This is a genomic window from Rathayibacter sp. AY2B9 (assembly GCF_002931595.1).
In the GTDB taxonomy this organism is placed as follows: Bacteria; Actinomycetota; Actinomycetes; order Actinomycetales; family Microbacteriaceae; genus Rathayibacter.
The window spans coordinates 334900-450242 of the sequence record NZ_PSUB01000001.1 but is presented as its reverse complement, the minus strand read 5'-3'; the positions used below and the strand labels follow the sequence as shown (position 1 = coordinate 450242).

Here is a 115343-nt window from a genome sequence, read left to right as displayed (position 1 = left end):
GAGTGCTTCCAGCGCACGAAGTGGTCGGTGTTCGGCGTGACGACCAGCTCGTCGCGGCCGCTCCGGGACAGCTCGAGCACGGCCTCCGCCGCCTCGTCGAGCGTGGTGATGCTGGCCGGCATCCGCTCGATGCGGCCGGTGATGTAGGAGGTCATGCCGGTGCTCCTCGGGGGTCGGTGCGGGAGGGAGGGAACGGAGCTGGTGTGCGGAAGGGGCCGGTCGCGGCCGCCTGCACGGGGACGGTCACGTCGTCCACCGGGTGCTCCTCCGATCGGAGAGCCGGCGGCGGGTGTCGTGCACGGCGTAGAGGATCCGGCTGAGCGCCGTGAAGGCGGCGGGGACGTGCTTGAGCACCAGCCCCAGGACGAGCAGCCGCGGCGACCGCGCGGAGCGGAGCACGCGGACGTCGCGCAGCGCCTCGGACCCGAGCCGGACGCCGGTCTCGACGAGCGCCGCGTCGGAGTTCTGGCGGATCGGGGTGAGCGCGACGGGGACGGCGTAGAACCAGGTCGTGAACCAGTCCGACAGCGGGCGCGGCACCTCCTCGAACGTTCGGGCGAGCGCCGCGCGCATCTCCTCGGCGCAGACCAGGAGGTTCCGGAGGTCCGGGTCGCGCCGACGGGTGATCGAGGACGCCGTGTGGACGTAGGAGTAGAGGATCTCCGGCACGAAGAGCACCCGTTCCGACGCCTGGACCGCCCGCAGCACGCCGACGAAGTCGGACTGGGAGCTCAAGCGCGGGAAGAGCTCCTCCTGCAGGACGGCGCGGCGGAAGAGCTTGTTCCAGAGGAAGCCGTGCAGGCGCCCGGACGCCATCCGCTCGAGAGCGAGTTCGGACGAGACCAGTTCGCGCCGGTCGAGCCCGTCGATCACGCGTCCGGAGGTCGACTGCCGGGTGCGGTAGAGCGCCCGGCAGACGACGACGTCGGCCGCCGTCCGCTCGGCCTCGGCGGTGAGGGTCCGGAGGATCTCCGTGTCCCATTCGTCGTCGACGTCCACGAACCAGACGAACTCGGAGTCGATGCCGTCGAGGGCGCGGTTCCGGGCGGCAGCGACGCCGCCGTTCTGCTCGAGGAGCAGGACCCGGGCGTCCTCGCGTCCCTCGGCCCACTTCTCGAGCACCTCCGCCGTGCCGTCCGAGGACGCGTCGTCGACGAGGACGACCCGCATCCCCGGTCCGAGAGTGAGTGCGAGCCGCGCGAGGAAGCCGTCGAGCCGGGCGATCGCGTTGTAGCAGGGAGCCACGACGGTCACCGAGTGCACGCCCCCGCTCACCGTCGGCCCCCGAGCTCGCGGTAGGCGGCGACGACGGGTCCGAAGACGGCGTCGGGTGAGGCGGCCTCGTCCACCCACGCCTTCGCGCGGTCGGCCTGCATCAGGAGCCCCTCGGGTCGCTCCAGAGCGGCGGCGAGGAGCTCGGCGATCCGCTCCCCGTCGGCGTCGGCGGGGAGCAGGAGGCCCCGACCGTCGGCGAGCAGCTCGCCCACACCGCCGACGTCGGTCGCCACGACCGGGCGACGGCGGGCCATCGCCTCCAGCATCACGAGCGGAGTCCCCTCCCACCGCGAGGTCGACAGGAGGAGGTGCGCCGCGTCCAGCGCTCCGGTCACGTCCGCCGACGGACCGGCGAAGTCGACCACTCCGGCTCCCCGGGCGCGCTCGCGCAACACCGGCAGCATCGGACCGTCGCCGAGCCAGGTGCCGGTGACGGGCCGGACCCGGGCGAGGGCCTCGACGGCCGCGAGGAAGCGGACCGGGTCCTTCTGCTCCGCGAGCCGCCCGATGCCGAGGACGCGGACGACCGGCTCGGCGAGTTCCGGCGCGCTCGCGGGCTCCGCGGTGACGTTCGCCGGGGCGTTGCCGGTGACCACGACGCGATCCTGCGGGCGGCCGTAGCCCTCGACGACCATCCGCCCCACGGAGGCGGAGACGGCGAACACCCGCCGGGAGCGGAAGGAGAGCGCTCGCCTGTCGATCCCGGGCAGCTCGGTGTGCGCGTGCTCGACCACGGGGACACCGAGCGCGGCGCCGACGAGGAGGGCCAGCAGAGCCTCGCGGCGCTGGTGGGCGTGCAGGACGTGCGGGCGGAACCGGCGGACGGCGAGAGCGAGGCCGCGGAGATCGGCCGCGAAGCCCTGTCCGGGTCTCGGCACCACGAAGACGGGCGACTCCTGCGCGGCGCGGTCGCTGAGCGGCCCGGGACGCCCCCAATAGGCGGTCTCGCAGCCGTGCTCGCGGCTCCACGCACCCAGGGAGAGTGCCACACGCTGCGCTCCGCCGTCCTCGAAGGAGTCGAGGACGTGCAGGATCCGCAGGGATCGGGAACGGGCGGCCCTCATGAGAGCGCCCCGTCGGGAACCGCGCCCGGGAAGCGGACGTCGAGTTCGGCCAGGACGGCGTCGACGTCGCGGCCCATCGTCCCGCGGTCGACGTCGTAGTGATCGGCGAGGAGGTCGACGACCTCGTCCCGGGGCCGGCGCTGCCGGATCACGGCCTCGAAGACCGAGGCGGCGCTCAGCGAGAGCACGATCGGGGGAACCGACGGGCGGGACAGGTCGAGCACGTAGACCTGACGGTCCGTGCGCTCGACGGCGAAGCGCTGGGCCGGCGGCGCGCTGCCTCCCTGCGCCTCGGCGGAGGCCTCCACCGGATGCACGGCGCTCGCCGCGGGATCGGACGAGGCCGGGAGGTCGCTCACCGGCGCCGTGGTCGCCGCGATCGCTTCGAACGAGGACGCCGGGCCCTGCTCCTCGCTGCGGCCGCTCAGCGCCACCCTGGCGAAACCGGTGAGGGCGGAGGGGAGGCCTCGGAGCGCCCGCAGGGTCCGCTCCCCCCGGAGCCGGAGCCGACGTCGAACCGTCGTCGCCTCGGGATGGCTCGCCTCGAGATCCGCGCGGGTGGGGAAGGCGGCTCTCAGCAGCAGGCCTCCCTTCAGGCGCCATGGAGCGGACGCCACGGCGTGCAGCCAGTTGAAGGTGTGCCGGTCGGAGCTGCGGCGCACGTCCCAGAGAGCCTGGGCGTGCCGGTAGCGCTCCTCAGGCGCGGCGGGGACTCCCCAGGAGGTGAGGAGCTCCGTCATCGGCGTCTGCGCGCCGAGCTCGACGGCCGCGTCGCGGATCGCCTCGCGCTCCTCGCTCGGAAGGCCGGCGCCGTGCGCCTTCAGAACCGCCAGCGCCGTGGTCGCCGAGGCGGAGCGCGCGCTGCGCAGCTGGTGCAGGGCGTGCAGCACGAGGTGGTGCGCGCGCCCGGGGATCCGCAGGGTCTCGTCGCTCAGCGGCAGATCCTCGGCGGCCGCCCAGAGGCGGTCGAAGACGATCCGCTCCTCCTCGAAGGCACCCGGGAAGGAGCGGTGGACGTCGACGTCGCACGGCCACGAGGGGTGGACGAGCGTGATCGAGTGGTCGACGAAGAGGGTCCAGCTGAGAGCCTCGGCGCGGCGGCGCCAGCCCATCGAGGCGAGCAGCGCGAGAGCCTCGTCGAAGCGCTCGGGGTCGACCCAGATGTCGACGTCGGCCGACGTCATCGGGGCGCGGACCCCCTGGCGGTGCAGACCCTCGCCCTTCACCACGAGGCTGCGGACGCCGTGCGTCCGCAGGGTGTACTGCACCAGCACGGCGGCCAGGCGCAGGGCGACGGCGTTCGGCAGCATCGCGTCGGCGGAGGCGCCGACAGCCGGGACCGGTTCAAGGGACACGGACGCGTCCCTCCGCGAGGGCGAGGATCTCCTCGGCCGCGACGGACCACGGGCGCTCCCGCGCGAGCTCGGCGGCCCCCCGGGAGAGAGCCGTCCACTCGCGTCGGAGCCGGTGGAGGGCGTCCTCGTACTCCTCGCGCGTCGCGTCGTCTGAGAGGACCACGCCCGCCCCCGCCGCGCAGAGATCGGCCAGGACGCTCGACTCGATCGCGAGGACCGGCAGCCCGCTCGCCAGCGCGTCGAGTCCGGCGGCCGCGCCGGTCGTCGACGGCGTCAGATGGGCGTACGCGTGGGAGTGGCGGAGCACCTCGACGACGCCGTCGCGGTCCTGCTCGCCGACGGAGCGCAGCCCCGATGCGAGGTCGTCGGCGATCCCGCCGCCGTCGTCGATCACGGTGACGTACTCGGTGCCGTCCAGCCGGGCGAGGAGATCGAGCCGCTCGGTGCCCCGGTCGAGGCCGGAGGCTCCCACGGCGGCGAAGCGGAGGGGCCCGTCGGGGGCGGACGGCGTCGGGAACGACGCGTCCGGCAGGCCCAGGGGCACGACCGTTCCCGCGAGGGCTGACGCGAGCCGCTCCGTCGGGGTGACGACGACAGCACCGCGGCGCTCCTCCTCGAACCGGAGGCGCGGGAGTGCCGGGAGGTCGTCGGCCAGGAGGACGGTCGTCGGAGCGAGCCCGGCGAGCTCCACGGCCGTCCCCGGGAGAGCCACCACGAGGTCGGGCCGCTCCGGAGCGAGCAGTCGGCGGGCCCGGCGCGTGACGACGGCGAGCCCGACGGACCCGGCGCCCCTCCGGCGGGCGGGCTCGAGGAAGCGGGCGAGCACGCTGGGGCGGAGCTCCGCCCCGCTGAACCCCTCCGGGTCACCGGTCACCACGACCACGCGGTGCCCCTGGCGGCGCCAGGCGCGCTCGAGCGGAGCCGCGTGCCAGGCGTCGAGGGCGACGATCCCGATGGTCAGCACGGGCGGACTCCCCCCGTCAGGGGGGATCGGCGGCAGGGACCGGGAGACGGGAGGAGCGCGGAGTCCCGCTGGTCGATGACCTCGTGCACAGGGCGGTACCTCTCTCCGTCGCGGCAGGCGGAGCCGCGGACGTCGGAGAAGTTATCCCCGTGCCCGGCGGCCTCCGAGTGGGAGGCGCGATACGGAGGCGGGAGCGGCGTGCGCGCCGCTCACGGAGTCGGATCGCGTCGGCAGCGGTCGCTCGACCGTCAGTCCCCGCCACGGGTTCCGCGCCCGCCGCACCGGCATGCGGAGGCACCGCGGCGCCGCCGATAGAGTCGGCTCCGTGACCCTCTCCCCGCAGATCTTCACGCTCCCCTCGGCGGTGCAGCGGACCCCCGCCGCAGCTCCTCACCCGGGGCTGCTCCGATGAGGGGCATCGTCCTCGCGGGTGGTTCGGGGTCGCGGTTGTGGCCGATCACCAAGGGCATCTCGAAGCAGCTGATGCCGATCTACGACAAGCCGATGATCTACTACCCGCTGTCGACGCTGATGATGGCCGGGATCGACGAGGTCCTCGTGATCACGACCCCCGAGTACAACGACCAGTTCCGCGCCCTGCTGGGCGACGGGTCGAGCCTGGGCATGCGGATCGAGTACGCCGTGCAGCCCTCCCCCGACGGGCTCGCGCAGGCGTTCCTGATCGGCGAGGAGTTCATCGGCGACGAGTCGGTCGCCCTGGTCCTGGGCGACAACATCTTCCACGGCACCGCCCTGGGCACCGCCCTCGCGGCGAACACCACGATCGAGGGCGCCGTCATCTTCGCCTACCAGGTCGCCGACCCGCGCGCCTACGGGGTCGTCGAGTTCGACGAGCACTTCCGAGCCGTCTCCATCGAGGAGAAGCCCGAGCAGCCGCGCAGCAACTACGCCGTGCCCGGCCTCTACTTCTACGACAACGACGTCGTGGCGATCGCGAAGACGATCACGCCCTCGGCCCGCGGCGAGCTCGAGATCTCGACGATCAACGAGCGCTACCTCGAGGCGGGGCGGCTGAACGTCCAGGTGCTCGACCGGGGAACGGCCTGGCTCGACACCGGGACCTTCGATTCGATGATCGAGGCGACGGAGTTCGTGCGCGTGATCGAGCAGAGGCAGGGGTTCAAGATCGGCTGCATCGAGGAGATCGCCTGGCGCAACTCCTGGATCGACGACGCCCGCCTCGCCGAGCTCGCCGCACCGCTGGTCAAGAGCGGATACGGCGCCTACCTCCACCGCCTGCTCAGCCTCGAAGGCGTGAACGCGGGCCGCTGAGCCCGGCCTCCCCCGACCTTCCCGACCTCCAGGAGCACTCGTGCGGATCCTCGTCACCGGCGGTGCCGGCTTCATCGGCAGCAACTTCGTCCACCTCACCCTGCGCGAGCGTCCCGACGCGCGGATCACCGTGCTCGACAAGCTCACCTACGCGGGCAGCCGCGACTCCCTCGCCCCCGTCGCCGACCGAGTGCGGCTGGTCGAGGGCGACGTCGCCGACGCCGAGCTGGTGGACCGGCTGGTCGCCGACGCGGATCTGGTGGTCCATTTCGCCGCGGAGTCGCACAACGACAACTCCCTGCACGACCCGACGCCCTTCCTCGCGACGAACGTCATCGGCACCTTCGCGCTCCTGCAGGCGGTGCGCGCGCACGACGTGCGGTACCACCACATCTCGACGGACGAGGTGTACGGCGACCTCGAGCTCGAGGACCCCGCGCGCTTCACCGAGCACACCCCCTACAACCCCTCCAGCCCCTACTCCTCGACCAAAGCCGCCAGCGACCTCCTCGTGCGCGCCTGGGTGCGCTCCTTCGGCGTGCGCGCCACGATCTCCAACTGCTCCAACAACTACGGCCCCTACCAGCACGTCGAGAAGTTCATCCCCCGCCAGATCACCAACGCCATCGACGGTATCCGCCCCAAGCTCTACGGCACCGGCGCCAACGTCCGCGACTGGATCCACGTCGACGACCACAACACCGGCGTCTGGGCCATCATCGACCGCGGCGAGATCGGCGAGACCTACCTCATCGGCGCCGACGGCGAGAAGAGCAACCTCGACGTCGTCACCCGCATCCTCACCGCCTTCGGACAACCCGAGGACGCCTTCGACCACGTCACCGACCGCGCCGGACACGACCTCCGCTACGCCATCGACTCCACCCGCCTGCGCACCGAACTCGACTGGCGCCCCCGCTACACCGACTTCGACGCCGGACTCGCCGCCACCATCGACTGGTACCGCGCCAACGAGGACTGGTGGCGCCCCGCGAAGGCCGCCACCGAGGAGAAGTACTCCGCTCAGGCCTGAGGCGGCCCGCCGGCGGGGATCAGTGCGGACCGACTCCGGTCGACACCCGGCCGGAAGGCCGCGGAGAGTCGCACGGGCCGGGCGTCCGCTTCGCGCGGGACCGACCGGACAGGACGATGCGGAGCAGCTGCAGCGGCTCGAGGAGGTAGCGGGCTGCGAGGCGGCGCGGGTCGCGCGCCAGGCGGAACAGCCACTCCACGCCCAGGGCGCCCATCCACCGCGGGGCGAGCGCCTGCGTGCCGGCGATGTAGTCGAGGCAGCCCCCCACGTTCGCGAACGCCGCCCGCGGGGCGAGGTCCCGGTTCTCCAGGATCCAGCGCTCCTGGCGGGGCATGCCCATCCCGACCAGGACGAGATCGGCACGGGCGAGCGACTCGGCGAGCGGCCGCTCGTCGCCGATGCCGTGCCACTGCTGGTCGAATCCGTCGTACGCGAGCCAGGTCATCCGGGACGTGCGGGCGGCGACCGCCTCCGCCGCTTTGGCCGAGGACTCCGGCGTACCGCCCACGGCGACCACCACCAGAGGCTCGTCGTTCTCGATCAGCGGGAACAGCCAGTCGGTGCTGCCGATGCGGTGCTGCGGAGTCAGAGGCGAGTCGACCGCCGTTCCTCGGGCGAGCGCCAGGATCGGCCAGCCGTCGATCAGCACGGTGTCGGCCTTCTCGCAGAACCGGCGGAAGTGCTCGTCGGTCTGCGCCATGTAGAGCCCGTGCAGATTGAGGTTCCCGATGATGCGGCCGCGGTGCTCGCCGGCGAGGATCTCGGCGATCATCTCCGGAGCGGTCCGGGCGTCCACATGACCAAGGTCGAAGGGGAGCGCAGTGCGCGCAGCGGCTGTCATGCGGTCTCCTTCACGGAGGTGACGATCGTCTCGACGCGGCGGGCCCACGAGTGCTCGGCCCAGACGTCGCGCTGACGGTCGGCGGCGACCCGGGAGAGCTCCGGCAGCGAGCGGACGCTCTCGGTGAGGACACTGCGCAGGTCCTCCTCTCCTGCCGAGTCGTAGCAGACGACGGGATAGCCCTCGCGCTGGAGGCCCGCCGTCACGTCGTGCCGGCTCGCGACCACCGGCTTGCCCGCGGCGAGGTACTCCCAGAGCTTCAGCGGGGAGAAGTAGCTGCCGTTGGCGCTGGAGTGTCCGGCGAAGCAGAGGTCGACGCCGGCGAGGAAGGCGGGGACGTCGTCGGGGTGCACCCGTCCGCGGAAGGTGACGCGATCCGCGAGGCCGAGCTCGTGGACCTGCCTCTCCAGGTCGGCGCGGACCGGTCCGTCGCCGGCGATGTCGAGGTGGACCTCGCCCAGGTCCTCCGAGGCCAGCAGTTCGACCAGCGAGGAGACGTTCTGCCACGGGTAGAGCGTGCCGAGGAACCCGATCCTCGGGGTGCGGGTCCCGTCCACGATCTCTGCGGGGCGGTGCACGGTGTGGTCGACGCCGTTGGCGACGACGAGGATGCGCTCCCGGGGGATGCCGTACCGGGCGGTGAGCTGGTCGGCGAGGGCGTCCGTGACGGCGACGATCAGATCGGCGCGGCGGAGAGTGCGTCCCTCCATCCACTCGGCGAGCGCGCGGCTGGTGGTCGCCCGTCGCTCGCTGGTCGCCTCGACGGCGAGGAGGGCGTTGACCTCCAGGACCCAGACGGCCCCGGTGGCGCGACGGGCGAGGGAGCCGAGCTCCTGGAAGAGCGCGTACCGCTCGTAGGCGAAGTCGGCGGTCGACCCGGAGACCCGGCGCTTCAGCTGGAAGCGCGAGCGCACCCGGGAGACCAGCCGGAAGACGTCGGTCGCCACGATGGACAGGCGCGAGCCGGACATGCGGCTCTCCGACCCCTGCCCGTGCACCGCCTCCGGCATCGCGTCGCCGACGATGAAGCGCTCGACCCGGACGCCGCTCTGCTCCAAGCCGTTGATCACGCCGAGAATGTGCGAGCGCGGGCCCAGACTCTCGGTGGAGGGCTTGGTCGACAGGCGCGGAGCGCCGGATAGATACAGTGCTTTCACGGGGCGGGGGTCTCCAGACGGATCACTTGACGGTAACACCGGGGAATTCGGGACCGAGACCGGTACGGCTACCCGTTGGGGGGTCATGACGGCGAGAATCGTTCACCTCGCCCGCGAACCCGTTCGATTAGCCTTTACCTCGGTTCGTCGAGTATTACAGACAGTGCGGGACGAGGGCATGACACCCGTTCGTCCGACCGACAATCGTCGGATCCCCGAATGGGACTCCATATCCTGAACACTTCGAAAGGGAATGACGCGTGACCGATCCGGCTCCGAAGAGGAATACCGTCCGAGTCCTCCTCTCCGTCGCTCCGCCGGACGGAACCACACGATTCGTCGACCAGGTGACGCGCTTCGCTCCAGAGGATATCGACTTCTCCTTCTTCTCCTGGAGAAAGGCTTTGATCGGCAGATGGGACGTGTTCCACGTCCACTGGCCGGAATTCCTGATGAGAGGGAGATCGAAGCCGATAGCCGCGGCGCGGACGGCATTGTTCGCGCTCTTTATCGCTCGATCGTCGCTTTTTCGGGGAAAAGTGGTCCGCACTCTGCACAATCTCGAGCCGCACGCCCCCGGGGGTCGCATCGAGACGGTGCTCCTGTCCGCTCTCGAGCGCCGCACGGACCTCTTCGTGACCCTGACGGGGGTGACGCCGGTGCCGCGGAGTACACGCTCCGTCCTCATCCCGCACGGCCACTACCGGGACGTGCTCCCGCTCGAGCACAGCGCCCCGATGCAGCCGGGACGCCTGCTGTACTTCGGCCGCATCGAGCCCTATAAGAACGTCGAGCGCCTGGTCGAGGTCTTCCGGGAGCTGGATGATCCGGAGCTCGTCCTCGGCGTCGTCGGCAAGGCGCCCGCCGCCCTCGCCGAGCGGATCGCCCGGGCCGCTTCCCTCGACGCCCGGGTCACGACGCGCTTCGGCTTCGTGCCGGACGAGGAGATGGTCGCCGAGATGACCTCGTCGCAGCTGGTGATCCTCCCCTACACCGAGATGCACAACTCGGGCATCCTGCTGGTCGCGCTGTCGCTCGGCCGACCCGTCCTCGTGCCGCGCACCCCGGCGAACGTCCTGCTCGCCGACGAGGTCGGGCAGGAGTGGGTGCGCATGTTCGACGGCGGGATCGACCGCGACGACCTGCTCGCCGCCGTCCGTGCGACCACCGATCTCCCCGCGTCGGGACCCGTCCTCGCGGGACGCGACTGGAGCGCCGTCGGCGCGTCCTACGCCCGCGCCTACCATCTCGCGGTCGACGCCCCCGTCGCTCGTGCCCGCCGAACAAGAGGGACCTCATGAGCACCCGCATCTTCGTCAACCCGAGCGGCCAGAAGGAGAACCTGGGCGACTCGGTGCTCCGCCGGGCGTACCTCGACGCACTGCGCGATCAGGGACAGCTGCACGTCTACGCCGGCACCCACTCCGCGTACGTCTCGGGCCTGGGCCTGTCCACGGAGGACGTGGTCTACCACTCCCGCTCGAGCTGGCTCCGTGCCGCCCTCGCCGTCGGCCCGCGCGGCTCCCGCATGGGCTTCGCGCTGAACGCGGGCGAATGGGTCCTCGATCGCCGCTTCCTCGTCAACTCCACCTGGCAGACGGCGCTGCTGACCCGCTCGCGCCTCGGCGGCGGCCGCCCCGTCGCGCTCGGCATCGCGCTGCGGCGGGACCAGGGATCCCTCCCCCGCCGGTGGTTCCGACGCATGCTCTCCCTGACCGGGACGATCAGCTGGCGCGACCCCGACAGCCGTGCCGATCTGGGCGTCGGGACCGTCGCTCCGGACTGGGCCTTCGCGCTGGGCAGCGCGCCTGAGCGGTTCCGTCCCGCGGATCAGCGCCGCACGATCGCCGTCGCGCTGAGGGGAGACCGTCCGGCCCCGACCGCGGTCTGGCTCGGGACGGTGCGCGCACTCGCCCGCTCGCTCGACGCCCGCATCGTCGTCGTCGATCAGATGCAGGAGGACGAGCAGCGCTGCGCCGAGCTCGCCCGCGACCTGGACGGCACCGTCCTGGGCTGGGACGCCTCCGTCTCGCACGCCGACCACGAGGAGCGGGTGCGCGAGCTCTACCGCGACTGCGCCGCGGTCGTCAGCGACCGGATCCACGCCCTCATCCTCGGGATGACCGAGGGCGCCGTCCCGATCGGCTTCACCACGAGCGACCCGGAGAAGGTGCGCCGAACGTTCGCCGCAGTCACGACCCTGCCGGTGGCCTTCGCTGAGAAGGACGTCACCGGCGAGACCGACGCCGTCGAGCGGGCGCAGGCACTGCTCGGTCAGAGGGACCGGCTCCTGGCCGACCTCGCTGTCGGGCGGGAGCGCCTCGCCGGGCTCCGCAGGTCGCTGGCCCTCTGACCGCCGGGGCGCCCGGGCCGGGCGCCCTCCGCGACGTCGGCGACCTCAGCGTCGGCGGATCGCCAGGACGGTCCGCTGGAGGAGCCGCGCGTCCTCCCGGTAGGCCCGGAGGAGGAGGACAGCGAGCCCGGCGATCGCCAGGTCGATCGCGCCCACGATCAGCAGCTGGCCCAGGGCGCCGAGCCCGGCGGTCAGGGCAAGCGCGGGCAGCGAGACGAGGACGATCGCGACACCGAGCGCGAGCGGACGGCAGGCCTGCAGGAGGAGCGCCCTCACGTCGATGCCGGCGCGCGGCACGGCAAAGAACGAGAGCACCACCCAGTTCAGGACGAGGCCGGCGGTGCTGCCGATCGCGACCCCGATCGGCCCCCACACCACTCCGATCGCCATGAAGACGACCATGAGCGAGCGCGAGACGATGCTGAACCGCAGCTGGAGCCCGGTCAGCGCCTTCGCCAGGAACACCCAGTAGTAGACGAACCCGAGCGCCTGGAAGACGCCGCCGATCGCGAGGATCCGGAAGATCGTCTTCGACTCGTCCCAGCCGGGGCCGAGCGCGATCTCGATGATCGGGTCGGCGAGCGCGGCTGCCGCGAAGAAGACTCCGCCCATGACGTAGGCGAGCACGAGCTGGGCCCGCTGCACGTACCGCTCGAACTCCGGGCTGTCCTTCATCCGCGAGAGCACGGGGAAGGCGACCCTGGTCATGGGCGCGGCGATCTGCTGGAGCGGCATCCGGAAGATCTGGTAGGCGCGGTCGTAGACGCCCAACGCGCCGGCTCCCCAGACCCGACCGATCAGCACGCTGTCGGCGTTGCCGCTGATGTAGTTGACCAGCTGCACCCCGACCGTGTTCGCGCCGAAGCCGAGGAACGCGCGCATGCCCTGCGTGCGCGAGGGCAGGCCGGGCAGCCAGCCGGCACCGATCACCAGGACGACCAGGGTCGTGACCGCGACCAGCAGCTGCTGGGCGACGAGGGCCCAGTAGCCCGCTCCCGACAGCGCGAGCAGGACCGCGCCCGTGGAGGCGACGAGCTGCGCCAGCACATCGGAGGCGGCGAGCCAGCGGAACCGGAAGCGGCGGGAGACCTCGGCCTTGAACTGGGCCGTGACGGAGTTGACCACGAACACCGCGGACAGCGCCTGGCAGACCGGGACGAGCTCGTCGCGCCCGTAGAACGCAGCGATCGGCACTGCGAGCAGGAACACGATCCCGCCCAGCACCAGCCCGAGGAGGACGTTGATCCAGAGCAGGTTGTTGCGCTGGGCGTCGGTCACGTCGCTGGACTGGATCGACGCCATGGAGAGCCCGAAGTCGCCCAGGAGCGTCGCTACTCCGGCGATGGCCAGCACCATGGAGACCACTCCGTAGTCGTCCGGGCTCAGAAGCCGCGCGAGGACCGCGAGCGCGCCCAGCTGCAGGACGAAGCGGATCCACTGCCCGCCGAGCGTGGCAGCGGCGCCGCGGGCGGCGTCACCGGCTATCGTCACCGCGCAGCCTCGACGACGCTCCCCCAGAGATCGCGCGGGAAGGCCTCGAGCAGCGCGTCAGGACGCCAGTCCAGGGGCGGCTCGCCCCCCGCCTGGATCGCCTCGGCGACGGTCGCGGCCGGAGTGAAGCCCGCGCGTCCGGAGCCCTCGTAGTAGTCCCGGTACTTGAAGTCGGGCTCGCTCGCCGAGGCCACCAGCCGAGCCGGGATCCCCAGCGACTCCGCCACGACTATCGCGTGCAGGGACGAACCGACGACAAGGTCGCTCGCCGCGATCGCGCCCAGCACCTCGAAGACGGGGCGCGTCGGCTCGACGAGGCCGTCCTCCGCCCGCGGGGCGGTCCCGTCGGCGCGCATCCGACGGAGATCGTTCAAGTTGGGGAGGACGGTCACCCGGCGGTCGGGAGTGCCGCGGCGCAGCTCGTCACGACCCCAGAGGGTGCCGACGAGCAGGCCCGGGTCGCCGTAGACCTCGGGGACGGCGATGCCCCGGGCGCGGAGGAAGCCGCGGGTCAGAGGACCGCGGACGGCTCGGACGTCGAGGTCGGTGAAGTCGAATCGTGCGTCCAGCGACTTGCCGTTCGCCCCGATGCCCCACAGGGTGTCCCCGTCGCGGGCGAGCTTGAGGATCGACCCCACGGCGAGCAGTCGGCGGCGCTCGAGCGCGGAGCCGGGTGAGATCCCCTCGCGCTGCAGGATCCGCTCCACGATCATCGGGCCGAGCAGATCGCCGAAGTTGTCGACTCTCCTGCGGATCGGCACGAATCGGGCCCAGGGGGCGCGACTGATCGGCTGTGCGGGATTCCAGTGGACCACGTCGATCTTCGGCACAGAAGTATGCTCTCCTCGTCCTGCGGCATGCGAGAATCACGACGCCGACCTAGACTAACGGCACTCGGCACATCTGCCTCACCGCGTGATATCCCCGCTAGCGAGCGGCGCCCGCGCTCTCGACGGAAGACGATCCCATCTCGAACAATCGATCAGCGCTTGTCCCCCCCAACGGGCGGCAGAGAGTCGCGCGACGCGGAATGCCCTCGAGCGATCCTCGACGAGCGAGACGGCCGCTTGTGGTGGGCGTGCTCCTGGGCTCCGCGGCAGGACTCGTCGGAGTCCAGGTCAACGCTCTCGGCCCTTTCCAGGGAGTGAGCATGCTGCTCGTGGGGCTGTCCTTCCTCACGGCACTCCTCTGGAAGGACAGGGCTCCTCTCGCCCGAGTGAGACTGACTTCTCTCGACTACTCCTTCCTTCTTCTCCTCATCGCCTGGGGAATGCTCGAGCTCGTGAATTCGGGCGAGTTGAGGCATTCGCCTTTCATCGGCGTGCTCCTCACTGTCGGTGTCGCTTATGCGGCCACTTTCCCGGTCCGGATGGTCGTCCGCGCTCCGTCGGACCTGGCGCCGTTCCTCCGGGGGTTCAGCGCACCGGGCGTGCTCGTCGCGCTGATCGCGATCGCGCAGCTGCTGCGCGTGCCCGGCGTCAACGAGGTGCTGGTGCAGATCACGAGCTCCGGCGGTCTCGCCGAGCGGCTCTCGAGCGGCTGGGACATCCGGGGCACGTCGACGATCGGCCACTGGACCGCTCTCGGCGGGTACCTCGCCTGCGTGATCGCGGCGTCCTGCGTCGACCTGATCATCAGCTCCGCGGGCACGAAGCTCGCCCCCTGGCCGGTCGCGGCCCTCACCGTGCTCTTCGCGGGCGCCGTCACGACGCTGACCTTCGCGACGATCGGCGCCGCAGCGGTCATCCTGGCTCTCACGGCCCTGCGGCTGAAGGCCCGCCCCGTCCTGGTGCTCTCGGGGGCGGCCGTGCTGGCGGCCGGATGGCTCGTGCTCGGGCAGAGCATCGCCGCACGCCTGGAGCAGCAGTCCGGGCAGTCGCAGTACGCGATCGCCCAGTACTCCTGGCTGCCGCAGACCATCGGCTACCGGGTCAACATCTGGGTGACGGAGACCCTCCCCGCCATCGCGGAGCGTCCGCTCAGCGGCTGGGGCACCCAGGTCTACTCGGCCGTCGACAAGGGCTGGCCCGTGCGGCCGTCCTCGCTGGTGTGGGTGTCGCCCGAGTCCGAGTGGATGCGCACGCTGATCGCGAGCGGGGTCCTCGGTCTCCTCCCCGAGGTCCTGCTGCTGCTGGTCGCGTTCGCCGTCGTGCTCCGCTCCCGCCGGATGCTCGGAGCCGCGGCCGTGTTCCCGGTGACGATCCTGCTGGTCGTGCTCGTGGTGATCTCCACCATCCACAGCCACTTCTCGAACCCCGGCGTGCCCCTCGCGCTCTGGCCGCTGGTCTTCGCCGTGGCCGTCGCGGCCCGTCGCGCGAAGACGCCTCCGGTGCCGCCGTCGTCGAAGGCCGAATCGCCGAAGCGGCGCCGGCAGCACCTCCCCCGCTGACGCGGCTGCACCGTCCGGCGCCGGCCGTCCGCGCAGCCGGACGGCTAGACCGACTGGCGCCAGGCCCCGCCGTCCCAGAACAGCAGCAGCTGCCCGCCCGGATCGACGGCGACGTCCTGACCACCGGTGAGCGCGGTGCCGCCCGCCGCCCCGTGGCGCACGGTGACCGGACGGGCCCCGGCGTGCAGCAGGTGGAGCCGCTGACCGAAGACGGAGCCCGAAGGCAGGGCCGCCATCGTGAGCGTGTTCGTGGACACCAGTCGCACCATGATCACCGGGTCGGGTGAGAGCGGCAGGCGCTTCTGGGTCGTCGTGACCTCGTTGTTGCCCCAGACGAAGACGCCGGAGGTGGCGACCTCGGTCGCTCCGTCGGCGGGCACGTCGCACCGCCACTCGATGGACGACTGGGGCGACAGGTTCTCCCCCGGCATGTAGCGGAACGGGTAGCTGAACCGCACATTGCGGGCGCGCACCAGGTGGTCCGTTCCGCTGAAGACGCCCCAGGTGCGGGCGACCATGTCGGGCGTGCTGCGCACCTCCAGTCCGTCGATCTCCGTGCGCTGCTGACCCGGGACCGCGCCCGCTGTGCTGCCCGAGCCGATGGGCCGGGGCGTTCCGGAGGTGTTGGCCTCGAAGTCGAGGATGGTGTCGCGGATCCGCAGCAGGCTGTTCTCGGAGTAGATGCCGTGGTAATCGCCGGTGCCGGGATTGCTCGCGCCCGCGCGGAACACGCCTCCGGCCAGCACGACCGAGGCGTTGTAGCTGACCAGCAGCGCTCCGGTTCGCTCGGCGTAGATGTCCGAGGCCGTCACCGTCGGCGAGGGGTCGAAGACGCCGGCGCTCGGGTGCCCGGCGGGTCGACGGACGACGCGCACCGCGGCTCCCCGGGCGTCGAACGCGCGGAATCCGTTGATCTGGTGCGAGCGCGAGTCCCCGCCCTTGGCCTCGTCCTGCACGATCACGCCGTTCTCGACGAAGCGAGCCGTGCAGTCCACGACCCGGTGCCCGATCCCCCGCAGCTGGTACCCGGACTGCCCCTGGCTGCCCTGGCCGATGCCGGAGGTGGCCGTGCAGCCGATGAAGGTCACTCCCTCCGAGCAGTGGTGCGTGTCGAAGGCGCTCGAGGTGGTCATCAGAGCGTTCACTCCCGAGACGACCGTGCCGTAGGTGCGGCCGTAGCCGGAGAGATCGCTGTTGACCGCGACGCGGTTGGTGTCGTCGGAGTAGGAGTGGCGCACATGCGAGTACACGCCGCGGTCGACCTGGCCGAAGCTGCTCCCGACGTCCGAGACGCCGTATCCGAGGATCGACGAGCCCGCGTCGTCGGTCGCGAACCGCACGACCGCGTCCTCGACGAGGTATCCGTAGCAGGAGGTGAAGCGGAAGACCGGGCCCGAGGCGCGGGTGACCGTCACCGAGCGCAGCTGCGGATAGCGCAGGCGGGAGAAGTAGACGAGGGGCTCGTTCGACGCGGTCGCGCGCGCGGCCGCGACCATCAGGGTGCCTCCCTCGATCGAGAAGGTCTGGTCCGAGATCTGCGCGACGCGGATGTTGGTGCTGTAGGTCTCGCGGAGCACTCCGCCGAGCACCACCGTCGATCCGGACGAGGAGCGCACGACCGCGAACTCGCCCAGGCGGGACTCGACGACGCCGTCCCCCGGCCGGCGCTCCGGGATCGGGTCGTCCGACACGATCTTCACGATCGTGCCGGGAGCCCAGTCCGGTGTGCCGCCGACGCTCAGCTGCGACACGGCGGAGGCTCCGGCCGGAGCGGCGACCGTCACGGCGGTGACGGGGAGGACGGTGCCGTAGGCCCCGGAGACCGAGAAGATCGGCTTCGACGAGGTGGCGACGAGGGTCGCCCCGTGCGCGCTCACCCGCAGGGACTTGGCGAGCCGGGGGTAGAGCGAGGTCCCGACGAGGTAGGTGCCGGTCGGGATCACCAGCAGGCCGCCCTCGGGGACGGCGTTCATCGCCTTCTGCAGGCCGGCGCTCGAGTCCGTCGCGCCGGTCGCGTCGATGCCCGAGAAGCGGGCGGCGGAGGCGACCACGGCGATCCGGTCGAGCTCGCCCTGCGAGATCGTGACCGCGGCCTCGGCGGCGGGGGCTGCGGCGGCGCTCCAGGCGCCGACCGCCCCGATCGCACCAGCGGCGAGGACACCGCGACGCAGGAGGGAGGCGGGACGCCCCGGGTTCTCGTGAGTGGTTCGGTCGCCGATCAAGGGGGGCCTCCCGGACGTGCGGTCGTGGGCGCGGGGAGAGCCCCGCGCCCCCATTGTCGGAAGGGGTCGTCGGCGGGTGGCGCGAGTGAGGCTTATTCGAGGAGACCCCCTCCCACGAGGGGGACAACTGCGCTCAGCGCGTGAGGTGCGCCTCGATCACGGAGCTCTGGGAGCGCGCGTCGTCGATCTCGTGATCGTCGCCGCAGTAGGCCATCAGCCAGCCGCAGTCCGACTTCCTCGTGGAGCCGAAGTACGTGACGTCGAGGCCGTAGCTGTCTGCGGCCGTGTAGAAGGCTTCGCCGACGTCCGTCCAGGAGCCAGCGCCGCCCGCGGTGAGAGAGAGGCTCTGATCGCTGGGCCAGCCGACCTCCCCGACCGAGCAGTGCACCCCGTACCGCCGGCACCACTGCCCGAAGGTCGTCACCGCCGCCACGAAGACATGCTCGTCGGTGCCGCCCTGCTTGTCCGAGCGCAGGGTCGTGCCCGTGCCGCCGGGGTAGAAGTGCTGCGAGTACACGATCCGGTCCAGCGGGTCCTGGATCCACGGCCCGTCGGGTGCGATCGCAGCGACCGTGCCCGTCGTCGCCTCCCGCATCCCCTCGACCCAGATCGTGTGCCGATCGCCGGTCCCCCGGACGGCCGACACCACGGCCTCCGTGTAGGCCTTGTAGGTCTCGACGGGGACCAGCGACCGCTTCACCTCGTTGAAGAGGTCGTAGGCGGCGATGCGTCCGTCGTCCTGGAACTCCGCCGCGAGCAGGGTCCAGACCCGCTGCGCCTGGGATACCGAGAGCCCGAATCCGAACCAGACGGTCCCCGCGGGCAGATCGCCCTGGCTCGCCGGATAGGTGCCGTTGTTGTGCAGGTCGAGCACGGCCCGCATGCCGGCGGCGCCGATGGCGGCGATCTCGGTCCGGAGCAGCGCGACCGCCGCCGGATCGAGCCCCTTCGCCAGAGCGTCGTCGGTGCTCTCCCCGTCGGCCTGCGGCTGCAGGAGCGACCAGGGCACCGCGAGCCGGACCAGGGTGAGCCCGCGGTCCGCCAGGAACTCGTAGCTCTCGGCCGGATTCCCGGCGGTGCAGTCGACTCCGACGTCGACGCGCGACTGCAGATCGAACACGTTGACGCCGCGGAGGTAGGACCGGCCGCCCAGGTAGTCGTCGACCGAGCCGATGGCAGGCGCGGGCGACGCGGAAACGGACGACGGCGCGCAGGCCACGGGAGCAGTTCCGTCGCTCCGCTCGAGGAGCCGCACGGCGACTACGACGAGGGCCGCGACCACCACGACGGCCAGGAAGATCAGCAGCGGGCGGCGGAGCCCATGGCGCGGCCGATCGCGTGCAGCGGCGATGCGAGCCTCCCGAGCCTGCCTGCCCGGTGCGGCCACCGGATCGCCGCTGAGGCTAGCAGAGCTCCGCGACGCCTCAGCGCACCGCCACCGTCGCGCGGTCGCGGCCTGTGAGGTCGCGCTGCGTGGTCGCTCCGCGCCAGCCGTCGGCGGTGAGCAGGGCGCGGATCTCGGCGCCCTGCAGCTCGCCGTGCTCCATCACCAGCACTCCCCCGGAGCGGAGCAGGCGGAGGGCGGTCGCCGAGAGCGAGCGGACGACGTCCAGGCCGTCCTCGCCGCCGTAGAGAGCCGAGGGCGGGTCGAACAGGCGCACCTCCGGGTCGCGCGGGACGGCGGCGGCCGGGATGTAGGGGGGGTTGGAGACGACGACGGAGACGGTGCCGTCCAGCTCGGGAAGCGCCCGGGCGAGGTCGTCGAAGACGATGCGGGCGTTCTCGAGCCCGAGCCGCTCGCGGTTGCCACGGGCCCAGATGAACGCCTCGGGAGCGTTCTCCACGCCGATCACGCGCGCGTGCGGCACCTCGTGCGCGAGCGCGAGCGCCAGGGCTCCGCTGCCCGTGCCGAGGTCGACGGCGATCGGCTCCGGGTCGACGACCGCGCGGAGCGCGTCGATCGCGATCTGCGCGACGCCCTCGGTCTCCGGGCGCGGGACGAACACGCCGGGTCCGACCGCGAGCTCGAGCGAGCGGAACGGTGCGATCCCGGTGATGTGCTGCAGGGGCTCGCGAGCCGACCGGCGCTCGATCGCGCTCGCGAACGCCGCGGCGTGCTCCTCGTCGACGCTCAACCCCGTGATGAGGCGCGCCTGCAGCCGGCCGCGGCCGAGCCCGAGCAGGTGCCCGAGAAGCAGCTCCGCATCGACGTCCGGCGTGGGGACGCGGGCGGCGGCGAGGCGGGCGACCGCGTCCGCGAGGAGGGTGCGCGCGTCGACACCGGTGGTCACGAGGGTCACGCCTCCTCGGAGCCGATGTCGGCCAGGCGGGCCTCCTCGTCGGCCTGGATGGCGCTCTCCACCACCGGGTCGAGCGCGCCGTTCATCACTCCGTCGAGGTTGTACGCCTTGTAGCCGGTGCGGTGGTCGGCGATGCGGTTCTCGGGGAAGTTGTAGGTCCGGATGCGCTCGGAGCGGTCCATCGTGCGGATCTGCGTCTTGCGCGCGTCCGAGGCCGCCGCGGCGATCTCCTCCTGCTGGCGGGCCAGGATGCGGGCGCGCAGCACGCGCATGCCCGCTTCGCGGTTCTGCAGCTGGCTCTTCTCGTTCTGCATCGACACGACGATGCCGGTCGGGAGGTGGGTGATCCGCACGGCGGAGTCGGTCGTGTTGACGGACTGCCCGCCGGGACCGGAGGAGCGGTAGACGTCGATCTTCAGGTCGTTCTGGTTGATCGCGACCTCCTCGGGCGCGTCCACCTCGGGGAACACGAGCACGCCCGTGGTCGAGGTGTGGATCCGCCCCTGCGACTCGGTCACGGGGACGCGCTGCACCCGGTGCACGCCGCCCTCGTACTTGAGGTGCGCCCACACGCCCTGCGAGGGATCGGTGGCGTTGCTCTTGATCGCGACCTGCACGTTCTTGTAGCCGCCGAGGTCGGACTCGTCGCGGTCGAGGATCTCCGTCTTCCAGCCCTTCGCCTCGGCGTAGTGCAGGTACATCCGGAGGAGGTCGGCTGCGAACAGCGCGCTCTCGGCTCCGCCCTCGCCGCCCTTGATCTCCATGATGACGTCGCGGCCGTCGTCGGGGTCGCGCGGGATGAGCAGGCGCCGCAGCTTCTCCTGCGCCACCCGCAGCGACTCCTCCAGCTCGGGGACCTCCTCCGCGAAGGCCTCGTCCTCGCGGGCGAGCTCGCGCGCGGCCTCGAGGTCCTCGCCGGCCTGGATCCAGGCGGAGTGGGCCGCCTTGATCTGGCTCAGCTCCGCGTAGCGCCGGTTGACCTTCTTCGCGCGGGCTGCATCGGCGTGGAGGGCCGGGTCGGAGAGCTGCGTCTGCAGGTCCTCGTGCTCGGCGAGGAGGATGCTGACGGATTCGAACATGGGGTCCTGGCTTCCGGAGGTGGTCGGGGTCGGGCTCATCGCCCGGGGACGCGAAAACGTCCGCGGCCGCCCCCGGTGACAGGGGCGACCGCGGACGTCGGGGCGCTAGTGGTGGCCGTTGCCGTGGCCTGCGGTGGCCGGGCCGACGGCCGACTTCGAGACCTGCATGAGGAACTCGACGTTGGACGAGGTCTCCTTCAGGCGCGACAGGATGATCTCCAGCGCCTGCTGCTGGTCGAGCCCGGCGAGGGCGCGGCGCAGCTTCCAGGTGATCTTGACCTCGTCGGCGCTGAGCAGCATCTCCTCGCGGCGCGTGCCGGAGGCGTTCACGTCGACGGCGGGGAAGATCCGCTTATCGGCGAGGTGGCGGGAGAGGCGGAGCTCCATGTTGCCGGTGCCCTTGAACTCCTCGAAGATCACCTCGTCCATCTTCGAGCCGGTCTCGATGAGCGCCGTCGCGAGGATGGTGAGCGAGCCGCCATTCTCGATGTTGCGCGCCGCGCCGAAGAACTTCTTCGGCGGGTACAGCGCCGAGGCGTCCACGCCGCCCGAGAGCACGCGGCCCGAGGGAGGAGCGGTCACGTTGTAGGCGCGGCCGAGACGGGTGATGGAGTCGAGCAGCACGACCACGTCGTGGCCCAGCTCGACCAGGCGCTTCGCGCGCTCGATCGCGAGCTCGGCGACGGTCGTGTGGTCCTCGGCCGGGCGGTCGAAGGTGGAGGCGACGACCTCGCCGCGCACGGTGCGCTGCATGTCGGTGACCTCCTCCGGACGCTCGTCGACCAGGACGACCATCAGGTGGACCTCGGGGTTGTTCTGCACGATCGCGTTGGCGATCTGCTGCAGGACGATGGTCTTGCCGGCCTTGGGCGGCGCGACGATCAGGCCGCGCTGTCCCTTGCCGATCGGAGCGACCAGGTCGATGATCCGCTGGGTCAGCTTGCCGGGCTCGGTCTCGAGGCGCAGGCGCTCGGTCGGGTAGAGCGGCGTGAGCTTCTGGAACTCGACGCGCGCAGCGGCCTCCTCGACGGTCTGGCCGTTGATCGAGTCGACGCGGACGATCGCGTTGTACTTCTGGCGGCCGCCGCCCTCGCCCTCGCGGGGCTGGCGGATGGCGCCGACGACCGCGTCGCCCTTGCGCAGGTTGTACTTCTTGACCTGGCCGAGGGAGACGTAGACGTCGCTGACGCCGGGCAGGTACCCGGTGGTGCGCACGAAGGCGTAGTTGTCGAGGACGTCGAGGATGCCGGCGACCGGGATGAGGACGTCGTCCTCGCCGATCTCGGGCTCGAAGTCGTCGCCGATCGCTCCGCCGCGGCGCTTGCGGTCGCGGTAGCGGCTGCGGCGGCCGTCCTCGCCCTCGGCCTGCTGGCCGTTCTGGGGCTGTCCGGAGCCGTTCTGCTGAGGAGCCTGCTGGCCCTCGGACTGCGCGGCGCGCGCGCCCTGACCGTTCTGCGGCTGGGACTGCGCGGCGGGGCTCTGCTGAGCGTCGTTCTGGCGGTCGTCCCCGCGGTTGCGGTTCCGGTTGCGGCGGTTGCGACCGCGGCCGGTGCCCTGCTGGTCGCCGTTCTGCTGCTGGTCTCCGCCCTGCTGCTCCTGCTGGTCGCCGGAGTCGGAGGAGTCGGCGTCGTTCTCGGCGGGCGCCTGCTCGGCCTGCTCGCTCTGCTCGGAGGCGCCCCCGCGGCTGCGGCGGCGTCCGCGGCGCTCGCGCTGGCCGCCCTCGCGGGAGGAGTCGTCCGACTCCGGCCCGTTGGGCAGCTCGATGTCGATGACGGGCTTCGCGGCCTGGTCGGCGTCGCGGTCCTGCTCGATGACGGGGAGGTCGGGGATCAGCGACTCGACGCCGGTCCCGCCGGGGATGTTGAGGTGCTCGCCGGCGGCGACGGTGCCGCTGGAGGCGCGGCGCGAGCTGCGTCGGCGGGGCGCGCGCTCGGCGGGCTCGGCGACCGGCTCGGCCGCCGCGGGGAGCTCGAGCTCGACGGGGGCCGACTCGGCGGCCGTCGCGGAGGGCTCGTCGACGGTGGGCGCGGCCTGCTCGAGGACGTCGGCCGTGTCGGCCTCGGTGCTCTCGACGGGCGTCGGCAGCTCCGCCGGCGCCTCGGGCTGCGGAGCGGACTGCTCGGCCACATCGGCCGGCTCGGCCTCGACGCCGGTGGCGTCGACGTCCGGGGCGACCGCTGCGTCGTCCGGACCGACCGCGTCGGCGATCGCGGCGGGCGCGTCCTCGGCGGAGGCGGCGCGCAGGTCCGAGATGGCCTGGACCAGCTCGCCCTTGCGGAGCTTTGAGGCGCCGCCGAGGCCGAGCCTCGTCGCGAGAGCCTGGAGCTCGGCGACGCGCAGACCGGAGAGGTCGGCGGTGAGGTCCACGGCCGAGCCGTGGGTGTTGACGTCTGTCACTGGAGAGGGTTCCTTCCCCCCGGGAACGAGTGCTCACCGGGAGAGCTCATCGACCGTGCGGTGCCATCGCGTGTTCTGATCCACGCGATGCTCTCGGCCGCCGGGACCGACTGCCGCAGAGAGCGAGGAGAGGGCCCGGAGACCAGGCGCCGGTCTGCAAGAGGAGCAGGGGCGCCCTTCACACGATGTGATGGCCGTGGTTGTCGGGACGATCCGTCGGACAGATTCCGCTCGTTACGCGGTTCCTCGGGATGCGGTCCCCACTGTAGCACCCTTGAAGTCGACGGCCAGCATGTGCGCGCGCCACGGCGTGGGGGCCTCCCGCTCCACCAGATCCGCGGCGGCGAGGCGCTGTGCGGGGTCGCTGCAGAGCACCAGGACGCTCGGTCCGGCACCCGAGACGACGGCCGCGTAGCCGTGCGAGCGCAGCAGCGCGATCAGCGCTGAGGTCTCGGGCATGGCGGCCGCGCGGTAGTTCTGGTGCAGCTTGTCCTCGGTCGCCGCGAACAGCAGCTCCGGGCTCTGGATGAGAGCGGCGATCAGGAGCGAGGAGCGCGAGACGTTGAACACCGCGTCCTCGTGCGGCACGCTCTGCGGCTGCAGCGAGCGTGCCAGCCGCGTCGACATGGTGTGCTCGGGCACGAAGACGACCGGGGACACGCCGCGGTGGACCATGAGCTTCTTGGAGCGCGGTCGCAGCGGCGAGTCGTCGGCGCCGGAGGCGTGCGGCTCGACCCAGGCGATGGTGAGGCCGCCGAACAGTGCGGGCGCCACGTTGTCGGGGTGCCCCTCCATCTCGGTGGCGATGCGGAGGAGGTCGTCCGAGTCGAGCTCGACGACGCCCTCGAGCAGGCCCTTCGCGGCCATGATGCCGGAGACGATCGCGGCGCCGGACGAGCCCATCCCGCGGCCGTGCGGGATGATGTTGCGCGCGATCACCTCGATGCCGGGCATCTCCTGCCGCTGGTCGGCGAACGTGTACGCGATGGCCTGCACGACGAGGTTCGTCTCGTCGGTCGCCACCTCTCCCTCGCCGACCCCGTGCACGGTGACCCGCGCACCCGTGGCCGCGACGGCCGTCACGTCGAGCTCGTCGTAGAACGAGAGCGCCAGGCCGAGCGTGTCGAAGCCGGGGCCCAGGTTCGCCGAGGTGGCGGGGACCTTGACGTGGACGGTGCGGCCGACGGGAACCGCCGAGGTCATGCGCCGGCCAGCCCCAGCACATCCGCGATCGCGGCGGTGTCGACCGGGACGACGGTCGGCGTGATGTCCGCGCCGTCGGCCGTGCGGAGCGCCCACTGCGGGTCCTTGAGCCCGTGGCCGGTGACCGTCAGGACGACGGTCGCGTCCTTCGGGATCGCTCCGGCCTCGGCGCGCTCGAGGAGCCCCGCGACGCTGATCGCCGACGCCGGCTCGACGAAGACGCCGACCTCGCCCGCGAGGATGCGGTACGCCTCGAGGATCTTCTCGTCGCTGATCGCGCCGAAGTAGCCGTCGCTGACGGTGCGCGCGTTCAGGGCGAGCTCCCACGAGGCCGGGTTGCCGATCCGGATCGCGCTGGCGATCGTCTCGGGGTGGCGGACCGGGGCGCCGTGCACGATCGGAGCGGAGCCCTCGGCCTGGAAGCCGAACATGCGCGGGAGGCGGGTCGACTCGCCGCGCTCCAGCTCCTCCGAGTAGCCGCGGAAGTACGCGGTGTAGTTGCCCGCGTTGCCGACCGGGACGATGTGGAAGTCCGGCGCGTCGCCCAGCACCTCGACGACCTCGAAGGCCGCGGTCTTCTGGCCGGCGATGCGGTCCGGGTTCACCGAGTTGACCAGGTGGACCGGGTAGTTCTTCGCGAGGTCGCGGGCGATGTCGAGGCAGTCGTCGAAGTTGCCCTGCACCTGCAGCAGCTGCGCGTTGTGCGCGATCGCCTGGCTGAGCTTGCCCAGGGCGATCTTGCCCTCCGGCACCAGGACGGCCGCGGTGATGCCGGCGTGCGTCGCGTAGGCGGCGGCCGACGCGGAGGTGTTGCCGGTCGAAGCGCAGATGACGGCCTTCGCGCCGTGCTCGACGGCCTTCGAGATCGCCATGGTCATGCCGCGGTCCTTGAAGGAGCCGGTCGGGTTCATGCCCTCGTACTTGACCCACACCTTCGCGCCCGTGCGCGCCGAGAGGGCCGCCGCGGGGATGAGCGGCGTGCCGCCCTCGCCGAGAGTGATGACCGGGGTCGCCTCGGTGACATCGAGGCGGTCCGCGTACTCGTGCAGGACTCCGCGCCACTGCTTGGCCATCTCAGGCTCCTTCAACTCGTAGAACGGACGTCACGGCGCCGACGAAACCATGCGAATGGAGGGCGGTGACGGTGGCCGCCAGATCGGATTCCGCCGCGGCGTGCGTGCCGATGACCAGGGTAGCGGTCGGCTCGCGCCGCTCCGCACCGCCCTGCTCCTCCAGCGGGTCGGCGCCGGGCGGGGTCTGCACCAGGGTCTCGACCGAGACGCCGTGGTCGGCGAAGACGCCCGCGATCTGCGCGAGCACGCCGGGGCGATCGAGCACCTCGAGGGTGACCTGGTAGCGGGTGGTGACGTGGCCGATCGGGAGGACCGCGAGCCCGGAGCTCGCGCTGGTCACCAGACCGGGGCCGCCGACGACGTGGCGGCGGGCGGCCGAGACGACGTCGCCGAGGACGGCGGAGGCCGTCTCGATCCCGCCGGCGCCGGCGCCGTAGAACATCAGGTCGCCGGCCGCCTCCGCCTCGACGAAGACCGCGTTGTTGGCCCCGTGCACGGCCGCGAGCGGGTGGGAGCGGTGCACGAGCGCGGGGTAGACCCGCGCGGACACGCCCTCCACGCCGGTCTTGGCGTCGGTCAGCCGCTCGCAGATCGCGAGCAGCTTGATCACGTAGCCGGAGTCGCGGGCCTGGTCGACCTGCGCCATGGTGATGCCGGTGATGCCCTCGCGGTGCACCAGGGTGACCGGGACGTCGGTGTGGAACGCGAGGCGGGCGAGGATCGCCGCCTTCTGCGCCGCGTCGTAGCCCTCGATGTCGGCGGTCGGGTCGGACTCGGCGTAGCCGAGCTCGGTCGCGCGGGCGAGCGCGTCCTCGAGGCTCGCGTGCTCGGTGTCCATCCGGTCGAGGATGTAGTTGGTCGTGCCGTTGACGATGCCGAGGATGCGGTGGACCCGGTCGCCGGCGAGGCTGTCGCGCAGCGGCCGGATGATCGGGATCGCGCCGGCGACGGCCGCCTCGTAGTTGAGCTGGGCGCCCACCTGGTCGGCGGCCTCGAAGAGCTCGTTGCCGTGGGCGGCGAGCAGCGCCTTGTTGGCCGTGATCACGTCCGCGCCCGACGAGATCGCCGTGAGGATGTGGCTGCGGGCGGGCTCCAGCCCGCCGATCAGCTCGACCACGATGTCGGCGCCCAGGATCAGCGACTCGGCGTCGGTGGTCAGGAGGTGCTTCGGGATGTCGGCGGTGCGGGGCGCGTCCACGTCCCTGACGGCCACGCCTACGAGCTCCAGCGGCGCCCCCACGCGCTGGGCGAGCTCGTCGCCGTGGTCGAGCAGGAGGCGCGCCACCTGGGCACCGACGGACCCGGCACCCAGCAGGGCGACGCGGAGGCTGCGGTACTCGATCATCGGGAGGTGGCCTTTCGTTGGATGCCGGCGTCGCGGCGGAGGAGGTCCTCCTCGGTCTCGCCGCGCACGAGGACGCGCGAGCGCCCGTCGCGGACGGCGACCACCGGGGGGCGCCCGAGGTAGTTGTAGTTGCTGGCGAGCGACCAGCAGTAGGCGCCGGTCGCGGCGACGGCGAGCAGGTCGCCCGGCCGCACGTCCGCGGGCAGGAAGTCGTCATGGACGACGATGTCGCCCGACTCGCAGTGCTTCCCGGCCACCCGCACGAGGGCGGGCTCGGCCGAGGAGGAGCGGTCGGCGATCCGCGCCGTGTAGTCGGCGCCGTAGAGCGCCGGACGGGCGTTGTCGCTCATGCCGCCGTCGACGCTGACGTAGCGGCGGACCGCGGTCGAGCCCTCGGAGCCGACCGTCACGTCCTTCACGGTGCCCACCTCGTAGAGGGTGACGCCGGCGGGCCCGATCAGCGAGCGGCCGGGCTCGATCGCGATGTGCGGCACCGGGACGCCGCGGGCGGCGCACTGCTCGGCCACCGCGTCGGCGACGGCGGCCGCGATCTCGACGATCGGCGTCGGGTCGTCGGCGCTGGTGTAGGCGATGCCGAAGCCGCCGCCGAGGTTGAGCTCCGGCACGGGGCCGTCCGCGAGCAGAGCCGCGTGGACGTCGAGCAGGCGCGACGCCGACTCCGCGAACCCGGCGGAGCCGAAGATCTGGGATCCGATGTGGCAGTGCAGCCCGAGGAACCGCAGGGAGGAGAAGGAGCGGATGCGGGCGACCGCGGCCGGGCAGTCGGCGAGTGCGAGGCCGAACTTCTGGTCCTCGTGCGCCGTGGCGAGGAACTCGTGGGTGTGCGCGTGCACTCCGCTGTTGACCCGGAGGCGCACCGCCTGCACGCGGCCGTGCCGCTCGGCCGCGGCTGCGACGCGCTCGATCTCGACGAGGCTGTCGAGCACGATCGTGCCCGCGCCCACCTCGACGGCCCTGTCGATCTCGCGGAGCGACTTGTTGTTGCCGTGGAGGCCGAAGCGCTCGGGCTCGATCCCTGCGGCGAGGGCCACCGCCATCTCGCCGCCGCTGGAGAGGTCGAGGTTCAGGCCCTCGTCGCGCATCCAGCGGGCGACCTCGGTCGAGAGGAACGCCTTGCCCGCGTAGTAGACCGTGACGCCGGTGCCGATGCGGCCGAGCTCGCGGGCGAAGACCTCGCGCATCTCGACGGCCCGGCGACGGGCGTCGGCCTCGTCCACCACGTAGAGAGGAGTGCCGTGCTCGCGCACCAGCTCGGCGACGGGCACTCCGGCGATCCGGATCCCGCCGTCCTCGCCGCGCTCGGCGCTGTCCGGCCACACGCCGTCGGCCAGGGCGTTCGGGTCGGCGGGCGTGTGCAGCCACTCAGGCGCGAGCGGATGCCGGGGGGCGCGGGCGCGGGCGTCGACGGTGTCCACGGGTGAGACCTCACAGGAGAGAGTGGGAGCGTCACTGCGGGGCGAGCGGGTCCGGATTGACCCCTGAAGCCAGCGATGTCAGTGTTCGGCCCGCGGAAGACGCCGGCACAGGGCTCCGATCCTACCGGTCCGGGGCGGCGGCGCCGCGCGGGCTCAGGCGCAGGTGCCCGGTTCCTGCTCCGCGGGGTCGCTGAGGAACGTCGGAGAGAGCGCGAAGCTCGCGTTCAGCGACTCGTCGGCGACCTCGACCCCGGTCAGCGTCAGTCCGCGCGGCACCGAGTCCGCGATGCACACGGAGGACGGAGCGAGCAGGTCGCCGGAGACGGCGCCGAAGCGGTCGCGGAAGTCGGTCGCCGAGAAGGTCGCACCGGCGGCGGAGACCTCGGCCGGGGTGAGCCGGATGGCGCCGTCCACGGCGGCGAGCTCCATCCCCACGCCCGCGCCGAGCCGGAGGCCCAGCACCTCGACGGAGGCGGTCACGCGCACGAGCGGAGCGTCCAGGGTCACCTCGTCGACAGGAACGGTGCTGCGCTCGGTGACGAGCCGCGAGACCGAGGCCGCGTCGATCGCGACCGTCGTGCTGCCGGACTCGACCGCTCCGACGCCGCTCACCGGCACCCCGATCAGGGTCGCGGCGACGTCGCCGTCGAGCTCGCCGAACGTCACGTCCGAGCTGCGCAGGTCGAGCCGGTCCAGCCGCCCCGAGACGAGCTGCGGGAGCACGGCCCAGCCCGCGACGTCGACGTCCACCGCCCGGTCCGCGGGCAGTGCGAGCGCCTCGCGGAGGCTCGCGGCGGCGCGGTCCGCGACGGCGCGGCGGGCGAGCGAGTCACCCACCACCGCCGCGAGCACGAGCAGCACCAGCACCACGACGACCACCACGGCCGCGCGTCCCCCGCGCCGGCGCCGCGGCGCCGCCCCCGACGCGCTCACATCCGGTCCGGGGCCGTGACGCCCAGCAGGGAGAGCCCGTTGCGGAGCACCTGCCCGGTCGCCTCGTTCAGGCGCAGCCGGGTCGAGTGCACGGCCTCGACCGGGTCCTCGCCCTGCGGCACGACCCGGCAGTTGTCGTACCAGCGGTGGTAGAGGCCGGCGACCTCCTCGAGGTACCTCGCGACGCGGTGCGGCTCGCGCAGCTCCGCGGCGTGCGCCACGATGCGCGGGAACTCCTGCAGGCCGCCGAGCAGCGCCGACTCGGTCGGATGCACCAGCGTCTCGGGCGCGAACGGCTCGACGGGGACGCCCGACGCCGCGGCCTTGGCCGCGACCTGGCGGGTGCGCGCGTGGGCGTACTGCACGTAGTAGACGGGGTTGTCGTTGCTCCGCTTGGTCAGCAGGTCGAGGTCGATGTCGAGGGTCGAGTCGGCCGAGGAGCGCACCAGCGAGTAGCGCGCGGCGTCCACGCCGACGGCCTCCGTGAGGTCCTCCATCGTGACGACGGTCCCCGCCCGCTTGGACATCCGGACCGCCTCCCCGTCGCGGAGCAGGTTGACCAGCTGGCCGATCAGGATCTCGAGGTTCACGCCCGGGGTGTCGCCGAACGCCGCGCACATCGCCATCATCCGGCCGATGTAGCCGTGGTGGTCGGCGCCGAGCATGATGATCGCCCGATCGAAGCCGCGCTCGCGCTTGTCGAGGTAGTAGGCGAGGTCGCCCGCGATGTAGGCCGCCTCCCCGTCGCTCTTGATGATGACGCGGTCGCGGTCGTCGCCGAACGACGTGGTCCGCAGCCAGGTGGCGCCGTCCGCCTCGAAGATGTGCCCGAGCTCGCGGAGGCGCTCGATCGCGCGGTCGACGGCACGCGACTCGTGCAGGGAGTTCTCGTGGAAGTACACGTCGAAGTCGACGCCGAACTCGTGCAGGCTCTGCTTGATCTCGCCGAACATCAGCTCGACGCCGATCGAGCGGAAGGTCTCGGCGAGCTCCTCCTCGGGCAGGACGGCGAGGTCGCCCGGGTAGGCGGCCGCGACGCGCTCGGCGATGTCGCCGATGTAGGCGCCGCCGTAGCCGTCCTCCGGGGTCGGCTCGCCGCGGTGGGCGGCGAGGAGGCTCCGCGTGAAGCGGTCGATCTGCGCGCCGTGGTCGTTGAAGTAGTACTCGCGGGTCACCTCGGCGCCCTGCGAGAGGAGCATCCGGGCCAGGCTGTCGCCGACCGCCGCCCAGCGCGTCCCGCCGATGTGGATGGGGCCGGTGGGGTTGGCGGAGACGAACTCGAGGTTCATCCGGACGCCGGCGTAGGCGGACCCGGTGCCGTAGGCCTCGCCCGCCTCGACGATCGCGCCGGCCAGGGCACCCGCGGCCGCGGCCTCGAGCCGGACGTTGAGGAAGCCGGGACCGGCGACCTCGACCGTGGCGACGCCCTCGACCGCGCCCAGCCCCTCGGCCAGCTCGGCGGCGAGCTCGCGCGGGTTCGCGCCGACCCGCTTCGCGAGCTTCATCGCGATGTTCGAGGCCCAGTCGCCGTGGTCGCGGTTCTTCGGGCGCTCCAGCACGACGTCCGAGAGCTCGACGCCCGCATCGCCCCCCCGTCGCTGCACGGCGTCGAGGACGAGGGCGTGCAGGGAGGCGGCGAGCTGTTCGGGAGTCACGGGGAGCGATTCTACCGGCCGCCGCGCCCGCGCCCCCCGTCCCTCCTGCACCGTGGGGCCGCTCGGCAGGGCGGCGTTGCTAGGGTGCGACGCATGCGCCGTCCCGCCGCCCTCCTCCTCGTCGCCCTCGCCGCGGCGGCCCTCTCCGGCTGCTCCCCCGCGGCCGACCCGGAGCCGAGCGCGAGCGGCGCCGTCAGCGGCACGCCGATCCCCCTCGCCTGCGAGCAGCTGGTCCCGGCCTCGGCGCTCGCGGGCCTGTGGGGCGGATTCTCCCCGGACGACGGCATCGGGGCCACCGCCGTCTCCGAGGAGATCGCCCAGTACGACGGCCTGGTCTGCGGATGGTCCGACGATTCGGGCGCCGAGCTGCAGCTGGCCGTGGCCCACCTCGACCCCGCGGTGATCGAGGCGCTCAAGAACGAGTTCTTCACCACCAGCAAGGCCGTCCCCACTTACGGCAAGCCGCCGGAGATCGAGGGCTACTACCAGGTGGCCGAGGGGCGGGGCGTCGCGGACGCCTTCGTCGGCGAGTACTGGATCGAGGCGTCCAGCGCCTCCTTCGTCGAGCCGGGCGACCCCGAGCCGCTCGTGCGGTCGGCGATCGGCGTCCTCGCCGACTGAGCCCCGGCGTCAGCCCAGGCGCACCGGCGAGACGTGATCGTCGACGAGCGCCGCGTCGCAGTCGGCCTCCACGCTCATCCCGGTCAGGCGCAGGTCCGTCAGGTAGCTGCTGAGGAACGCGGTGTCGGCCGTGTCCCGGCCGGACGAGATGCGCAGCATCGACCCGCGCGGAGCCAGCCGGGTCGCGTCCACGACGTGCCAGGCGCCGCCGACCCAGGCCTCCGTGACCGCGTGGAAGTCCCGCGGCTCGAGGCCCGGCGCGTAGACCGCTGTCACCCGAGCGGGGATGTCGAGAGCACGGAGGAGCCCGGCGACCGTGTGCGCGAAGTCCCGGCACACGCCCTGGCCGCTCTCGATGACCTGCGCCGCTCCCCCGGTGCCGACCGTCGAGCCGTAGACGTACGACAGGTGGCCGTGCACCCATTCCTCGACGGCCGTCAGCGCCTCGAAGCCCCGGGCCCGCCCGAACTCGCGCCGGGCGATCCCTCCGAGCACGTCCGCCTCGGCGTACCGGCTCGGCCGCAGGTACTCGACGAGCTCGAGCTCGCTCGGCTCGTCCGGAGCGCCGTGGCCGGCGACCCGCGCCCGGTACTCGACCCGCAGGTCGCCCTCGTTCCCCGCGACGCGGTGCACGCGGGCGCCGTGCCGCGCCGGGAACTCCCGCACCGGCACGTCCTGCCCGTCGAGCCGGACGGTGAAGGAGTCCTCGAACGAGTCGCCCGTGGGCGTCGCCGCCACCAGGAAGATCAGGTCGGTCGGGCCGTTCAGACGCAGATCCAGCGAGGCGGAGACAGTGCGCAGCATGGCTCCATCGTGGCATGCGCGAGGACGGCTCCCGGCGTCGGGGCCCGCCCCGCCCGGGTGCTAATGTGGTCAGGCACTCCTGGCCCCCATAGCTCAGGGGATAGAGCACTGCCCTCCGGAGGCAGGGGCGTAGGTTCGAATCCTACTGGGGGCACATCCGCGGTCCTCCGCTCCCCCTCGCACACGGGCGCTCAGCTCCGGTGCTCGACGCCCCTCGAGGCGCACCCCTCCACCACGGACCGAGCGGCGTCACCCGGTGGGCGACCGAGTCCGACCGTCGCGCTCCTCACCCGGCGCTCCGACCCTCCCCGGACAGCACGAAGGCCCGCGATCGTCGATCACGGGCCTTCAGGACGTTCACCACCGGCACTCGGCCGGTCGGGCTCACTCGTAGAGGTGGAAGGTGCCGGCGCAGTCGGCCGAGCAGAAGCCGTCGCGGCGACGGGCCGAGGCCGCTCCGCATGCTTCGCAGCGGCGGCGTCCGAGCATCCGCGAGATCAGGCTCTGAGGCGCCGACGCGACCACCGAGACCGGGGTGTCGGGGCGCACGGGGGCTCCCGTGGTCGAATCGAGCTGGATCCCAGCGGTGTCGAGCGTGGCGCGGAGCATCCGTGTTCCTTCCGATCGGTGAACCATGTGCGAGCACTGTATTGCCAGTCCCTGAGATTCTGCGAAGGGCTTGACGCGGCTCGTGATCGAGAGTAGCCGAAATCGACACCTGTCGGTCAGTCCGGATCGACCCGGGGAACGACGAACAGCCGTGCCCCTTCCTGGCGGAGAGGGGCACGGCTGTTCGGGTGTCGGGGATCGCTGGGCGGACGACGCCGTAGCTCATGGGAGCGGGGCGTCGGGCCCGGAACGACCGGGAAGTGGGCCTAGTACGCGCCGCTGGTGCTCCGGGTGTCGATCGCCACCGTCGATGCGGGAACCGGGACCGGTCGCAGGGCGGGGAGCGAGGCGCTCCTGCCCGTGCGGAACGGCAGCAGGACGAGCATGACGGGGAGAAGGACGATCCACAGGAGGACCGACAGCGCGAGACGCGCCCAGATGGAAAGAATATTGAGCATGTTTGTGCCGCCTTCGGGTGACGGTAGAGGTGAACTTCGCGAACAGTATCATCGGGCCGACGGGGGGAGAAGAGTAGAATTGCGCCATTGATCGCGCGTCTCCCGCCACGCCCCCCAGCGGTCTGTCATTCCTCATTCGTCGCCCAGCGCCGATCGGATGGGTCGATCCCGCATCCGATCGACACACGGCCCGCGCAGTGCGTCCTCCTGGGAGCCGGGCCGTAGGGTGAGCGCGTGAAGATCCTTGTCGTCGAAGACGATCCAGCCATGGGTGAGGCCCTCGTCGGCGGCCTCGAAGACGCCGGCTACGAGGCCGTGCTCACCACGAACGGCATCGACGCGCTCGTCGCGTTCAGCAACGCCGAGTTCTCGGCCGCCATCGTGGACGTCATGCTCCCGGCGATGTCGGGCTTCGAGATCTGCCGCCGGATCCGCGAGCTCGGCCGGCCCACGCCGATCATGCTGCTGACCGCGCGGGACGCGATCGAGGACCGCGTCTTCGGGCTCGACGCCGGAGCGGACGACTACCTGACCAAGCCGTTCGCGTTCACCGAGCTCAACGCGCGCCTCCGGGCCCTCCTGCGCCGCAGCCCGTCGCTGATGTCCACCTCGATCGACGTCGGACGCATCACCGTGGACGGATCGAGCATCCGGCGCACCGCCGAAGGCTCGCGCATCCACGTCAGCCCGAAGGAGCTCGAGCTCCTCAAGCTCCTCATCACTCCCGTCGGCTCCGTCGTGACCCGCCAGCGGATCCTCTCCGAGATCTGGGGCGGCGGCGAGATCGTCGACAACAACATCGTCGACCAGTACGTCAGCTACCTGCGCAAGAAGCTCCCGACCGAGGACACGGGCGTCAGCATCGTGACCGTCCGCGGCAAGGGCTACTTCCTCCGCCCGGTCGAGTAGCCCGTGTCGCGGATGAGCACGGCACGCCGCAGGGTCGGCGCGCTCTCGATCCGCGCGAGGATCACCGTGGGAACGGTCGCTGTGGCGACCGCCCTCTTCGCGCTCGCGGCGCTGCTCTTCTACCAGGTGGTCACCGGCATCGTCGACCGCAGCGAGCGGACGATCCTGATGTCGATCGAGGACGAGGTGCGCCGCGACATCTCGGCGGGCAACGTCCCGCGCACGCAGGGCTCGTCGACGGGCCAGCTGTTCCTCGCCCTCGCTCCCGACGGGAGCGTCAGCACCTCGACCATGCCCTCGCGCCTGAGCGGCGAGGTGCTCAGCGCTCTGGCGGAGGAGCCCGCCGACACCTCGCCCCGGTACGCCGACGTGACGACGGCGAACGGCAGCTACCTGGTCCGCTTCACGGCCATCGAGAGCGATCGCGGCGTCTGGCAGGTCGCCTCCGCCCGCGATCAGGCCGCGTCGCAGCTCGTCCTCGACGACTTCGCCCACGTGCTCGTCTACGCCGCGATCTTCCTCGTCGTCACGTTCGGGCTCGCCTCGTGGATCCTGACGGGCGCGGCCCTCGCCCCGGTGCGCCGGATGCGGGCGCGCGCGGATCAGATCGCCGCCGAGCCCGGGCAGGGCGACCAGCTCCCGGTCGTCGGCACGCGCGACGAGATCGACGAGCTCGCGGTGACGCTGAACGCGTTCCTGACCAAGCAGACCGCGTCGCTGGCCCGGGAGAAGCAGATGGTGTCGGATGCGAGCCACGAGCTCCGCACTCCCCTCGCCGCGCTCTCCGCCCAGCTCGAGATCGCCCACCACCGCGTCGACGACCCGGTCGCGGTCGACCGGGTCATCCTCGACGCGCAGAAGAGCGTCGACCGGCTCGTGCGCCTCGCATCCGCCCTCCTCGACATCTCGCGCATCGAGAGCCGCACCGTCCGCCCGACCGCTCCCTTCGCCGAGCTCGTCGACGAGCTGGTGGGCGCCGTCGACCGCACCCGCCTGCTCGCCTCGGAGTCGGGGGTGGAGATCGACTACGAGATCGACGAGCGCGAGCCGGCGCGGCTCTACGCGGTCGCGTCCCAGGACTTCGGCCGGGTGATCGACAACCTCGTGAGGAACGCGATCCAGGCGATGAACGGCGGCGGCATGATCGTCGCCTCCCTCTCGCAGTCGGACGGGCGCCTGATGCTCAGCGTCTCGGACGACGGACCGGGGATGCCCGACGCCTTCATCCCGGTCGCCTTCGACCGCTTCTCCCGCCCGGACGACTCCCGCACCCTCGCCTCCGGCGGCAGCGGTCTGGGGCTGGCCCTGGTGCACACCACCGTGCTCTCGGCCGGCGGGACGGTCGCCCTGGTCAACCGCTCCCCCCGGGGTCTCGCGGTCGACATCGTCCTCCCGCCCGTCGGCTCCGCCTGAGCCGCCCCGCCCCCGGAACGACGAAGGCCCCCGGCGGACCGGGGGCCTTCGTGGAGGATCGTCAGCGCGGGTCGTCCTCGGGGCGGACAGGCTGCGGCTGCGGGTCGCCGACCGCGGCGGGCGGCGGAGCCCAGGCCGTCTGCGGCGCCTCCGCCGGGGAGGTGCCGCCGTCGAGCAGGTTGCGCGCGCGGTTGACCACCTCGGGGTCCACGAGCACGGAGTAGCTGGTCGCGATCACCTGCATGGTCGAGGTGAAGTCGCGACGGCGGCGGTTCACGGCGTAGGAGGCGAGCCCGAAGAGCATCCCGAAGCCGGCGCCGAGGAGGACCGCCGCGATGAGGAAGGAGAGCTCCGTCGTCGGCGAGAAGATGATGAGCAGGAGGCCCAGGAAGACGCCGAGCCAGGCGCCGGAGGCCGCTCCGGCGAGAGCGACGCGGCCCCAGGTGAGCTTGCCGGTCACCCGCTCGACGCTCTTGAGCTCGTTGCCGATGATGGCGAGCTGGCGCACCGGGAAGTCGGCGCGGGCGAGCACGTCGACGGCGGCCTGCGCCTCCTGGTACGTGTCGAACGTGGCGAGGATCTCCCCGCGCGGGATCGTGGGGAAGGCCGGCCCTCGGCCGCTGAACGGCGTCTGCAGAGTCACCCGGACAGAATCGCACAGGCCACTTGAAGGTCTCTGAACGGATTCGGAGAACCGGCCGAGGGCGAGCCGGGAACGCTCGGCGTCCGCCCGGCTGCACGGGACTAGGTTTGTAGCCGTGAGTTCCGCCAGAGTCTTCGTCGCGCGCTTGGCCGGATGCAGTGTCTTCGACCCGGCCGGCGATCGCGTCGGCAAGGTCCGCGACGTGCTCCTGGTCTACCGGCAGAACGACGCCCCGCGGGTGGTCGGCCTGGTGGTCGAGATCCCCGGGCGCCGTCGCGTCTTCGTGTCGATCGGCCGGGTCACCAGCATCGGCAGCGGCCAGATCATCACCACCGGGCTGATCAACGTGCGCCGCTTCGAGCAGCGGGGCGGCGAGGTCCGCGTCATCGCCGAGCTCCTCGGCCGCCGGGTGAGCTTCGTGGACGGCTCCGGTGACGCGGTCGTCGAGGACGTCGCGATCGAGGAGGCCGCTCCCGGCGAGTGGGAGCTCGCGCAGCTCTTCGTCCGCCGGCCCAAGACCAGCCCCTCCCCCTTCGCCAAGGGCGCGACCGCCTTCGCCGGCTGGCGCGAGGTCCGCGAGAGCGTCTCGACCGAGGCGCAGTCCGCCGAGCAGTACGTCGCCAGCCTCTCCGAGCTCAAGCCCGCCGACCTCGCCAGCACGCTCCTCGACCTGCCGCAACAGCGGATGCTCGAGGTCGCCGGCGAGCTCTCGGACGACCGCCTCGCGGACGTGCTCGAGGAGATGCCCGAGAGCGAGCAGGTCGAGATCCTCGGCCGGCTCGACGACGACCGCGCCGCCGACGTCCTCGACCAGATGCAGCCGGACGACGCGGCCGACCTGATCGCCCAGCTCTCGGAGGAGCGCGGCGAGGCGCTCCTGGAGCTGATGGAGCCCGAGGAGGCGGACGACGTCCGCATGCTCCTCACCTACGCTCCGGAGTCCGCCGGCGGTCTGATGACCACGGAGCCGATCATCGTCTCCTCCGAGGCGACCGTCGCCGAGGGTCTCGCCCTCATCCGCCGCCACGAGCTCGCCCCGGCCCTCGGCGCCGCCGTCTGCGTCACGCTGCCGCCCTACGAGCCGCCGACCGGCCGCTTCCTCGGCATGGTGCACTTCCAGCGAATGCTCCGCTACCCGCCGCACGAGCGCCTCGGCACCCTGCTCGACCAGAGCATGGACCCGATCACGCCCGAGACCTCGGCGGCCGAGGTCGCCCGGATCCTGGCCAGCTACAACCTCGTCTCGGTGCCCGTCGTCGACGCGTCCCACCGCCTCGTCGGCGTCGTGACCATCGACGACGTCCTCGACTACCTCCTCCCCGACGACTGGCGCAGCCACGGCGACGACGACGAACCGAGGAAGCCGGTGACGACGGCGACGCAGGGCGTCCCGCTCGTGCCGCTGGCACCCGCGGCGACAGGCAGGACACGACGGGGACGGAGGGGCGCGCGTGGCTAGGGACACCAAGCAGGACCGGCGCCTGGACGCTCCCAAGGGCTTGCGCACCCGCGTCCTCTCGCGGCGGAACCGCCCGAGCAGCGACCGCTTCGGCCGCCTGACCGAGTCGTTCGCCCGCGGCATGGGCACGCCGTGGTTCCTGGTCGGCATGACGATCTTCTGCGTCTTCTGGCTGATGTTCAACACCTACGGGCCCGCGGACGCGCGCTTCGACTCGCAGGCCCTCGGCTTCACGGTGCTGACGCTGATCCTCTCGCTGCAGGCCTCCTACGCCGCGCCGCTGCTGCTGCTCGCGCAGAACCGCCAGGACGACCGCGACCGCGTCCAGATCGAGCAGGACCGGCAGCGGGCCGAGCGCAACCTCGCGGACACCGAGTACCTCGCGCGCGAGGTCGTGGCCCTGCGCCTGGCGATCCGCGACATGGCGAGCAAGGACTTCATCCGCTCGGAGCTGCGCGGCCTGCTCGAGGAGCTCGAGAAGGATCGGGCGCAGGAGCCCGAGCGGCGCGATGCCTGACGTCGCCGCCATCGAGACCGCCGTCAGGACGGCGCTGGCCCGGGTCGTCGATCCGGAGATCCGGAAGCCCATCACCGAGCTCGACATGCTCGAGTCGGTCGAGGCGGCCGTCGACGGAGCGGTCCGCGTCGCGATCCGGCTGACCATCGTCGGCTGCCCGGCCGCCTCCGCGATCGAGCGCGACGTACGCGAGGCCGCGGCCTCGGCTCCCGGAGTCACGGCGGTCGACGTCGTGGTCGGAGTCATGACGCCGGCGCAGCGCACCGCCCTCACCGAACGCCTCCAGGGCGGCCGCCGGAGCATGCCCTTCGGCCCGGACTCGCTCACCCGCGTGTACGCGGTCACCAGCGGCAAGGGCGGCGTCGGCAAGTCGACCGTCACCGCCAACCTCGCGGTCGCCCTCGCTCAGCGGGGTCTCGCGGTCGGCCTCGTGGACGCCGACGTGCACGGCTTCTCCATCCCCGGCCTGCTCGGCCTGATGCACGACGGGCGCGTCGCGGGGCCCACCCGCGTCGGCGAGCTGATGCTGCCGCCGGTGGCGCACGGCGTGAAGGTCATCTCGATCGGGATGTTCCTCGAGGGCGACACCCGCGGGGCGGCCGTCTCCTGGCGCGGGCCCATGCTGCACCGCACGATCTCCCAGTTCCTCACCGACGTGTACTTCGGCGACCTGGACGTGCTCCTGCTCGACCTGCCTCCCGGCACCGGGGACGTGGCGATCTCGATCGGACAGCTGCTCCCCCATGCGGAGGTCCTCATCGTCACCACGCCGCAGCCGGCGGCCGCCGACGTGGCCGAGCGCAGCGGCGCGCTCGCCCGCCAGTCGGGTCAGCGCATCGTCGGAGTGGTCGAGAACATGTCCGGGCTTCCGCAGCCCGACGGCTCGGTGCTGGAGCTCTTCGGCAGCGGAGGCGGGGCCGAGGTCGCGCGTCGGCTCACCGCGGCGGGCGATGAGGTGCCGCTGCTCGCGTCGCTGCCGATCTCCGTCGCGCTGCGGGCGGGGGGCGACGAGGGCGTGCCCGTCGTCGTCGGCGATCCGAAGGATCCTGCTGCCCGGGCGATCGACGCCCTGGCGGCGTCGCTCGCCGCGCGGCCGCGGGGACTGACCGGCCGTCGGCTTCCGCTCGCCGTCGGCTGACGCCTCCGCGCGGCTTCGTGCGGGCGGTGCCGATCGAGACGCCCTCCCGGCGCTCCTCGCGGAGCAGGGCTCAGGTGGCCTCGGAGTCGATCGGCGGCGGCGCGACGCTCGAGAGCGTGCCGGACGAGACGGAGCGCTGCATCGTCGTGTAGTAGCTGTCCTGCGCGGAGCCGGTGCCGCCCGGCACGACCGGAGCGGCGACAGCGGTGGGCGGCTTCACGGTGGGGGCCGGATCGTCCTCGAGCAGGGCGTCGCGGATGATGCGGCGGGGATCATACTGGCGCGGGTCGAGCTTCTTCCAGTCGACGTCGTTGAACTCGTCGCCCATCTCGTCCTTGACGCGCTCCCGGGCCTGCGTGGCGAATCCGCGCACCTTGCGCACGAGCTGCCCGAGCTGGGCGGCGTAGTGCGGGAGGCGGTCGGGACCCAGCACGAAGACGGCGATGACCCCGATGATGAGGAGCTTGTCGAACGTCAGACCGAACACGAGGACAACACTAACCCGCCGCGCCTCCCTCGCGGAGCCCGCGCGCCACCGTACCCTGACGATGCCCGGGCGCGATCCGCCCGGTGCACCGATCAGAGGAGCGCCCCCGTGTCCGACAAGGATGCCAACTGGAAGTACGCCGAGGACGCGGTCGTCGAGTCGGAGGCCATCGCCTCGGCCCGCCGGCTCTCGGTCGAGCTGGGCATCGACGCCGTCTCCCCCTCGATCGGCGCGCAGGCCGCGCTGGTCGCCGCCGCGGCGCGCGCGACCTCCATCATCGAGATCGGCACCGGCACCGGAGTGAGCGGCCTGTGGCTGCTCGACGGCGCCCCCGAGGCGATGCTCACCTCGATCGACTCCGAGGCGGTGCACCAGCAGCACGCGCGCGCCCAGTTCCACGAGGCGGGCATCTCGCCCAACCGGCTCCGGCTCATCCCGGGCCGCGCCCTCGAGGTGCTGCCCCGGATGAACGAGAACTCCTACGACATCGTCTTCGTCGACGGCGATCCGCTGCAGGTCATCGAGAACGTCGAGCACGCGCTGCGGCTCGTCCGTCCGGGCGGGACGGTCCTCGTCCCCCACGCGCTCTGGCGCGGACGCGTGGCCAACCCCGCGCAGCGCGACGAGATCGCGACGGCGTTCCGCACGCTGGTGGCCGAGGTCTGCGCCTCCCCCGCCGTGGTCAGCGTGCTCTCGCCGATCGGCGACGGCCTGCTGCAGGCCAACAAGCGCCGCGCCTGACGAGCGCGGCCGACCGAGGACAGACGGAACGCCCGCCGCACGGTGTGCGGCGGGCGTTCACGACGGTGCGGATCAGGCGGGAGACACCACCGACGCGAGCGCGTCGTGCAGCTCTTTCGCCTCTGCATCGTTGACCGAGACGACGAGGCGTCCGCCTCCTTCGAGCGGAACGCGCACGACGATGAGTCGGCCCTCCTTAACAGCCTCCATCGGTCCGTCTCCGGTCCTCGGCTTCATGGCCGCCATAGAGTTCCCCTTTCGTGACGTATCCCCCTATTATCGTGCATCCGCGGGGGTGTTCCGAACCGCGCCCGGAAGTCGGGCGTCAGCCGATCACGGCGGGGACCAGTCGCCGGGGGTGAACACCCAGCACAGCAGCACCCAGACGATCTGCCCGACGATCGATGCGGCCACCACGAACACCCTCAGGAGGGTCGACCGCGGCACCGCGAGCGCCCCGGCCAGCGGGAACATCGGCATCAGGATGCGGAACGTGCTCGACTGCGGGTAGAAGAACGCGAAGAGGTAGATCGCGTAGCCGCCGACCCAGAGCCGCGAGAAGACGTCGAGGCTGCGCGTGGCCCGCGAGAACAGGATCGCCAGGAATCCGAGCACCACCACGACGGTGATGCCCATGCCCGTGATCGGCGAGCCGAACCAGAGGCCTCCCCACCAGCCCCCGCCGGCGAACCAGGAGGTGAAGGGGATGAGCTCGCCCTCGCCGATGAAGACGCTGCGCCAGGCGAGCTCGGTGTCGGTGTACGCGGTGAAGGAGCCGGTGACCGCCCAGGCGATGAGCAGCCAGGCGAACCCCACCGCGAGGGACCAGACCGTGAGGGAGACCGTGAAGGCGAACTCCCGGCGGGCGAACGGCTCAGTGCCGCGCACGTGCCGCCAGACGCGGTAGAGGAAGTAGAGGCCCGTCATCGCCGCGATCGCGAGACCGCTCGGGCGCAGGAGCCCCACGACCAGCACGACGGGGAACGTCCAGATCCACTTGCGGCGCACCAGCAGGAGGAGCAGCACGGCCGTCAGGAGGATGCCGCCGGACTCCGCGTAGCCGATCTGCAGGATCGGGGACGTCGGAGCGACGCAGAAGAAGACGATCCCCATCAGCGCCTGGCCCTCGCTGAGCGAGACGCGGAACAGCCGGTAGATCACCAGGCACGCCGCTGCACTGCAGACCAGGGCGACGAGCACCGCCGCGTTCGCCCAGTCGAGCCCGGTGATGTTCATCAGGCCGCGGACGGTGAACGGGTAGACGGGCATGAACGCCCAGGGGTTCTGCTCCACGGCTCCGGACGGCGAGAGCGGCAGGACCGACGGGTACCCCGTCATCCCGATCCGCTCGTACCAGCCGCCGTCCCACGTCGTCGCGAACCGGACGTAGGTGTCGCGGAGTCCCGTCCACTCGACGCCCTGACGCACGGCGCCGACCCGGAGCATGATCACGGTCGTGACGACCCGCGACACGGCGAAGACCAGGAGCACCTGGATCCACCACGGGATCCTCCGGAGCAGACCCCAGCGGGAGCGGGACGGAGAGGCGTCCTCCGTCTCCGGCGCGGTCGCGGTGGCGCTCACGCGAGCGGCCCGCGGTCCGTCGAGGAGGCGGTCGTCAGCGGGGAGCGGGCGGGTGTCGCCGCGGCTCGCCGGCGGGTCGGCCGGAGGAGGGGCGACGCGTGTCGCGGCTCACCGGCTGGCGTGAGGGGAGACATTCCGACGAGCATACCCGTGCGGGAGTCGGGAGTCCCCGGAGGAGCACCGCGCCGGGCGGGCGCGCACCACGATCACGGCGGGGTCCAGTCCGATCCGGCGACGGCCCAGCAGATCGAGATCCAGACGATCTGGCCGCCGATCCCGAGCAGGACCAGCGCGACGCGGAAGACCGGCGAGCGCGGCACCGCCAGCGCTCCGACGAGCGGGAACATCGGGCCCAGCAGCCGGAAGGTGCTCGACTGCGGGAAGAAGAACGCCAGCAGGTAGACGCCGTACCCGGCGACCCAGGCCCGGCTGAAGAGATCGAGCCGCCGTGTCCACGGTGCGGCGAGGATCCCGACGAACGCCGCCAGCAGGAGCACCACCAGCACGACGCCGACGGCCGGAGCACCGAACCACCACGAGCCCCACCAGGCGCCGCCCTGGAACCACGGGGTCAGCGGGAGCAGCTCCTGGTAGCCGATGTAGACCGCACGCCACGCCAGCTCGGTGTCGGTGTACGCGGTCATCGACCCGGTGACGGCCCACGCCACGGCGGGCCAGAGGAAGCCGACCACGAGCCCCCACGCCGTCAGGCCCACAGCCGGCAGCCACTCCGACCGAGGGAACGGCTCCGTGCGGCGCCGGACGAACCGGTAGACGACGTACAGGCCGAGCGCGGCGGCGAAGGCGAGCCCGCTCGGCCGGGTCAGGCCCAGCAGCAGCACGACGGGCACGACCGCGAGCCAGCGCCGCCGCACCAGGAGGAGGAGCGTGACCGCGGTCAGCAGCATCGCCATCGACTCCGCGTAGGCGAGCTGCATCAGCGGCGAGGTCGGCGCCACGCAGAACAGCAGCACCGCCGTCAGCGACTGCGATTCGCCGAGGGAGTGCCGGAAGAGGCGGTACAGGACGAGGCAGGCTCCGGCTCCGCACAGGACGGAGACGGTCACGGCGGCCGGAGCCCAGGTGAGGCCGGTGACCGCCATCAGCGCCTTCACGACGCCCGGGTAGAGCGGCATGAAGGCCCAGGCGTTCTCCCCCACGTGCCCGTCCTGCGTGATCGGCAGGAAGCCGGGGTACCCGGTGGCCGCGATGATCTCGTACCAGCGGCCGTCCCACATCGACGCGAAGGCCGAGTAGGACGGGGAGGGTCCGGTCCACGGGTTCGCGAGCTGGTGCGCGGCGAACTGCAGCAGGATCACCGTCGTGACCACGCGGGTCGCGATGTACACCAGGAGGACCCGCGCCCACCACGGGACCAGGCGCAGGCGGAGGCGGACGGGGACGGCCGTGGCGGTCGCGCTCATGAGGACGCGGTCAGCCAGCGGCGGAGGCCCTCGGTGCACTCGGTGATCTCGTGCACCGCCACGCGCTCGTCGTCGGCGTGGGCCCGGAGCGGGTCGCCCGGTCCGTAGTTGACAGCCGGGATGCCCATGGCGGAGAACCGCGCGACGTCGGTCCAGCCGTACTTGGGCTTCGCCTCGGCTCCGACGGCGGAGAGGAAGGCCTGGGCCAGAGGTGCGTCCAGCCCCGGGCGGGCGCCCTCGGCCAGATCGTCCACCGTCACCTCGAACCCCTCGAAGAGCTCCTCGAGGTGGGCGAGCGCCTCCTCCCCGGACCGGTCGGGGGCGAAGCGGTAGTTGACCTGCACCGTGCAGAGGTCCGGGATCACGTTGCCCGCGACCCCGCCGGTGACGCGCACGGCGTTGACGCCCTCGCGGTACACGAGGCCCTCGACCTCGACCTCGCGCGGCACGTAGGCGGCGAGGCGGTCGAGGATCGGCGCGGCCGCGTGGATCGCGTTCTCGCCGACCCAGCTGCGGGCGGAGTGGGCGCGGACGCCGCGGGTGACCACGTCGACCCGGAGCGTCCCGTTGCAGCCGCCCTCCACTGCTCCGCTCGTCGGCTCGCCGAGCACCGCGAAGTCGGCGGAGAAGAGGTCGGGGCGGTGCCGGGAGAGGCGGCCGAGGCCGTTGAGGTCCGCTGCGACCTCCTCGTTGTCGTACCACATCCAGGTGATGTCGACGGCCGGATCGGAGAGCTCGGCGGCGAGGACGAGCTGCACCGCCACTCCGGCCTTCATGTCGACGGTCCCGCGGCCGACCAGGTGCTCGACGCCGTCGATCGTCTCGGCGACGACGGGCAGGTTGCCGTTGACCGGCACCGTGTCGAGGTGCCCGGCGATCACGACGCGCTGGGCGAGGCCGAGGTTCGTCCGCGCCACGACGGTGTGGCCGTCGCGGATGACCTCGAGGTGGTCGTACTGCTCGAGCGCCCACTGCACCGCGTCCGCGATCTCGAGCTCGTCGCCCGAGACGGAGGGGATGTCGCAGAGGATCCGCGTCAGGGCGACCGGATCGGTGCGCAGATCGAGCGGAGGGGCGGTGGTCGGATCGGCCATGCGCCCCAGGGTAGCGGCCGGACGCTCCGCGCTACCCTGATCGGCATGACCCTCGAGCACTCCGCAGACTCCTCCGCGCCCGCCTCCGCCTGGGGATACGGGCTCGCCACCGTGGCCGCCGACGGCACCGTCCTCGACACCTGGTTCCCGGAGCCGCGCCTCGGCACCATCCCGGCCGGCCGCGACCCCTGGATCGTGCCGGCGGAGTTCGAGGAGCAGGCCGGCGAGGATCCGCGCCGCGAGGTCCGCATCGACGTGGTCACGCTGCAGATCGACGTGCAGGCGCCGCCCGCCTCCACGTCCGACGCCTACCTGCGGCTGCACCTGCTCTCGCACCTCCTGGTCCGCCCGAACGAGGTGAACCTCGACGGCGTCTTCGCCCACCTGCCGAACGTGGTGTGGACGAACGCCGGTCCGGTCTCGCCGGAGTCGTTCACCCGCCTGCGCCCCTCGCTCCGGCGCCACGGCATCCAGGCCACCGGGATCGACAAGTTCCCGCGGCTGACCGACTACGTCACCCCCGCGAAGGTGCGCATCGCGGACACCTCGCGCGTCCGCCTCGGGGCGCACCTGGCACCCGGCACGACGGTGATGCACGAGGGCTTCGTCAACTTCAACGCCGGGACCCTCGGCAGCTCGATGGTCGAGGGGCGCATCTCGCAGGGCGTCGTGGTCGGCGACGGCTCGGACATCGGCGGCGGCGCGTCCATCATGGGCACCCTCTCGGGCGGAGGAGTGCAGCGCGTCTCGATCGGCGCGCGGGCGCTGCTGGGTGCGAACTCGGGCATCGGCATCTCCCTCGGCGACGACACCGTCGTCGAGGCCGGCCTCTACGTGACCGCCGGCACCAAGGTCGTCGTGGTCGGCGGAGCGCCGCGCGCCGACGGCGCCCCGCAGACCGTGAAGGCCGTGCAGCTCTCGGGCGTGCCGAACCTGCTCTTCCGCCGCAACTCACTCACCGGAGCTGTCGAGGTCCTCCCCCGCACCGGCGCCGGCATCGAGCTGAACGCCGCCCTGCACGCCTGAGGACGGGCGTCCGGCGCCGCCGGGCCCAGCAGGCGGCACCCCGGGACGAACCGTGCTGATCGAGTCCGCGGCGACCACGCCGCTCCGCGTCCCGCCTCGAAGAAGAGGTTCGAGTCTCGGACGGCTGACGAGAGGCGGGTGCGCCGCACGGCGAGAGCCCGCCCCCCGGCGGGGACGGGCTCTCGGGGACCGGTCAGCGGTCGTTCGGCCAGTGGCGCTCGGGCGAGCCCATGTAGAGCTGCTGCGGGCGGCCGATCTTGGTCTGCTTGTCGGTGTTCATCTCACGCCAGTGGGCGATCCAGCCGGGCAGGCGGCCGATCGCGAAGAGCACGGTGAACATCCGGGTAGGGAAGCCCATCGCCTTGTAGATGACGCCCGTGTAGAAGTCGACGTTCGGGTAGAGGCGCCGCTCCTTGAAGTAGTCGTCCTCGAGAGCGAGGGCCTCGAGCTCCATCGCGATGTCGAGCAGCGGGTCCTTCACGCCGAGGGCCTGCAGGACCTCGGAGGCGCTCTCCTTGACCAGCTTCGCGCGCGGGTCGTAGTTCTTGTACACCCGGTGGCCGAAGCCCATCAGGCGCACGCCCTCCTCCTTGTTCTTCACCCGCTCGACGAACGTCGACACGCTCTCGCCCGACTCGCGGATCCGGCCGAGCATGGTGAGCACCGCCTCGTTCGCTCCGCCGTGCAGAGGGCCGAACAGGGCGTTGATGCCGGCCGAGACGGAGGCGTAGAGGTTCGCCTCGGTGGAGCCGACGAGGCGGACGGTCGACGTCGACGCGTTCTGCTCGTGGTCCTCGTGGAGGATCAGGAGGCGGTCGAGCGCCTTCGAGAGCACCGGGTCGACCTGGTACTGCTCGGCCATCGTTCCGAAGTTGAGGCGGAGGAAGTTGTCGACGAAGCTCAGCGAGTTGTCCGGGTAGAGGAACGCCTGGCCGATCGCCTTCTTGTGGGCGTACGCCGCCATCACGGGCAGCTTCGCCAGGAGGCGGATCGTGGTGAGCTCCACCGCCTCCGGATCCTTCGGGTTGGAGCTGTCCTCGTAGTACGTCGACAGGGCCGAGACTCCGGCCGAGAGCACCGACATGGGGTGCGCGCTGTGCGGGAGCGCGTCGAAGAAGCGCTTGAGGTCCTCGTGGAGGAGCGTGTGGCGGCGGATGCGCTCGTCGAAGCCCGCGAGCTCGTCGGCCGTCGGCAGCTCGCCGTAGATGAGGAGCCAGGCCACCTCGAGGTAGGTCGCGTTGGTGGCCACCTCCTCGATCGGGTAGCCGCGGTAGCGGAGGATCCCCTGGTCGCCGTCGATGTAGGTGATCTGCGACTTGGTCGCCGCCGTGTTCACGAAGCCGTAGTCGAGCGACATGAAGCCGGTCTGCTTCGACAGGGTCGAGAAGTCGATGCTCGAGGAGCCGTCGACGCTGCGCAGGACCGGGAAGTCCGCGGTGCGGTCGCCGAAGGTGAGCGTGACCTTCTCGGGGAGCTCCTGCTCCGCCGGCGCGGGAGGCGGCGTCGTGGCGCTCCCGGTCGCGGGCTCCGTGGAGCCCACCGTCGCGGTTCGGTCGCTCTGCGTGCCGGATTCGGTCACAACGCCTCCCAGGTCGTCGCGGTCGCACCCCGGAAGCGCTCGCGCGGAGCGGGCGGCGCCGGGTCTGGATCGTGGTGCAGCCGGGGCCTCGCGAGGCGCCGTCGACCGAACCACATACAGCCTATGGGCAAAGCGGGGGCACTGTGACATCGCCCAGCGCTGGGGCCGGGGCCTTGTCGGAACCCGCCAGGATCGGCCGGGTCGAGCGCCTCAGAGGCCGCCGGACAGGCGCTCGACGGCCGCGTCGATCCGCTCGTCGGAGGCCGTCAGCGAGAGGCGCACGTGCTCGGGGAAGCCCTCCCCGTAGAAGACGCCGGGGCCCGCGAGGACGCCGAGGCGGGCGAGCCGGTCGACGGACTCCCAGGCCGGGCGGCCCTCGGTCGCCCACAGGTAGAGGCCGGCCTCGCTGCGGTCGATCCGGAAGCCCGCGGACTCGAGGGCGGGCCGGAGGCGGTCGCGGCGGGAGCGGTAGCGCTCCTTCTGCGCGGCGACGTGCTCGTCGTCGGCGAGGGCGACGATCATCGCCTCCTGCAGCGGACCGGGCACGATCATGCCCGCGTGCTTGCGGACGGTCACCAGGCGCGCGATCAGGTCCGCGTCCCCGGCGACGAAGGCGGCGCGGTAGCCGGCGAGGTTCGACTGCTTGCTCAGCGAGTAGACGCCGAGGACCCCGGTGCGGTCCTCCCCCACCACGCGCGGGTCGAGGACGCTCGGGATCGGCTCGTCGGCCCAGCGGCCGTCCCAGCCGAGCTCGGCGTAGCACTCGTCCCCCGCGATCACAGCGCCCAGCTCACGGGCACGCGCGACGGCGCGCTGCAGGGCGGGCACGTCGAGCACGGCGCCATCGGGGTTGCCGGGAGAGTTGAGCCAGACCAGGCGGGTCGTCACAGGCCACTCGGCGGGGTCGTCGGAGGCGAGCGCCTCGGCGCCGGCGATCGCCGCGCCCATCGCGTACGTCGGGTAGGCGGCGCGCGGATGCACGACCACGTCCCCCTCCCCGAGTCCGAGGAGGAAGGGCAGCCAGGCGACGAGCTCCTTGGAGCCGATCGTCGGCAGGACCTCGTCGATCCCGAGGCCCTCGACTCCGCGCCGCCGCGCGTACCAGGCGGCGATCGCCTCGCGCAGAGCGGGGGTGCCCACGGTCGTGGGGTACGCGTGCGAGTCCGTCGCGCGGGCGAGCGCGTCGCGGATCGGGGCAGGCGTCGGGTCCACCGGCGAGCCGATCGACAGGTCGACGATCCCGCCGGGGTGCTCCGCCGCCGTGCGGGCGAAGGGCGCCATCAGGTCCCAGGGGTAGTCGGGCAGCGCGCCGAGGGCCATGGGAGCGGCCTCAGTGGCTCTGCGGAGGCAGCGCCGCGATGACCGGGTGGTCCTTCGCGATCACGCCGACCTTGGCGGCTCCGCCCGGGGAGCCGATCTCGTCGAAGAACTCGACGTTGGCCTTGTAGTAGTCGGACCACTCCTCGGGGAGGTCGTCCTCGTAGTAGATCGCCTCGACGGGGCAGACCGGCTCGCAGGCACCGCAGTCGACGCACTCGTCCGGGTGGATGTAGAGCGAGCGCTCGCCTTCGTAGATGCAGTCGACCGGGCACTCGTCGATGCAGGCGCGGTCTTTGACATCGACGCACGGAAGTGCGATCACGTAGGTCACGGTGCTCCAGGTCCCTTCGAACAGTGTCTCTATCGTACGGGGGCCGACGGGGCGTCGGCGTCCGCCGGCCGCGGGGCGGCGGCGGGAGCGGCCGCCCGCAGCCGCGGCCAGGCGATCACGACGAGGGCGATGAGGGCGGGGAGGAAGGTCCAGGCCACGCCGAGGCCGTTCGCCGGGACGAGGACGGATCCGCCCGTGCTGCGCAGGGCGAGCAGCCCGATCATCCCGAGCAGGCCCATCGCGGTGCAGAACGCGACGAACCGGTCGATGAGCACGAGGCGCAGCCCGAGCAGGAGCAGCAGCACGCCGGCGAGGGAGGCGGCGAGGCCGACCGGGAGGACGACACCGCCGACCGACACGGTGCTCTGATGGGCGACGGTCGTGATCGCTCCGACCACCGCGCCGACCAGGACTCCGGCGACGCCCGACAGCACCCGCGATCCCAGCGTCGGACGCTCCTCCGGCAGCGGCGCCGGACGCCCCGCCTGCGCGACCGGGCGGAAGCGCTCGATGCGGCCGATGGGGAACGGCGGACCGCTCGAGAGCCGGGCCTCGTCGCCCTCGACCACCAGCTGCGTCGCGTGCGCCTCGAGGGCCGCGCGCTTGCGGGCGTGGTCCTCGGCGGACAGCTCGATCACGACGTCCCCGGGGAGGGGCGGGGCCGCGTCGGGGAGGACGGCGAGGAAGCGCAGGCCCAGCAGCTCGGCGGCGCGCTCGGCGACCCGGGCGGTGCGGACGTGGTCCGGGTGGCCGTAGCCGCCGCCCGCGTCGTAGGACAGCACGACGCCCGCGTCGACCTGCCGGAGGACGGCGACGAGATCCGCCACCTCCTCGTCCTCGGGCGCGGCGGTGAAGGACGCGGGATGCACCGGCTCGAGCGGCACCGGGACGCGGCCGGGCCCCCACTGCATGCCGGAGTCCCGGTAGACGCGCGGAGCGAGGCCGGGTGCGCGGGCGCCGGCCTCGCCGAGGAAGCGGTGGTCGGCGACGCCGAGGGCCGTCAGGGCGACGACGAGCTCGGTCGTCCGGTGCGCGGCCAGCTCGGCCGAGCCCTCGAGCGGAGCGAGGTCCTCGGGGATGACCTCGCCGCACTCGCCCCGCGTGGCGGTGACGACGGTGACGGAGGCGCCCTGCGCCACCAGCCGCGCCAGGGTCCCGCCCATGGTGATCGTCTCGTCGTCGGGGTGGGCGTGCACCGCCACCACCCGCTCCGCTGCTGCGTCCCGGCCCGCGTCCACTCTCCGCCTCTCGTCCTGCGCGGCCTCCGCTGCGGGCGCTTCTGGACAGCGACCGGGCAGCGGACTACAGTCGACCCGGGTTAGGCAAGGCTTACCGAACAACGGAGCCCCGCCGACCGGATCGACTCGGGGCGGGAGTCGCCCCCTCCTCGTCCACCATCGACCAAGAGAACACGCGTGCTCGCAAACTACCTCATCGGCCTCCGCGAAGGCCTCGAAGCCGGCCTCGTGGTCGGCATCCTCGTGGCCTACCTGACCAAGCTCGGCCGGCGCGACGTGCTGCCGCGGCTCTGGACCGGCATCGCCGCCGCGATCGCGATCTCGCTCGTCACCGGTGCGATCCTCACCTGGGGCCCCTCGACCCTGTCGTTCCAGGCTCAGGAGCTCATCGGCGGCGGCCTCTCGATCCTCGCGGTCGGCCTGGTCACCTGGATGATCTTCTGGATGGGCGCGAACGCCCGCAGCCTCAAGGGCGACCTCGAGTCCCGGCTCGACGGCGCCGTCGCGGGTTCGGCCCTCGGCATCGTGGTCCTCGGCTTCATCAGCGTCGGCCGCGAGGGCATCGAGACGGCGCTCTTCGTCTGGGCGAGCGTGTCCTCGAGCAGTGCGGGGTCGGGATCCAGCGCGTGGGTCGGCACGGTCGGCGCGCTGCTGGGCATCCTCAGCTCGGTCGTCATCGCGTACCTGATCTTCCGGGGCTTCGTCCGGATCGACCTCGGGCGCTTCTTCACCTGGACGGGCGGCTTCCTCATCCTCGTCGCGGCCGGCGTCCTCTCCTACGGCGTCGGCGACCTGCAGGAGGCGTCGCTCCTGCCCGGCTGGGGCACCCCGCTGTTCTCGCTCGGCCCGATCCTCCCGCCGCCCGTGACCGCGGTGGTCGGCGGCCTCTTCAACTACACGCCCGAGCCGACCGCTCTGCAGTTCGCCGCCTGGCTGCTCTACCTCGTCGTCGTCGGTGCCCTGTTCGTCCGCCAGGTCCGCCTGCGCGGCCCGCGACGGGGCAGCGCGGCCCCGGTCGCCGCTCCCGCTCCCACCTCCGTCTGACCCGCTCCGGCACCGCCGGCGCACTCGCCCCGATCCAGGAGAAGCATGTCCTCGCGCGCTCGTCCCACCCTCCCCCGCGTCACCCTCGGCCTCGCCGGAGCCGGCGCCCTGGCGCTGATCCTCACGGGCTGCGTGCCGAACACCCCCGCGTCCTCCTCCTCCGCCGCGCTCGACGTCGCGATCAGGGACGACGCCTGCGAGGTGTCGACGGCGACCGCCGAGGCGGGAGCGGTGACGTTCTCACTGACCAACGGCGGCTCGGACGTCAACGAGTTCGAGATCCTGGCCGAGGACAAGCTGCGGATCGTGGGCGAGAAGGAGAACGTGACCCCGGGTCAGAGCGTCTCCTACGTCGCTCAGCTCGAGCCGGGCACCTACTACACCGCCTGCAAGTTCCAGCAGGTCGGCGCCCCGGTCGGGCTGAGCGAGTTCACCGTGACCGGTGAGGCCACCGCGCAGTCGGCGGACGAGAAGGCGGCGACGGAGGCGGCGGTCACCAACTACGTGGCGTACGTGAAGTCGCAGGTGGGCGAGCTGCTCCCCGCGGTCGCCGAGTTCGCGCAGGCCTACGAGGCAGGCGACGACGAGAAGGCGCGCGGCCTCTTCGCGTCGACCCGCGTCTTCTACGAACGGATCGAGCCGACCGCGGAGGCGTTCGGCGACCTCGACCCGCGCATCGACTACCGCGAGGTCGACGCCGTCGCCGAGGGCCTGGACTGGACCGGCTTCCACCGCATCGAGAAGGACCTGTGGGCCCCCGCGGAGGGTGCCCTCAACTCCGACGGCACGAGCGCGCTCCTCGACTGGGCGCCCTCCACCCCCGAGCAGCGCGCCCAGTTCGGCCAGGGCCTCGTCGACGACGTGCAGAGCCTGGCCGACCTCGTGAACGCGTCCGGCTTCACCGTCTCGGTGGGCGACATCTCGAACGGCGCCATCGGCCTGCTCGACGAGGTCGCGGCCGGCAAGATCACGGGCGAGGAGGACTGGTGGTCGAGCACTGACCTCACCGACTTCGCCGCGAACGTCCAGGGCGCGGAGGTGGCGTTCGGCAACGTCGAGCCGATCGCGACCGCCAGCGGCGACGAGGGCGCCGACCTCACCGGACGGATCACGCAGCGGTTCTCCGAGCTCGACGCTCTGCTCGCGCAGTACGGCTCGATCGACTCCGGCTTCGCCGCGTACTCCACTCTCACCGCGGAGCAGAAGAAGGAGCTCTCGGACGCGGTCAACGCTCTCTCCGAGCCGCTCTCGCAGCTGACCCACACGGTGCTGGGCGTCGAGGAGCCGACCGCATAGTGGACGCCGAGCAGCACGAGGGAGCCCGGCCGACGGAGTCCGAGCAGCCCGCCGACGAACCCCGCCGCCTCTCGCGGCGCGGGCTGCTCGGCCTCGTCTCGGCGGGGACGGCCGGGCTGGCCGCCGGAGTGGGCGGCACGGTGGCCGTCACGTCGTCCGCGAGCGCGACGGCCTCCTCCGCCCCGCGCACCGTGCCGTTCTTCGGCGCGAACCAGGCGGGCATCACCACCGCCGCGCAGGACCGGCTGCACTTCGCCGCGTTCGACCTCGCCGCGGGCACCACGCGCGAGGACCTCGTCGAGCTCCTGAAGGACTGGACGCTCGCCGCCTCGCGGATGACCCAGGGCCTCGAGGTCGGCGAGACCGGCGCGGTGGACGGGCCGGACACGGCTCCCCCGGAGGACACCGGGGAGGCGCTCGGGCTCGACGCCGCGTCGCTCACCGTCACGGTCGGCTTCGGACCCACCCTCTTCACGGACGAGTCCGGCGCCGACCGCTTCGGCCTCGCCGACCGCCGGCCTCCGCAGCTGCAGGCCCTGCCCCGCTTCCGCGGCGACGCGCTCGTCCCGTCGGCCGGCGGCGGCGACCTCTGCATCCAGGCCTGCGCCGACGATCCGCAGGTCGCCGTGCACGCCATCCGCAACCTGAGCCGGATCGCGTTCGGCCGGGCCTCGCTCCGCTGGTCGCAGCTCGGCTTCGGCCGCACCTCCTCGACGTCCACCGCCCAGGCGACTCCGCGCAACCTGTTCGGCTTCAAGGACGGCACGGCGAACGTGAAGTCCGAGGAGGCCGACGCCGTAGAAGAGCACGTCTGGGTCCCCTCCTCCGACGGCCCCGCGTGGATGGTCGGCGGCAGCTACCTGGTCGCGCGGAAGATCCGGATGATCATCGAGACGTGGGACCGCAGCCAGCTGGGCGAGCAGGAGCGGGTCATCGGCCGCAGCAAGGGGTCCGGAGCCCCGCTCTCGGGCGGCACGGAGTCCACCGAGCCCGACTTCGCAGCGGCCGGCGCCACCGGTGCCCCGCTGATCGATCAGGAGTCGCACGTGCGCCTCGCGCACCCGAGCGTGAACAACGGAGTGCGGCTCCTGCGGCGCGGCTACAACTTCGTCGACGGCAACGACGAGCTCGGACGCCTGAACGCCGGGCTGTTCTTCCTCTCGTTCCAGCGCTCCCCGGAGCAGTTCGTCACCGTGCAGCGGAACCTCGCGACGGACGCGCTGAACGAGTACGTGAAGCACGTCGGCTCGGCCGTGTTCGCGGTGCCGCCCGGTGCTCGCGACGAGACCGACTTCCTCGGCTCCGGCCTCTTCGCCTGATCCCTGAGAGGACCCGCACTCCGTCCCAGGATCCGGCGGGCGCACTCCACGGCGCGCCGGAGCCTGCGCCCGTAGCGTCGTCGGCGATGTCCGGGAACAGTGCGAGAAGCGGCCTGACCAAGCGCGAGCGCCAGGAGCTCGCCCGAGCGCAGGCGCGGGAGCGCCGCGAAGCCGAGAGGCGCCGGCGGCGCCGGAACCGGCTGCTCGGGCAGGGCGGAGCGGTCGTCGGGCTCCTCGCGGTCGTGGCCCTGGTCTGCTGGAACGTCTGGTCGCAGCAGGAGGTCGCGAGCGCCGGCCCGGCGAACATGCTCAGCGACGGCATCGTCCTCGCGGGCGACGGCTCGGCCGTGACGGCGACGACGACCGCGGCGATCGCTCCGGGAGCCTCCCCCGTCCCGACCGACGAGAGCGCCACGCGGGCGGGCGGAGTCGTCGCCGTCGACCTCTACGTCGACTACCTCTGCCCGTACTGCGGGCAGTTCGAGAAGGCGAACGCCGAGCAGCTGCAGTCGTGGTTGACGAAGGGGGCGATCACGCTCGAGATCCACCCGGTGGCGATCCTCGACTCCTCCTCGGCCGGCTCCGAGTACTCCAGCCGGGCCGCGAACGCCGCGGCGTGCGTCGCCGACGAGGATCCGGACCGCTTCCTCGCCGTGAACGCGGCGCTCTTCGCGCAGCAGCCGGCGGAGGGGACGACGGGCCTCGACGACGACGCTCTGCGGGCGCTGGTGACCGGAGCGGGCGTCACCGACGACGACGTCCTCGCCTGCATGACCGCGGGCGAGTTCCGGCCCTGGGTGAAGGCCGCGACCGAGCGGGCCACCTCGCTCCCCCTCGCGAACTCCTCGCTGCCGACGCTCGAGTCGACGCCCACCGTGCTGGTGAACGGCGAGCAGTACACGGGGAAGCCGGACGACGCGGCGGCGTTCGTCTCCTTCGTCACCTCGACGCTCGAGGCGGAGTCCTCGACCCCCTCTCCCTCTCCGAGTCCGGCGGGCTGATCCGGACCGCGAGGGACGGGATCGGCGCTGCACGCTGCAGCACCGGGCGGAGACGACGAGACCGGCCGGAGCATCGCTCCGGCCGGTCTCGTCGTAGGCGGGCGCCGAGGCGCCCGGGGCTCAGCCCTGCTTCTTGAGGCGGCTCGTCATGCGCGCGCGGGCGTTAGCATCGAGCTCCACCTTGCGGATGCGGACGACCTCGGGGGTGACCTCGACGCACTCGTCCTCGCGGGCGAACTCGAGGCACTCCTCGAGCGTCAGCTGACGCGACGGCGTCATCGACTCGAAGGTGTCGGAGGTGGACTGACGCATGTTGGTCAGCTTCTTCTCCTTGGTGATGTTGACGTCCATGTCGTCGTTGCGCGAGTTCTCGCCGATCACCATGCCCTCGTAGACCTCCTCGGTGGGGTTCACGAAGAAGGTCATCCGCTCCTGGAGCGCGATGATGGCGAACGGGGTGACGACGCCGTTGCGGTCCGCGACGATCGACCCGTTGTTGCGGGTGACGATCGCGCCGGCCCACGGCTCGTAGCCGTGCAGGATCGCGTTCGCGATACCGGTGCCGCGCGTGGTGGTGAGGAACTCGGTGCGGAAGCCGATCAGGCCGCGCGACGGGACGATGAACTCCATGCGGACCCAGCCGGTGCCGTGGTTCGACATGCCGTCCATGCGGCCCTTGCGGGCGGCGAGGAGCTGCGTGATCGCGCCGAGGTACTCCTCCGGGGCGTCGATCGTGAGGTGCTCGAAGGGCTCGTGCGTCTTGCCGTCGACCTGGCGGGTGACCACCTGGGGCTTGCCGACGGTCAGCTCGTAGCCCTCGCGGCGCATCTGCTCGACGAGGATGGCCAGCGCGAGCTCGCCGCGGCCCTGGACCTCCCACGAGTCGGGGCGTCCGATGTCGACGATCTTGAGCGACACGTTTCCGATGAGCTCGCGGTCGAGGCGGTCCTTGACCATGCGCGCCGTGAGCTTGTGGCCCTTCACCTTGCCGACGAGCGGCGAGGTGTTGGTGCCGATCGTCATCGAGATCGCCGGGTCGTCGACCGTGATGGCCGGCAGTGGGCGGATGTCCTCGGGGTCGGCGATGGTCTCGCCGATGGTGATCTCGGGGAAGCCCGCGATCGCGACGATGTCGCCGGGGCCCGCGGACTCGGCCGGGTAGCGGTCGAGCGCCTTCGTGATCAGCAGCTCGGTGATGCGCGCGTTGGTGTGGGTGCCGTCGTGGTGGACCCAGGCGACCGTCTGCCCCTTCTTGATCGTGCCGTTGAAGACGCGGAGGAGGGCGAGGCGGCCGAGGAACGGCGACGCGTCGAGGTTGGTGACGTGGGCCTGGAGGGGCGCGTCGTCGTCGTAGGTCGGCGCGGGGATGTGCTTGAGGATCGCCTCGAACAGCGGCTCCAGGTCCTCGGCGTCCGGCAGCGTGCCGTCCTCGGGCTTGTTCGCCGAGGCGCGGCCGGCCTTGCCGGAGGCGTAGACCACGGGGACGTCGAGGATCGCGTCGAGGTCGAGGTCCGGCACGTCGTCGGCCATGTCCGAGGCGAGGCCGAGGAGCAGGTCCTGGCTCTCGGCGACGACCTCGTCGATGCGCGCGTCGGGGCGGTCGGTCTTGTTGACCAGGAGGATGACGGGGAGCTTCGCCTCGAGCGCCTTGCGCAGCACGAAGCGGGTCTGGGGCAGCGGGCCCTCGGACGCGTCGACGAGGAGGCAGACGCCGTCGACCATCGACAGGCCGCGCTCGACCTCGCCGCCGAAGTCGGCGTGGCCCGGGGTGTCGATGACGTTGATGGTGATGGGACCGTCGCTCGCGTGCTTGCCGCTGTACGAGACAGCGGTGTTCTTCGCGAGGATCGTGATGCCCTTCTCGCGCTCGAGCTCGTTGGAGTCCATCGCGCGCTCGTCCACGTGGGCGTGCGCGTCGAAGGAGTTCGTCTGCTTGAGCATGGCGTCGACCAGCGTGGTCTTGCCATGGTCGACGTGGGCGACGATCGCGACGTTGCGCAGGTCGGAGCGGGTGGCACTTGCCATGGATACGGACTCGTCTCGTGTTCTCGTGCAAAAGGGGGACCATCCATCGTACCGCAGCGAGGCGTCCGCACGGCGAAGGGCCCCGGATCCCCGCTCCGGAGGGCTCCGAGGAGCGCTCCAGGCGGGGCCGGGGCCCAGGTGACGGTCGGTCAGACCGCGAACTCGATGCCGGCGCCGGGGATGGCGTCGAGCAGCTCGCGGGTGTACTCCTGCTGCGGCGAGTCGAACACGGTGTCCGTCGGGGCGTGCTCGACGATCCTGCCCTTCTGCATCACGCAGACGTCGTCGGCGATCACGCGGACCACCGCCAGGTCGTGCGTGATGAACAGGTAGGTCAGCCCGAGCTCGGCCTGCAGGTCGGCGAGGAGGCGGAGGATCTGCGCCTGGACGAGGACGTCCAGAGCCGACACGGCCTCGTCGAGCACCACGATCTCCGGCTTCAGCGCGAGCGCGCGGGCGATCGCCACGCGCTGGCGCTGGCCGCCGGAGAGCTCGTTCGGGTACCGGCTCGCGATCACGCGCGGGAGGGACACCTGGTCGAGCAGCTCGAGGACGCGCTCGCGCTGCGACGTCCGGTCGCCGACCTTGTGCACCCGCAGCGGCTCCGAGATGGTGTTGCCGATGTTGTGCAGCGGGTCGAGCGAGCCGTACGGGTCCTGGAACACCGGCTGCATGGAGCGCCGGAGCGCCAGCATGTCGCGGCCCTTGAGCTTCTCTGTCCGGCGACCGGCGATCGAGATCGCTCCGGACGTCGCCGTCTCGAGGCCCAGCACCAGGCGGGCGATCGTCGACTTGCCCGATCCGGACTCGCCCACGAGCGCCGTGGTGGTGCCCTTCGGGATCGAGAAAGACACGTTGTCGACGGCGGTGAAGTCCTCGGCCTTCAGGCCGCCGCGGCGGATCTTGAAGACCTTCGTGAGGCCGTCGACCTCGATCATCGGGGCGCCCGAGGCGACCGCGCCGGCGTGGTGCGCGGCGCCCGCGCCGACCAGGTCGACCTCGCGCACGGCCTCCGACTCGCCGGAGACCGACTCCACGGCCCGGCCGGCCGTCGACTGGATGCGGCGCGACGCGAGGCTGGGCGCCGCCGCGATCAGGCGCTGCGTGTAGGGGTGCTGCGGGTTCTGCAGCACCTCCACCGAGGCGCCGGACTCGACGATGCGGCCCTTGTACATGACGATGAGCTTCTCGGCGCGCTCGGCGGCGAGGCCCAGGTCGTGCGTGATGAAGAGCAGCGCGGTGCCGTCGGTCTTCGTCAGAGTCTCGAGGTGGTCGAGGATCCGGCGCTGGACCGTGACGTCGAGCGCCGAGGTGGGCTCGTCGGCGATCAGCAGCTGGGGAGCCGCGGCCAGGCCGATGCCGATCAGCACGCGCTGGCGCATGCCGCCCGAGAACTGGTGCGGGAACTGCTTGAGGCGCTTCTCCGCGTCGGCGAGGCCCGCGTTCTGCAGGACCTCGATCGCCTTGGCGCGCACCTCCTTGCGTCCGGTCGCGAGGCCGTTGGCCTTGATGGTCTCCTCGACCTGGAAGCCGACCGACCACACGGGGTTCAGGTTCGACATCGGGTCCTGCGGGACGTAGCCGATCCGGCGGCCGCGGATGTCCTCGAGCTCGGTCCTCGTCGCCTTCGCGAGGTCCTTGCCGTCGAACAGCACGGAGCCGGCGGTGACCTGGCCGGTGCCGGGGAGCAGGCCGATGATCGCGGCGGCGGTCGTCGACTTGCCGGAGCCCGACTCCCCCACGATCGCGACGGTCTGGCCGTGCTCGATCGTGAGGCTCACGCCGCGGAGGGCGGGGACCAGTCCCCTGCCGGTCTGGAAGCCGACCTCGAGGTCGGTGACCTCGAGCAGCGGCCCGTGCGGTGCGTTCGGTGTCGTGGCGGTCATCGGAGGGCCCTCGCCTTCGGGTCGAGCGCGTCGCGGAGCGATTCGCCGAGGAGGATGAAGCTCAGCACCGTGACCGTCAGGGCGATCGACGGGTAGATCAGCGTCTGCGGGTTGGTGCGCAGATCGCGCTGGGCCTGGCTGATGTCGTTGCCCCACGACATGACCGAGCCGGGCAGGCCGACGCCGAGGAACGACAGCGTCGCCTCCGCGGTGATGGCCGCGCCGAGCGAGATCGTCGTGACGACGATGACGGGAGCGATCGAGTTCGGCAGCACGTGCCGGAACAGGATCGCCATGCGGGAGAGGCCGGTCGCGGTGGCGGCGCCGACGAAGTCGGCCTGCTTCACGCGGAGGACCTCGGAGCGCAGGACGCGCGCCGTCGTCGGCCAGGCGAACGCGCCGATCGCCAGGGCGATGACGAACACGTTCCGGTAGGCCGAGAAGACGGACATGATGACGACCGCGGCGAGGATGTAGGGGATCGAGAAGAAGATGTCGCCGAGGCGCATGATCACGGTGTCGACCCAGCCGCCGAAGAAGCCGGCCAGAGCGCCGCCGATGACGCCGGAGACCGTCGTGATCACGATCACGATGAGGCCGACGGTCAGCGACGTGGACGTGCCGTGGATGATCCGCGAGAAGACGTCGCACCCCTGCTTGGTGTAGCCGAGCAGGCTGCCGTCGCCGGGGCCCTGGTTGCTGAACGAGAGCGCGCACTGGCGGGGGTCCACCGAGGTGAACAGGCCCGGGAACAGCGCGACGGCGATGATGACGAGGATCAGGACGCCCGAGATCCAGAACATGGGCCGCTTGCGCAGGTCGCGCCACGCGTCGGTCCAGAGGTTGCTGGGCTTCTCGTCGAGGCTGACGGCGTCGACCGACGCGATCGGCGTCTCCTCGAGCGGGGCCACGAAGTGGTCGATGCGGCGGGCCTTCTGCGCGCCGCCGGTGGACTCATTTGGCATAGCGGATCCTCGGGTCGAGTACGGCGTAGAGCAGGTCGACGAGGATGTTCACCACGAGGTAGAACAGCACCATGACCGTGACGAAGGAGACGACGGTCGGCCGCTCACCTCGGATGATCGCCTGATAGAGCGTGTTCCCGACTCCGGGAACGTTGAAGATGCCCTCGGTCACGGTCGCGCCGACGATCAGGAGGCCGAAGTCGGCTCCGAACTGCGTCGTGACCGGGATGAGCGAGTTGCGCAGGACGTGCACGGGGATGACGCGGCGTCGCGAGAGCCCCTTGCTGTACGCGGTGCGGACGAAGTCCGAGCCGGCCGTCTCGATGACCGAGCCGCGCGTGAGGCGGATGGCCGACGCGACCACGAACAGGGCGAGCACGATCGCGGGCAGCAGCAGCCTCTGGAACGACGCGTCGGCTCCGACGGTCGGAGGGAACCATCCCAGCTGGATCGCGAAGAAGGACTGCGCGATGAAGCAGAGCACGAAGATCGGCACCGACACGAGCAGGAGGCTGACGACCAGGGCGCTCGCGTCGAAGAAGCTGCCCTTGCGCAGACCGCTGATGAGGCCGATGGTCAGCGCGACGACGATCTCGATGACGATCGCCATCATGGCGAGCGTCAGGGTGACCGGGAAGGTGCGGGCGAGGATCTCGTTGACGGACTGGCCGGAGAACGAGATGCCGAAGTCGCCGCGGACGACGCCTCCCAGGTAGTACAGGTACTGGACGAAGAAGGGCTCGTTCAGGTGGTATTGCTCCTCGAGGCGGGCGAGGAGTGCGGGGCTCGGCGTCTTGTCGCCGAAGAGCGACAGGAGCGGGTTCCCCGGCATGGAGAAGACCATGAAGTAGATGAGGAACGTGGTGCCGATGAGCACGGGGACGGCTTGCAGGATGCGTCGGACGATGTAGGCGAGCATGTCAGCCCAGCCGGTTCCGGAGTCGCATGGATGGGGACCTCATTCGATTGTGACCGAAACAGGGCGCTCCGCCCGTGCCGTGACCTGGTGGCCGACGGCACGGGCGAAGCGCCCCAGTGGTTCGAGCTTAGTTCTTGGTGATCTCGTAGTAGAGCGGCACCGAGTTCCAGCCGAACTCGACGTTCGACACGCCCTCGCCGTAGCCGCCGGTCACGTTCGCGTACCACAGGGGCAGCGACGGGAGGTCCTTCAGGAGGATCTCCTGGGCCTGCTGGAACGTCTTGTTCGCAGCGTCGGCGTCGGCGTCCGACAGGCCCTGCTGGAGCAGGGTGTCGAACTCGGGGTTCGAGTAGTCGCCGTCGTTGGACGAGGCGCCGGTCACGTAGAGCGGTCCGAGGAAGTTGTAGAGGCTCGGGTAGTCGGCCTGCCATCCGGTCCGGAACGCGGTCTCGATGGAGCGGTCGACGATCTTGGTGCGCGCCTCGGCGAAGGTCGGGTACGCGTCGCCCTCGGCGTCGATGCCCAGCGTGTTCTTGATCGAGTTGGTCACCGCGTCGACCCAGCCCTGGTGGCCGCCGTCGGCGTTGTAGGCGATCTTGAAGGTGCCGTCCCAGGGGCTGATCGCGTCGGCCTGAGCCCACAGCGCCTTGGCCTCGTCGGGGTTGTACTCGAGCACGTCGGCGCCGGAGAGGGCGTCGCTGTAGCCGTCGATCACCGGGGAGGTGAAGTCGGAGGCCGGGGTGCGGGTGCCCTCGAAGATCACGTCGGTGATCTCCTTGCGGTCGAAGGACATCGAGATCGCCTGGCGGCGGAGCTGGCCCTCCTCGCCGTCGAAGTGCGGGAGACGGCCCGGGATGGTGAAGGACTGGAACACGGCCGAGGGCTGGTTCACGGCGCGGTCGCCGAGGTCGCTCTCGAAGGTGCCGAAGGCGGAGTCCGGGATCTGGTCGATCACGTCGACGTTGCCGCCGAGGAGGTCGGCGTAGGAGGCGTCCTGGGTGGCGTAGAAGACGATCTTCAGGCCGCCGTTCTGGGCCTCGCGGGGGCCGGTGTACTCGTCGTTCTTGACGAGCTCGATCTGGACGTCGTGCTGCCACGCGTCGTCGCCGTCGAGCTTGTACGGGCCGTTGCCGATCGGGTTCTCACCGAAGGCGGCCATGTCGTCGAACGCGGCGGCGGGCAGCGGGTAGTACGCCGAGTAGCCGAGGCTGATCGGGAAGTCCGACTGCGGGGACTTGAGCGCGACGGTGAAGGTGGTGTCGTCCACGGCCTTGAGGCCGGTGAGCTCGCTGTCCTCGGTGTCGCTGAAGCCCTCGAAGTTCGAGAAGAACGACGCGCTGAGTTGGTTGTTCGACAGCTTGGCGCCGTAGTTCCAGGCGTCGATGAACGAGGTGGAGGTGACCGGGTCGCCGTTCGTGAAGGTCAGGCCCGACTTGATTTTGATCGTGTAGTTCTGCGCGTCGTCCGACTCGATGGACTCGGCGACGTCGTTCTCGGGGGCGCCCTTGGCGTCGTAGTAGACCAGGCCCGCGAAGATCTCGTCGAGGATCTTGCCGCCGCCCACCTCGTTGGTGTTCGTCGGGATCAGCGGGTTCTGCGGCTCGGAGCCGTTCGTGGAGATGATCGCGGCGGCGTCGCCTCCCGATGCACCTCCGCCCGAGTCGTTCGAGCTGCTGCAGCCGGCCAGGACCAGCGTGCTCGCGGCGACGAGCGCCAGAGCCCCGAATCCGTAACGTCTGATGTTCACTATTCCTCCAGTGATGTGGGGGCGCGCGAGAAGTGGTTTCCCTGACGCGTGGAGTGCCGTGCGCGTGGCGACGGCGGCGGCGCACGAGACTGGTGGCCGTCGCGCGGATGCCTTCAACGAGACTATGTATTCGCCCGCTATCTGCACAAAAGCATGTGGCAACCGTTACACAGCGGTAACCGGGAGGTGGAATCCTTGCGCTGTTCTGCACGAAACGTGCGTACCGGGCGGCCGTCGCGCAACACATCGACTTCAGAGGAGACGCACGGAGTGTCCACCGACCTGTCAGGATCCGCGCCCGGACGGCGCCGGATCCGCATCGAGATCCTGCTGGTCCTCGGGCTCTCGCTGGGCGCCTCCGCGGTCTACTCGGTGGTCTCCATCGCCAACCGGCTCACCCGCTCGACCGCACTGGCCGACCAGACCGCGACGATCAACGGCGCCCTCAGCGACCGCCCGGGCTTCGACCTCGTCTACCAGCTGCTCGCGCTCTTCTTCGACCTGGTGCCGGTGGCCCTCTGCGCGTTCCTGCTCTGGCAGAGCTCGGGCCGTCCGCTCGGGCGCCTGGGGCTCGACCTGCGCCGGCCGTTCGCGGACCTGGGGACCGGGACCGTCCTCGCGGTGGCGATCGGCGCGCCGGGCATCGCGCTGTACGCCGTCGGACGCGCGCTGGGCATCACCGTGGCGGTGGTGGCCTCGCCGCTGGACGCGTACTGGTGGACGGTGCCGGTGCTCGTGCTCTCCGCGATCCGGGCGGGAGTGCAGGAGGAGGTCGTCGTGATCGGGTACCTCTTCGCCCGCCTGGGCGATCTGGGCTGGGGGCGGTGGCGGATCCTGGTGACCAGTGCGCTGCTCCGGGGCAGCTACCACCTGTACCAGGGCATCGGGCCCTTCATCGGGAACGTGGTCATGGGCCTGGTGTTCGGACTGTTCTACCAGCGCTTCGGACGCACCCTGCCCCTGGTGATCGCCCACTCGATCATCGACATCGTCTCGTTCGTCGGCTACCCGCTGGCCGTCGCCCTCTGGCCCGAGCTGTTCGCGCCGCCGGCTCCGCGGCCGTGACGACGGACTGATCGCATCCGAGGAGCCGCAGGACCGCGCCGCGCTCGACGGCGGCTCTCAGGAGCCGGGGCGTGACACCCGCACGATGGAGCCGCTCGCTCGTCGCGACTCCGTCGAGCCCTGCCAGCACCTCCACCACGCGTTCCCCACGGTCGGGCTCCCTCGTGCATCGGGATCGCCGTGCGCCGTTCCCCCCGGATCGGGAGGACTGCGACCCACTCCGCGCCTGTGCGGGACCGCCGGTATCCGCAGCCGAGGGTGGGAGATGACAGGACAGGCTCGAGGCTCCGTTCCTGCTCTCTCACCCTCGGTTGCGGACGAGCGCGTGCGGGCGGATCAGGCGAAGGCCTCGATGGGCGGGCAGGCGCAGACGAGGTTGCGGTCGCCGTAGGCCTGGTCGATCCGGCGGACCGGCGGCCAGTACTTGCCGCGCACCAGCGAGCGGACCGGGTAGACGGCCTCCTCGCGGCTGTACGGGTGCGTCCACTCCTCGGCCGTCAGGCACTCGGCGGTGTGCGGGGCGCCGCGCAGCGGGTTGTCGTCCACCGGCCACTCCCCCGCGCCGACGCGGTCGGCCTCGGCCCGGATCCCGATCATCGCGTCGATGAAGCGGTCGATCTCGGCGAGGTCCTCGCTCTCCGTCGGCTCGACCATCAGGGTCCCGGCGACGGGGAAGCTCATGGTCGGGGCGTGGAAGCCGTAGTCGACGAGGCGCTTGGCGACGTCGTCCACGGTCACTCCGGTCGCCGCCGTCAGCGGACGGATGTCGAGGATGCACTCGTGGGCGACGAGCCCGTTGTCCCCCGTGTAGAGCACCGGGTAGTGCTCGCGGAGGCGCGCGGCGACGTAGTTGGCCGAGAGGACGGCCGCCCCGGTCGCGGCCCGCAGGCCCTCCTCGCCCATCATCCGGGCGTACGCCCACGAGATCGGCAGGATGCCGGGGCTGCCGTAGGGCGCTGCCGACACCGGTGCGCCGCCGTGGACGATCCGCTCGCCCTGCGTGCCCACGCCGTGCTCGAGCCGCTGCGCGAGCGGGTGACCGGGCAGGAACGGCGCGAGGTGCGCCTTCGCGGCGACGGGACCGACGCCGGGACCGCCTCCGCCGTGCGGGATGCAGAACGTCTTGTGCAGGTTGAGGTGCGAGACGTCGCCGCCGAAGTCTCCGAAGCGGGCGAAGCCCAGAAGCGCGTTGAGGTTCGCGCCGTCCACGTACACCTGTCCGCCGGCCTCGTGGACGAGGCGGCAGATCTCGGCGACCTCGTGCTCGTAGACGCCGTGGGTCGACGGGTAGGTGATCATCAGCGCGGCGAGGGAGCCCGCGTGCTCGGCGATCTTCGCCCGGAGGTCGTCCAGGTCGACGTTGCCGAGCTCGTCGCAGGCCACGACGACGACGCGCATGCCGGCGAGGACCGCGCTCGCGGCGTTGGTGCCGTGGGCGCTCGAGGGGATCAGGCAGACCGTGCGGTCCTCGTCGCCGTTCGACCTGTGCCAGCCGCGGATCGCCAGCAGGCCCGCGAGCTCGCCCTGCGAGCCGGCGTTGGGCTGGAGCGACACGGAGTCGTAGCCGGTGAGGTGGGCGAGCCACCCCTCCAGCTGGTCGATCAGCGCCAGCGAGCCCTGCACGTCCGCCTCGGGGGCGAACGGGTGCAGGTCCGCGAACTCGGGCCAGCTGACCGCATCCATCTCGGTGGCGGCGTTGAGCTTCATGGTGCAGGAGCCGAGCGGGATCATGCCGCGGTCCAGCGCGTAGTCCGAGTCGGCGAGGCGCTTGAGGTAGCGCATCATCGAGGTCTCGCTGTGGTGGCTGCTGAAGACCGGGTGCACGAGGAAGGGCGTGCGGCGGTCGAGCTCGGCGGGGATGCTCCGCGCGGAGCCGCCGAGGAAGCCGAACGACGAGTCCAGCTGCCCGACGGCGGACGCGACGGTGATCACCTCGAGGTCGGTGACCGTCTCGTCGATCGACACCGAGACCGTGTCGGCGTCGACCAGGCGCACGTCGAAGCCGGCCTCGCGGGCGCGGGCGACCGCCGCCTCCGCACCGCCGGGCACGACGACCGAGACGGTGTCGAAGAAGTCGGCGTGCCGGAGGGAGTGGCCCCGGTCGAGGAGGAGGCGCGCGAGGAGCGCGGCCCGGCCGTGCACGCGCTCGGCGATCGCGGCGAGCCCGTCCGGCCCGTGGTAGACCGCGTACATCGCCGCCATGACCGCCAGGAGGACCTGCGCGGTGCAGATGTTCGAGGTCGCCTTCTCGCGGCGGATGTGCTGCTCGCGGGCCTGGAGGGACAGGCGGTAGGCGGGGTGGCCGTCCGCGTCCTGGCTGACGCCGACGAGGCGGCCGGGCAGCTGGCGCTCGAGTCCCTTGCGGACGGCGAGGTAGCCGGCGTGCGGTCCTCCGAAGCCCAGCGGGACGCCGAAGCGCTGCGTGGTGCCGACCGCGACGTCCGCGCCGAGCTCGCCCGGCGAGCGCACCAGGGCCAGCGCGAGCAGGTCGGCGGCGACGACGGCCAGGCCGCCGTGGGCCTTCACCGCGGCGAGCACCGCCGACGGGTCCCAGAGGTGCCCGGACGCGCCGGGGTACTGCACGAGGGCGCCGAAGCACTCCGGCACCTCCTCCGCGGCGGTGCGCGAGAGCGGGAGCTCGACGATGCGGATGCCGACGGCCTCCGCCCGGCCGCGCAGCAGCGCGAGGGTCTGCGGGAGAGCGTCGGAGTCGACGACGAAGACGTCGGTGCGCGCCTTCGAGGCGCGGCGCGCGAGCAGCATCGCCTCGACGACGGCCGTGCCCTCGTCGAGCATCGACGCGCCGGCCGTGTCGAGGCCGGTGAGGTCGGAGACCATCGTCTGGAAGTTGATCAGCGCCTCCAGGCGCCCCTGCGAGATCTCGGGCTGGTACGGGGTGTAGGCCGTGTACCAGCTGGGGTTCTCGAGCACGTTGCGCTTGATCACGGCGGGGGTGTGCGTGCCGTAGTAGCCGAGGCCGATCATCGGCCGACGCACCGTGTTCCTCGCGGCGAGGGCGCGCAGCTCGGCGAGCGCCTCCGTCTCGGTGGCCGGAGCGGGCAGCACCTGCGGGAGGTCGCGGACGTGGATCGACTCGGGGACGGCGGCGGTGACGAGCTCCTCCACGGAGTCGTAGCCGAGAGCCGCGAGCATGGTGCGCTGCGCGTCGGCGTCGGTCCCGATGTGGCGGGACTCGAAGGCGCCGGGGGTCCTGGTGGCCGCCATCTACTCGCCGACCAGCTCGGTGTAGGCGGCCGAGTCGAGGAGGCCGTCGGGCAGGGCGTCGAAGCGGACCCGGATCAGCCACCCCTCGCCGAACGGGTCGGAGTTGACGAGCTCGGGGCTGTCGACGACGGCCGTGTTGGCCTCGAGGACCTCGCCGTCGACGGGGGCGAACAGCTCGCCCACCGACTTGGTCGACTCGATCTCGCCGACGACGCTGCCGCCCTCGACGCGGGCTCCCGCCTCGGGGAGCTCGACGAAGACGACGTCGCCCAGCTTGTCGGCGGCGTAGGCGGTGATGCCGACGGTCGCGACCTCTCCGTCGACCCGGATCCACTCGTGGTCGGAGGTGTACTGCAGCTCGGTGGGCACGGCCATGTCAGTTCTTCTTTCTCGAGTAGAAGGGGAGCTCGGTGACGGTCATCGGGAGGCGCGTGCCGCGGATGTCGACGGCGAGCGCCGTCCCGGGCTGCGCGGAGGCGGGGGCGACGTAGGCCATCGCGATCGGGACGCCCAGGGTCGGCGAGAGGACGCCGCTGGTGACCACTCCGACCTCGTCGTCGCCGGAGAGGACGGTGTAGTCGGCACGGGCGGCGCGGCGGCCCTCGCCGACGAGCCCGACGAGCACGGGAGCGTCTCCGGAGGGACCCTCCTCGCTGGCCGCGCGGCCGACGAAGTCGATCGGCTTCCCGAAGGCGACGACGCGGCCGAGGCCGGCCTGTGCGGGGAAGACGTCGCGGGAGAGTTCGTGGCCGTAGAGCGGCATGCCCGCCTCGAGGCGGAGGGTGTCGCGGGCGGCGAGGCCGGCGGGGACGAGGCCCGCTCCGGCGCCGGTCTCGGCGAGAGCCTGCCAGAGCGTGGGAGCGGAGTCGGGCGAGACGTAGATCTCGAAGCCGTCCTCGCCTGTGTACCCGGTGCGCGCGATCAGGATCGGGTGCGCCTCGAAGGTCGCGGGCACGGCGCGGTAGTAGCGCAGCTCCGCGAGCAGGCGGGCGGCGTCGTCCGTGTCGAGCACCGACTCCGCTCCCCGCTCGGTCTCGACGGCGAGGCCCTGGACGTTCTGCAGGATCTCGAGCGAGCGCGGGCCCTGCAGCGCGATGAGGGCGACGTCGTCGCTCTCGTCGAACAGCTCGCACTCGAACATCGCGGTGCGGTCGCGGAGCGTCTCGACGACGATGTGCCGGTTGGCCGCGTTCGCGACGACCATGAAGCGGTCCTCGCCCGTGCGGTAGACGACGAGGTCGTCGATCACGCCGCCCGTGCGCTCCAGGAGGAGGGTGTACTTCGCGCGGCCGGCGGCGACGGCCGAGATGTCGCTCGCCAGCGCGTAGTCGAGGGCGTCGACCGCCTCGGGGCCGACGACGAGGATCTCGGCCATGTGCGAGAGGTCGAAGAGGCCGGCGGCGGTGCGCACGGCGTGGTGCTCGGCGAGATCGCCGGAGTAGCGGACCGGCATCTGCCACCCGGCGAAGTCGGTGAAGGACGCGCCGGCGGCGACGTGGACCTCGTGCAGGGGCGAGTAGCGGGCTTCGGGGCTGGTCGTCGGGGTCTCGGACATGAGTTCTCCATTTCGTCGCAGTGCTGGACTCGCGCCGCGTTCGCGGCAGAGCACAGCAGTGCCGTGGGAACTCCCCCTCTGTCGTGGAGCCTGAGAGATTCGCGCCGCCCCGAGGGGTCGAGCGCTTTCACCATGGGCGGATCCGAGCGGATCGCTTTCCAGAGTGGCCAGTTCGACGCGGTACAAGACCTGAGAGATTGGCGGGGAGGCTTGCTCCTTCGGTGCCGACCGGAGTCGGCTCTCCCGCGTCGCGTATTGCGGCCCGGTATTCGGTTGTGCGGTCAGCCTAGCGGGCGGGGCGGGCCCGTAGCGGCGTGTCGCTTCTCCCGCTAGGTGTTCAGGTGTTGGTGACACTAAGGTGGTCCCAGCACTTACAGTCGGTGCGACTCTTAGTAGGGGGCATCGGATGCCGGACGTGCAGCTCGCCGTGTCGACGGTGATCTTCGCCCTGCGGCCGCACCCGGAGACCGGAGCGAGCACCGTCTGGATCCCCGTCGTCCGGCGCATCCGCGAGCCGTTCGAGGGACTCTGGGCACTGCCCGGCGGACCGCTGCATCCGGACGAGGACCTCGCCGAGTCGGCCCGCCGCACTCTCCGCGAGACCACGGGCCTGGCTCCGCGCTACCTCGAGCAGCTCTACGCCGTCGGCGGCACCGACCGCTCCCCCGGTGAGGACCGCGTCGTGTCGATCGTCTACTGGGCGCTCGTGCGCTCCGCCGAGGCCGACGAGGCCATCGTGGGAGAGAACGTCGCCTGGCTCTGCACCGATCTGCCGCTCGAGCTCGCCTTCGACCACGGACTGATCGTCGACTACGCCCTCTGGCGCCTGCGCAACAAGATGGAGTACTCCCGCATCGCGCAGGCCTTCCTCGGCGGCGCCTTCACCCTGTCCCAGCTGCGGGAGGTCCACGAGGCCGTCCTGCAGAAGCCCCTCGACCCGGCCAACTTCCGCCGGACGATCGAGAGCTCCGGCACCGTGGTGCCCACCGGGGAGCGCCTGACGGGCACCCGCCACCGTCCCCCGCGCCTCTACCGCTACGACGGGTCGGCGGCGCTCGTCGACAACGGCCCGCTGCCCGTCTGAGCGCGCCGCCCGACTCCCCCACCCGCCTCACGAGGAGAACACCGTGACATCCGTCGACAGCACCATCCGGCTCATCGAGGGCGGCTCCGCGCCCGGCGCCACCTGCGCTCCCGAGCTCGCGGAGGCCCCCTGGTCGTTCGACCTCGGCCTGCCCGCCTACGGGCCCGGCGCCTCCCAGGCCGACCCGATCCCGGCCGACGCCCCGGTCCAGGGACGTCTGCCGGAGGAGTACACGACGGCGAGCGCCGACGAGCTGCACCACCGCATCCTCGCGGCGAAGGAGACGCTCGGCGAGCGGGTCGTCGTGCTCGGGCACTTCTACCAGCGGGACGAGGTGGTGCAGTACGCCGACTACGTGGGCGACTCGTTCCAGCTGGCGAAGGCGGCGACGAGCCGGCCCGACGCCGAGGCCATCGTCTTCTGCGGCGTGCACTTCATGGCGGAGACGGCCGACATCCTCTCCGGACCGGAGCAGGCCGTGATCCTCCCGAACCTGGCGGCCGGCTGCTCGATGGCGGACATGGCGGACATCGACTCCGTCGAGGACGCCTGGGCCGAGCTCACCGAGCTCTACGGCACCGAGCCGGACGCCGACGGCCGCGTGCCGCTCGTCCCGGTCACGTACATGAACTCCTCGGCCGCGCTGAAGGCGTTCTGCGGCCGCAACGGAGGCGTGGTCTGCACCTCCTCGAACGCGGCGACCGTTCTCGAGGACGCGTTCGCGCGCGGGCAGCGGGTGCTGTTCTTCCCCGACCAGCACCTCGGCCGCAACACCGCCAAGGCGATGGGCGTGCCGCTGGAGCGGATGCCGATGTGGAACCCGCGCAAGCCGCAGGGCGGCTCCGACACTGCGACGCTCCTGGACGCGCAGGTGATCCTCTGGCACGGCTTCTGCTCGGTGCACAAGCGCTTCACGACGGCCCAGATCGCGAAGGCGCGCGCCGAGCACCCGGGCGTGCGCGTGATCGTGCACCCGGAGTGCCCGATGGCGGTCGTCGACGCGGCCGACGAGTACGGCTCGACCGACTACATCGTGAAGGCGATCCAGGCGGCACCCGCGGGATCGACCTTCGCGATCGGCACCGAGATCAACCTGGTGCAGCGCCTCGCCGTCCAGTACCCGCAGCACACGATCTTCTGCCTCGACGACGTGGTCTGCCCCTGCTCGACCATGTACCGCATCCACCCCGGCTACCTCGCCTGGGTGCTCGAGGGACTGGTCGCGGGGACGGTGCTCAACCGGATCGAGGTCGCGGAGTCGGTGCAGGCCGAGGCGCGCATCGCCCTCGAGCGGATGCTCGCGGCCGTTCCGCCCGCCGGGCCGGCGGCGGTCTGACATGGCGCGGGTCGTCGTCGTCGGCAGCGGCATCGCCGGGCTGGTCGCCGCGCTGACGGCGCAGCGCCGCCACGAGGTGCTGCTCGTCACCAAGGGCGCGCTGGCGGAGTCGTCGACGCGCGCCGCGCAGGGCGGGATCGCCGCGGTCACGGCGCCGGGCGACTCCGTGGCGCTGCACGTGGAGGACACGCTCACCGCCGGTGCGGGCCTCGCCGTGCGCTCTGCGGTCGAGGTGCTCTGCGCCGAGGGGCCGGAGGCGGTCGCGGTGCTGCAGGAGTGGGGCGTCGGCTTCGACCGCGAGGGCGGCGAGCTGGCGCGGGGACTCGAGGGCGCCCACTCGCGTCCGCGGATCCTGCACGCCGGCGGCGACGCGACGGGCGCCGCGATCGAGGCCGCTCTCGTGGCGGCGGTGCGGGCCTCGTCGGTCGAGGTGCGCGAGCACGCCGCCCTGGTCGACCTGGTGCGGGAGGGCGGCTCGGTCACGGGCGCCGACGTCCTGCACGACGGCGTGCTCGAGCGCCTAGCGGCCGACGCGGTCGTGCTGGCCACCGGAGGCGCCGGGCAGCTCTACCGGCACACCACCAATCCGTCCGTCTCGACCGGGGACGGGCTCGCCGCCGCCCTGCGGGCGGGAGCGGAGACGGCGGACCTGGAGTTCTACCAGTTCCACCCGACCACGCTCGCGCTGCCGGGCGGCTTCCTCGTCTCGGAGGCGGTGCGCGGCGAGGGCGCGGTGCTGCGCGACGCCGCGGGCGAGCGGTTCCTGGCCGGGGTGCACCCCGAGGCCGAGCTGGCGCCGCGCGACGTCGTGGCGCGCGCGATCGCGGAGCGGATGCGGCTGCAGGGCGGACTGCCCGTGCACCTGGACGCCCGGGCGATCGCCCCCGAGGTGCTGGCGAAGAGGTTCCCGACGATCTCGGCGGCCTGCCGCGAGAACGGGCTCTCGCTCGCCGACGACCTGCTGCCCGTGACTCCGGCCGCGCACTACTGGATGGGCGGGATCGCGACCGACCTGGACGGGCGCACCAGCCTCCCCGGGCTGCTCGCGGTCGGCGAGGTCGCCCGCACCGGCGTCCACGGCGCGAACCGCCTCGCCTCCAACAGCCTGCTCGAGGGCGTCGTGTTCGCGCGCCGCGCGGCGCTCGCCCTCGACTCCCTCTCCTGGAGCGGCGGCCCGGTCGCCCCTCCCCGCGCCGTCGTCCCGATGACGCTCGACCGCACCGCTCTCCAGGACGCGATGTGGGCGGGAGCCGGCCTCTCCCGGGACGCGGCGGGGCTCACAGCGGCGCGCGGCACGCTCGTCGCCTCCGCCTCGCCCGCTCCGCTCGGACTGAGGACGCTCGAGGACGCGAACCTGCTGACCTGCGCCCTCGCTCTCATCGACGCCGCGCTCGCGCGCACGCACTCCGTCGGCGCCCACCACCGCATCGACTCCCCCGACCCCGCGACGGCGAGCGCCGCCGCCCCCACCAGAGAGGCGGCCCTTCCGTGCTGACCCGCCAGAGCATCGACCGCGTCGTCACCCTCGCCCTCGAGGAGGACGCGCCCTGGGGCGACCTGACCTCCGACACCCTCCTCCCCGCGGACGCCACCGCGAGCGCCGCCCTCGTGGCCCGCGAGCCCGGCGTCCTCAGCGGCGGCGCCGTCCTCGTCGGCACGATGCGGCAGGTCGACTCCCGGATCCGCTGCTCGGTGCTCGTGGAGGACGGCGCGGTCTTCGAGGCCGGGCAGACCCTCGCCCGGATCGAGGGCCCCGCGGGCGGCGTGCTCCGCGGCGAGCGGGTCGCGCTCAACCTCGTGCAGCGGATGAGCGGCATCGCCACCCTGACGGCGCAGTACGTCGCCGCGGTGGAGGGGACGCGCGCCCGCATCGTCGACACCCGCAAGACCACGCCGGGCCTGCGCGCGCTCGAGAGGCACGCCGTCCGCAGCGGCGGCGGCCGCAACCACCGCTTCTCGCTCTCGGACGCGGTGCTAGCGAAGGACAACCACCTCGCGGTGCTCGCCGCGCGCGGGATCGACCTGACCGCGGCCCTGCGGGCGGCGCGCGCCTCGATCCCGCACACGGCGCACCTCGAGGTCGAGGTCGACCGGCTCGACCAGATCGAGCCCGCGCTGGCGGGAGGCGCGGACACGATCATGCTCGACAACTTCACCCCCGAGCTGCTCCGCCAGGGCGTCGCCCTCATCGGCGGGCGGGCCGTGGTCGAGGCGAGCGGCGGCGTCGACCTCTCGACCGTGCGCGCGATCGCGGAGGCGGGGGTCGACGTGATCTCCGTCGGCGCGCTCACCCACAGCGTCCGCTCGCTCGACCTCGGCCTGGACATCGCGGTCGAGTGATCTACCTCGACCACGCCGCGACCTCGCCCGTGCGCCGCGAGGTGCTGGAGGCCATGTGGCCGTTCCTCACCGCCGAGTACGGCAATCCGTCGAGCAGCCACTCGCTCGGCGACGCCGCGGCGCGCGCGCTGGAGGCGGCGCGCGCTCACGTGGCCCGCTTCCTCGGCGGCCGCTCCTCCGAGACGCTCTTCACCTCCGGCGGCACGGAGTCGATCAACACGGCGGTCAAGGGCCTCGCGCTGGGATCGCCGCGCGGACGGCACCTGGTGATCTCGGCGCTCGAGCACGAGGCGACCGTCGAGTCGGCCGACCACCTCCGGCGCCTGCACGGCTTCGAGGTGTCGACGGCCCCCGTCGACGCGACCGGCCTGCTCGACCTCGACGCGCTCGCCGCGCTGGTCCGGCCGGACACCGCACTGGTCTCGGTGCTCGCGGCGAGCAACGAGATCGGGACGGTGCAGGACGTTCCGGCGATAGCGGCGCTCTGCCGATCGCGGGGCGTGCCGCTGCACGTGGACGCCGTCCAGGCCGCCGGCTGGCTGGACGTCGCGGGCTGGGGCGCCGACGCGGTCTCGGTCTCGGGGCACAAGCTCGGGGCGCCGAAGGGCGTGGGGGCGCTGCTGCTGCGCAGCCGGCTCCCGTTCGAGCCCCTGCTGCACGGCGGCGGCCAGGAGCGGGAGCGGCGCTCGGGCACCGAGAACGTGGCCTTCGCGGTCGCGCTCGGCACCGCGGTGCGCCTGCTCGATCCGGACCGCGCGGCGCGGGTCGGAGCGGTCCGGGACGCGTTCGCCGAGCGGGTCGCGGCCCTGGCGCCCCGGGCCGTGCCGCTGGGCTCCGCGGCGCACCGGCTCCCCTCGATCGCCGCGTACGCCGTCCCCGGGCGCAGCGGCGAGTCGACGCTCCTCGAGCTGGAGGAGCGCGGCGTCGTCGTCTCGAGCGGCTCGGCGTGCGCCGCCGGGCGCGACGAGCCCTCGCCCGCGCTGCTGGCCCTCGGCCTCGACCCCGACGTCGCCCGGACCGCCGTGCGGTTCAGCTTCGGCGAGGGCGCCACGCTCGAGGAGGCCGAGGCCGCGTCCTCCGCGCTCTCCACGGTCCTCGCCTGAGACCTCTCGCAGCGGATCCCCGTCGGTCGGGAATGTCCGGGGCGTCCGCCGCTGTTCTCCCTCCGTACCCCGCATCCGCGCCCGCGAGTCGAGCCGTCGATGCGCCCCTCACACCGATCCCCCTCACGACCGGAGAACACCTGTGACCGAGCGCAGCACCCTTCCCGCCGCGCGGCCCGCCGCACCCGCCGCCGCCACGACCCTCGAGCCGCGCAGCCGCCTGGTCATCAGCCTCCTGCTGGTGTCGGCGTTCGTCGTGATCCTCAACGAGACGATCATGAGCGTGGCGCTGCCCGACCTCATGCGCGACTTCGACGTCGAGGCGCACGTGGGCCAGTGGCTCTCGACCGCCTTCATGCTCACGATGGCCGTCGTCATCCCGATCACGGGCTACCTGATCCAGCGGCTGCACACCCGCACGCTCTTCGCCGCCGCGATGATCCTCTTCAGCCTCGGCACCCTCACCGCCGCGCTCGCCCCGACCTTCGCGGTCCTCCTGGCGGCCCGCGTGGTGCAGGCCGGCGGCACGGCCATCATGATGCCGCTGCTGATGACGACCGTGATGACGCTGGTGCCCCCGGCGATCCGCGGCCGGATGATGGGCAACATCTCGATCGTCATCTCGGTGGCTCCGGCCGTCGGACCGACGATCTCGGGCGTCATCCTCAACTTCCTCGGCTGGCGCTGGATGTTCTGGATCGTGCTGCCGATCGCGATCGGCGCGCTGCTCCTGGGCCTGCGCAAGGTCGAGAACGTCACCGAGCCCCGCTCCATCCCGATCGACTCGCTCTCGGTCGTCCTCTCGGTCTTCGGCTTCGGCGGCCTCGTCTACGGCCTGTCGAGCCTCGGCGAGGGCGGAGCCGCGGTCGTCGCGCCGTGGATCCCGTTCGTCGTCGCGGGTCTCGGCCTCGCGGGCTTCATCGCGCGCCAGCTGCTGCTGCAGCGCACCGACCGGGCCCTGCTGGACCTCCGGACCTTCTCCTCCGCGAACTTCACCATCGTCATCGCGATGATGGCGGTCAGCATGTCGGCGCTCTTCGGCACCCTGATCCTGCTGCCCCTCTACACGCAGAACGTGCTGGGCCTCACTCCGCTGGAGACCGGGCTGCTCCTGCTCCCCGGCGGCCTGCTGATGGGCCTGCTCGCGCCGTTCGTCGGCCGCGGCTACGACCGCTTCGGCCCGCGCGTGCTGCTCGTGCCCGGCTCGATCGTCGTCGCCGGCGCACTGTGGGGGTACACCCTGCTCGCGGCGGACTCGTCGCCCTGGTTCGTCCTCTCGCTGCACGTCACCCTCAGCCTGGGCCTCGCCTTCGTCTTCACTCCGCTGTTCACCGCCGGTCTCGGCTCGGTGCGCCCCTCGCTCTACTCGCACGGCAGCGCGATCATCGGCACCGTGCAGCAGCTGGGCGGCGCGGCGGGCACGGCGCTGTTCGTCACCGTCCTCTCGATCCGGTCGGCGGAGCTCGCGCAGGGCGGAGCCGACGAGGTCGCCTCCTACGCCGGCGGCATCCACTCCGCGTTCCTGTGGGGCGCGTCGATCGCGACGGTCGCGATCGTGGCCGCGTTCTTCGTCCGCCGCCCGGCGGAGTCGGACGCGCCGCTCCCGATGGCGCACTGAGCCGGGCGGGCCGACCCCGCCTGTTCACCTCCGCGTCACCCCGCCTCCCTACGGTGTCGCCCCGGCCGCCGCGCTCCCGATCGCGCGGCCGGGACGGAGACGAGACGTGACCGAGACGGCCGGCCCCCAGGACGTGCTCGACGCCGGAGCGGCCACCCCTCCTCCCCGCACGCTGGTCGACGTCCTCCGCGACACCGCGGAGCGCCACCCGGACGCCTCCGCGCTGGAGGACCCGGCCGGAGCGCTCAGCTACCGGGAGCTGCTGGCCCGCACGGTGCAGCTCGCGGGCGAGCTCACCACCGCAGGGGTCCGACGCGGCGACCGCGTCGGGATCCGCATGCCCAGCGGCTCCCGCGAGCTCTACCTCGCGATCCTGGCCGTCCTCGCCGCGGGAGCCGCGTACGTCCCGGTGGACGCGGACGACCCCGAGGAGCGGGCGCGCCTCGTCTTCGGCGAGGCCGCCGTCCGCGGCGTGATCACCGGCTCCGGCCGCTTCGAGCGCACCGGCGCCGACGAGCCGGCCGCCCGCCTGTTCACCGCGAGCGCGCCGCACCCGAGCACGGCGTCGATCCCGCTGCTGCAGCCGCCCTCGCTCGAGGACGACGCCTGGATCATCTTCACCTCCGGCTCCACCGGAACCCCCAAGGGAGTGGCGGTCAGCCACCGCTCCGCCGCCGCCTTCGTCGACGCCGAGGCGCGCCTGTTCCTCCAGGCGGAGCCGCTCGGCCCCGGGGACCGGGTGCTGGCCGGTCTCTCGGTCGCGTTCGACGCGTCCTGCGAGGAGATGTGGCTCGCCTGGCGGCACGGCGCCTGCCTCGTCCCCGCTCCCCGCTCGCTGGTCCGCAGCGGCATGGACCTCGGCCCATGGCTGACCACGCACGGCATCACCGTGGTCTCGACCGTGCCGACCCTCGCGGCGCTCTGGCCCGCGGAGTCGCTCGAGAACGTCCGCCTGCTGATCTTCGGCGGCGAGGCGTGCCCGCCGGAGCTCGGCGAGCGCCTGGCCGTCGAGGGCCGCGAGGTCTGGAACACCTACGGGCCGACCGAGGCCACCGTCGTCGCCTGCGCCGCGCCCCTCGGCGGGCCTCCCCCGGTGCGCATCGGGCTGCCGCTGGACGGCTGGCGGCTCGCCGTCGTGGACGCGGACGGGCAGCGGGTCGGCGAGGGCGAGGTCGGCGAGCTGGTCATCGGCGGGGTCGGGCTCGCGCGCTACCTCGACCCGGTCAAGGACGCCGAGAAGTACGCGCCGGCACCGCTCCTGGGCTGGGAGCGGGCCTACCGCTCCGGCGACCTGGTGCGCTTCGAGAGCGCCGGCCTGATCTTCCAGGGGCGCGCGGACGACCAGGTGAAGCTCGGCGGTCGGCGGATCGAGCTCGGCGAGGTCGAGGCGGCGCTGCAGGCGCTCCCCGGAGTCTCGGGGGCGGCGGCCGCGGTCCGCACCACGGCGGCCGGCAACCAGGTCCTCGTCGGCTACCTGGCCCTCGCCGGCGGCCGGGAGCTCGACCGCGACGCGGCGCTCGCCCGCCTGCGTGAGGCGCTGCCCGCATCCCTCGTGCCGCTGCTGGCCGTGGTCGAGGAGCTGCCGACCCGCGTCTCCGGCAAGGTCGACCGCGCCGCACTCCCCTGGCCGCTCGCCGTGGGCACGACCGAGGACGCCTCCCTCGACCCCGAGGAGGCGTGGCTCGCCGCCCTCTGGCGCGACGTGCTCGGCGTGCCGGTCGACGAGCGGGCGAACTTCTTCGACCTCGGCGGCGGCTCCCTCGCCGCCGCCCAGCTGGTCGCGCGGATCCGCGAGCGCGACCCCGAGTTCACGGTCGCCGACGTCTACGCCCACCCGCGTCTCGCGGCGATGGCCGCCGAGATCCAGAGCCGCTCGACCGGCACTGCGGAGGTGTCCGCTCACCGCATCGCGCCGGTCCCCCTCAGGATGCGCGTGCTGCAGACCCTCCTCGGCGCACCGCTGCTCGTGCTCGGCAGCGCCCGCTGGGTCACTGCGATCCTCACCGCCACCGCGGTGCTCGACCTGGTGCCGGGGTTCAGCTGGCTGCCCACCGCTCCGCTCGCCGCGCTGATCCCCGCGTTCGCGCTCTTCCTCACGCCGTTCGGGCGGATGGGGCTCACCGTCCTCGCCGCGCGCACCCTGCTGCGCGGGATCCGAGCCGGAGACCACCCGCGCGGCGGGAGCGTGCACCTCCGGCTCTGGCTGGCCGAGCAGATCGCGTTCCAGCTCAAGGCCGTGAGCCTCGCGGGCGCGCCCTGGGTCGCCTATTACGCCCGCGCGCTCGGCGCCCGCATCGCCGACGACGTCGACCTGCACTCCCTCCCTCCGCTGACCGGGATGCTCACGCTCGGGCGCGGCGCCGCGATCGAGCCCGAGGTCGACCTCTCCGGCTACTGGATCGACGGCGACGTCCTGCGCGTCGGTGCCGTCCGGGTCGGCGCCGGCAGCACGGTGGGCGCGCGCAGCACGCTCCTCCCCGGCGCCCGGATCGGCAAGCACGCGCAGATCGAGCCGGGATCAGCCGTCTTCGGGCGGGTGCCGGCCGGGCAGCGCTGGGGAGGATCCCCCGCCCAGCGGCTCGGCAGGGCGAACGCCGGGTTCCCCTCGGAGCGCCCGGCGCGCCGCCCGGGCTGGGTCTGGGCGTACGGAGCGTCCGCGGTCGGCCTCGCGGCGGTCCCGGTCCTCGCCCTCGCGGCCGGGCTCGCCGTCGTGGCCGCCGCCGTGCGCGGCTCGGCCGGCCTCGGCGCCGCGCTCGGGCCCGCTCTCGCCGCCCTCGTGCCCGCCGTCGCCGTCTCCGGAGTCGTCCTCTCCGCTCTCGTCGTCGTCCTGGTGCGCCTGCTCGGCCGGGGCGTCGAGCCGGGCACCCACCCTGTGCGCGGTCGGATCGGCTGGCAGGTCTGGTCGACGGAGCGGCTGCTCGACTCCGCGCGGGTCCTGCTCTTCCCGCTCTACTCGGGCCTGTTCACCCCGGTCTGGCTGCGGCTCCTCGGCGCGAAGGTCGGACGCGACGTCGAGGCCTCGACGGTGCTGCTCCTGCCCGCGATGACGACCATCCGCGACGGCGCGTTCCTCGCCGACGACACGCTCGTCGCCTCCTACGCGCTCGGCGGCGGCTGGATGCGGCTCGCCCGCGCCGAGATCGGCGAGCGCGCGTTCCTCGGCAACTCCGGCATGGCCGCGCCCGGCCACACCGTGCCCGCCGGCGGACTCGTCGCCGTCCTCTCCTCCGCGCCCCGCAAGTCGAAGGCGGGCTCGTCGTGGCTGGGCTCACCGCCCGTGCGGCTGCGGCGCACCGTCGTCGAGGCGGAGTCGGCGCGCACCTTCCGCCCGGCCCGCCGACTCCGCGCGGCCCGCATCGCGTGGGAGCTCGGCCGCTTCGTCCCGGTGGTCGTCTCGGTCGCGATCGGCCTCGGCGTGGTAGCCGGACTGCTCGCGCTGATCCAGACGCTCGGGGCGGTGCTCGCCGCGCTCGTGGGAGGCGTCGTGCTGCTGGCCGCCGGAGCGGTCGCCGCGGCCGTCTCCACCGCCGCGAAGTGGATCCTGATCCAGCGGGTCGAGCCGAGCGAGCAGCCGCTGTGGTCCTCGTTCGTCTGGCGGAGCGAGCTGGCCGACGCCTTCACCGAGATGGTCGCCGCGCCCTGGTTCGCCCACGCCGCCGCGGGCACTCCGGCGCTGGTCTGGTGGCTGCGGAGCCTCGGCGCCCGGATCGGACGCGGCGTCTGGTGCGAGAGCTACTGGCTCCCCGAGGCCGATCTGATCTCGCTCGGCGACGGAGCGACCGTGAACCGGGGCTGCGTCGTGCAGACGCACCTGTTCCATGATCGAATCATGAGCATGGATCTCGTGAGCCTCGACGCCGGCGCCACCCTGGGCCCGCACAGCGTGATCCTCCCCGCCGCGCGGATCGCCGAGCACGGCACGGTCGGCCCGGCCTCGCTCGTCATGCGGGGGGAGCTCGTGCCCGCGGGCAGCCGCTGGAGCGGCAACCCGATCGGCCCGTGGCGCGAGGTGCGCGTCGCCGACTACCACGCGCCCGTCGCGTGAGCCCCGCGCTGACCGGGCTCGAGACCGCCGGCGACCCCTACGTCCCCGGCATCGGGAACACCGGCTACCGCGTCGAGTCCTACGACCTCGACCTCGACTACCGCGTCGCCTCGAACCGCCTGGCCGGCCGGGCCGTGCTGCGGATCGTCGCGCTGCAGCCGCTCCGGCGGTTCTCCCTCGACCTCTCCCGGCTCCGCGTGGCCCGCGTCCGGATCGACGGACGCCGCGCCCGCCACGAGCAGGCGCCGCACAAGCTGCGGGTGTCCCCCGCCGAGCCGCTGGCCGCCGGCGAGAGCGTCGACGTCGAGATCGAGTACAGCGGCCACCCCGCCCCCCGCGCCAGCCACTGGGGCGAGCTCGGCTGGGAGGAGCTGGAGGACGGGGTGCTCGTCGCCTCGCAGCCCTCCGGCTCCTCCACCTGGTTCCCCTGCAACGACGACGTCGCCGAGAAGGCTCCCTACCGCCTGCGCGTCACCGCCGAGGAGGGCTACGCCGTGCTCGCGAACGGGGTGCTCATCGACTCGAGCGCCCGCTCCGGCCGCCGCACCTGGCTCTACGAGCAGCGCGAGCCCAGCGCCGCGTACCTCGCCTCGGTGCAGATCGGCCGCTACGCGATCGAGGAGCGCGTGCTCGCCGGCGTCGCGGTGACCCTCGCCCGCCCCGCCGCCCTGGCCGCTCGGGTCGCGCACGACTTCGCTCCGCTCGAGCGCATGCTCGCCCTGTTCACGCGGCTGTTCGGGCCCTACCCCTTCGCCCGCTACTGCGTCGTCGTCACGGCGGACGAGCTGGAGATCCCGCTCGAGGCGCAGGCGATGGCGGTGTTCGGCGCCAACCACGCCGACGGCCGCGGCGGCTCGGAGCGCCTCATCGCGCACGAGCTCGCGCACCAGTGGTTCGGCAACAGCGTGGGCATCGCCCGGTGGCGCCACATCTGGCTCAACGAGGGGTTCGCCTGCTACGCGGAGTGGCTGTGGTCGGAGGAGTCGGGCCGCGCCACCGCCGACGCCTGCGCCCGCCGCCACCACGCGGTGCTGCGGGCTGCGGCGCAGGATCTCGTGCTCGCCGATCCGGGGCCGGTCGCGCTCTTCGACGACCGCGTCTACAAGCGCGGCGCGCTCACCCTGCACGCGCTTCGGCTCACCGTCGGCGACGGGCCCTTCCTCCGGCTGCTGCGGGAGTGGACGTCCCGCTACGCCTCCGCCGCCGTCACCGACGAGGAGTTCCGCGAGCTCTGCACCGAGGTCCTCGGCGAGGGCGTGGACGACCTGCTCGACGCCTGGCTCCTCGACGAGGAGCTGCCGCCGCTACCGTCCCGGCGCTGACACCAGCGAGTCCGCGAGCGCGTCGCCGTGCTCGCGCCGCCAGCCGATGATGGGCCCGGCGCCCGCGTCCCCCATCGGCCCGAGGGCGACGCTGACCCGCAGCGCGGGGTCCAGCTGCGGCTCGGCCAGCCGGAAGCGGACGCCGTCGATCCGCGCCTCCGCCGCGTGGTGCGACTCGTGCACGTGCACCCGGCGCGGGTCGAGCTCGAGCCCGCGACCGTCCGCCTTCAGTGCGGCCTCGATCCGGGTCCAGTGCAGGACGGGGTCGGCGGGGCGCATCCCGCCCGTGGCGAAGGGCGCCCCGGCGATGCGCGTGATCCGCTCCCCGCGCTCGGGCGTGCCCAGCGTCGGCTCCACATCGACGCCGACCGCACCGGCGCTGCTCGCCGCGACCACGACGGCGCCCGCGCAGTGCGCGATGCTCACCGACAGCAGCTCGAGCGCGATCCCGCGTCCCTCCAGCCGCGGCCGGCCGTGCGCGCCCCCGCAGCGCGGGCAGCACGCGACGACCCGGACCTCCGACGCGCGCGTCCCCGTGAGCTCGGCCGCGAGCATCCGCAGGAGCACCCGCCCGAAGACGAAGCGCTCGGCCGCCGACGCGGCGACCGTGCCGGCGTAGCGCTCGCGCTCCTCGTCGCTCAGCAGCGGCAGCAGCCGCTCGGCGTCCAGCGTCTGCTCGTCGAGCGCCAGCCAGCGCAGGTGCACCCCCGGCAGCTCCGCGCCGATCCCCGACTCCCCCATGTCCGTCCCCCCGGTCAGCTCGTCGCGGCGTGCTCGCCGCGCTCGTACACGTCCGCGGCCGATCCGACGATCAGCGGGTCCGGACCCAGCGGGCCCACGACCTCCTCGTCGCGTCCGTCGTAGTCGTAGAGGCTCAGGACGTAGCGCATGGCCTCGAGCCGGGCGCGCTTCTTGTCGTTGCTCTTCACGATGGTCCAGGGAGCGTCGGCGGTGTCGGTCGCCGCCATCATCGCCTCCTTGGCCGCGGTGTAGTCGCCCCACTTGTCGAGCGAGGCGAGGTCCATCGGCGAGAGCTTCCACTGGCGCACGGGGTCGATCATGCGGATCGTGAACCGGGTGCGCTGCTCCTCCGCCGAGACCGAGAACCACAGCTTCACCAGGTCGATGCCGTCGCCGACGAGCATCCGCTCGAACAGCGGCGTCTGGCGGACGAACTCGTCGTACTGCGCCGGCGTGCAGAAGCCCATCACGCGCTCCACGCCGGCCCGGTTGTACCAGGAGCGGTCGAAGAGGACGATCTCGCCGGCGGCCGGCAGGTGCGAGACGTAGCGCTGGAAGTACCACTGACCGGCCTCGCGCTCGGTCGGCTTCTCGAGCGCGACCACGCGGGCTCCGCGCGGGTTGAGGTGCTCGGTGAAGCGCTTGATGGTGCCGCCCTTGCCCGCGGCGTCGCGCCCCTCGAACACGACCACGAGTCGGCGCCCGTGCTTCTTGATCCAGTTCTGCAGCTTCAGCAGCTCGATCTGGAGGAGGCGCTTGCCCGCCTCGTACTCCTCGCGCGACATCCGCTCGTCGTAGGGGTAGCCCTCGCGCCAGGTGTCGACCTGCGTGCCGTCGCGGCGCAGGAGCACCGGATCGTCGTCGTCCTCGTCCAGCACGACGAGGTCCCGCGCGTCGGCGGGCGTGAGCGTGCGGAGCAGCTCGGGAGTGGGACGGAGGGCGTCATCGGCGGTGTCGGGCACGGAGGGACGCTAGTGCGCCCGTGCGACGCTCCGGTGAACGGCGGGTATCCCCGCGTCTGCGGGGAGGACGGTCGGACAGGCTGCCGCGCCGATCGCGGACCCGGCCGCCGGACGCGCAGGCTGACCACGACGGCTGTACGCGACCGAGGCTGCAGTGCTCGATCCGGTGCGTTCCCGCGAGGATCGACCGGCTCCGCCTCGTCTCGGGACGGCGTCAGCCGGTGAACGCCGCAGGAGGCAGGTCGGTCTCGCCGCCCTCGACCGCGTCGAGCAGCCGGTCGACCACGTCCTGCGGCGCCAGACCCGCGCCGAAGCGGGGCGCGTCTCCCGCGAGAGGGTGCCGGGACAGCTCGGTCTCGGTGTGGCCGGGGCACGCGTCGAGCAGGAGGACGCCCGCCCGCTTGTACTCGCGGGCCGAGGCCTTCACGAAGGAGTGCAGTGCCGCCTTCGAGGCGGAGTACGCGGCGAGGCCCGCGGTCGGAGCCTCCGCCACCACGCCGCTGATGGTCAGCGCGAACGGCTCGCGCCCCTCGCCCGCCGACGCGACGAGCGACGGCAGCGCGGCGGTCAGCACCCGGATCGGCGCCAGCGCGTTCACCTCGACGAGCTCCTCCAGAACGGCCGGATCGAGCTCGGCGGACGGCCCGAAGGCCACGACGCCCGCGGCCACGACGACGCCGTCGAGGCGCCCGTGCCGCTCGAGCACCTCGGCGACCACGCGCCGGGGCTCGTCCTCCCCGCGCAGGTCGGCGACCAGGGGTGCCTCGCCGAGCGCCGCGGAGTCGCGCCCCGAGCGCACCGCGACGGCACCGCGCGCCTCCAGCGAATCGGCCAGGAGGCGGCCGAGGCCGCCCGAGGCTCCGAGGACGAGGACGACGGCACCGTCGAGACGAGTCATGTGGCGAGCCTAGACGGGTGCGCTGTCGCGGATCGGCACTACCGTCCGAGCGACCGGGCCCCTACCGTGAGGCCCATGACACGACTGCAGAGCCGTGCCGTGCTGCACCGCCTGCTCGAGGTTCTCGAGGATCCCGCCCCCGTCACCATCGGCCACGCGCGTCACGTCCGGATGCTCGTCCGCGAGGCTCTGGAGTGGATCGCCGGCCTTCGAGCGCACGAGTCCGGTGCGTGGAGCGGCCCCGCTTCGGGAGAGCCCGCGGCCGCGCTCGCCCCCGAGGATCCCGCCGCCACGGACCCGGGTCTCTGACGCTCCCGCCCTCCTCGTAGACTCGTTCGCCGGAGGAACGGGGGGTCGATGGACGAGGGTGCGCCGGCGGGCTGGTACCGCGACGAGGCCGATGCGGCCGAGATGCGCTGGTGGGACGGCAGGCGGTTCACCGGGGCGCGCCGCTCCGCGCAGGACAGTGCCGCGGTGGTGCGGGACGCACCCGTCACCCCCGTCACGGAGCGCGTCGTCTACCGCCTCCCGAACGCCGACGGCGCCCCGAGCGTCGACGCCCTCGCCGAGGCCGAGCGGATCGAGGAGATCGCCGATCTGATCGGCCGCACGCTCGAGCAGGGCGAGATCGACGAGCGGACCCTCGAGGTCGACCTGATCCCCGAGCCCGACCACCCCACCGGCCTCGACGCCGTCTCGGTCCGGGTCGGCGGCCGCGTCCTCGGCTACCTGCCGAACGCCTCCGCCCACCGGGCCGCTCTCGACCGGGTCGTGGCGAGCGGAGCCGTCCCGGTCACGACCGCGCGCCTCCGGGTCGAGCGCGGCGAGGAGGGCCTGCGGGCCGTCCTCCGCGTCGCCCTCGTCGCCCCCGAGCTGCTCGTGCCGCTCAACGAGCCGCCCGTCGAGCGCCACTCGATCCTCCCCTGGTCGCGGGGCCTGCCGGTCCTGCGCGAGGACGAGCACTTCGCCCGCCTCTCGTCGGTCGTTCCGGCGAGCGGCCGCGGCCTGCTGCTGGTGACCCTGCACCCGGCGGGCGACCTCGTCGAGCTCCGTCTCGACGGCGAGCGGGTGGGCGAGCTCTCCCCGACCCTCTCGGCGGATTTCACCCCGACCCTCCGCCACCTCGCGAGCCTCGGCCTCACCGCCGCCGCCTACGCCTCCCTCCGCGGATCCCCGCTGAAGGTCGAGCTCACGCTGCAGGCCGCGAAGGCCGCGGAGCTGCCCGCCGAGTGGGTCGACGGCCATCCGGTCACCCTCCCCCGACTCCTCCCGCCGGCTCGGACCTACTCCGTACCGCCCGCGTACACGCCGCCGCTGCGTCCCACTCCCCGCAGCTCGGAGGCGGTCTCCCGCTCGGTCCGCCGGACCGTCGCCTGGGTGGTCGTCGGCGTCTGCACCCTCGTCGGGCTGTCGAGCTGGCTGATCGGCGACGTGCTGAACTGACGGGCGGAGCGGACGTCCGGGGACGTGACCGGCCTCGTGTCGGACTCCCGGGGTCGGCGATCCCGCACCTCCGTGCAGAAGCGCCCGGCTCGCGGATCCGGGGATCCGAGCGAACCGGGCGCCTCGAGCCGAGCGCGGTCTTCCTACACGTTGAAGCGGAATTCCACGACGTCGCCGTCCTGCATGACGTAGTCCTTGCCCTCGATGCGGGCCTTGCCCTTCGCGCGGGCCTCGGCGATCGAGCCGGTCTCGACGAGGTCGTCGAACGAGATGATCTCGGCCTTGATGAAGCCCTTCTGGAAGTCGGTGTGGATGACACCGGCGGCCTGGGGCGCGGTCCAGCCCTTCCCGATGGTCCAGGCGCGCGTCTCCTTCGGGCCTGCCGTGAGGTACGTCTGGAGGCCCAGGGTGTCGAAGCCGATGGTCGCGAGCTGGTTGAGGCCCGACTCCGTCTGGCCGGTCGACTCGAGCATCTCGGCGGCGTCGGCCTCGTCGAGGTCGATCAGCTCGGACTCGATCTTCGCGTCGAGGAAGATCGCCTTCGCCGGCGCGACCAGGGCCGCGAGCTCGGCCTTCCGGGCGTCGTCGGTCAGCACGGCCTCGTCGACGTTGAAGACGTAGATGAAGGGCTTGGCGGTCAGCAGGCCCAGCTCGCGGATCGGCTCCAGATCGATCGAGGAGGCCGACAGCGGCTTGCCCTGGTCGAGGAACTCGCGCGCCTTCTTCGCGGTCTCGACCACGATCGGCTCGATCTTCCTGCCCTTGAGCTCCTTCTCGTAGCGGGCCTCGGCCTTCTCGAGGGTCTGGAGATCGGCGAGGACCAGCTCGGTGTTGATCGTCTCCATGTCGCTGGCGGCGTCGACCTTGCCGTCGACGTGGACGACGTCGGAGTCCTCGAAGCCGCGGATGACCTGCGCGATGGCGTCGGCCTCGCGGATGTTCGCGAGGAACTTGTTGCCCAGGCCCTCGCCCTCGGACGCGCCGCGCACGATGCCGGCGATGTCGACGAAGGAGACGGGCGCCGGGAGGATGCGCTCGGAGCCGAAGATCCCGGCGAGCACCTCGAGGCGGGAGTCGGGCAGGTTCACCACACCCACGTTCGGCTCGATCGTCGCGAACGGGTAGTTCGCCGCGAGCACCGTGTTCTTGGTCAGTGCGTTGAAGAGCGTCGACTTGCCGACGTTGGGGAGACCGACGATTGCGATAGTGAGAGCCACGGGCATCCATCCTACGGCGTGGCGGCGGAAGGGCCGGGCGGGCGGGGCGCGGAGGAACGGGAGGCGCCCGCCCGCGGCCGGCGGGTGCTCCCGCCCGCTCGTGGCGACGCGCGCGCGACGCTCCCTGCGGCGTCGGAGGTGCGTGAGAGGCTGGAGTGTGCCCATCGACTTCACCGCCATCGACTTCGAGACCGCCAACTCGCACGGGGCCTCCGCCTGCTCCGTCGGGCTCGTGAAGGTCCGCGACGGCCGCGTCGTCGACCGCGCCGGCTGGCTCATCCGCCCGCCGCTGGGGTACGACGACTTCCTCGAGTGGAACACGCGGATCCACGGCATCCGCAAGCACGACGTGCACGCCGCCGCCTCCTGGGTCGACCAGTTCGCCGACCTGGCGGCCTTCGCCGGCGAGGACGTGTTCGTCGCGCACAACGCCGGCTTCGACATGGGCGTCATCCGCGCAGCCTGCGCGGCGACCTCCCTCGAGCACCCCGAGTACGACTACCTCTGCTCGCTGCAGCTCGCCCGCAAGACGTACGAGCTCGACTCCTACCGCCTCCCCGTCGTCGCCATGGCCGCGGGCTTCGAGGACTTCCGCCACCACGACGCGTCGGCCGACGCCGAGGCGTGCGCCGCGATCGTCGTGCACGCGGCCCGGCGGCACGGCGCCGCGAGCATGGCCGAGCTCGGCGAGCTGGCCGGCGTCTCCGTGAAGCGCCTGCGCCCGAAGGCCCCCGTCGCCGCCTGACGTCCGTCATGCCGAGCCGGCTCGAGACGATCGGCTCAGCCGCGGGGGTCGCCGAACCAGGTGCTGAAGATGCGCCAGAAGTTCCGGTTCCCGTAGGCCGAGCAGTCGTCGCCCTCGCCGTAGAGGTTCGCGAGCGCCGCCGCGTTCGGCTGGTACGGCGTGTAGTAGTAGAGACCCGCCGTGGCCGCGTTGGCGATCGTCACCGGGGCGGTACCGCAGGACTCGTCCGGGGAGTAGCGGACGTCGCCGGCCGCGCCGACCGGGTACCAGTCGAAGCTCGAGTCCGGATTCCGGTAGCGCTGGAACTGCCACGCCGCTCCGTACACCTGCGCGGCGAAGCCGTAGGAGTCCGTGTCGCAGTCGGCGGTGTCCGGGCAGCCGTAGCCCGTGGCGCTGCAGAACTGCCGCTCGCTCGGCTCCGGATCGGTCACGAGCGACTGCTCCTTCTGCAGCAGCACCAGGAGGACGGCCGGATTCACGCCGCACGCGCCGGCGACCGAGGTGATGATCTCCGCGGCCGGGACGTCGCGTCCGGCGGGCAGCGCATCGCACTGCTCGTCGGCCGTGATCGCCGCGGTGTCCTCGGCGTAGTCGCGCAGGCACGGCACCGGCCCGCCCGCGCAGTCGGGGACGCGGGCGTCGAGGAACGCCTGCACCGTGAGCGGTCCGAGCGCGTCGCCGGCGAAGAAGACCTCGTCGGAGATCAGGTCGCCCGGGTCGAAGTCGGCCGCGACGGGGCCCGGCTGGAGGAAGGTCCACAGCCGGACGGTCTGCGGCTCGGACGGCACCGCGGCGAGGCGCGTGCCGTCGACAGAGTCTCCCAGCAGGAGTGCCACCAGCGCCGCGACGACGACGACCGCACCGCCCCGCCGGCGTCGGAGGCCGGTCGGGGACGGTGCGGTCGGGGTCATCCCTCCACGCTAGTGGCGGGGTCGCGGGCGATCAGCCGCAGGGGGTGAGCCGCGCGACGTCCTCCGAGAGGGTGGTGGGACCGCCGAGGAGGACGACCCGCTGAGCTCCCGACTTCGCGATGTCGGTCAGGACGGCGCGGGGCACGCAGTTCGTCGGCACGGCGAACAGCGGGCTGTTCGAGTAGCCCGCCGCCGTGGCTCCGGCGAGGGCGTCGGGGAAATTCTCGCCCGTCGCCAGGAACACGGTCTTGGCCCTCGAGAAGGCTGCCCGGTTCAGCTGCTCCGAGGTGTCGTAGCGGTCGACTCCGCCGATGCGGGTGATCGTCGGCACCGGAAGCGAGTTCTTGATCCCCTCGCTCACCGACAGGGGGCTGCCCGCGATGGTGAGGTTCTGCACCTTGAGCTTCGAGAGGATGCCCTTCGTCACGGCGTCGGCCGTGCTGCCGGTGCCGTTCACGAGGACGACGGGCGCGTCGACGGAGCCGGCCGCGGCGCTCGCGCCGAGCGCGTCGGGGAACTTCTCGCCCGTGGCGAGCCAGGCCCGCGTCGAGCCGCCCGAGAACGCGCTCTGGATGATGAGCCTGGACGTGTCGTAGCGGTCCTTCCCTCCGATGCGGTCCACCGTCGGCGAGTAGGACCTCAGCTGGTTCAGCAGGCCGTCGCCGACGCTCAGTGCGGAGCCGACCACGACGATCCTCGCCGGCTTGAGCCGGCTGAGCTCGTCGCGAACGGGCTGCGACATCGAGTCCCGGTCGACCAGGAGCAGCGGACCGCCCTGCTTGGCCGCGGCAGGGGCGGCGCTCAGGGCGTCGGGGAAGTTGGCGCCGGTCGCGATGTAGACGACCGGGACGTTCGTGCGGAAGACGGCCTTCGAGATCGCGACGGCGGTGCCCTGGCGGTCCGTGCCGGCCAGGCGCGAGACGTCGATCCCGGCCGACGTGCTCACGGACGAGCAGCCGAGATCCTTCCGGCCGGGGCCCCGGGAGTCGCCCGTGCCGACCCAGCGGTTCCAGTCGACGGAGTCGGCGGAGACGCAGACCTGGTAGGTCCCGGGTGCCGAGACGGGCGTGGTGGCGCCGAAGCCGTGGGCGCGGCCGGCGACGGAGTACTCGCCCGGGATGTCACCGCGGTCGCCGTTCGCGGTCTGCGTGCGGACCGTGCGGGTGCCGTCGGGGCCGGTCACCGTGACCGTCGTGGTCAGCGCGGCCTGCTGCGTCGTCGGATCGACGGCCCAGCCGGACACGCTCAGGGTGCTGCCCGAGATGCGCGGGGCGTCGACGCGTCCCGCGGGGGCGATCCCGGCGTTGGCCAGGGTGCCGTTCGGGTTCCAGTCGCTGAAGAGGTACCAGAAGTTGATGTTGCCGTAGGTCGCGCAGGCCGCGTTGCCGGAGCCGGTGAGCGCGTAGTCGTTGGGCTGGTACGGCGTGTAGTAGTAGAGGTCGGCCGTGGCCTGGTTGCGGATGGTGACCGGCGAGGAGCCGCACGCGGTGCTCGGGTAGTAGGCGACGTTCGGCGTCGTGCCCGGAGCGTAGGTGGTGAAGTTCGAGCCGGAGCCGGGCGGGTTGGCGTAGCGCTTGAACTGGCGGGCCGCGCTGTAGACCTGCGTGAAGAAGCCCGCCGAGCCGGGGTCGCACGCCGCGGTGTCCGGGCAGTTGTAGCCGGTCGCCTTGGCGTAGTCCTCGGGGCTGGGCGTCGCGTCGGTGACGAGGCTCCGCTCCTTCTGCACGAGCACGACCAGGGCGAGCGGGTTGATGCCGCAGGCCAGGCCGACGCGCGTGAAGATCGAGGCCGACGACTCGCTGCCGGAGCCCTGGTAGGCGCTGCACATCGCGTCCGCCGCCTTGGACGGCGTCGCCTGCGAGAAGTTCTTGAGGCAGGGGGCGGTGCCTGCGGTGGAGCACGGGCTGCCCTTCTCGTTCAGGAGCGACTGCACCTGACCGGTGCTCAGCGCGTCCCCGTCGAAGAACTGGGCGTCGCTGACGATGAAGCCGGCGCGGAAGCTCTTCGTCTCCTCGGCGCTGTACTGCGTCGACTGGTCCGGGACGCCGAGGTCGGCGCGGTCGAGGGACGCGTCGAGAGCGCCGGTCTCGACCGAGACGGTCGACGGCGCGTCATCGGCGGCGGAGGCGGAGGTGATCGGGACGAGGGCGGTGCCGAGCCCGACGGCGAGAGCGAGCGCGGCCGTGAGCAGGCGCGATGAGCGGTGGTGATTCCCCATGATCGCGAAGTCTACGAGGCGGTCGCAGGGCGTCCTGGCCCTCGTTCGGTGGGCGTGGCGCGTCGATCGCTCGATGTCGGAGGTGCGTGGTGTCATCGGCGGCATGGATCTCTCCTTCGTCCTCGGCCTGGTGGTCGGCGCGCTCCTCGCGGGAGTCGTCGCCGTCCTCCTCGCCCGCTCCCGCACGCCCGACGCCGCCCTCGCCCTCGACCTCGCGACGGCCCGCGCACGCGCGGAGGGCCTGGAGGAGCGCCACGAGGCCGTCGTCGAGCAGCACCGCGAGCACCTCGGCTCCGCCCGCGACCAGATCCGCGAGCTCCAGGAGCAGCTGCGCGTCGTCGCCGAGCGCGAGCGGCACGACGCGCGCATCCTGCAGACCCTCTCCCCCGTCGCCGAGAGCCTGCGCGGCATGCAGGAGGCGGTCGGCCGGCTCGAGCGCGAGCGCGCCGCCCAGTTCGGGGCGATCACCGAGCAGCTCGAGGGACAGCGGGCGGCGGGCGAGCAGCTGCGCTCGACGACCGAGACCCTCGCGTCCGCGCTCCGCTCCACCACGAGCCGCGGCGCCTGGGGCGAGACGCAGCTGCGGAACGTCGTCGAGGCCGCCGGGCTCACCCAGCGGGTCGACTTCGACGTGCAGTTCGGGCTCGAGGGCGAGGCGGGCCGCGGCCGCGCCGACATGGTGGTCCGCCTGCCCGGCGGCAAGGCGATCGCGGTGGACGCCAAGGTGCCGTTCGACGCGTACCTGGAGGCGAGCGCGATCCCCGCGGGCGCCGGCGGAGAGGAGGAGGCGCGGCGCGCGGGGCTCCTGCGCGCGCACGTCCGCGCCCTCCGCGGCCATGTGGACGCGCTGGCCGCCCGCTCCTACTGGACCGGTCTCCCGGCGAGCCCCGAGTTCGTCATCGCGTTCGTGCCGAGCGAGCCGCTGCTCGCGAGCGCGCTCGACGCCGACCCGAGCCTGCTCGAGTACGCGTTCCGCAAGCGCGTCGCCCTCGCCTCGCCCGTGACCCTGTGGTCGGTGCTGAAGACCGTCGCCTACACCTGGCAGCAGGACGTGCTCACCGACGACGCCAAGCGCCTGCTCGACCTCGGCAAGACGCTCTACGCCCGTCTCGGCACCCTCGCCGACCACGCCGAGGGCCTGCGCCGCTCGCTCGAGAAGACGGTCGACTCCTACAACGCCTTCGCCGGCTCGCTCGAGAGCCGCGTGCTGGTCACCGCGCGCCAGTTCGACTCCCTCGACGAGTCGCGCGTCATCGCCCCGGTCGGAGGAGTCGCCTCCTCGCCGCGCCGCCTCACCGCCGTCGAGCTGCTCGCCGCGGACGACGAGTCCGAGCGGAGCGCGTAGGGTCCCGGGTTCTCGCTGAGCGAGCACCGGGCGTGCAGGCCGGGCGCGAGCGGCGCCGTCCATCCGGCTCGACACCCGGACGACCGCAGCTCACGACGGCACTCCGCCTCCGCGGCTCGCCGGAGGAGCGCCCGCGACGCGCATCGAGACCCGCCGCGGCTCCGCCCGCTCACCTGGTGATGATCGAGGCCGACGTTCTATCGCGCATCACACGCCGAGACGCCACCGCTCTCGCCGAGGCGCCGTCAGCGGGGCGGCGCCTCAGCGGCGGGGCGGCGTCTCGGACAGACGGTGACGGCCTAGACCCACTTCTCCGCGAGGTGCTGGGCGGTCACGCGGCGGATGGTGCCCGAGCGGGAGCGCAGCACGATGGACTCCGTCGTGATGACGTGGCCCTCCTTGCGCACGCCCTTCACGAGCCCGCCGTTCGTCACTCCGGTCGCGACGAAGTAGGTGTTGTCGCTGCGGACGAGGTCGTTGGCGTGGAGGACGCGATCGAGGTCGTGCCCGGCGTCGATGGCGCGCTGGCGCTCGTCGTCGTCCTTCGGGCGGAGGATGCCCTGGATCACTCCCCCGAGCGCGCGGATGGCGCAGGCGGTGATGATGCCCTCGGGCGTGCCTCCGGTGCCGACGCACATGTCGAGTCGGGAGTCGTGGCGAGCGGCGTTGATGCCGCCCGCGACGTCGCCGTCGAGCAGGAGGCGCGTGCCGGCTCCGGCCGCACGGATGTCCTCGATCAGCTGAGCGTGGCGCGGGCGGTCGAGCACCGCGATGCGCATCTCCTCGACGGGCTTGCGCTTGGCGCGGGCCAGGGCGCGGATGTTCTCGCCAATCGGGCGCTGGATGTCGATGATCCCGACGCCCTCGGGCCCGGTGACGATCTTCTCCATGTAGAACACGGCGGAGGGGTCGAACATCGCGCCGCGGTCGGCGACGGCGATCATCGAGAGCGCGTTCTGGCGCCCGGCCGCGGTCAGCGAGGTGCCGTCGATCGGGTCGACGGCGATGTCGGCGGCGGGCCCCGAGCCGTTGCCGACGTGCTCGCCGTTGAAGAGCATGGGCGCGTTGTCCTTCTCGCCCTCGCCGATCACGACGACTCCGTCGAAGTTCACGGTCCCGAGGAAGGTGCGCATGGCGTCGACCGCTGCGCCGTCGGCGGCGTTCTTGTCGCCCTTGCCGATGAAGGGCACGGCGCGGATCGCGGCGGCCTCGGTGGCGCGGACGAGCTCCATGCCGAGGTTGCGGTCGGGGTGGAGGTAGAGCGAGTCGCTGTCGATCACAGAGCGGAGTCCTTCGTCGTCGAGTTCGTGCACGTCGTCGCAGGACCCGCGGAGCGGATCCCCATCCCTGCCCGAAGCCTAGTCCAGGGCCCTCCACGGGCGGAGGGACCGCGGAGGGGCGCCTCGCTAGACTCGTCCGCGACGCGGGCCTCGCCCGACCCCCCTTCGTTCATCCGTCAAAGGAGATGCCATGCCCGTCGCTACCCCGGACCAGTACGCAGAGATGCTCGACAAGGCGAAGGCGGGCGGCTTCGCCTACCCGGCGTTCAACGTCTCGTCGTCGCAGACGATCAACGCGGTCCTCCAGGGCCTCACCGAGGCGGGCTCGGACGGCATCATCCAGGTCACCACCGGAGGCGCGGACTACTTCGCCGGCCACACCGTGAAGAACCGCGCGGCAGGCGCGATCGCCTTCGCGAGGTTCGCGACCGAGGTCGCCAAGAACTACCCGGTCACGGTCGCGCTCCACACCGACCACTGCCCGCAGAACGCGCTCGAGGGCTTCGTCTACCCGCTGATCGCCGCCTCCGAGGAGGAGGTCAAGGCCGGTCGCGAGCCGCTGTTCCAGTCGCACATGTGGGACGGCTCCGCGATCCCGCTCGACGAGAACCTCGCCATCGCGAAGGAGATCCTCCCGCGCGTCAAGAACATCAACGCCATCCTCGAGGTCGAGATCGGTGTCGTCGGCGGCGAGGAGGACGGCGTCTCGCACGACATCAACGAGCACCTCTACACCACGCTCGACGACGCGATCGCGACCGTCGAGGCCCTCGGCTTCGGCGAGCAGGGCCGCTACATGGCCGCCCTGACCTTCGGCAACGTCCACGGCGTCTACAAGCCGGGCAACGTCCGCCTGCGCCCGGAGCTGCTCCGCGAGATCCAGGACGGCCTGCAGGCGAAGTACGGCACCGGCGCGCTCCCCCTCGATCTCGTCTTCCACGGCGGCTCGGGCTCGACCGACGAGGAGATCGCCGAGGCGGTCCGCAACGGCGTCGTCAAGATGAACATCGACACCGACACGCAGTACGCCTTCAGCCGCTCCGTCGCGGACACCGTGCTGAAGAACTACGACGGCTTCCTCAAGGTCGACGGCGAGGTCGGCAACAAGAAGGTCTACGACCCGCGCTCGTGGGGCAAGATCGCCGAGACCGCGATGGCCGCGCGCGTCGCCGAGGCGACCCGTCAGCTCGGCTCGGCCGGGAACTCCGGGAAGTAGGGCACCGCTCCGTGACGAACGCACACGATCAGCCGGGCGACAGGCGTCCGGAGCCGCAGTACGGCGAGTACGCGCCACCCGGCTGGTCGTGGCAGCCGCCGGAGGACGCCGTGGTCGTCCCCGACCCGAGGGGGTCGGAGACCGATCCGAGGCCCGCGACCGCTCCGGCCGCGAAGCCCGTCGCGCATCCCGTCGACCGCCTGCTCACGATCGTGCTGCTCGCGCTCGGCGTGTTCTTCGCCGTGCCGACGCTGCTCGATCCCTCGAGCTTCGCGACGACCCTCCAGGAGCTCTACCGCTCCCAGGGCATTGGCACCTACGCGTCGCCGGAGCTCGCACGGATCCTCGGCGTCGTGGTGGCGCTCGCGCAGTCGCTGATCGTCGCCTTCGCGGTGTGGATCTCGATCCGGCGGCTCCGCGCCGGCAAGCGCGCCGTGCTCGTCCCGATCCTCGGGATCGCGGCGACCGTGCTGCTCTCCCTGATCGTCGCGGCGATCGCCATCCTGGGCGACCCGACGTTCGCGGAGTACGTCACGCGCATGTCGGGCTCGCAGGGCGGCGCCGGCACCGACGTCTAGCGTCGATCCCCGTTCCAACGCACACGGAAGAGGCCGCCGCTCCCGAGGGAGGGCGGCCTCTTCCGTGTCCGGGCCGGAACGCTCTAGGCGCCCGCTCCCGCGCTGATGCGTCCACCGACGCCGCGGGCGTCGCGCTTGCCGGCGACGTCCTTGCGCAGCTCCTTGGGGAGCGAGAACATCAGGTCCTCCTCCGCGGTCTTGACCTCCTCGACGTCGCCGTACCCGGCGGCGGCGAGGTCGTCGAGGACCTCCTGGACGAGCACCTCGGGCACCGAGGCGCCGCTGGTGACGCCGACGGTGCGGATGCCCTCGAGCCACTCCTGCTTGATCTCGCTCGCGTAGTCGACCCGGTAGGCGGCCTTCGCGCCGTACTCGAGGGCGACCTCGACGAGGCGCACGGAGTTGGAGGAGTTCGCGGAGCCGACGACGATGACCAGCTCGGCGCCCGCGGCGACCTTCTTGATCGCGACCTGGCGGTTCTGCGTGGCGTAGCAGATGTCGTCGCTCGGCGGGTCCTGCAGGTTGGGGAAGCGCTCGCGGAGACGGCGTACCGTCTCCATCGTCTCGTCGACCGAGAGCGTCGTCTGCGAGAGCCAGACGACCTTGTCCGGGTCCTTCACGACGATGTTCGGCACGTCGTCGGGGCTGCCGACGAGGGTGACGTGATCGGGAGCCTCGCCCGCGGTGCCCTCGACCTCCTCGTGGCCCTCGTGGCCGATGAGGAGGATCTCGAAGTCGTCGCGCGCGAAGCGGACGGCCTCGCGGTGCACCTTCGTCACCAGGGGGCAGGTCGCGTCGATCGCCTGGAGATTGCGGTCTGCCGCGCCCTGGACGACCGCCGGTGAGACGCCGTGCGCGCTGAAGACGATGTGCGATCCCTCGGGCACCTCGTCGACCTCGTCGACGAAGATGGCGCCCTGGCTCTCGAGCGTGGAGACGACGTGCACGTTGTGCACGATCTGCTTGCGCACGTAGACCGGGGCACCGTAGTGCTCGATGGCCTTCTCGACGGCGACGACCGCGCGGTCGACTCCGGCGCAGTAGCCGCGGGGCGCGGCGAGGAGGACGCGCTTGCGGCCCTCGACGGGGACGTCGCGCAGACGCCCTGTGGCGCGGGGCATGCGCGGCATGGGCAGGCTGATCGGGACTTGGCTCACCCCCTGATTCTACGTGGTGCATCCTGTGCCCGGGCCGTCCCGGTGTCGGACCCGTCCCGTACCGTTGTCGTCGCGGGAGGGCACTCCCGCTCCCCCCCCGTCCCTCCGAGCAGAGGCAGCGATGACCGACGCCCCACCCACCGCCGACGCACCCTGGCCGGTCGGCCTGCTCGCCAGCAAGATCAAGGGCTGGATCGAGCGCCTCGGGACCGCGTGGGTCGAGGGCGAGATCACCCAGTGGGGCGCGTCCGGCGGCAACGTCTACGGGAAGCTGAAGGACCTGTCCGGAGACGCGACGGTCGGCTTCACCGTCTGGTCGTCGGTGCGGAGCCGCCTCCCGGCCGACCTCAAGCAGGGCGATCGGGTCATCGCGCTGGTGAAGCCCAACTACTGGGTCAAGGGCGGCACGCTCTCGATGCAGGTCTTCGAGATGCGCCACGTCGGCCTGGGCGATCTGCTCGAGAAGCTCGAGCGGCTCCGCCGGCAGCTGGCGTCGGAGGGGCTGTTCGACGCCTCCCGCAAGAAGCCGCTGCCGTTCCTCCCGCACGGCGTGGGCCTCATCACCGGCAAGGACTCGGACGCCGAGAAGGACGTGCTGCGGAACGCGCAGCTGCGCTGGCCGGCGGTGCGCTTCCGGGTGGTCCACTCGGCCGTGCAGGGCGACCGGACGGTCCCGGAGGTGCTCTCGGCCCTGCGGACCCTCGAGGCCGACGACAGCATCGACGTGATCGTGATCGCCCGCGGAGGCGGCGACTTCCAGAACCTGCTCGGCTTCAGCGACGAGGCGCTCGTGCGCGCCGTCGCCGCCTGCTCCACTCCGGTCGTCAGCGCGATCGGCCACGAGGCCGACCGCCCGCTGCTCGACGACGTCGCCGACCTGCGCGCCTCCACTCCCACCGACGCCGCGAAGAGGGTCGTGCCCGACGTCTCCGACGAGCTGCTGCGCGTGCAGCAGGCCCGGCTGCGGATGACCGGCCGCGTGAGCGGGCTCGTCTCGCACGAGATCGACCGGCTCTCGCAGCTGCGCTCGCGGCCGGTGCTCGCCCAGCCGCACGTGCTGGTCGACCGGCACTCCGAGGAGCTGACCCGCTGGGTCGCGCGCGGCGCCGAGCTGGTGGACCGCCGCCTCGAGCGCGCGCACCTCGAGGTCGAGCGCCTGCACGGCCACCTGCGCGCCCTCTCCCCCCAGCACACCCTCGACCGCGGCTACGCGATCGTCCAGAACGCGGCCGGGCACGTCGTCCGGGCGCCCGGTGACGCGCCGGCCGGCGGCGCACTCGTCCTCACGCTCGCGGAGGGGGCCGTCGGCGCCCGCTCCGAGGGGCCTACCGGCGATCCCGCCGGCCGGTCCTGAGCCCGCCGCGCCACCCGTCCCCCTCAGCCCCGATCGATAGGATCAGACCCATGCCCGACTCCCCCGACGCCCCGGCGACCGACTCCGACGTCTCGGGATTCTCCTACGAGCAGGCGCGCGACGAGCTCGTCCGCGTCGTGTCCGAGCTCGAGCAGGGCAGCTCCACCCTCGAGCGCTCGCTCGCCCTGTGGGAGCGCGGCGAGGCCCTCGCCGCCCGCTGCGAGGAGTGGCTGATCGGAGCACGCGCCCGGCTGGACGCGGCCCGCTCCGGAGGGGCGGCCGCCGGATGAGCCGCGCGAAGCCCGCGCGGGTCGTCGCCGAGCTCGGGCGCCCGGAGACGGCGGCCGAGACGGCCGCCCGCAAGGCCGAGAACTCCCGGCTCTACCGTCAGCGCAAGACGGTCAACAACCTCGTCTTCTCGCTGCTCGCGACCGTCGGCGCCGTGGCGCTCATCGTCCTGCTCGTCCCCCGCGGCGACACCGTGGAGCTCTCCTCGGTCGACGTCCCCCGCGTCGCCGCGCAGGTCCAGCTGGGCGAGGAGCAGACGCTCGCCGTGCCCTCCCTGCCCGAGGGCTGGAAGGCCAACGCGGCCGAGCTCCGCCGCGAGAACGGCACCGACTACTGGTACGTCGGCCTGATCACCCCGAAGGCGGGCTACATCGGCCTGAGCCAGGGGCTCGACGCGGACGCGGCCTGGGTCGCGACGCAGCTCGACCGCCGGGCGGCGACCGGCGTCGAGACGATCGACGGCCGCGACTGGACCGTCTACGACCACCGCGACTCCGGCGACGACACCGGCAACACGCCCTACGCACTCGAGACGACGGAGGGCTCCAGCACCTACCTCGTCTACGGCACGGCCCCGACGGACGAGATCCGCCTGGTCGTGGACGCCATCACCCCGCAGATCGGCCAGGAGGAGTCCCGATGAGCCTCGGAACCAGCAGCACCGTCCCCCGCGAGTCCCGCCCGCCGGCGTGGGTCTGGAAGGAGATGCTCCGCGGCAACCAGCGCTTCGTCGCCGGCGAGCCCCGCCACCCCCGCCAGGACGTCGAGCGCCGCGCCGAGCTCGCCGCCGCTCAGGCCCCGCTCGCCGCGCTCTTCGGCTGCAGCGACTCCCGCCTCGCGGCCGAGATCATCTTCGACCTGGGGCTCGGCGACCTCTTCGTCGTCCGCAACGCCGGCCAGGTGATCGCCGACTCCATCATCGGCTCGCTGGAGTACGGCGTCGCCGTTCTCGGCGTGAAGGTGCTGCTCGTGCTCGGCCACGACGAGTGCGGAGCGGTCCGGGCAGCGATCCAGTCGCAGGCGCCCGGCGCCGAGCGGCTCCCCCCGCACATCGAGCACCTGATCGAGCCGATCATCCCCGCGGTGCGCCGCCTCGTGGGTGCTCAGCCGGACGGCCGCGTGCTCGTCGACCCGTCGGCGACCGACGCGCTGGCCGTCGGCCGCGAGCACCTGCGCGACACGGTCGCCGAGCTGCTCCAGCGCTCCCCGCTGATCGCCGACGCTGTCGCGACCGGGCGGCTCGCCCTCGTCGGCGCCAACTACCGGCTCTCGGACGGCACCGTGATGTCCGATGTCGTGCTCGGCATCGATCCGCCCGAGCTCAGCCCCTACGTCTCCGAGCTGGAGCGCGACTCCGGCTCGGCCTCCTCCGCCGCCGCTCCGAGCGCGGTGGGATCGGATCCCGCGTGAGCGGCTCCGGACAGCACAGCACCAACCGATCAGACAAGGACGAACACAGCGTGGTGGATCACTCCCCGACCGACGACTCAGGCGACTTCCGCATCGAGCACGACACGATGGGCGAGGTGCGGGTCCCCCGCGACGCCCTCTACGCCGCGCAGACCCAGCGGGCGGTCGAGAACTTCCCGATCTCCGGTGCGGGGCTCGAGCCGGCCCAGATCGCGGCCCTCGCGCGCATCAAGAAGGCGGCGGCGCTGGCCAACGCCGAGCTGGGCGTGCTCGACGCCGACATCGCCACGGCGATCGCCGACGCGGCCGACCTCGTCGTCGGGGGCGGCTACGACGCGCACTTCCCGATCGACGTCTACCAGACCGGCTCGGGCACGTCCTCGAACATGAACATGAACGAGGTGCTGGGCTCGCTGGCGACCACGGCCCTCGGACGCACCGTGCACCCGAACGACCACGTCAACGCCTCGCAGTCCTCCAACGACGTGTTCCCCACCTCGGTCCACGTCGCCGTCACCGGCGCGCTCATCGAGTCGCTGATCCCCTCGCTCGAGCAGCTCGCCGAGTCGCTCGAGGTCAAGGCGGAGCAGTGGGCCGAGGTCGTCAAGGCCGGCCGCACCCACCTGATGGACGCCACCCCGGTCACGCTCGGCCAGGAGTTCGGCGGCTACGCCGCGCAGATCCGCCTCGGCATCGAGCGCGTGCAGTCGGCGCTCCCCCGCGTCGCCGAGGTCCCGCTCGGCGGCACCGCGGTCGGCACCGGGATCAACACCCCCGCCGGATTCCCGCAGAAGGTCATCGCGCGCCTCGCGGAGGAGACGGGCCTGCCCGTCACCGAGGCCCGCAACCACTTCGAGGCCCAGGGCGCGCGGGACTCGCTGGTCGAGGCCTCCGGAGCGCTGCGCGTGCTCGCGGTGAGCCTGACCAAGATCAACAACGACCTCCGCTGGATGGGCTCCGGCCCCAACACCGGCCTCGGAGAGCTGCGGATCCCCGACCTCCAGCCCGGATCCTCGATCATGCCCGGCAAGGTGAACCCGGTGATCCCGGAGGCCGTCCTCATGGTCTGCGCGCGCGTGATCGGCAACGACGCCACCGTCGCCTGGGCGGGCGCCTCGGGTGCCTTCGAGCTCAACGTCGCGATCCCCGTCATGGGGACGGCGCTGCTGGAGTCGATCCGCCTGCTCGCGAACTCCGCCGTGCTGCTCGCCGACAAGACCGTCGACGGCCTCGAGGCCGACGTCGAGCACGCCCGCGCCCTCGCCGAGTCCTCCCCCTCGATCGTCACGCCGCTCAACAAGGTGATCGGCTACGAGGCCGCCGCCAAGGTCGCGAAGAACTCGGTCGCCAAGGGGATCACCGTCCGCGAGTCAGTCGTGGACCTCGGCTTCGTCGAGCGCGGCGAGGTGACGGAGGAGCAGCTCGACAGCGCCCTCGACGTCATGTCGATGACCCACCCCGGCTGAGCCCGGCCCTCCGACGGCCCGTCCCTGCGCTCGGCGCGGAGGCGGGCCGTCAGAGCACCAGCCAGAACCCCGTGAGCAGGAACGGTCCGAACGCGACCCGTCCGCGGACGCGCAGCACGAGCACCCACAGCCCTGCCACCGCGAAGCCGACAGCGGGTGCGGCGACGACCTGCTCGGGTCCGAGAGCCGCGAGCGGCGGTGCGAGGGCCGCCTGGAGCTTCACGTCGCCGAGGCCCAGCCCGCCCGCCGCATGCAGCACGCCCAGGCACAGCACCGTCGCGAGGACGGCGAGAAGCGTCCCCGCCGTGGGCGCGAGGACGGCTCCGACCACCAGCAGCGGGAGCGTGACCGCGTTCGGGAGCCGGTGCCCGCGCACGTCCGACAGCACCAGCGGCACGCTCGCGAGCGCCACCGGGACGAGGCCGGGCGCCCGATCGAGGTGCGGGGCCCCGATCAGGAGGAGCACCAGGGCGCCGAGGAGCAGGGCGGCCCGGTCGAGCTGAGATCCGCGGAGCATCCGCCGAGACTAGGGGGCGACGCCCTCGGGGCGTCGGAGTTCTCCACAGGGCGGCCCGCCGGCGTGCTCGGGCGGCGGCGGGTCCCATCCCGGCCTCAGTCGTGCGGCGGCAGCGGTCCCAGCAGGAGCGACGCCCAGGCGCCGTGCGCCGACGCGTCGTCGGAGGGGTGGAACTGCCCGGCGAGCACGTCGCGGTAGAGGCGGCCGAGCTCCGACCTGCGCTGGTACGCCGACCCGCCCGCGATCCGGACGGCGCTCTCGACCACGCGGAGCGCTCCCTCCGTGGTGCGGATCTTCACCCCGACCAGCGAGGGGAACCAGCGCGCACCGCGGTCGACGAGCGCGTCCACGTCGGCCGCCGCCGTGCGCAGGGGCGCCTCGAGCCCGTCGAGCAGCATCCCGGCCTCAGCCACCCGGTGCCGCACCTCGGGGTCCTCCGCCAGTGGCCGCCCTCCCGCCCGGAGGGAGGTCCGTCGGCGGACGGAGGCGACGGCGAGCTCGAGCGCGCGCTGCGCGACACCGAGGTAGACCGAGGAGATCAGCAGCTCGAAGGCCGCGAAGACGGCGAAGACGAAGGGGTCGGCGGTCGGTCCGACGGGCAGCGAGCGGATCATCCGCTCGGCCGGGACGACGACGCCGTCGAGCACCGTCGTGCGGCTCTGGGTCGCCCGCATTCCGAGCGTGTCCCAGTCGTCGCGGACCTCGAGCCCGGCGACCGGCGAGTCCGGGCGCTCACGGTGCACGAAGCCGTGCACGAGCCGCGGCTCCGACCCGCTGTCGTCGCGGCCGAACACGCCGAGCCGCGTCCAAGCGGGCGCGAGGGAGGTGAAAACCTTCGTGCCGGTGAAGCGGTAGCCGCCGTCCCCGAGCGGCTCCGCCCGCGTCAGCGAGTCCGAGAGCACCAGGTCGTTGCCCGCCTCGCTGTTGCCGAAGGCGAAGACGTGACCCGCCGCGGCGTCGACGAGAACCGAGCGGAGGGAGTCGTCGCCCCGCTCGAGCAGGAGTCGCGCGATCCCGGTCCAGACCAGGTGCATGTTGACGGCGAGCGCGGTCGCGGGCGCGGCCGTCGCGAGGCGCGTCTGCTCGGCGGCCGCCTGCTCCAGGCCGAGGCCGGCACCGCCGAGCTCCTCGGGGACGAGCAGCGCCAGGTAGCCGATCGAGCGCAGCTCCTCCAGGTCGTCCGCGCAGAACGCGTTGCGCTCGTCGTAGTCGGCCGCGCGGGTGCGGAAGCGCTCGAGGAGCGCATCGTCGAGGATGCTCACCCGTCCACGCTACGCCCCGGTGCCCTGCAGGGACGCGCCCGGCCCGGGGATCCTCGGATCCCACGGGCCGGACGCACGGCGAGCCCGTCAGGCGAGCTCGTTCGACTCCAGCATCTCGGTGACCAGAGCGGCGATCGCCGAGCGCTCGGAGCGGGTCAGCGTGACGTGCGCGAACAGCGGGTGGCCCTTCAGCGTCTCGATCACGGAGGCGACCCCGTCGTGCCGGCCGACCCGGAGGTTGTCGCGCTGCGCCACGTCGTGGGTCAGCACCACCCGGGAGTTCTGCCCGACCCGCGAGAGCACCGTGAGCAGGACGTTCCGCTCCAGCGACTGCGCCTCGTCGACGATCACGAACGCGTCGTGCAGCGAGCGCCCGCGGATGTGCGTGAGCGGCAGCACCTCGAGCATCCCGCGCTCGATCACCTCGTCGAGCACGTTCTGCGACACCAGCGCCCCGAGCGTGTCGAAGACCGCCTGCGCCCAGGGGTTCATCTTCTCGGCCGCGTCGCCGGGCAGGAAGCCGAGGTCCTGGCCGCCCACCGCGTAGAGCGGCCGGAAGACCATGATCTTCTTGTGCTGGCGCTTCTCCAGCACCGCCTCCAGGCCCGCGCAGAGCGCCAGCGCCGACTTGCCGGTGCCGGCCCGGCCGCCGAGCGAGACGATGCCGACCTCCGGGTCGAGCAGCAGGTCGATCGCGAGCCGCTGCTCCGCCGACCGCCCGTGCAGGCCGAACACGTCCTTGTCGCCGCGGACCAGCGTGATCTGCCGCTTGCCGGTGACCCTCGCGAGAGCGGAGCCGCGGTCGGAGTGGACGACGAGCCCGGTGTTGACCGGGATGTCGGCCACGACGTCCGTGAAGAGCCGCTCGCGGTCGTAGAGCTCGCTCATCGCGTCGCCGCCGAGCGTCACGTCGTCCATGCCGGTCCAACCGGACTCGGGGGCCTGCTCGGCCAGGTACTCCTCCGCGGCGAGGCCGATGGAGGCGGCCTTCACGCGCATCGGCATGTCCTTGGACACGACGGTGACCGCGGCGCCCTCGCTCTGCAGGTTGAGCGCGACGGCGAGGATCCTCGCGTCGTTGTCGCCCATCTGGAGTCCGCTCGGCAGCACCGACATGTTCGAGTGGTTGAGCTCGACGCGGAGCGTGCCGCCGCGGCCGACGGCGATGGGGAAGTCGAGGCGCTCGTGCTGCACGCGCAGCTCGTCGAGGCGGCGCAGGGCCTGTCGGGCGAAGTAGCCGATCTCGGGATCGTTGCGCTTGCCCTCGAGCTCGCTGATGACCACGATCGGCAGCACGACGGCGTGCTCCGCGAACCGGAACATCGAGGAGGGATCCGACAGCAGCACCGAGGTGTCCAGGACGTAGGTGCGGAGGAGCTGATCGGCCGGATCCGAGGAGCCGTGCTGGACACGGCGGTGGACGCCGCCCTGCGTCCCGGTCTGCGGATCCATGCCCTGGGGAACTGTCACGACGACTCTCCACACTCCGGGGGCCGGAGCCCCCGGCTCATGTCCTCGAGCCGGCCTCATCGGTGCGTGTCGTGCACCGCGCAGTGTCCCTTCGGCGTCTGCGCGATGTCGAGCCGTACTTCTGTGGCCGTCTCGACCAGGCGCTGTACCTGATGACTCGAACCTAACCCGGCGAATGACATCCGTGTGCTTCTCACCGCTACGAATGTGTAACCAGTGTGTGAACGCGCGGAATCCGGCCTAGTAGTCGATGCTCGTGGCCGACGAGATCAGGGCGGCGCGGAGCAGCGCGAGGGTCTCGTCGGTGGTGCCGGCGTGCGCGCTGAAGCGGACGGTGCTCGGACGCAGGCGTGCGGTGACGCCGTGCGCTTCGAGGGAGGCTGCCAGCGGGGCCAGCTCCTCCGGCTCCGGCTCGACGACCACGATGCCGGCGCGCTCGTGCTCGCCGCGGGAGCCCACGACCGCCAGTCCGAACTCGTCCGCGAGGTCGACGATCGCGCTGACCCGCTCCGCCACGAGTGCGGCGATCGTCGACTGCCCGACTGCGGCGACCTCCTCCAGCGCCGACGCGAGCCGGGCCTGGGCGATCGGGTCCGGGTTGCTGATGCTGAAGGCGCGGGCGTCGCCGCGCGGCGGAGCCACCTCGTCCCACGGCTCCGCCTGCTCCGATCCCGTCCAGCCGGAGAGCACCGGGGTCAGCCGCGACAGCGCCCGCTCGCTGAGCGCGAGGAAGCCCGTCCCCCAGCCGGCGCGGAGCCACTTCTGGCCGCCGGTGACGACCACGTCCGCCAGCTCGTAGGGCGCGTCGACGACGCCGAAGCCCTGGATCGCGTCGAGGACGAGCATCCGGTCGCCGATCACGTCGCGGATCGCCGCGACGTCCGCGAGGTAGCCGGTGCGGGAGTCGACCAGGCTCACCGCGACGGTCGTCACGTCGTCCGTGAGCTGCTCGCGGACCGCCTCCGGCGTCACCCGTCCCTGCTCGGTCCGCAGCCAGCGGGGCTCCACCGAGCCGAGAGCCTGCGCCGAGCGCACCGCCGCGAACGGCAGGCTCGGGAACTCCGCGGCCGACAGCAGCACCGCGCCCGAGGCGCCGAACAGCGCGTGCAGGAGGCCGGTCGAGGTGTTGGGCTGGAAGACGACGCTGTCGGCGGGGACGCGCACGAGCGCCGCCGCCGCCTCCCGGACGCGCTCGTCCTGCCGGAACAGCTCGTCGAGGGTGCCGCTGCGCGCGCGCACCAGCAGCTCGACGGCCGCCTCCTGCTCGGCGGCGACGGTCGCCGAGAGCGGGCCCACCCGGCCGAAGTCGAGGTACCCGGTCTCCTCGCCGAAGCCGGCGAGGTAGTCCTCGGTCGTGGTGGAGGTGGCCTCGTTCGAGCTCATGCCGGCCCTTCCGGTCGGTGGTGCGGCAGGAGCCGCGAGGTCAGCTGCCGAAGCGGCGGTGCCGTCCGGCGTAGTCGCGGAGCGCGCGGAGGAAGTCGACCTCGCGGATGTCGGGGCCGAGCGCCTCCATGAAGTAGAACTCGCTGTGCGCGCTCTGCCAGAGCATGAAGTCGGAGAGGCGCTGCTCCCCCGAGGTGCGGATGACCAGATCGGGGTCGGGCTGCCCGCTGGTGTACAGGTGCTCGCCGATGAGCTCCGGGGTCAGCAGGCCCGCGACGTCCTCGATGGAGGAGCCGCGCTTGCCGTGCTCCTCCAGGATGCTCCGCACGGCCTGGGCGATCTCGTGCCGCCCGCCGTAGCCGACCGCGAGGTTGACGTGCAGGCCCGTGTGGGAGGCGGTGCGCGCCTCCGCCGTGTCGAGCGCGGCCACGAGCGAGGGCGGGAGGCCCTCGTCGGAGCCGACGTGCTGCACGCGCCAGTCGGGCTGCTGCGAGACCTCCTCGGCGAGGTCGGCGATGATCGCGATCAGCTCGGTCAGCTCGCTGCTGTCGCGGCCGACGAGGTTGTCCTGCGAGAGCAGGTAGAGGGTGACGTGGCGCACGCCGAGCTCGTCGCACCACTGCAGGAACTCGTGCACCTTGGCGGCGCCGGCCCGGTGGCCGTGCGCGGCGGTCTCGAGGGCCCGCTGCCGCGCCCAGCGCCGGTTGCCGTCGATGATCATCGCGACGTGGTTCGGCAGGGAGTCGGGAGGAAGGCTCGAGCGGAGGCGCTTCTTGTAGACGCCGTAGAGGAGGTCCCTTCCCACAGGCAGTCTCGGCTTCGGCACAGTGACACGGTAGTCGACCCGGGGCGCTCCTCGAAGCCCGGCGGCGCTCGGCGTCGGCCCGGGACGGCGTCGTAGTCTGTCCGGCATGAGCCAGCGGCCGACGCCTCCCCCGTCCGATCCCCGCGCCCGCACCGTCCGCGGCGGAGACGCCGTCGGAGCGGACGGCCCGGACCTGCCCGCCCTCCCCCTCGTCGAGGACGCGATCGAGCACGACTCCTCGGCGGAGGTCCGGCCCACCTGGCGCGGCTGGATCCACGCCGGCCTCTTCCCGCTCGCGATCGTCGCCGGAGTGGTGCTGATCGTGGTCGCGGAGGGGACCGCGGCGAAGTGGGCGGCCGCGGTGTTCGCGACCACGTCGCTCCTGCTCTTCGGCAACTCCGCTCTGTACCACCGCTTCGACTGGAAGCCGCGGACGAAGATGATCCTCAAGCGGATCGACCACGCCAACATCTTCCTGCTGATCGCCGGCACCTACACGCCGCTGGCCGTGCTCGCCCTGCCGCCCGCGCAGGGCACGCTCCTGCTGGTCCTGGTCTGGGCGGGGGCGCTGCTCGGGATCGGCTTCCGCGTCTTCTGGATCGGCGCGCCGCGCTGGCTCTACGTGCCGCTCTACCTGCTGCTGGGCTGGGCGGCCGTGATGTACCTCGGTCCGCTCTTCGAGGCCAGCGCGACGATGATGGTGCTCGTCCTCGTCGGCGGTCTCTGCTACTCCGCGGGCGCCGTCATCTACGGGATCAAGAAGCCCAACCCGGTCCCGGGCGTCTTCGGCTTCCACGAGATCTTCCACGCGCTCACTGCCGTGGCGTTCCTCTGCCACTGGACGGCGGCGCTGATCGTCTCGCTCCACCCCGCGTACAACGCCTAGCGGGGCCGGGGCCCACCGCTGCGGGCCGGGCTCAGCCCTCGCTGCGCTCCGCCTCCTCGGCGTCGAGCCGCTCCTTCACCTGGGCTGTGTAGGTGGTCCGCCGCACGCGCCGGACCATGTCGAGCGCGAGGAGGACGGCGGCCAGAGCGATCACGAGCATCGTGATGAATCCGAAGAGGCCCGGCGTGACCGTGTCCTCGTTGAACTCGGGGCCGGGGGTCGGCACCGTCGTGGAGGCGAGGACGACGGCGCGCTGGGCGCCCTCGAGCAGCGCGGCGATCACGCGCGCACCTCGTCGGCGACGACGACGCCGGAGCCGTCGGGCTCCGGGGACACCGGGGCGTCCCCCGAGGGCTCGGGGTCGGAAGCGATCGGCGGGACGACCGCGGTCGGGCCCGGGGCGAGCTCGGCCAGGTCGAGACCGGCGAAGAGATCCGTCTCGGGCGTCGGCGCGTCGACCCGGCTCTCGACGAGCTGGAAGTCGTCGGTCGGCCAGGCGGCGTCGATCGCCTCGTGCGGGAGGAAGAAGAAGGCGTTGTCCGGAGCGACCTGGCTGGCGTGGGCCAGCAGGGCCGCATCGCGCCGATCGTGGAAGCCGGAGATCACGACCCGCGTGGTCGCGAGATACGGGGTGTCCTCGTTCCAGCGCTTCATCTCCTCGAAGACCGACAGGCGCGGGTCCTCCGGGTCGATCGAGCGCAGGTGCTCGGCGATCGCCCGCAGCTTCTGGCCGCTGAAGACGCGGTCGTAGTACAGCTTCGAGACCGACCACGGAGCGCCCGTGTCCCGGTACTCCTCGGCGAGGCCCGCCGCGCGGTAGGCCTCGACGGCGACCTGATGGGCGCGGATGTGGTCGGGGTGCGGGTAGCCGCCGTTCTCGTCGTAGCTGATGATCACGTGCGGCCGGAACCGGCGGACCAGGCGCACGAGCGGAGCGGCGGCCGTGGCGAGCGGCAGACCCGCGAACGACGCGGCGTCGACCTTCCCGTCCTCGGGCATGCCGGAGTCGACGAAGCCGAGCCAGGCGTGCTCGACGCCGAGCGCCTCGCGAGCGGCCGCCATCTCGTACCGGCGGAGGCCGCCGATGTCGCGCTCGGCGTGCGCGCGGGCCTCGAGGCCCTCGTTCAGCACGGAGCCGGCCTCGCCTCCGGTGCAGGAGACCACCATGACCTCGGCGCCCCGCGAGGCGTAGGCGGCCAGCGTCGCCGCGCCCTTGCTCGACTCGTCGTCAGGATGGGCGTGCACGGCGAGAAGGCGCGGAGTGTCCCGCACCTCCGAATCGACGGAGACCTCGACGGCCTGGGACACGATCGCTCGATTCCTCGGGGTTTAATGGGATCGGCGCTCCCGTCCGCGAAGGACGCGCGCCACCCGTCCAGAGTAGACGCATCACCCAGGGAGTTCCGTGGCCGCCCGCACGTCCGAGAGCGTCGAGGGAGCCGCCGCGCCCGCGCTCGATCCGGACGCCGTCCGCGCCGCCGGACCCCTCGCCACCCGCTACGGCCGCACGACGCGCACCCGCCGCGGGAACCGCTGGCTCTTCGGCGGTGTCGCGCTCGCCTTCGTCGCCGTCTTCGCCGCCTGGGTCGTCTGGGCCGGACTCGACGGAGCACGCGGCGGGGTGGACGTCCAGGACACCGCGCACCAGGTCGTGGACGACCGCACCGTCACCGTCTCCTTCGACCTCACCGCGCCCGTCGGCCGCGAGGTCGCCTGCGCGGTCCAGGCCCTCAACGAGCAGTCCGCCGTGGTCGGCTGGCTGGTCGTGGAGTACCCCGCCTCGACGGAGCGCTTCCGCTCCTACACGGAGACCGTCCGCACCACCGAGCTCGCGAACACAGGTTTGATCTCCTCCTGCTGGCTCCCGTAGGCTTGCCCGAAGCCCTGACGGACTCGTCGGGGCCTCGCCATTCCCACCGCCGCCTGACGCCGGCCGTCCCCACCGCCGGACGCGGACACCTCCGCACGGTGCTGTCGGGCGCCGCGAGCGCGGCCCGCAGAGCAGGAGCCCACCATGGCCGACCAGTCACAGGTGACCTGGATGACCCAGGAGTCGTACGACCGCCTCGAGGCGGAGCTCACCGAGCTGTCCACCAACGGACGCGAGGAGATCGCCAAGCGCATCGAGGTCGCCCGCGAGGAGGGCGACCTGAAGGAGAACGGCGGCTACCACGCCGCGAAGGACGAGCAGGGCAAGATCGAGGCCCGCATCCGCCAGCTGACCTCCCTCCTCCGCGAAGCCGAGATCGGCACGCCCCCCGAGAGCCACGGAGTCGTCGAGGCCGGCACCATCATCACCGCCGAGATCGCCGGCGACGAGTCCCGCTTCCTCCTCGGCAACCGCGAGATGGCGGGCGAGAGCGACCTCGACGTCTACAGCCCCCAGAGCCCCCTCGGATCGGCGATCATGGGCCTGAACGTCGGCGACACCGCCCGCTTCACGGCACCCAACGGGCGGGAGATCGAGGTCCGCGTCGCCAACGTCGAGACCTGGTCCGGCCACTGATCGCACGTCGCGGCGCTCTCCGCGGCGTTGTCGTCGGGCGCGATACCGCCGGTACCGCTTCCTCCTCCGCCTTGCGGAGAACGCCGCGACGCACGATCAGCCCTCTCCAGACGGGGGGCGCCGGCTTCGCGGCGACAGCGTCGGGCGCGATACCGCCGGTATCGCTTCCTCCTCCGCCTTGCGGAGAACGCCGCGACGCACGATCAGCCCTCTCCAGACGGGGGGCGCCGGCTTCGCGGCGACAGCGTAGGGCGCGATAACGCCGGTACCGCTTCCTCCTCCGCCTTGCGGAGAACGCCGCGACGCACGATCAGCCCTCTCCGAACGGGAGCGCCGCGCAGGCTTCGCGGCGACGGCGAGGGCGCGAGATCGCCGGTACCGGCTTTGTCCTCCGCTCTGCGGAGAACACCGCGGCGCCCTCAAGCGGTCAGTTGCGGGAGATGCGGGGGGCGTAGCCGGCGTCGGTGAGGACCTGGATGACGCGGTCGGCGTGCTCGGGGCCGCGGGTCTCGACGCTGATCTCGATCTCGACCTCGCTGATCTGCAGGCCCCGGCCGTGCCGGGTGTGAAGCACCTCGACCACGTTCGCGTTCGCCTCCGAGATGAGCTCCGCGATGCGCGACAACTGCCCCGGACGATCCGGCAGCCCGATGCTCATCTTGAGGTAGCGCTCCGACGCGGCCAGGCCCCGGCTGATCACCCGCTCCATCATCAGCGGATCGATGTTGCCGCCCGACAGGATGACCGCGGTCGCTCCGGCGTCGCGGATCTTCCCCGTCAGGATCGCCGCGATGCCCACCGCGCCCGCGGGCTCCACCACGAGCTTCGCCCGCTCCAGCAGCACCAGCAGAGCCCGGGCGATGTCGTCGTCCTCGACGGTGACGACCTCGTCCACCATCTCGCGGACGATCGCGAAGTTCAGCTGCCCCGGCTTCGCCACGGCGATGCCGTCGGCGATCGTCGGAGAGATCGTGATCGCGGTCGGCTCGCCGCTCGCGAGCGAGAGGGGGTACGGCGCCGCGTTGGCCGCCTGCACGCCGATGACGCGGAGCGTGCGTCCCTCCTCGGCCGCCTTCTGCTTGGCCGCCGATGCGACCCCGGCGATGAGGCCGCCGCCGCCGATGGGCACCACGATGGTCTCGACGGCGGGGGCCTGCTCGAGGATCTCGAGGCCGACCGTGCCCTGCCCGGTGATCACGTCGGGGTGGTCGTAGGGAGGAACGAAGACCGCGCCGGTGCGCTCGGCGAACTCCGCCGCCGCCGCGAGCGCCTCGTTGAAGATGTGCCCGCTCAGCACCACGTCCGCGCCGTAGTCACGGGTGGCCGCGAGCTTGGGCAGCGCGACGCCGATCGGCATGAAGATCGTGGCCTTGATCCCCAGCTCCCGTGCCGCGTAGGCGACGCCCTGCGCGTGGTTGCCGGCCGAGGCCGCCACGACTCCGCGGGCCCGCTCCTCCGGGGTGAGCCGCGACATCCGGAACACCGCTCCGCGGATCTTGTAGGAGCCGGTGCGCTGGAGGTTCTCGCACTTGAGGAACACGGGCGAGCCGAGGACCTGCGCGAGGAAGGTGCTCGTCTCCATGGGGGTGGCGGCGATGACGGGGGCGAGGACGGCGCGGGCCGCCTCGAACTCGTGGAGGGCGGGTCCGACGACGCGGCTAGTCTGCATGCTCTGCGGCAACTCTCTCGGGGGTTCGGGTCGGCGAGCGCCAGGCTCCGCTCGCGACGTACTTGACCATGACGTTGAGCGTGGCCACGACGGGCACCGCGAAGAAGGCGCCGGCGATGCCGCCGATGATCGAGCCTCCTGCCACCGCGAGCACGACGGCCAGCGGGTGGACCTTGACCGCCGACCCCATGATCAGCGGCTGGAGGATGTGGCCCTCGAGCTGCTGCACCGCGAGGACGACGATCAGCAGGAAGAGCGCGATCAGCGGTCCGTTGTAGACCAGCGCGATGAAGACGGCCAGCGCCCCGGTCACCACGGCGCCGATGACCGGCACGAAGGAGCCGAGGAAGACGAGCACGCCGATCGGGATGGCCAGCGGGACGCCGAGGAGGAAGGAGCCGAGGCCGATGCCGACCGCGTCGACGAAGGCGACCAGGATCTGCACCTTCACGAAGTTGGTCAGCGTCACCCACCCTGCGCGACCGGCGCCGTCGACGGCTCCGCGGGCGCGGCGCGGGAAGAGGCGGACGACCCAGCTCCAGATGTTCGGCCCGTCGATGAGGATGAACAGCGTCGAGAAGAGGGTGAGCAGCACGCCCGTCAGCAGGTGGCCGACGGTCGAGCCGACGCTGAGCGCGCCGCTGACCAGCATCCCCGAGTCCTGCTGCAGGGCCGTGAGCGCCTGCTGCGCGTACTGGTTGATGTCGGTCTCGGTGAGGTGGAGCGGCGACTCGAGGAGGAAGGCCTTGAAGTCGTCGTAGGACTGCACCGTCTGCCGGCTGAGATCGTCGAAGCCGGAGTAGACCTGGGTGACGACGAGGAAGAGGAGCCCGCCGATCACCACGACGATCCCCAGCTCCGCCAGGACGACGGCGGCCCACTTGGGCCAGCGGTGGCGCTGGAGGAAGCTCGAGAACGGCACGAGCAGGGCGGCGATCACGATCGCGAGCAGGAGCGGGATGACGATCAGCCGCAGCTCGATGACGAGCAGCACCAGCACCGCGAGCGCCGCGACCACGACGAGGACGCGCCAGGCCCAGGCGCCGGCGATGCGCATCCCGTCGCTCACGAAGGCCGAATCGGCGACGGGAGCGGGCCGGGAGGGGGCGGCCGGGGCGACGGGCGCGGCGGGCTGGACGGCGCGCGGGCCGGAGGTGCGGCGGGACCTGCCGAGTCTCATCTGCCCAGACTAGGCCCCGGCGCATACCCCGCGCGGTATCCCCGGGGAGTGCTCATGCGGCGGCGCCGACCGCCGCCTGCTCCGGTGCCGGACCGACCGCGACCGGGCGCCGCGCGGGCAGCACGCCGACCCGCTCCCCCGGCTCGAGGCGGTGCCCCGACGCGTGCTGGACGGTGACCTCCTCGCCCGTCGACAGCCGGACTGTCGAGCGCCGCACCGGCCCCAGGAAGCTCGAGGCGAGGACGACTCCGGGCAGGGAGTCGGGAGCGCCGTCGGCCACGACGGCGAGGTCCTCGGGGCGGAGGAACACCGACACGGGACCGTCGGCCGCCGCCGCGTCGACGAGCGGCAGGCGCACGCCGAGCGCGAGGACGGATCCCGACGAGACCGTCCCCGCGACCACCGTCGAGAGGCCGACGAAGCGGGCCGTGAAGGCGGTCGCCGGGCGCGCGTAGAGGTCCTCCGGTGCACCCAGCTGCTCGATCCGCCCGGCGTTCATCACCGCGACGCGGTCGGCGACGGCGAGCGCCTCCTCCTGGTCGTGCGTGACGAAGAACGTGGTGATGCCGATCTCGGACTGCAGGCGCTTGATCTCGTCGCGCAGCTGGACGCGGACCTTCGCGTCCAGTGCCGACAGGGGCTCGTCCAGCAGCAGCACCCGCGGCCGCGTGACGAGGGCGCGCGCGAGCGCCACCCGCTGCTGCTGGCCGCCGGAGAGCTCGTGCGCGTAGCGGTCGCCGAGGGCGCCGAGGCCCACGACCTCCAGCGCCTCCCCCGCGGCCGCTCGGCGCTCGCGCGCCCCGACTCCCCGGGTGCGCAACCCGAACTCGACGTTCTCGCGCGCCCGCAGGTGCGGGAAGAGCGAGTACGACTGGAAGACCATGCCCATGTCGCGCTTCGCGACGGGGACGTGGGCGACGTCCTCCTCGTCGACGAGGATCCGCCCCGCGTCGATCCGCTCGAGACCGCTGAGGGCGCGCAGGGCTGTGGTCTTGCCGCAGCCGGAGGGGCCGAGCAGCGCGATGAACTCACCCGGGGCCACGTCGAACGAGACGCCGTCGAGCGCTCGCGCGGAGCCGTAGTGCCGCTCCACGTCGACGAAGCGCACGCGGGCGCCGGGGAGGGTGGGAGCGGTCACGAGGAGCCTTTCGAGGAGCGCGCCCGACCCGTCGGCAGGCCGATCCGCGCGAGGCGGCCGATCCCGAGCAGGAGGGCGAAGGCGAAGAGGAGGGAGAGCAGCGAGAAGATCACGGCGACGTAGGCGTCGGACTTCGACACCTGCACCAGGCCGGTCTGGAGGGTGGTGCGGCTGAGGAGCGAGGCGATCGTGTACTCGCCGAGAACGACTGCGACGGTGATCAGCGCGGCCGCGACCAGGCCCCGGCGCAGGTTCGGCAGGAGGACCCTCCCGAGCACCGCGAGCGGGCCCGCGCCGAGTGAGCGGGCCGCCTCCGAGAGCGTCACGGCGTCGAGACCGGCGAGGTCCGCCGCCACGGCGCGGTAGGCGTAGGGCAGGACCAGCACCCCGTAGGCGAGAGCGAGCGTCCACGTCGCGGAGCCGGCAAGCTCGGTGACCACGGAGTAGACCGGCGCGAGGCCGACGACGAGGACGATGGCGGGCACGGTCAGCGGGAGCAGGCAGACCAGCTCCAGACCCCGGCGCAGGCGCGGGAGCCGGATCTCGACGAGCAGCATCGTCGGCACCAGCAGGACCAGGACGATGAGGGCGGTGACGACGGCGAGGACCAGCGAGTTTCCGATCCCCTGGAACAGCGAGCGGTAGGCGCGCTCGTTCTCCGGGTCGAGGATCGCCGTCCAGTGCGAGAGGTCGTGGCCGCCGGCGCCGCGGAGCGTGAACTCCGCCATCGCGACGATCGGGACGGCGAACACCAGCCCGGTGATCACGAGCACCGCCCCGGACAGGAGCCGCGCGGGCCTCATCGCTGCCACCGCCGGGCCCGGCGCTGCAGCAGCGCGTACCCGGACATCAGGACCACCATCACCGCGAGCATCCCGAGCGCGAGGGCGCCCGCGAGGTTCTCACGGCCCAGCACCGTCTCGCTGACCAGCGCGGCGCGGATCTGCAGCGGGACGATCTGCGCGCCCTGGCTGATCAGCGCCGCCGCGGTGGCGAAGGAGGAGAACGCGTTCGCGAACAGCAGCAGCACGCAGCCGAGGAACGACGGCGCCAGCACCGGGAGGGCGACGTGCAGCCAGTAGCCGAGCCGGCCCCCGCCGAGCACCGCGTTCGCCTCGGCCCACTCCGGGCGCAGACCCTCGAGCGCGGGCAGGAACGTGAGCACCATCAGGGGCACCTGGAAGTAGAGGTAGGGCAGGACGAGCCCGGGAAGCTGGTAGAGCCACACGCCGTCGGCGTAGAGGTCGACGCCCGCTCCCGCGAGGAGGGTGGTCACCAGCCCCTGCACGCCGATCGTCGCGATGAAGGCGAACGCGAGCATCACGCCGCCGAACTGCGCGAGGACGCTCGCCGCTGCATCGACGACGGTCCGGAGCGCCCCGCGCGGATCGGAGCCGAGCAGGGCCAGGCACACGACCGCGCCCAGTATCGCGCCGACGACGGCGGTGACGGCCGAGAGCCCGAGCGACGCGCCGAAGGCGGACAGCACGACGGGATCCCCGAGCGCCAGCACGTTCGCCGTGGTGAAGCGGCCGTCTCCGTCCGTGAATCCGGTCGCCACCGCGAGGACCGTGGGGACGGCCAGGAACAGCAGGACGTAGAGCGCGAAGGGGGCGACGCCCAGCACGGCCGGGGTGCCGCGCCGTCCCCGGAGCGCGGACGCCCCGGAGACGGCCTCGGCGGGAGCGGTGGTCACTGGATCGCCGCGGCCCACTTCTCGGCGAGGAGCGACGAGGCCGCCTCGGTCTGCTCCTCCGTGAACTGGACGAGGTCGGAGGGAGCGGCGCCGACGGCGTCGAGCGCGTCCTGGTCGACCGTGCCGGCCTCGGTCATCGCGGCCAGGCGCACCGGGTAGGCGCCGGCGGCGAGGTAGAGGTTCTGCGCGGCGTCGGAGTAGAGGTACTCCTGCCAGAGCCGCGCGGCCGCGGGGTGCGGAGCGTCGGCGTTGACCGCCTGGTTGTAGTAGCTGCCGACGGCGGAGCCCGGGAGGACGGTCGTCGTCCACTCGCGGGTGCCCTCGTTCGCCTTCCCGGCGGCGAGGTTGTTGTAGCTCCAGTCGAAGACGACCGGGGTCTCGCCCGAGGCGATGGTGGCGTCGGTCGGGTCCAGCGGCAGGAAGTTGCCGGCGTCGTTCAGCTTCTCGAAGAAGT

At 72.4% G+C, this 115343-nt stretch carries 102 protein-coding genes, 1 tRNA gene and 1 riboswitch (2 of these 104 only partly in view); of the genes, 41 read left to right on the top strand and 62 right to left on the bottom strand.

Annotated features, from left to right (window positions below; translation table 11 throughout):
* The 5 genes from C5C25_RS02140 to C5C25_RS02120 all read right to left on the bottom strand — a co-directional run.
* On the bottom strand, positions 1-155 hold the start of the coding sequence (locus tag C5C25_RS02140) for a WecB/TagA/CpsF family glycosyltransferase (RefSeq protein WP_104249580.1). 622 nt of this gene lie to the left of the window's left edge; only the first 155 of its 777 coding nucleotides appear in the window; the start codon lies at positions 153-155; its stop codon lies off the left edge, out of view.
* Between the two features lie 88 nt (positions 156-243).
* Positions 244-1263 carry a glycosyltransferase family 2 protein gene (locus C5C25_RS02135; RefSeq protein ID WP_181065441.1) on the bottom strand — a complete coding sequence of 340 codons (1020 nt, stop codon included), beginning with the start codon at positions 1261-1263 and terminating at the stop codon, positions 244-246.
* 8 nt (positions 1264-1271) lie between these two features.
* Positions 1272-2339 (bottom strand): glycosyltransferase family 4 protein, encoded by a 1068-nt coding sequence (locus tag C5C25_RS16235; protein ID WP_146079413.1) that lies wholly within the window; start codon positions 2337-2339, stop codon positions 1272-1274.
* On the bottom strand, positions 2336-3694 hold the full coding sequence (locus tag C5C25_RS02125) for a PqqD family peptide modification chaperone (protein WP_104249578.1): 1359 nt from the start codon (positions 3692-3694) through the stop codon (positions 2336-2338). The genes C5C25_RS16235 and C5C25_RS02125 overlap by 4 nt, the downstream gene beginning before the upstream one ends.
* Complete coding sequence (locus tag C5C25_RS02120; RefSeq protein ID WP_104249577.1) at positions 3684-4658, bottom strand: hypothetical protein; 975 nt, start codon at positions 4656-4658, stop codon at positions 3684-3686. Before C5C25_RS02120 ends, C5C25_RS02125 begins: the two co-directional genes overlap by 11 nt.
* A 408-nt stretch (positions 4659-5066) precedes the next feature.
* On the opposite strand from C5C25_RS02120, the gene rfbA reads away from it, so the two are divergent.
* Both rfbA and rfbB read left to right on the top strand, forming a co-directional pair.
* On the top strand, positions 5067-5951 hold the full coding sequence (rfbA, locus tag C5C25_RS02115; RefSeq protein ID WP_104223010.1) for a glucose-1-phosphate thymidylyltransferase RfbA: 885 nt from the start codon (positions 5067-5069) through the stop codon (positions 5949-5951).
* Positions 5952-5991: 40 nt separating this feature from the next.
* Positions 5992-6984 carry a dTDP-glucose 4,6-dehydratase gene (gene rfbB, locus C5C25_RS02110; protein ID WP_104223009.1) on the top strand — a complete coding sequence of 331 codons (993 nt, stop codon included), beginning with the start codon at positions 5992-5994 and terminating at the stop codon, positions 6982-6984.
* Between the two features lie 19 nt (positions 6985-7003).
* On the opposite strand, the gene C5C25_RS02105 is transcribed toward rfbB, so the two are convergent.
* Both C5C25_RS02105 and C5C25_RS02100 read right to left on the bottom strand, forming a co-directional pair.
* A complete protein-coding gene (locus C5C25_RS02105; protein WP_104249576.1) occupies positions 7004-7825 on the bottom strand; it encodes a WecB/TagA/CpsF family glycosyltransferase in 822 nt (273 codons plus the stop codon).
* Positions 7822-9069, bottom strand: a complete 1248-nt coding sequence (locus C5C25_RS02100) for a glycosyltransferase (RefSeq protein WP_104249575.1) — start codon at positions 9067-9069, stop codon at positions 7822-7824. Before C5C25_RS02100 ends, C5C25_RS02105 begins: the two co-directional genes overlap by 4 nt.
* A gap of 509 nt (positions 9070-9578) precedes the next feature.
* On the opposite strand from C5C25_RS02100, the gene C5C25_RS02095 reads away from it, so the two are divergent.
* Both C5C25_RS02095 and C5C25_RS02090 read left to right on the top strand, forming a co-directional pair.
* The gene (locus tag C5C25_RS02095; RefSeq protein ID WP_181133612.1) at positions 9579-10283 is read left to right on the top strand and encodes a glycosyltransferase; all 705 of its coding nucleotides are present in this window, start codon (positions 9579-9581) and stop codon (positions 10281-10283) included.
* The gene (locus tag C5C25_RS02090) at positions 10280-11335 is read left to right on the top strand and encodes a polysaccharide pyruvyl transferase family protein (protein ID WP_104249573.1); all 1056 of its coding nucleotides are present in this window, start codon (positions 10280-10282) and stop codon (positions 11333-11335) included. The genes C5C25_RS02095 and C5C25_RS02090 overlap by 4 nt, the downstream gene beginning before the upstream one ends.
* A gap of 45 nt (positions 11336-11380) precedes the next feature.
* Here the strand turns inward: C5C25_RS02090 and C5C25_RS02085 are convergent, their stop codons facing one another.
* Together C5C25_RS02085 and C5C25_RS02080 are read right to left on the bottom strand one after the other, a co-directional pair.
* On the bottom strand, positions 11381-12826 hold the full coding sequence (locus C5C25_RS02085; protein WP_146079411.1) for a lipopolysaccharide biosynthesis protein: 1446 nt from the start codon (positions 12824-12826) through the stop codon (positions 11381-11383).
* A complete protein-coding gene (locus tag C5C25_RS02080; RefSeq protein ID WP_104237571.1) occupies positions 12823-13656 on the bottom strand; it encodes a polysaccharide pyruvyl transferase family protein in 834 nt (277 codons plus the stop codon). Before C5C25_RS02080 ends, C5C25_RS02085 begins: the two co-directional genes overlap by 4 nt.
* A 239-nt stretch (positions 13657-13895) precedes the next feature.
* Here C5C25_RS02080 and C5C25_RS02075 point away from each other — a divergent pair, with 239 nt between their 5' ends.
* A complete protein-coding gene (locus tag C5C25_RS02075) occupies positions 13896-15215 on the top strand; it encodes an O-antigen ligase family protein (RefSeq protein ID WP_181133611.1) in 1320 nt (439 codons plus the stop codon).
* A 44-nt stretch (positions 15216-15259) separates the two neighbouring features.
* On the opposite strand, the gene C5C25_RS02070 is transcribed toward C5C25_RS02075, so the two are convergent.
* From C5C25_RS02070 to argS, 11 genes are all read right to left on the bottom strand, one after another.
* The gene (locus C5C25_RS02070; protein WP_104249570.1) at positions 15260-17437 is read right to left on the bottom strand and encodes a hypothetical protein; all 2178 of its coding nucleotides are present in this window, start codon (positions 17435-17437) and stop codon (positions 15260-15262) included.
* Positions 17438-17570: 133 nt separating this feature from the next.
* Complete coding sequence (locus C5C25_RS02065; protein ID WP_181133610.1) at positions 17571-18722, bottom strand: glycoside hydrolase family 5 protein; 1152 nt, start codon at positions 18720-18722, stop codon at positions 17571-17573.
* Between the two features lie 139 nt (positions 18723-18861).
* On the bottom strand, positions 18862-19737 hold the full coding sequence (gene prmC / locus C5C25_RS02060) for a peptide chain release factor N(5)-glutamine methyltransferase (RefSeq protein WP_104237567.1): 876 nt from the start codon (positions 19735-19737) through the stop codon (positions 18862-18864).
* Positions 19734-20816 (bottom strand): peptide chain release factor 1, encoded by a 1083-nt coding sequence (gene prfA / locus C5C25_RS02055; RefSeq protein ID WP_104249568.1) that lies wholly within the window; start codon positions 20814-20816, stop codon positions 19734-19736. Before prfA ends, prmC begins: the two co-directional genes overlap by 4 nt.
* Before the next feature lie 105 nt (positions 20817-20921).
* Positions 20922-23213: a transcription termination factor Rho gene (gene rho, locus C5C25_RS02050; RefSeq protein ID WP_104249567.1), complete on the bottom strand. Its 2292-nt coding sequence runs from the start codon at positions 23211-23213 to the stop codon at positions 20922-20924.
* A gap of 234 nt (positions 23214-23447) precedes the next feature.
* Positions 23448-24416: a homoserine kinase gene (gene thrB / locus C5C25_RS02045; RefSeq protein WP_104223004.1), complete on the bottom strand. Its 969-nt coding sequence runs from the start codon at positions 24414-24416 to the stop codon at positions 23448-23450.
* Positions 24413-25489: a threonine synthase gene (gene thrC / locus C5C25_RS02040; protein ID WP_104223003.1), complete on the bottom strand. Its 1077-nt coding sequence runs from the start codon at positions 25487-25489 to the stop codon at positions 24413-24415. The genes thrB and thrC overlap by 4 nt, the downstream gene beginning before the upstream one ends.
* Position 25490: 1 nt before the next feature.
* Positions 25491-26834 (bottom strand): homoserine dehydrogenase, encoded by a 1344-nt coding sequence (locus C5C25_RS02035; protein ID WP_104249566.1) that lies wholly within the window; start codon positions 26832-26834, stop codon positions 25491-25493.
* Complete coding sequence (gene lysA / locus C5C25_RS02030) at positions 26831-28270, bottom strand: diaminopimelate decarboxylase (RefSeq protein WP_104249565.1); 1440 nt, start codon at positions 28268-28270, stop codon at positions 26831-26833. The genes C5C25_RS02035 and lysA overlap by 4 nt, the downstream gene beginning before the upstream one ends.
* A gap of 153 nt (positions 28271-28423) precedes the next feature.
* Positions 28424-29152: an LmeA family phospholipid-binding protein gene (locus C5C25_RS02025; RefSeq protein ID WP_181133609.1), complete on the bottom strand. Its 729-nt coding sequence runs from the start codon at positions 29150-29152 to the stop codon at positions 28424-28426.
* A gap of 47 nt (positions 29153-29199) precedes the next feature.
* On the bottom strand, positions 29200-30858 hold the full coding sequence (argS, locus tag C5C25_RS02020) for an arginine--tRNA ligase (RefSeq protein WP_104249563.1): 1659 nt from the start codon (positions 30856-30858) through the stop codon (positions 29200-29202).
* 93 nt (positions 30859-30951) lie between these two features.
* On the opposite strand from argS, the gene C5C25_RS02015 reads away from it, so the two are divergent.
* Positions 30952-31479: a hypothetical protein gene (locus C5C25_RS02015; RefSeq protein ID WP_104249562.1), complete on the top strand. Its 528-nt coding sequence runs from the start codon at positions 30952-30954 to the stop codon at positions 31477-31479.
* Positions 31480-31488: 9 nt separating this feature from the next.
* Here the strand turns inward: C5C25_RS02015 and C5C25_RS02010 are convergent, their stop codons facing one another.
* Complete coding sequence (locus tag C5C25_RS02010; protein WP_104232730.1) at positions 31489-32283, bottom strand: transglutaminase family protein; 795 nt, start codon at positions 32281-32283, stop codon at positions 31489-31491.
* Positions 32284-32365: 82 nt separating this feature from the next.
* Between C5C25_RS02010 and C5C25_RS02005 the strand changes: the two genes are divergently transcribed.
* A tRNA-Arg gene (locus C5C25_RS02005) sits at positions 32366-32437 on the top strand.
* Positions 32438-32667: 230 nt separating this feature from the next.
* Here C5C25_RS02005 and C5C25_RS02000 read toward each other — a convergent pair.
* Together C5C25_RS02000 and C5C25_RS01995 are read right to left on the bottom strand one after the other, a co-directional pair.
* Positions 32668-32892, bottom strand: a complete 225-nt coding sequence (locus C5C25_RS02000) for a hypothetical protein (protein WP_104249561.1) — start codon at positions 32890-32892, stop codon at positions 32668-32670.
* A gap of 266 nt (positions 32893-33158) precedes the next feature.
* Positions 33159-33350: a hypothetical protein gene (locus C5C25_RS01995; protein WP_104249560.1), complete on the bottom strand. Its 192-nt coding sequence runs from the start codon at positions 33348-33350 to the stop codon at positions 33159-33161.
* Positions 33351-33584: 234 nt separating this feature from the next.
* Here C5C25_RS01995 and C5C25_RS01990 point away from each other — a divergent pair, with 234 nt between their 5' ends.
* Both C5C25_RS01990 and C5C25_RS01985 read left to right on the top strand, forming a co-directional pair.
* Positions 33585-34259 (top strand): response regulator transcription factor, encoded by a 675-nt coding sequence (locus tag C5C25_RS01990; protein WP_258069313.1) that lies wholly within the window; start codon positions 33585-33587, stop codon positions 34257-34259.
* Between the two features lie 12 nt (positions 34260-34271).
* On the top strand, positions 34272-35672 hold the full coding sequence (locus tag C5C25_RS01985; protein WP_146076469.1) for a cell wall metabolism sensor histidine kinase WalK: 1401 nt from the start codon (positions 34272-34274) through the stop codon (positions 35670-35672).
* A 61-nt stretch (positions 35673-35733) separates the two neighbouring features.
* Here the strand turns inward: C5C25_RS01985 and C5C25_RS01980 are convergent, their stop codons facing one another.
* A complete protein-coding gene (locus tag C5C25_RS01980) occupies positions 35734-36315 on the bottom strand; it encodes a general stress protein (RefSeq protein ID WP_258069312.1) in 582 nt (193 codons plus the stop codon).
* Between the two features lie 115 nt (positions 36316-36430).
* On the opposite strand from C5C25_RS01980, the gene C5C25_RS01975 reads away from it, so the two are divergent.
* Genes C5C25_RS01975 through C5C25_RS01965 form a run of 3 tightly spaced genes read left to right on the top strand, consistent with a single transcriptional unit; the run spans position 36431 to position 39429 of the window.
* Positions 36431-37774: a magnesium transporter MgtE N-terminal domain-containing protein gene (locus C5C25_RS01975; protein ID WP_104249558.1), complete on the top strand. Its 1344-nt coding sequence runs from the start codon at positions 36431-36433 to the stop codon at positions 37772-37774.
* Positions 37767-38291 carry a DUF1003 domain-containing protein gene (locus C5C25_RS01970; protein WP_104222991.1) on the top strand — a complete coding sequence of 175 codons (525 nt, stop codon included), beginning with the start codon at positions 37767-37769 and terminating at the stop codon, positions 38289-38291. The genes C5C25_RS01975 and C5C25_RS01970 overlap by 8 nt, the downstream gene beginning before the upstream one ends.
* Positions 38284-39429: an Mrp/NBP35 family ATP-binding protein gene (locus C5C25_RS01965; protein ID WP_104249557.1), complete on the top strand. Its 1146-nt coding sequence runs from the start codon at positions 38284-38286 to the stop codon at positions 39427-39429. Before C5C25_RS01970 ends, C5C25_RS01965 begins: the two co-directional genes overlap by 8 nt.
* A 70-nt stretch (positions 39430-39499) precedes the next feature.
* On the opposite strand, the gene C5C25_RS01960 is transcribed toward C5C25_RS01965, so the two are convergent.
* Positions 39500-39916 carry a twin-arginine translocase TatA/TatE family subunit gene (locus tag C5C25_RS01960; RefSeq protein WP_146076468.1) on the bottom strand — a complete coding sequence of 139 codons (417 nt, stop codon included), beginning with the start codon at positions 39914-39916 and terminating at the stop codon, positions 39500-39502.
* A gap of 108 nt (positions 39917-40024) precedes the next feature.
* Here C5C25_RS01960 and C5C25_RS01955 point away from each other — a divergent pair, with 108 nt between their 5' ends.
* Complete coding sequence (locus tag C5C25_RS01955) at positions 40025-40657, top strand: O-methyltransferase (RefSeq protein ID WP_104222989.1); 633 nt, start codon at positions 40025-40027, stop codon at positions 40655-40657.
* 72 nt (positions 40658-40729) lie between these two features.
* Here the strand turns inward: C5C25_RS01955 and C5C25_RS01950 are convergent, their stop codons facing one another.
* The 4 genes from C5C25_RS01950 to dapE all read right to left on the bottom strand — a co-directional run bounded on the left by C5C25_RS01950 (position 40730) and on the right by dapE (position 44759).
* Positions 40730-40903: a DUF3117 domain-containing protein gene (locus C5C25_RS01950; RefSeq protein ID WP_068208299.1), complete on the bottom strand. Its 174-nt coding sequence runs from the start codon at positions 40901-40903 to the stop codon at positions 40730-40732.
* An 87-nt stretch (positions 40904-40990) separates the two neighbouring features.
* On the bottom strand, positions 40991-42241 hold the full coding sequence (locus C5C25_RS01945) for a hypothetical protein (protein ID WP_104249556.1): 1251 nt from the start codon (positions 42239-42241) through the stop codon (positions 40991-40993).
* Between the two features lie 206 nt (positions 42242-42447).
* Positions 42448-43665 (bottom strand): hypothetical protein, encoded by a 1218-nt coding sequence (locus C5C25_RS01940; protein ID WP_258066599.1) that lies wholly within the window; start codon positions 43663-43665, stop codon positions 42448-42450.
* A complete protein-coding gene (gene dapE / locus C5C25_RS01935) occupies positions 43662-44759 on the bottom strand; it encodes a succinyl-diaminopimelate desuccinylase (protein ID WP_104249555.1) in 1098 nt (365 codons plus the stop codon). Before dapE ends, C5C25_RS01940 begins: the two co-directional genes overlap by 4 nt.
* 45 nt (positions 44760-44804) lie before the next feature.
* Here dapE and dapD point away from each other — a divergent pair, with 45 nt between their 5' ends.
* On the top strand, positions 44805-45785 hold the full coding sequence (gene dapD / locus C5C25_RS01930; protein WP_104232738.1) for a 2,3,4,5-tetrahydropyridine-2,6-dicarboxylate N-succinyltransferase: 981 nt from the start codon (positions 44805-44807) through the stop codon (positions 45783-45785).
* Positions 45786-45978: 193 nt separating this feature from the next.
* Here the strand turns inward: dapD and C5C25_RS01925 are convergent, their stop codons facing one another.
* The 4 genes from C5C25_RS01925 to C5C25_RS01910 form a co-directional block, all read right to left on the bottom strand.
* Complete coding sequence (locus C5C25_RS01925) at positions 45979-47364, bottom strand: citrate synthase (RefSeq protein WP_258069311.1); 1386 nt, start codon at positions 47362-47364, stop codon at positions 45979-45981.
* 210 nt (positions 47365-47574) lie between these two features.
* Positions 47575-48684, bottom strand: coding sequence for a succinyldiaminopimelate transaminase (gene dapC / locus C5C25_RS01920; protein ID WP_104249554.1), 1110 nt, complete (start codon positions 48682-48684; stop codon positions 47575-47577).
* 10 nt (positions 48685-48694) lie between these two features.
* Positions 48695-49015, bottom strand: a complete 321-nt coding sequence (fdxA, locus tag C5C25_RS01915) for a ferredoxin (RefSeq protein ID WP_104222984.1) — start codon at positions 49013-49015, stop codon at positions 48695-48697.
* Between the two features lie 29 nt (positions 49016-49044).
* Positions 49045-50253: a PIG-L family deacetylase gene (locus C5C25_RS01910; protein ID WP_146076874.1), complete on the bottom strand. Its 1209-nt coding sequence runs from the start codon at positions 50251-50253 to the stop codon at positions 49045-49047.
* A 177-nt stretch (positions 50254-50430) separates the two neighbouring features.
* Between C5C25_RS01910 and efeU the strand changes: the two genes are divergently transcribed.
* The 4 genes from efeU to C5C25_RS01890 all read left to right on the top strand — a co-directional run bounded on the left by efeU (position 50431) and on the right by C5C25_RS01890 (position 54913).
* Complete coding sequence (gene efeU, locus C5C25_RS01905; protein ID WP_104232741.1) at positions 50431-51297, top strand: iron uptake transporter permease EfeU; 867 nt, start codon at positions 50431-50433, stop codon at positions 51295-51297.
* Between the two features lie 45 nt (positions 51298-51342).
* Positions 51343-52593: an iron uptake system protein EfeO gene (gene efeO, locus C5C25_RS01900; RefSeq protein ID WP_104249553.1), complete on the top strand. Its 1251-nt coding sequence runs from the start codon at positions 51343-51345 to the stop codon at positions 52591-52593.
* Positions 52593-53912 (top strand): iron uptake transporter deferrochelatase/peroxidase subunit, encoded by a 1320-nt coding sequence (gene efeB, locus C5C25_RS01895; protein WP_104249552.1) that lies wholly within the window; start codon positions 52593-52595, stop codon positions 53910-53912. The genes efeO and efeB overlap by 1 nt, the downstream gene beginning before the upstream one ends.
* Positions 53913-53998: 86 nt before the next feature.
* Complete coding sequence (locus C5C25_RS01890; RefSeq protein WP_104249551.1) at positions 53999-54913, top strand: thioredoxin domain-containing protein; 915 nt, start codon at positions 53999-54001, stop codon at positions 54911-54913.
* A gap of 120 nt (positions 54914-55033) precedes the next feature.
* On the opposite strand, the gene typA is transcribed toward C5C25_RS01890, so the two are convergent.
* From typA to C5C25_RS01865, 5 genes are all read right to left on the bottom strand, one after another.
* Positions 55034-56938, bottom strand: a complete 1905-nt coding sequence (gene typA, locus C5C25_RS01885; RefSeq protein WP_104222978.1) for a translational GTPase TypA — start codon at positions 56936-56938, stop codon at positions 55034-55036.
* A 149-nt stretch (positions 56939-57087) separates the two neighbouring features.
* Positions 57088-58824: an ABC transporter ATP-binding protein gene (locus C5C25_RS01880; protein ID WP_104249550.1), complete on the bottom strand. Its 1737-nt coding sequence runs from the start codon at positions 58822-58824 to the stop codon at positions 57088-57090.
* On the bottom strand, positions 58821-59789 hold the full coding sequence (locus tag C5C25_RS01875) for an ABC transporter permease (RefSeq protein WP_104222976.1): 969 nt from the start codon (positions 59787-59789) through the stop codon (positions 58821-58823). Before C5C25_RS01875 ends, C5C25_RS01880 begins: the two co-directional genes overlap by 4 nt.
* Positions 59779-60708, bottom strand: a complete 930-nt coding sequence (locus C5C25_RS01870; protein WP_104222975.1) for an ABC transporter permease — start codon at positions 60706-60708, stop codon at positions 59779-59781. The genes C5C25_RS01875 and C5C25_RS01870 overlap by 11 nt, the downstream gene beginning before the upstream one ends.
* Before the next feature lie 127 nt (positions 60709-60835).
* Positions 60836-62455, bottom strand: a complete 1620-nt coding sequence (locus tag C5C25_RS01865; protein WP_104249549.1) for an ABC transporter substrate-binding protein — start codon at positions 62453-62455, stop codon at positions 60836-60838.
* A 270-nt stretch (positions 62456-62725) separates the two neighbouring features.
* Between C5C25_RS01865 and C5C25_RS01860 the strand changes: the two genes are divergently transcribed.
* The gene (locus tag C5C25_RS01860; protein ID WP_258065360.1) at positions 62726-63520 is read left to right on the top strand and encodes a CPBP family intramembrane glutamic endopeptidase; all 795 of its coding nucleotides are present in this window, start codon (positions 62726-62728) and stop codon (positions 63518-63520) included.
* 336 nt (positions 63521-63856) lie between these two features.
* On the opposite strand, the gene gcvP is transcribed toward C5C25_RS01860, so the two are convergent.
* From gcvP to gcvT, 3 genes are read right to left on the bottom strand one after another with little or no spacing between them, the layout of a single operon-like run.
* Entirely contained in the window at positions 63857-66745 is a 2889-nt protein-coding gene (gcvP, locus tag C5C25_RS01855; RefSeq protein WP_104249547.1) for an aminomethyl-transferring glycine dehydrogenase, read from the bottom strand.
* The gene (gene gcvH / locus C5C25_RS01850) at positions 66746-67120 is read right to left on the bottom strand and encodes a glycine cleavage system protein GcvH (RefSeq protein WP_104237541.1); all 375 of its coding nucleotides are present in this window, start codon (positions 67118-67120) and stop codon (positions 66746-66748) included.
* A gap of 1 nt (position 67121) precedes the next feature.
* On the bottom strand, positions 67122-68300 hold the full coding sequence (gene gcvT, locus C5C25_RS01845; RefSeq protein WP_104222970.1) for a glycine cleavage system aminomethyltransferase GcvT: 1179 nt from the start codon (positions 68298-68300) through the stop codon (positions 67122-67124).
* Between the two features lie 168 nt (positions 68301-68468).
* Positions 68469-68556: riboswitch (glycine riboswitch) on the bottom strand.
* 150 nt (positions 68557-68706) lie between these two features.
* Here gcvT and C5C25_RS01840 point away from each other — a divergent pair.
* The 8 genes from C5C25_RS01840 to C5C25_RS01805 all read left to right on the top strand — a co-directional run bounded on the left by C5C25_RS01840 (position 68707) and on the right by C5C25_RS01805 (position 81148).
* Entirely contained in the window at positions 68707-69384 is a 678-nt protein-coding gene (locus tag C5C25_RS01840) for an NUDIX domain-containing protein (protein WP_104249546.1), read from the top strand.
* A 43-nt stretch (positions 69385-69427) separates the two neighbouring features.
* A complete protein-coding gene (gene nadA, locus C5C25_RS01835) occupies positions 69428-70720 on the top strand; it encodes a quinolinate synthase NadA (RefSeq protein WP_104222968.1) in 1293 nt (430 codons plus the stop codon).
* Between the two features lies 1 nt (position 70721).
* Positions 70722-72215, top strand: coding sequence for an L-aspartate oxidase (gene nadB, locus C5C25_RS01830; protein ID WP_104249545.1), 1494 nt, complete (start codon positions 70722-70724; stop codon positions 72213-72215).
* Positions 72209-73060 (top strand): carboxylating nicotinate-nucleotide diphosphorylase, encoded by an 852-nt coding sequence (gene nadC / locus C5C25_RS01825; protein ID WP_104249544.1) that lies wholly within the window; start codon positions 72209-72211, stop codon positions 73058-73060. Before nadB ends, nadC begins: the two co-directional genes overlap by 7 nt.
* Complete coding sequence (locus tag C5C25_RS01820) at positions 73057-74163, top strand: cysteine desulfurase family protein (protein ID WP_104249543.1); 1107 nt, start codon at positions 73057-73059, stop codon at positions 74161-74163. The genes nadC and C5C25_RS01820 overlap by 4 nt, the downstream gene beginning before the upstream one ends.
* Before the next feature lie 142 nt (positions 74164-74305).
* Positions 74306-75781, top strand: a complete 1476-nt coding sequence (locus tag C5C25_RS01815) for a DHA2 family efflux MFS transporter permease subunit (RefSeq protein ID WP_104222964.1) — start codon at positions 74306-74308, stop codon at positions 75779-75781.
* A 106-nt stretch (positions 75782-75887) separates the two neighbouring features.
* On the top strand, positions 75888-79826 hold the full coding sequence (locus tag C5C25_RS01810) for a Pls/PosA family non-ribosomal peptide synthetase (RefSeq protein ID WP_181133608.1): 3939 nt from the start codon (positions 75888-75890) through the stop codon (positions 79824-79826).
* Positions 79823-81148 carry a M1 family metallopeptidase gene (locus C5C25_RS01805; RefSeq protein WP_258062826.1) on the top strand — a complete coding sequence of 442 codons (1326 nt, stop codon included), beginning with the start codon at positions 79823-79825 and terminating at the stop codon, positions 81146-81148. Before C5C25_RS01810 ends, C5C25_RS01805 begins: the two co-directional genes overlap by 4 nt.
* On the opposite strand, the gene C5C25_RS01800 is transcribed toward C5C25_RS01805, so the two are convergent.
* The 3 genes from C5C25_RS01800 to C5C25_RS01790 form a co-directional block, all read right to left on the bottom strand.
* A complete protein-coding gene (locus C5C25_RS01800; RefSeq protein WP_104222962.1) occupies positions 81131-81889 on the bottom strand; it encodes a 4'-phosphopantetheinyl transferase superfamily protein in 759 nt (252 codons plus the stop codon). The two genes, C5C25_RS01805 and C5C25_RS01800, sit on opposite strands and share 18 nt — an antisense overlap.
* Before the next feature lie 14 nt (positions 81890-81903).
* On the bottom strand, positions 81904-82764 hold the full coding sequence (gene ppk2 / locus C5C25_RS01795) for a polyphosphate kinase 2 (RefSeq protein ID WP_258069319.1): 861 nt from the start codon (positions 82762-82764) through the stop codon (positions 81904-81906).
* A 301-nt stretch (positions 82765-83065) separates the two neighbouring features.
* A complete protein-coding gene (locus C5C25_RS01790) occupies positions 83066-83749 on the bottom strand; it encodes an SDR family oxidoreductase (RefSeq protein ID WP_104249541.1) in 684 nt (227 codons plus the stop codon).
* A gap of 75 nt (positions 83750-83824) precedes the next feature.
* Between C5C25_RS01790 and C5C25_RS01785 the strand changes: the two genes are divergently transcribed.
* Positions 83825-84058 (top strand): hypothetical protein, encoded by a 234-nt coding sequence (locus tag C5C25_RS01785; RefSeq protein ID WP_146079410.1) that lies wholly within the window; start codon positions 83825-83827, stop codon positions 84056-84058.
* 48 nt (positions 84059-84106) lie between these two features.
* A complete protein-coding gene (locus tag C5C25_RS01780) occupies positions 84107-85192 on the top strand; it encodes a DUF2510 domain-containing protein (RefSeq protein WP_104249539.1) in 1086 nt (361 codons plus the stop codon).
* 143 nt (positions 85193-85335) lie between these two features.
* On the opposite strand, the gene ychF is transcribed toward C5C25_RS01780, so the two are convergent.
* The gene (ychF, locus tag C5C25_RS01775; RefSeq protein ID WP_104222958.1) at positions 85336-86409 is read right to left on the bottom strand and encodes a redox-regulated ATPase YchF; all 1074 of its coding nucleotides are present in this window, start codon (positions 86407-86409) and stop codon (positions 85336-85338) included.
* A 157-nt stretch (positions 86410-86566) separates the two neighbouring features.
* On the opposite strand from ychF, the gene C5C25_RS01770 reads away from it, so the two are divergent.
* Positions 86567-87154 (top strand): exonuclease domain-containing protein, encoded by a 588-nt coding sequence (locus C5C25_RS01770; protein WP_104224410.1) that lies wholly within the window; start codon positions 86567-86569, stop codon positions 87152-87154.
* A 35-nt stretch (positions 87155-87189) separates the two neighbouring features.
* Here C5C25_RS01770 and C5C25_RS01765 read toward each other — a convergent pair whose 3' ends face one another.
* Positions 87190-88065: a hemagglutinin gene (locus C5C25_RS01765; RefSeq protein WP_104249538.1), complete on the bottom strand. Its 876-nt coding sequence runs from the start codon at positions 88063-88065 to the stop codon at positions 87190-87192.
* Between the two features lie 31 nt (positions 88066-88096).
* Positions 88097-90283, bottom strand: coding sequence for a cell wall-binding repeat-containing protein (locus tag C5C25_RS01760; protein ID WP_104249537.1), 2187 nt, complete (start codon positions 90281-90283; stop codon positions 88097-88099).
* A gap of 103 nt (positions 90284-90386) precedes the next feature.
* On the opposite strand from C5C25_RS01760, the gene C5C25_RS01755 reads away from it, so the two are divergent.
* Complete coding sequence (locus tag C5C25_RS01755; protein WP_219812324.1) at positions 90387-91628, top strand: DNA recombination protein RmuC; 1242 nt, start codon at positions 90387-90389, stop codon at positions 91626-91628.
* 299 nt (positions 91629-91927) lie between these two features.
* On the opposite strand, the gene glpX is transcribed toward C5C25_RS01755, so the two are convergent.
* Positions 91928-92860 (bottom strand): class II fructose-bisphosphatase, encoded by a 933-nt coding sequence (glpX, locus tag C5C25_RS01750; RefSeq protein ID WP_097165697.1) that lies wholly within the window; start codon positions 92858-92860, stop codon positions 91928-91930.
* A 238-nt stretch (positions 92861-93098) separates the two neighbouring features.
* Between glpX and fbaA the strand changes: the two genes are divergently transcribed.
* Complete coding sequence (fbaA, locus tag C5C25_RS01745) at positions 93099-94124, top strand: class II fructose-bisphosphate aldolase (protein ID WP_104224414.1); 1026 nt, start codon at positions 93099-93101, stop codon at positions 94122-94124.
* 11 nt (positions 94125-94135) lie between these two features.
* Positions 94136-94702 carry a DUF6264 family protein gene (locus C5C25_RS01740; RefSeq protein WP_104224415.1) on the top strand — a complete coding sequence of 189 codons (567 nt, stop codon included), beginning with the start codon at positions 94136-94138 and terminating at the stop codon, positions 94700-94702.
* A gap of 83 nt (positions 94703-94785) precedes the next feature.
* On the opposite strand, the gene C5C25_RS01735 is transcribed toward C5C25_RS01740, so the two are convergent.
* Positions 94786-95832, bottom strand: a complete 1047-nt coding sequence (locus C5C25_RS01735; RefSeq protein WP_104224416.1) for a 4-hydroxy-3-methylbut-2-enyl diphosphate reductase — start codon at positions 95830-95832, stop codon at positions 94786-94788.
* Positions 95833-95980: 148 nt separating this feature from the next.
* On the opposite strand from C5C25_RS01735, the gene xseA reads away from it, so the two are divergent.
* The 5 genes from xseA to C5C25_RS01710 are packed head-to-tail and all read left to right on the top strand — an operon-like array spanning position 95981 to position 100377.
* Positions 95981-97213 (top strand): exodeoxyribonuclease VII large subunit, encoded by a 1233-nt coding sequence (gene xseA / locus C5C25_RS01730; protein WP_104224417.1) that lies wholly within the window; start codon positions 95981-95983, stop codon positions 97211-97213.
* 50 nt (positions 97214-97263) lie between these two features.
* The gene (locus tag C5C25_RS01725; RefSeq protein WP_104224418.1) at positions 97264-97503 is read left to right on the top strand and encodes an exodeoxyribonuclease VII small subunit; all 240 of its coding nucleotides are present in this window, start codon (positions 97264-97266) and stop codon (positions 97501-97503) included.
* Complete coding sequence (locus C5C25_RS01720) at positions 97500-98144, top strand: DUF4245 domain-containing protein (RefSeq protein ID WP_104225525.1); 645 nt, start codon at positions 97500-97502, stop codon at positions 98142-98144. The genes C5C25_RS01725 and C5C25_RS01720 overlap by 4 nt, the downstream gene beginning before the upstream one ends.
* Complete coding sequence (locus C5C25_RS01715) at positions 98141-98911, top strand: carbonic anhydrase (protein WP_208543312.1); 771 nt, start codon at positions 98141-98143, stop codon at positions 98909-98911. Before C5C25_RS01720 ends, C5C25_RS01715 begins: the two co-directional genes overlap by 4 nt.
* A 50-nt stretch (positions 98912-98961) precedes the next feature.
* Complete coding sequence (locus tag C5C25_RS01710) at positions 98962-100377, top strand: aspartate ammonia-lyase (protein ID WP_104249536.1); 1416 nt, start codon at positions 98962-98964, stop codon at positions 100375-100377.
* A gap of 49 nt (positions 100378-100426) precedes the next feature.
* Here the strand turns inward: C5C25_RS01710 and C5C25_RS01705 are convergent, their stop codons facing one another.
* From C5C25_RS01705 to C5C25_RS01685, 5 genes are all read right to left on the bottom strand, one after another.
* Positions 100427-100894 (bottom strand): prepilin peptidase, encoded by a 468-nt coding sequence (locus C5C25_RS01705; protein ID WP_104249535.1) that lies wholly within the window; start codon positions 100892-100894, stop codon positions 100427-100429.
* A gap of 95 nt (positions 100895-100989) precedes the next feature.
* Positions 100990-102156: an acyl-CoA dehydrogenase family protein gene (locus tag C5C25_RS01700; protein WP_104249534.1), complete on the bottom strand. Its 1167-nt coding sequence runs from the start codon at positions 102154-102156 to the stop codon at positions 100990-100992.
* A gap of 87 nt (positions 102157-102243) precedes the next feature.
* Positions 102244-103608: a PhoH family protein gene (locus tag C5C25_RS01695; RefSeq protein ID WP_104224423.1), complete on the bottom strand. Its 1365-nt coding sequence runs from the start codon at positions 103606-103608 to the stop codon at positions 102244-102246.
* A 258-nt stretch (positions 103609-103866) separates the two neighbouring features.
* Positions 103867-105009 carry an aminotransferase class V-fold PLP-dependent enzyme gene (locus C5C25_RS01690; RefSeq protein ID WP_104249533.1) on the bottom strand — a complete coding sequence of 381 codons (1143 nt, stop codon included), beginning with the start codon at positions 105007-105009 and terminating at the stop codon, positions 103867-103869.
* 40 nt (positions 105010-105049) lie between these two features.
* Positions 105050-105814 (bottom strand): isoprenyl transferase, encoded by a 765-nt coding sequence (locus C5C25_RS01685; RefSeq protein ID WP_279630826.1) that lies wholly within the window; start codon positions 105812-105814, stop codon positions 105050-105052.
* Positions 105815-105920: 106 nt separating this feature from the next.
* On the opposite strand from C5C25_RS01685, the gene C5C25_RS01680 reads away from it, so the two are divergent.
* Positions 105921-106700: a hemolysin III family protein gene (locus C5C25_RS01680; RefSeq protein ID WP_104249532.1), complete on the top strand. Its 780-nt coding sequence runs from the start codon at positions 105921-105923 to the stop codon at positions 106698-106700.
* A gap of 31 nt (positions 106701-106731) precedes the next feature.
* On the opposite strand, the gene C5C25_RS01675 is transcribed toward C5C25_RS01680, so the two are convergent.
* Positions 106732-106983 carry a hypothetical protein gene (locus C5C25_RS01675; protein ID WP_104224426.1) on the bottom strand — a complete coding sequence of 84 codons (252 nt, stop codon included), beginning with the start codon at positions 106981-106983 and terminating at the stop codon, positions 106732-106734.
* Positions 106980-108008 (bottom strand): mycothiol conjugate amidase Mca, encoded by a 1029-nt coding sequence (gene mca / locus C5C25_RS01670; protein WP_258069310.1) that lies wholly within the window; start codon positions 108006-108008, stop codon positions 106980-106982. Before mca ends, C5C25_RS01675 begins: the two co-directional genes overlap by 4 nt.
* 97 nt (positions 108009-108105) lie before the next feature.
* Here mca and C5C25_RS01665 point away from each other — a divergent pair, with 97 nt between their 5' ends.
* Both C5C25_RS01665 and greA read left to right on the top strand, forming a co-directional pair.
* Complete coding sequence (locus tag C5C25_RS01665; RefSeq protein WP_104224427.1) at positions 108106-108570, top strand: DUF4307 domain-containing protein; 465 nt, start codon at positions 108106-108108, stop codon at positions 108568-108570.
* Between the two features lie 144 nt (positions 108571-108714).
* Positions 108715-109206: a transcription elongation factor GreA gene (gene greA / locus C5C25_RS01660; RefSeq protein ID WP_104225519.1), complete on the top strand. Its 492-nt coding sequence runs from the start codon at positions 108715-108717 to the stop codon at positions 109204-109206.
* A 427-nt stretch (positions 109207-109633) separates the two neighbouring features.
* Here greA and ilvA read toward each other — a convergent pair whose 3' ends face one another.
* The 6 genes in view from ilvA to C5C25_RS01630 are tightly spaced (at most 52 nt apart) and all read right to left on the bottom strand, a layout consistent with a single transcriptional unit that may run on beyond the window.
* Positions 109634-110875, bottom strand: a complete 1242-nt coding sequence (gene ilvA, locus C5C25_RS01655) for a threonine ammonia-lyase (protein WP_104224429.1) — start codon at positions 110873-110875, stop codon at positions 109634-109636.
* The gene (locus C5C25_RS01650; RefSeq protein ID WP_104225517.1) at positions 110865-112055 is read right to left on the bottom strand and encodes an AI-2E family transporter; all 1191 of its coding nucleotides are present in this window, start codon (positions 112053-112055) and stop codon (positions 110865-110867) included. The genes ilvA and C5C25_RS01650 overlap by 11 nt, the downstream gene beginning before the upstream one ends.
* Positions 112056-112107: 52 nt before the next feature.
* Complete coding sequence (locus C5C25_RS01645) at positions 112108-113193, bottom strand: ABC transporter ATP-binding protein (protein WP_104249531.1); 1086 nt, start codon at positions 113191-113193, stop codon at positions 112108-112110.
* A complete protein-coding gene (locus tag C5C25_RS01640; RefSeq protein ID WP_104249530.1) occupies positions 113190-113996 on the bottom strand; it encodes an ABC transporter permease in 807 nt (268 codons plus the stop codon). Before C5C25_RS01640 ends, C5C25_RS01645 begins: the two co-directional genes overlap by 4 nt.
* On the bottom strand, positions 113993-114889 hold the full coding sequence (locus C5C25_RS01635) for an ABC transporter permease subunit (RefSeq protein ID WP_104249650.1): 897 nt from the start codon (positions 114887-114889) through the stop codon (positions 113993-113995). The genes C5C25_RS01640 and C5C25_RS01635 overlap by 4 nt, the downstream gene beginning before the upstream one ends.
* On the bottom strand, positions 114886-115343 hold the final stretch of the coding sequence (locus C5C25_RS01630) for an ABC transporter substrate-binding protein (protein ID WP_104249529.1). Its footprint extends 682 nt past the window's final position; only the last 458 of its 1140 coding nucleotides appear in the window; its start codon lies beyond the right edge, outside the window; it ends in the stop codon at positions 114886-114888. Before C5C25_RS01630 ends, C5C25_RS01635 begins: the two co-directional genes overlap by 4 nt.

What these genes read in the sequence shown, in the direction of transcription:
- C5C25_RS01985 (WP_146076469.1), top strand. Translation starts at nt 34,272, where the DNA reads ATGAGCACGGCACGCCGCAGGGTCGGCGCGCTCTCGATCCGCGCGAGG.
- C5C25_RS01785 (WP_146079410.1), top strand. Translation starts at nt 83,825, where the DNA reads ATGACACGACTGCAGAGCCGTGCCGTGCTGCACCGCCTGCTCGAGGTT.
- efeO (WP_104249553.1), top strand. Translation starts at nt 51,343, where the DNA reads ATGTCCTCGCGCGCTCGTCCCACCCTCCCCCGCGTCACCCTCGGCCTC.
- C5C25_RS01735 (WP_104224416.1), bottom strand. Translation starts at nt 95,832, where the DNA reads ATGCCGCGCATGCCCCGCGCCACAGGGCGTCTGCGCGACGTCCCCGTC.
- thrC (WP_104223003.1), bottom strand. Translation starts at nt 25,489, where the DNA reads ATGGCCAAGCAGTGGCGCGGAGTCCTGCACGAGTACGCGGACCGCCTC.
- C5C25_RS01800 (WP_104222962.1), bottom strand. Translation starts at nt 81,889, where the DNA reads ATGGGGGAGTCGGGGATCGGCGCGGAGCTGCCGGGGGTGCACCTGCGC.
- C5C25_RS01875 (WP_104222976.1), bottom strand. Translation starts at nt 59,789, where the DNA reads ATGCCAAATGAGTCCACCGGCGGCGCGCAGAAGGCCCGCCGCATCGAC.
- C5C25_RS01995 (WP_104249560.1), bottom strand. Translation starts at nt 33,350, where the DNA reads ATGCTCAATATTCTTTCCATCTGGGCGCGTCTCGCGCTGTCGGTCCTC.
- rfbA (WP_104223010.1), top strand. Translation starts at nt 5,067, where the DNA reads ATGAGGGGCATCGTCCTCGCGGGTGGTTCGGGGTCGCGGTTGTGGCCG.
- C5C25_RS16235 (WP_146079413.1), bottom strand. Translation starts at nt 2,339, where the DNA reads ATGAGGGCCGCCCGTTCCCGATCCCTGCGGATCCTGCACGTCCTCGAC.
- C5C25_RS01695 (WP_104224423.1), bottom strand. Translation starts at nt 103,608, where the DNA reads ATGGATCCGCAGACCGGGACGCAGGGCGGCGTCCACCGCCGTGTCCAG.
- greA (WP_104225519.1), top strand. Translation starts at nt 108,715, where the DNA reads ATGGCCGACCAGTCACAGGTGACCTGGATGACCCAGGAGTCGTACGAC.
- C5C25_RS02105 (WP_104249576.1), bottom strand. Translation starts at nt 7,825, where the DNA reads ATGACAGCCGCTGCGCGCACTGCGCTCCCCTTCGACCTTGGTCATGTG.
- C5C25_RS01725 (WP_104224418.1), top strand. Translation starts at nt 97,264, where the DNA reads ATGCCCGACTCCCCCGACGCCCCGGCGACCGACTCCGACGTCTCGGGA.
- C5C25_RS02000 (WP_104249561.1), bottom strand. Translation starts at nt 32,892, where the DNA reads ATGCTCCGCGCCACGCTCGACACCGCTGGGATCCAGCTCGATTCGACC.
- C5C25_RS01870 (WP_104222975.1), bottom strand. Translation starts at nt 60,708, where the DNA reads ATGCTCGCCTACATCGTCCGACGCATCCTGCAAGCCGTCCCCGTGCTC.
- C5C25_RS02035 (WP_104249566.1), bottom strand. Translation starts at nt 26,834, where the DNA reads ATGATCGAGTACCGCAGCCTCCGCGTCGCCCTGCTGGGTGCCGGGTCC.
- C5C25_RS01765 (WP_104249538.1), bottom strand. Translation starts at nt 88,065, where the DNA reads ATGACCCCGACCGCACCGTCCCCGACCGGCCTCCGACGCCGGCGGGGC.
- C5C25_RS01880 (WP_104249550.1), bottom strand. Translation starts at nt 58,824, where the DNA reads ATGACCGCCACGACACCGAACGCACCGCACGGGCCGCTGCTCGAGGTC.
- C5C25_RS01760 (WP_104249537.1), bottom strand. Translation starts at nt 90,283, where the DNA reads ATGGGGAATCACCACCGCTCATCGCGCCTGCTCACGGCCGCGCTCGCT.
- C5C25_RS01780 (WP_104249539.1), top strand. Translation starts at nt 84,107, where the DNA reads ATGGACGAGGGTGCGCCGGCGGGCTGGTACCGCGACGAGGCCGATGCG.
- dapC (WP_104249554.1), bottom strand. Translation starts at nt 48,684, where the DNA reads ATGGCCCTCGGCGCGCTGCCCGACTACCCCTGGGACCTGATGGCGCCC.
- C5C25_RS02010 (WP_104232730.1), bottom strand. Translation starts at nt 32,283, where the DNA reads ATGCTGCGCACTGTCTCCGCCTCGCTGGATCTGCGTCTGAACGGCCCG.
- C5C25_RS01690 (WP_104249533.1), bottom strand. Translation starts at nt 105,009, where the DNA reads ATGAGCTCGAACGAGGCCACCTCCACCACGACCGAGGACTACCTCGCC.
- C5C25_RS01890 (WP_104249551.1), top strand. Translation starts at nt 53,999, where the DNA reads ATGTCCGGGAACAGTGCGAGAAGCGGCCTGACCAAGCGCGAGCGCCAG.
- C5C25_RS01790 (WP_104249541.1), bottom strand. Translation starts at nt 83,749, where the DNA reads ATGACTCGTCTCGACGGTGCCGTCGTCCTCGTCCTCGGAGCCTCGGGC.
- gcvH (WP_104237541.1), bottom strand. Translation starts at nt 67,120, where the DNA reads ATGGCCGTGCCCACCGAGCTGCAGTACACCTCCGACCACGAGTGGATC.
- C5C25_RS01755 (WP_219812324.1), top strand. Translation starts at nt 90,387, where the DNA reads ATGGATCTCTCCTTCGTCCTCGGCCTGGTGGTCGGCGCGCTCCTCGCG.
- C5C25_RS01940 (WP_258066599.1), bottom strand. Translation starts at nt 43,665, where the DNA reads ATGAGCGCGACCGCCACGGCCGTCCCCGTCCGCCTCCGCCTGCGCCTG.
- C5C25_RS01640 (WP_104249530.1), bottom strand. Translation starts at nt 113,996, where the DNA reads ATGAGGCCCGCGCGGCTCCTGTCCGGGGCGGTGCTCGTGATCACCGGG.
- gcvP (WP_104249547.1), bottom strand. Translation starts at nt 66,745, where the DNA reads ATGGCGGCCACCAGGACCCCCGGCGCCTTCGAGTCCCGCCACATCGGG.
- ilvA (WP_104224429.1), bottom strand. Translation starts at nt 110,875, where the DNA reads ATGCAGACTAGCCGCGTCGTCGGACCCGCCCTCCACGAGTTCGAGGCG.
- C5C25_RS01715 (WP_208543312.1), top strand. Translation starts at nt 98,141, where the DNA reads ATGAGCCTCGGAACCAGCAGCACCGTCCCCCGCGAGTCCCGCCCGCCG.
- dapE (WP_104249555.1), bottom strand. Translation starts at nt 44,759, where the DNA reads ATGGCCGATCCGACCACCGCCCCTCCGCTCGATCTGCGCACCGATCCG.
- thrB (WP_104223004.1), bottom strand. Translation starts at nt 24,416, where the DNA reads ATGACCTCGGCGGTTCCCGTCGGCCGCACCGTCCACGTCAAGGTCCCC.
- C5C25_RS02015 (WP_104249562.1), top strand. Translation starts at nt 30,952, where the DNA reads ATGCGCCGTCCCGCCGCCCTCCTCCTCGTCGCCCTCGCCGCGGCGGCC.
- glpX (WP_097165697.1), bottom strand. Translation starts at nt 92,860, where the DNA reads ATGGAGCTCGTCCGCGCCACCGAGGCCGCCGCGATCCGCGCCGTGCCC.
- gcvT (WP_104222970.1), bottom strand. Translation starts at nt 68,300, where the DNA reads ATGTCCGAGACCCCGACGACCAGCCCCGAAGCCCGCTACTCGCCCCTG.
- C5C25_RS01720 (WP_104225525.1), top strand. Translation starts at nt 97,500, where the DNA reads ATGAGCCGCGCGAAGCCCGCGCGGGTCGTCGCCGAGCTCGGGCGCCCG.
- C5C25_RS01650 (WP_104225517.1), bottom strand. Translation starts at nt 112,055, where the DNA reads ATGAGACTCGGCAGGTCCCGCCGCACCTCCGGCCCGCGCGCCGTCCAG.
- nadB (WP_104249545.1), top strand. Translation starts at nt 70,722, where the DNA reads ATGGCGCGGGTCGTCGTCGTCGGCAGCGGCATCGCCGGGCTGGTCGCC.
- typA (WP_104222978.1), bottom strand. Translation starts at nt 56,938, where the DNA reads ATGGCAAGTGCCACCCGCTCCGACCTGCGCAACGTCGCGATCGTCGCC.
- C5C25_RS01965 (WP_104249557.1), top strand. Translation starts at nt 38,284, where the DNA reads ATGCCTGACGTCGCCGCCATCGAGACCGCCGTCAGGACGGCGCTGGCC.
- fbaA (WP_104224414.1), top strand. Translation starts at nt 93,099, where the DNA reads ATGCCCGTCGCTACCCCGGACCAGTACGCAGAGATGCTCGACAAGGCG.
- dapD (WP_104232738.1), top strand. Translation starts at nt 44,805, where the DNA reads ATGACCCTCGAGCACTCCGCAGACTCCTCCGCGCCCGCCTCCGCCTGG.
- C5C25_RS01950 (WP_068208299.1), bottom strand. Translation starts at nt 40,903, where the DNA reads ATGGCGGCCATGAAGCCGAGGACCGGAGACGGACCGATGGAGGCTGTT.
- xseA (WP_104224417.1), top strand. Translation starts at nt 95,981, where the DNA reads ATGACCGACGCCCCACCCACCGCCGACGCACCCTGGCCGGTCGGCCTG.
- C5C25_RS01705 (WP_104249535.1), bottom strand. Translation starts at nt 100,894, where the DNA reads ATGCTCCGCGGATCTCAGCTCGACCGGGCCGCCCTGCTCCTCGGCGCC.
- C5C25_RS02090 (WP_104249573.1), top strand. Translation starts at nt 10,280, where the DNA reads ATGAGCACCCGCATCTTCGTCAACCCGAGCGGCCAGAAGGAGAACCTG.
- C5C25_RS01680 (WP_104249532.1), top strand. Translation starts at nt 105,921, where the DNA reads ATGAGCCAGCGGCCGACGCCTCCCCCGTCCGATCCCCGCGCCCGCACC.
- C5C25_RS02100 (WP_104249575.1), bottom strand. Translation starts at nt 9,069, where the DNA reads ATGACCCCCCAACGGGTAGCCGTACCGGTCTCGGTCCCGAATTCCCCG.
- prfA (WP_104249568.1), bottom strand. Translation starts at nt 20,816, where the DNA reads ATGTTCGAATCCGTCAGCATCCTCCTCGCCGAGCACGAGGACCTGCAG.
- C5C25_RS01840 (WP_104249546.1), top strand. Translation starts at nt 68,707, where the DNA reads ATGCCGGACGTGCAGCTCGCCGTGTCGACGGTGATCTTCGCCCTGCGG.